Source organism: Bacillus hominis (assembly GCF_030348325.1).
Lineage (GTDB): Bacteria > Bacillota > Bacilli > Bacillales > Bacillaceae_G > Bacillus_A > Bacillus_A hominis.
Map to the genome: position 1 here is coordinate 2,728,123 of NZ_JAUCFS010000005.1, position 115,343 is coordinate 2,843,465.

General features: G+C 34.9%; 111 protein-coding genes, 4 pseudogenes and 1 riboswitch (2 of these 116 only partly in view). Of the genes and pseudogenes, 32 read left to right on the forward strand and 83 right to left on the reverse strand.

Annotated features, from left to right (window positions below; all coding sequences use genetic code 11):
* From QUF93_RS16640 to QUF93_RS16660, 5 genes and pseudogenes are all read right to left on the reverse strand, one after another.
* Positions 1–614: the 5' portion of a serine hydrolase domain-containing protein gene (locus QUF93_RS16640; protein ID WP_289359509.1), read on the reverse strand. Its footprint begins 553 nt before the window's first position; 614 of the gene's 1,167 nt are visible here — the first part of the coding sequence; its start codon is at positions 612–614; the stop codon falls past the left edge of the window.
* 189 nt (positions 615–803) lie between these two features.
* Positions 804–1,172, reverse strand: a pseudogene (locus QUF93_RS29050) (ABC transporter permease); the annotation flags it as partial.
* A 467-nt stretch (positions 1,173–1,639) separates the two neighbouring features.
* A complete protein-coding gene (locus QUF93_RS16650) occupies positions 1,640–3,118 on the reverse strand; it encodes a sodium:solute symporter family protein (RefSeq protein WP_088059252.1) in 1,479 nt (492 codons plus the stop codon).
* Entirely contained in the window at positions 3,115–3,315 is a 201-nt protein-coding gene (locus tag QUF93_RS16655; protein ID WP_289359510.1) for a DUF3311 domain-containing protein, read from the reverse strand. The genes QUF93_RS16650 and QUF93_RS16655 overlap by 4 nt, the downstream gene beginning before the upstream one ends.
* 249 nt (positions 3,316–3,564) lie before the next feature.
* A complete protein-coding gene (locus QUF93_RS16660; protein WP_289359511.1) occupies positions 3,565–5,190 on the reverse strand; it encodes an amidohydrolase in 1,626 nt (541 codons plus the stop codon).
* A 613-nt stretch (positions 5,191–5,803) separates the two neighbouring features.
* On the opposite strand from QUF93_RS16660, the gene QUF93_RS16665 reads away from it, so the two are divergent.
* Together QUF93_RS16665 and QUF93_RS16670 are read left to right on the forward strand one after the other, a co-directional pair.
* Positions 5,804–7,222, forward strand: coding sequence for a sigma-54 interaction domain-containing protein (locus QUF93_RS16665; protein WP_289359512.1), 1,419 nt, complete (start codon positions 5,804–5,806; stop codon positions 7,220–7,222).
* Positions 7,223–7,489: 267 nt separating this feature from the next.
* Complete coding sequence (locus QUF93_RS16670) at positions 7,490–7,663, forward strand: hypothetical protein (protein WP_289359513.1); 174 nt, start codon at positions 7,490–7,492, stop codon at positions 7,661–7,663.
* A 326-nt stretch (positions 7,664–7,989) separates the two neighbouring features.
* Here QUF93_RS16670 and QUF93_RS16675 read toward each other — a convergent pair whose 3' ends face one another.
* The 6 genes from QUF93_RS16675 to QUF93_RS16700 all read right to left on the reverse strand — a co-directional run bounded on the left by QUF93_RS16675 (position 7,990) and on the right by QUF93_RS16700 (position 12,343).
* Positions 7,990–8,718, reverse strand: a complete 729-nt coding sequence (locus QUF93_RS16675) for a signal peptidase II (RefSeq protein ID WP_289359514.1) — start codon at positions 8,716–8,718, stop codon at positions 7,990–7,992.
* Between the two features lie 15 nt (positions 8,719–8,733).
* Complete coding sequence (locus QUF93_RS16680; protein WP_289359515.1) at positions 8,734–9,843, reverse strand: DUF58 domain-containing protein; 1,110 nt, start codon at positions 9,841–9,843, stop codon at positions 8,734–8,736.
* Positions 9,840–10,772 carry an AAA family ATPase gene (locus QUF93_RS16685; protein WP_088059260.1) on the reverse strand — a complete coding sequence of 311 codons (933 nt, stop codon included), beginning with the start codon at positions 10,770–10,772 and terminating at the stop codon, positions 9,840–9,842. Before QUF93_RS16685 ends, QUF93_RS16680 begins: the two co-directional genes overlap by 4 nt.
* Positions 10,773–10,917: 145 nt before the next feature.
* Positions 10,918–11,211 carry a putative quinol monooxygenase gene (locus tag QUF93_RS16690; protein ID WP_289359516.1) on the reverse strand — a complete coding sequence of 98 codons (294 nt, stop codon included), beginning with the start codon at positions 11,209–11,211 and terminating at the stop codon, positions 10,918–10,920.
* 46 nt (positions 11,212–11,257) lie between these two features.
* Positions 11,258–11,896 (reverse strand): nitroreductase family protein, encoded by a 639-nt coding sequence (locus tag QUF93_RS16695; protein ID WP_000185381.1) that lies wholly within the window; start codon positions 11,894–11,896, stop codon positions 11,258–11,260.
* Between the two features lie 18 nt (positions 11,897–11,914).
* Positions 11,915–12,343 carry a MarR family winged helix-turn-helix transcriptional regulator gene (locus QUF93_RS16700; protein ID WP_000204180.1) on the reverse strand — a complete coding sequence of 143 codons (429 nt, stop codon included), beginning with the start codon at positions 12,341–12,343 and terminating at the stop codon, positions 11,915–11,917.
* A 287-nt stretch (positions 12,344–12,630) separates the two neighbouring features.
* On the opposite strand from QUF93_RS16700, the gene QUF93_RS16705 reads away from it, so the two are divergent.
* Positions 12,631–14,574, forward strand: coding sequence for an elongation factor G (locus QUF93_RS16705; protein WP_289359518.1), 1,944 nt, complete (start codon positions 12,631–12,633; stop codon positions 14,572–14,574).
* 69 nt (positions 14,575–14,643) lie between these two features.
* On the opposite strand, the gene QUF93_RS16710 is transcribed toward QUF93_RS16705, so the two are convergent.
* The 21 genes from QUF93_RS16710 to QUF93_RS16810 all read right to left on the reverse strand — a co-directional run bounded on the left by QUF93_RS16710 (position 14,644) and on the right by QUF93_RS16810 (position 36,352).
* Positions 14,644–15,756 carry a cupin domain-containing protein gene (locus tag QUF93_RS16710; RefSeq protein WP_289359519.1) on the reverse strand — a complete coding sequence of 371 codons (1,113 nt, stop codon included), beginning with the start codon at positions 15,754–15,756 and terminating at the stop codon, positions 14,644–14,646.
* A gap of 13 nt (positions 15,757–15,769) precedes the next feature.
* On the reverse strand, positions 15,770–16,270 hold the full coding sequence (locus QUF93_RS16715) for a DinB family protein (protein WP_289359520.1): 501 nt from the start codon (positions 16,268–16,270) through the stop codon (positions 15,770–15,772).
* Complete coding sequence (locus QUF93_RS16720; RefSeq protein ID WP_289359521.1) at positions 16,267–17,211, reverse strand: fumarylacetoacetate hydrolase family protein; 945 nt, start codon at positions 17,209–17,211, stop codon at positions 16,267–16,269. Before QUF93_RS16720 ends, QUF93_RS16715 begins: the two co-directional genes overlap by 4 nt.
* Positions 17,212–17,304: 93 nt before the next feature.
* Positions 17,305–17,862 (reverse strand): hypothetical protein, encoded by a 558-nt coding sequence (locus tag QUF93_RS16725; protein WP_289359522.1) that lies wholly within the window; start codon positions 17,860–17,862, stop codon positions 17,305–17,307.
* A 55-nt stretch (positions 17,863–17,917) separates the two neighbouring features.
* Positions 17,918–19,147: an FAD-dependent oxidoreductase gene (locus tag QUF93_RS16730; RefSeq protein WP_289359523.1), complete on the reverse strand. Its 1,230-nt coding sequence runs from the start codon at positions 19,145–19,147 to the stop codon at positions 17,918–17,920.
* A 55-nt stretch (positions 19,148–19,202) separates the two neighbouring features.
* Positions 19,203–19,619: an acyl-CoA thioesterase gene (locus QUF93_RS16735; protein ID WP_289359524.1), complete on the reverse strand. Its 417-nt coding sequence runs from the start codon at positions 19,617–19,619 to the stop codon at positions 19,203–19,205.
* A gap of 20 nt (positions 19,620–19,639) precedes the next feature.
* Positions 19,640–21,199, reverse strand: coding sequence for a class I adenylate-forming enzyme family protein (locus QUF93_RS16740; protein WP_289359525.1), 1,560 nt, complete (start codon positions 21,197–21,199; stop codon positions 19,640–19,642).
* Positions 21,200–21,307: 108 nt separating this feature from the next.
* Positions 21,308–22,486, reverse strand: a complete 1,179-nt coding sequence (locus QUF93_RS16745) for an acetyl-CoA C-acetyltransferase (RefSeq protein WP_289359526.1) — start codon at positions 22,484–22,486, stop codon at positions 21,308–21,310.
* A 15-nt stretch (positions 22,487–22,501) separates the two neighbouring features.
* Entirely contained in the window at positions 22,502–23,281 is a 780-nt protein-coding gene (locus QUF93_RS16750; RefSeq protein WP_289359527.1) for an enoyl-CoA hydratase/isomerase family protein, read from the reverse strand.
* A gap of 18 nt (positions 23,282–23,299) precedes the next feature.
* Complete coding sequence (locus QUF93_RS16755) at positions 23,300–24,154, reverse strand: 3-hydroxyacyl-CoA dehydrogenase family protein (protein WP_289359528.1); 855 nt, start codon at positions 24,152–24,154, stop codon at positions 23,300–23,302.
* 257 nt (positions 24,155–24,411) lie between these two features.
* Complete coding sequence (locus tag QUF93_RS16760; protein WP_289359529.1) at positions 24,412–25,797, reverse strand: glycoside hydrolase family 1 protein; 1,386 nt, start codon at positions 25,795–25,797, stop codon at positions 24,412–24,414.
* Between the two features lie 48 nt (positions 25,798–25,845).
* Positions 25,846–26,166 (reverse strand): PTS sugar transporter subunit IIA, encoded by a 321-nt coding sequence (locus tag QUF93_RS16765; protein ID WP_289359530.1) that lies wholly within the window; start codon positions 26,164–26,166, stop codon positions 25,846–25,848.
* 65 nt (positions 26,167–26,231) lie between these two features.
* The gene (locus tag QUF93_RS16770; RefSeq protein ID WP_289359531.1) at positions 26,232–27,533 is read right to left on the reverse strand and encodes a PTS sugar transporter subunit IIC; all 1,302 of its coding nucleotides are present in this window, start codon (positions 27,531–27,533) and stop codon (positions 26,232–26,234) included.
* A 33-nt stretch (positions 27,534–27,566) separates the two neighbouring features.
* Positions 27,567–28,349 carry a histidine phosphatase family protein gene (locus QUF93_RS16775; protein ID WP_289359532.1) on the reverse strand — a complete coding sequence of 261 codons (783 nt, stop codon included), beginning with the start codon at positions 28,347–28,349 and terminating at the stop codon, positions 27,567–27,569.
* Between the two features lie 67 nt (positions 28,350–28,416).
* Positions 28,417–29,619 (reverse strand): prolyl oligopeptidase family serine peptidase, encoded by a 1,203-nt coding sequence (locus QUF93_RS16780; RefSeq protein ID WP_289359533.1) that lies wholly within the window; start codon positions 29,617–29,619, stop codon positions 28,417–28,419.
* Between the two features lie 131 nt (positions 29,620–29,750).
* Positions 29,751–30,053, reverse strand: coding sequence for a PTS sugar transporter subunit IIB (locus tag QUF93_RS16785; protein ID WP_071746413.1), 303 nt, complete (start codon positions 30,051–30,053; stop codon positions 29,751–29,753).
* Between the two features lie 209 nt (positions 30,054–30,262).
* Positions 30,263–31,099 carry a MerR family transcriptional regulator gene (locus tag QUF93_RS16790; protein ID WP_289359534.1) on the reverse strand — a complete coding sequence of 279 codons (837 nt, stop codon included), beginning with the start codon at positions 31,097–31,099 and terminating at the stop codon, positions 30,263–30,265.
* 150 nt (positions 31,100–31,249) lie between these two features.
* On the reverse strand, positions 31,250–33,454 hold the full coding sequence (locus QUF93_RS16795; protein ID WP_289359535.1) for a helix-turn-helix domain-containing protein: 2,205 nt from the start codon (positions 33,452–33,454) through the stop codon (positions 31,250–31,252).
* Positions 33,455–33,584: 130 nt separating this feature from the next.
* Positions 33,585–34,943, reverse strand: a complete 1,359-nt coding sequence (locus QUF93_RS16800) for an MFS transporter (protein WP_289359536.1) — start codon at positions 34,941–34,943, stop codon at positions 33,585–33,587.
* Between the two features lie 278 nt (positions 34,944–35,221).
* A complete protein-coding gene (locus tag QUF93_RS16805; RefSeq protein WP_289359537.1) occupies positions 35,222–35,884 on the reverse strand; it encodes an alpha/beta hydrolase in 663 nt (220 codons plus the stop codon).
* Positions 35,885–36,352 (reverse strand): NUDIX hydrolase, encoded by a 468-nt coding sequence (locus QUF93_RS16810; protein ID WP_002120347.1) that lies wholly within the window; start codon positions 36,350–36,352, stop codon positions 35,885–35,887.
* Between the two features lie 383 nt (positions 36,353–36,735).
* Between QUF93_RS16810 and QUF93_RS16815 the strand changes: the two genes are divergently transcribed.
* Positions 36,736–38,124 (forward strand): erythromycin esterase family protein, encoded by a 1,389-nt coding sequence (locus QUF93_RS16815; protein ID WP_289359538.1) that lies wholly within the window; start codon positions 36,736–36,738, stop codon positions 38,122–38,124.
* 155 nt (positions 38,125–38,279) lie between these two features.
* Here the strand turns inward: QUF93_RS16815 and QUF93_RS16820 are convergent, their stop codons facing one another.
* Entirely contained in the window at positions 38,280–39,311 is a 1,032-nt protein-coding gene (locus tag QUF93_RS16820) for an SDR family oxidoreductase (protein WP_289359539.1), read from the reverse strand.
* A 227-nt stretch (positions 39,312–39,538) separates the two neighbouring features.
* Between QUF93_RS16820 and QUF93_RS16825 the strand changes: the two genes are divergently transcribed.
* Positions 39,539–40,294 carry a CPBP family intramembrane glutamic endopeptidase gene (locus QUF93_RS16825; RefSeq protein ID WP_289359540.1) on the forward strand — a complete coding sequence of 252 codons (756 nt, stop codon included), beginning with the start codon at positions 39,539–39,541 and terminating at the stop codon, positions 40,292–40,294.
* Between the two features lie 223 nt (positions 40,295–40,517).
* Here the strand turns inward: QUF93_RS16825 and QUF93_RS16830 are convergent, their stop codons facing one another.
* Genes QUF93_RS16830 through QUF93_RS16845 form a run of 4 tightly spaced genes read right to left on the reverse strand, consistent with a single transcriptional unit; the run spans position 40,518 to position 43,310 of the window.
* Positions 40,518–41,459, reverse strand: a complete 942-nt coding sequence (locus tag QUF93_RS16830) for a serine hydrolase domain-containing protein (RefSeq protein WP_289359541.1) — start codon at positions 41,457–41,459, stop codon at positions 40,518–40,520.
* Between the two features lie 23 nt (positions 41,460–41,482).
* A complete protein-coding gene (locus QUF93_RS16835; RefSeq protein WP_289359542.1) occupies positions 41,483–42,373 on the reverse strand; it encodes an AraC family transcriptional regulator in 891 nt (296 codons plus the stop codon).
* Between the two features lie 47 nt (positions 42,374–42,420).
* The gene (locus tag QUF93_RS16840) at positions 42,421–42,891 is read right to left on the reverse strand and encodes a GNAT family N-acetyltransferase (RefSeq protein WP_289359543.1); all 471 of its coding nucleotides are present in this window, start codon (positions 42,889–42,891) and stop codon (positions 42,421–42,423) included.
* 17 nt (positions 42,892–42,908) lie between these two features.
* The gene (locus QUF93_RS16845) at positions 42,909–43,310 is read right to left on the reverse strand and encodes a DUF3980 domain-containing protein (protein WP_289359544.1); all 402 of its coding nucleotides are present in this window, start codon (positions 43,308–43,310) and stop codon (positions 42,909–42,911) included.
* A gap of 96 nt (positions 43,311–43,406) precedes the next feature.
* Here QUF93_RS16845 and QUF93_RS16850 point away from each other — a divergent pair, with 96 nt between their 5' ends.
* Positions 43,407–43,874, forward strand: coding sequence for an NUDIX hydrolase (locus QUF93_RS16850; RefSeq protein WP_289359545.1), 468 nt, complete (start codon positions 43,407–43,409; stop codon positions 43,872–43,874).
* 18 nt (positions 43,875–43,892) lie between these two features.
* On the opposite strand, the gene QUF93_RS16855 is transcribed toward QUF93_RS16850, so the two are convergent.
* Entirely contained in the window at positions 43,893–44,804 is a 912-nt protein-coding gene (locus QUF93_RS16855) for a DMT family transporter (protein ID WP_289359546.1), read from the reverse strand.
* A 124-nt stretch (positions 44,805–44,928) separates the two neighbouring features.
* Between QUF93_RS16855 and pdxR the strand changes: the two genes are divergently transcribed.
* On the forward strand, positions 44,929–46,371 hold the full coding sequence (pdxR, locus tag QUF93_RS16860; RefSeq protein WP_289359547.1) for a MocR-like pyridoxine biosynthesis transcription factor PdxR: 1,443 nt from the start codon (positions 44,929–44,931) through the stop codon (positions 46,369–46,371).
* A 276-nt stretch (positions 46,372–46,647) separates the two neighbouring features.
* Entirely contained in the window at positions 46,648–47,088 is a 441-nt protein-coding gene (locus QUF93_RS16865) for a YaiI/YqxD family protein (RefSeq protein ID WP_212935547.1), read from the forward strand.
* A gap of 91 nt (positions 47,089–47,179) precedes the next feature.
* Here the strand turns inward: QUF93_RS16865 and QUF93_RS16870 are convergent, their stop codons facing one another.
* Positions 47,180–47,494, reverse strand: coding sequence for a DUF3892 domain-containing protein (locus QUF93_RS16870; RefSeq protein ID WP_289359548.1), 315 nt, complete (start codon positions 47,492–47,494; stop codon positions 47,180–47,182).
* Between the two features lie 241 nt (positions 47,495–47,735).
* On the opposite strand from QUF93_RS16870, the gene QUF93_RS16875 reads away from it, so the two are divergent.
* Positions 47,736–48,611 carry a hypothetical protein gene (locus QUF93_RS16875; protein WP_289359549.1) on the forward strand — a complete coding sequence of 292 codons (876 nt, stop codon included), beginning with the start codon at positions 47,736–47,738 and terminating at the stop codon, positions 48,609–48,611.
* Between the two features lie 183 nt (positions 48,612–48,794).
* On the opposite strand, the gene QUF93_RS16880 is transcribed toward QUF93_RS16875, so the two are convergent.
* The 6 genes from QUF93_RS16880 to QUF93_RS16905 all read right to left on the reverse strand — a co-directional run bounded on the left by QUF93_RS16880 (position 48,795) and on the right by QUF93_RS16905 (position 53,400).
* Positions 48,795–48,965 carry a hypothetical protein gene (locus QUF93_RS16880; protein ID WP_289359550.1) on the reverse strand — a complete coding sequence of 57 codons (171 nt, stop codon included), beginning with the start codon at positions 48,963–48,965 and terminating at the stop codon, positions 48,795–48,797.
* Positions 48,940–49,941 carry a sensor histidine kinase gene (locus QUF93_RS16885; RefSeq protein ID WP_289359551.1) on the reverse strand — a complete coding sequence of 334 codons (1,002 nt, stop codon included), beginning with the start codon at positions 49,939–49,941 and terminating at the stop codon, positions 48,940–48,942. The genes QUF93_RS16880 and QUF93_RS16885 overlap by 26 nt, the downstream gene beginning before the upstream one ends.
* On the reverse strand, positions 49,938–50,609 hold the full coding sequence (locus tag QUF93_RS16890) for a response regulator transcription factor (RefSeq protein WP_289359552.1): 672 nt from the start codon (positions 50,607–50,609) through the stop codon (positions 49,938–49,940). Before QUF93_RS16890 ends, QUF93_RS16885 begins: the two co-directional genes overlap by 4 nt.
* Positions 50,610–50,643: 34 nt before the next feature.
* A complete protein-coding gene (locus QUF93_RS16895; RefSeq protein ID WP_289359553.1) occupies positions 50,644–51,630 on the reverse strand; it encodes an alpha/beta fold hydrolase in 987 nt (328 codons plus the stop codon).
* A 133-nt stretch (positions 51,631–51,763) separates the two neighbouring features.
* Positions 51,764–52,588 (reverse strand): DUF2785 domain-containing protein, encoded by an 825-nt coding sequence (locus QUF93_RS16900; protein WP_289359554.1) that lies wholly within the window; start codon positions 52,586–52,588, stop codon positions 51,764–51,766.
* A gap of 140 nt (positions 52,589–52,728) precedes the next feature.
* Complete coding sequence (locus tag QUF93_RS16905; protein ID WP_289359555.1) at positions 52,729–53,400, reverse strand: nucleoside/nucleotide kinase family protein; 672 nt, start codon at positions 53,398–53,400, stop codon at positions 52,729–52,731.
* Between the two features lie 235 nt (positions 53,401–53,635).
* Between QUF93_RS16905 and QUF93_RS16910 the strand changes: the two genes are divergently transcribed.
* The gene (locus QUF93_RS16910; RefSeq protein WP_289359556.1) at positions 53,636–54,217 is read left to right on the forward strand and encodes a winged helix-turn-helix domain-containing protein; all 582 of its coding nucleotides are present in this window, start codon (positions 53,636–53,638) and stop codon (positions 54,215–54,217) included.
* Positions 54,214–55,467 carry an MFS transporter gene (locus QUF93_RS16915; protein ID WP_289359557.1) on the forward strand — a complete coding sequence of 418 codons (1,254 nt, stop codon included), beginning with the start codon at positions 54,214–54,216 and terminating at the stop codon, positions 55,465–55,467. Before QUF93_RS16910 ends, QUF93_RS16915 begins: the two co-directional genes overlap by 4 nt.
* Before the next feature lie 64 nt (positions 55,468–55,531).
* Here the strand turns inward: QUF93_RS16915 and QUF93_RS16920 are convergent, their stop codons facing one another.
* Together QUF93_RS16920 and QUF93_RS16925 are read right to left on the reverse strand one after the other, a co-directional pair.
* Positions 55,532–56,275 carry a metallophosphoesterase family protein gene (locus QUF93_RS16920; protein ID WP_289359558.1) on the reverse strand — a complete coding sequence of 248 codons (744 nt, stop codon included), beginning with the start codon at positions 56,273–56,275 and terminating at the stop codon, positions 55,532–55,534.
* A gap of 114 nt (positions 56,276–56,389) precedes the next feature.
* Entirely contained in the window at positions 56,390–57,187 is a 798-nt protein-coding gene (locus QUF93_RS16925) for a VOC family protein (protein WP_289359559.1), read from the reverse strand.
* A 98-nt stretch (positions 57,188–57,285) separates the two neighbouring features.
* On the opposite strand from QUF93_RS16925, the gene QUF93_RS16930 reads away from it, so the two are divergent.
* Positions 57,286–58,290, forward strand: a complete 1,005-nt coding sequence (locus QUF93_RS16930; protein ID WP_289359560.1) for a sulfite exporter TauE/SafE family protein — start codon at positions 57,286–57,288, stop codon at positions 58,288–58,290.
* Positions 58,291–58,311: 21 nt separating this feature from the next.
* On the opposite strand, the gene QUF93_RS16935 is transcribed toward QUF93_RS16930, so the two are convergent.
* On the reverse strand, positions 58,312–58,779 hold the full coding sequence (locus QUF93_RS16935) for a GNAT family N-acetyltransferase (RefSeq protein ID WP_289359561.1): 468 nt from the start codon (positions 58,777–58,779) through the stop codon (positions 58,312–58,314).
* A gap of 321 nt (positions 58,780–59,100) precedes the next feature.
* Positions 59,101–59,293: riboswitch (Lysine riboswitch) on the forward strand.
* 113 nt (positions 59,294–59,406) lie between these two features.
* Between QUF93_RS16935 and QUF93_RS16940 the strand changes: the two genes are divergently transcribed.
* The 3 genes from QUF93_RS16940 (at position 59,407) to QUF93_RS16950 (ending at position 62,097) form a co-directional block, all read left to right on the forward strand.
* Positions 59,407–60,873, forward strand: coding sequence for an amino acid permease (locus QUF93_RS16940; RefSeq protein WP_289359562.1), 1,467 nt, complete (start codon positions 59,407–59,409; stop codon positions 60,871–60,873).
* 114 nt (positions 60,874–60,987) lie between these two features.
* Positions 60,988–61,293, forward strand: coding sequence for an iron-sulfur cluster biosynthesis family protein (locus tag QUF93_RS16945; protein WP_289359563.1), 306 nt, complete (start codon positions 60,988–60,990; stop codon positions 61,291–61,293).
* 33 nt (positions 61,294–61,326) lie between these two features.
* Complete coding sequence (locus QUF93_RS16950) at positions 61,327–62,097, forward strand: DNA alkylation repair protein (RefSeq protein WP_289359564.1); 771 nt, start codon at positions 61,327–61,329, stop codon at positions 62,095–62,097.
* Between the two features lie 470 nt (positions 62,098–62,567).
* Here QUF93_RS16950 and QUF93_RS16955 read toward each other — a convergent pair whose 3' ends face one another.
* Positions 62,568–65,300, reverse strand: coding sequence for a restriction endonuclease (locus QUF93_RS16955; protein WP_289359565.1), 2,733 nt, complete (start codon positions 65,298–65,300; stop codon positions 62,568–62,570).
* Positions 65,301–65,888: 588 nt separating this feature from the next.
* Between QUF93_RS16955 and QUF93_RS16960 the strand changes: the two genes are divergently transcribed.
* Positions 65,889–66,653: a class I SAM-dependent methyltransferase gene (locus QUF93_RS16960; RefSeq protein ID WP_289359566.1), complete on the forward strand. Its 765-nt coding sequence runs from the start codon at positions 65,889–65,891 to the stop codon at positions 66,651–66,653.
* A 154-nt stretch (positions 66,654–66,807) separates the two neighbouring features.
* On the opposite strand, the gene lepB (QUF93_RS16965) is transcribed toward QUF93_RS16960, so the two are convergent.
* The 3 genes from lepB (QUF93_RS16965) to QUF93_RS16975 all read right to left on the reverse strand — a co-directional run bounded on the left by lepB (QUF93_RS16965) (position 66,808) and on the right by QUF93_RS16975 (position 70,588).
* The gene (gene lepB / locus QUF93_RS16965) at positions 66,808–67,329 is read right to left on the reverse strand and encodes a signal peptidase I (RefSeq protein WP_289359567.1); all 522 of its coding nucleotides are present in this window, start codon (positions 67,327–67,329) and stop codon (positions 66,808–66,810) included.
* Between the two features lie 116 nt (positions 67,330–67,445).
* Entirely contained in the window at positions 67,446–69,602 is a 2,157-nt protein-coding gene (locus QUF93_RS16970) for a peptidoglycan D,D-transpeptidase FtsI family protein (RefSeq protein WP_289375757.1), read from the reverse strand.
* 257 nt (positions 69,603–69,859) lie between these two features.
* Entirely contained in the window at positions 69,860–70,588 is a 729-nt protein-coding gene (locus QUF93_RS16975) for an NAD-dependent protein deacylase (RefSeq protein WP_289359569.1), read from the reverse strand.
* A 259-nt stretch (positions 70,589–70,847) separates the two neighbouring features.
* Between QUF93_RS16975 and QUF93_RS16980 the strand changes: the two genes are divergently transcribed.
* Both QUF93_RS16980 and QUF93_RS16985 read left to right on the forward strand, forming a co-directional pair.
* The gene (locus QUF93_RS16980) at positions 70,848–71,015 is read left to right on the forward strand and encodes a hypothetical protein (protein ID WP_289359570.1); all 168 of its coding nucleotides are present in this window, start codon (positions 70,848–70,850) and stop codon (positions 71,013–71,015) included.
* A 118-nt stretch (positions 71,016–71,133) separates the two neighbouring features.
* Entirely contained in the window at positions 71,134–72,621 is a 1,488-nt protein-coding gene (locus tag QUF93_RS16985) for a peptide MFS transporter (RefSeq protein WP_289359571.1), read from the forward strand.
* Between the two features lie 171 nt (positions 72,622–72,792).
* Here the strand turns inward: QUF93_RS16985 and QUF93_RS16990 are convergent.
* The 9 genes and pseudogenes from QUF93_RS16990 to QUF93_RS17030 form a co-directional block, all read right to left on the reverse strand.
* Positions 72,793–73,321 (reverse strand): annotated as a pseudogene (locus QUF93_RS16990) (transposase); the annotation flags it as partial.
* Positions 73,322–73,401: 80 nt separating this feature from the next.
* The gene (locus QUF93_RS16995; protein ID WP_002161265.1) at positions 73,402–74,079 is read right to left on the reverse strand and encodes a hypothetical protein; all 678 of its coding nucleotides are present in this window, start codon (positions 74,077–74,079) and stop codon (positions 73,402–73,404) included.
* Positions 74,080–74,478: 399 nt separating this feature from the next.
* Positions 74,479–75,126 (reverse strand): pyroglutamyl-peptidase I, encoded by a 648-nt coding sequence (pcp, locus tag QUF93_RS17000; RefSeq protein WP_289359572.1) that lies wholly within the window; start codon positions 75,124–75,126, stop codon positions 74,479–74,481.
* Between the two features lie 16 nt (positions 75,127–75,142).
* Positions 75,143–76,105 (reverse strand): DUF979 domain-containing protein, encoded by a 963-nt coding sequence (locus QUF93_RS17005; protein WP_289359573.1) that lies wholly within the window; start codon positions 76,103–76,105, stop codon positions 75,143–75,145.
* A gap of 1 nt (position 76,106) precedes the next feature.
* Complete coding sequence (locus tag QUF93_RS17010) at positions 76,107–76,802, reverse strand: DUF969 domain-containing protein (protein WP_002120438.1); 696 nt, start codon at positions 76,800–76,802, stop codon at positions 76,107–76,109.
* Between the two features lie 22 nt (positions 76,803–76,824).
* Positions 76,825–77,586, reverse strand: a complete 762-nt coding sequence (pxpA, locus tag QUF93_RS17015; protein WP_289359574.1) for a 5-oxoprolinase subunit PxpA — start codon at positions 77,584–77,586, stop codon at positions 76,825–76,827.
* Between the two features lie 18 nt (positions 77,587–77,604).
* The gene (locus QUF93_RS17020; protein ID WP_002120442.1) at positions 77,605–78,594 is read right to left on the reverse strand and encodes a 5-oxoprolinase subunit C family protein; all 990 of its coding nucleotides are present in this window, start codon (positions 78,592–78,594) and stop codon (positions 77,605–77,607) included.
* Positions 78,585–79,298 carry a 5-oxoprolinase subunit PxpB gene (gene pxpB / locus QUF93_RS17025; protein ID WP_289359575.1) on the reverse strand — a complete coding sequence of 238 codons (714 nt, stop codon included), beginning with the start codon at positions 79,296–79,298 and terminating at the stop codon, positions 78,585–78,587. The genes QUF93_RS17020 and pxpB overlap by 10 nt, the downstream gene beginning before the upstream one ends.
* A gap of 14 nt (positions 79,299–79,312) precedes the next feature.
* On the reverse strand, positions 79,313–80,065 hold the full coding sequence (locus QUF93_RS17030; RefSeq protein WP_002120446.1) for an IclR family transcriptional regulator: 753 nt from the start codon (positions 80,063–80,065) through the stop codon (positions 79,313–79,315).
* A gap of 261 nt (positions 80,066–80,326) precedes the next feature.
* Between QUF93_RS17030 and QUF93_RS17035 the strand changes: the two genes are divergently transcribed.
* Positions 80,327–80,737, forward strand: coding sequence for a hypothetical protein (locus QUF93_RS17035; RefSeq protein WP_289359576.1), 411 nt, complete (start codon positions 80,327–80,329; stop codon positions 80,735–80,737).
* Positions 80,738–80,949: 212 nt separating this feature from the next.
* Here QUF93_RS17035 and QUF93_RS17040 read toward each other — a convergent pair.
* From QUF93_RS17040 to QUF93_RS17065, 6 genes and pseudogenes are all read right to left on the reverse strand, one after another.
* Positions 80,950–81,108 (reverse strand): annotated as a pseudogene (locus tag QUF93_RS17040) (DNA alkylation repair protein); the annotation flags it as partial.
* A gap of 3 nt (positions 81,109–81,111) precedes the next feature.
* Positions 81,112–81,423: a hypothetical protein gene (locus QUF93_RS17045; RefSeq protein WP_289359577.1), complete on the reverse strand. Its 312-nt coding sequence runs from the start codon at positions 81,421–81,423 to the stop codon at positions 81,112–81,114.
* Positions 81,405–82,430, reverse strand: coding sequence for an anti-sigma factor (locus QUF93_RS17050; protein ID WP_289359578.1), 1,026 nt, complete (start codon positions 82,428–82,430; stop codon positions 81,405–81,407). Before QUF93_RS17050 ends, QUF93_RS17045 begins: the two co-directional genes overlap by 19 nt.
* The gene (locus QUF93_RS17055) at positions 82,420–82,920 is read right to left on the reverse strand and encodes a sigma-70 family RNA polymerase sigma factor (RefSeq protein ID WP_289359579.1); all 501 of its coding nucleotides are present in this window, start codon (positions 82,918–82,920) and stop codon (positions 82,420–82,422) included. The genes QUF93_RS17050 and QUF93_RS17055 overlap by 11 nt, the downstream gene beginning before the upstream one ends.
* A 441-nt stretch (positions 82,921–83,361) precedes the next feature.
* Positions 83,362–83,913: a signal peptidase I gene (gene lepB, locus QUF93_RS17060; RefSeq protein WP_002120448.1), complete on the reverse strand. Its 552-nt coding sequence runs from the start codon at positions 83,911–83,913 to the stop codon at positions 83,362–83,364.
* 102 nt (positions 83,914–84,015) lie between these two features.
* Positions 84,016–84,693: a copper homeostasis protein CutC gene (locus tag QUF93_RS17065; RefSeq protein ID WP_289359580.1), complete on the reverse strand. Its 678-nt coding sequence runs from the start codon at positions 84,691–84,693 to the stop codon at positions 84,016–84,018.
* A 188-nt stretch (positions 84,694–84,881) separates the two neighbouring features.
* Between QUF93_RS17065 and QUF93_RS17070 the strand changes: the two genes are divergently transcribed.
* Positions 84,882–85,352, forward strand: coding sequence for a hypothetical protein (locus QUF93_RS17070; RefSeq protein ID WP_289359581.1), 471 nt, complete (start codon positions 84,882–84,884; stop codon positions 85,350–85,352).
* Positions 85,353–85,534: 182 nt separating this feature from the next.
* On the opposite strand, the gene QUF93_RS17075 is transcribed toward QUF93_RS17070, so the two are convergent.
* From QUF93_RS17075 to QUF93_RS17090, 4 genes are all read right to left on the reverse strand, one after another.
* Positions 85,535–86,683, reverse strand: a complete 1,149-nt coding sequence (locus QUF93_RS17075) for an acyl-CoA dehydrogenase family protein (RefSeq protein WP_289359582.1) — start codon at positions 86,681–86,683, stop codon at positions 85,535–85,537.
* A gap of 303 nt (positions 86,684–86,986) precedes the next feature.
* Positions 86,987–87,619, reverse strand: a complete 633-nt coding sequence (locus QUF93_RS17080) for a YdcF family protein (protein ID WP_002120457.1) — start codon at positions 87,617–87,619, stop codon at positions 86,987–86,989.
* Between the two features lie 330 nt (positions 87,620–87,949).
* Positions 87,950–88,537 (reverse strand): GNAT family N-acetyltransferase, encoded by a 588-nt coding sequence (locus QUF93_RS17085; protein ID WP_289359583.1) that lies wholly within the window; start codon positions 88,535–88,537, stop codon positions 87,950–87,952.
* Between the two features lie 112 nt (positions 88,538–88,649).
* Entirely contained in the window at positions 88,650–89,978 is a 1,329-nt protein-coding gene (locus QUF93_RS17090; protein ID WP_289359584.1) for a YjiH family protein, read from the reverse strand.
* A 240-nt stretch (positions 89,979–90,218) separates the two neighbouring features.
* Here QUF93_RS17090 and QUF93_RS17095 point away from each other — a divergent pair, with 240 nt between their 5' ends.
* Positions 90,219–92,027 (forward strand): S-layer homology domain-containing protein, encoded by a 1,809-nt coding sequence (locus tag QUF93_RS17095; RefSeq protein ID WP_289359585.1) that lies wholly within the window; start codon positions 90,219–90,221, stop codon positions 92,025–92,027.
* A gap of 50 nt (positions 92,028–92,077) precedes the next feature.
* Here the strand turns inward: QUF93_RS17095 and QUF93_RS17100 are convergent, their stop codons facing one another.
* The 4 genes from QUF93_RS17100 to QUF93_RS17115 form a co-directional block, all read right to left on the reverse strand.
* Positions 92,078–92,956: an aminoglycoside phosphotransferase family protein gene (locus QUF93_RS17100; protein WP_289359586.1), complete on the reverse strand. Its 879-nt coding sequence runs from the start codon at positions 92,954–92,956 to the stop codon at positions 92,078–92,080.
* Complete coding sequence (locus QUF93_RS17105) at positions 92,953–93,471, reverse strand: GNAT family N-acetyltransferase (protein ID WP_289360991.1); 519 nt, start codon at positions 93,469–93,471, stop codon at positions 92,953–92,955. The genes QUF93_RS17100 and QUF93_RS17105 overlap by 4 nt, the downstream gene beginning before the upstream one ends.
* Before the next feature lie 14 nt (positions 93,472–93,485).
* The gene (locus QUF93_RS17110) at positions 93,486–94,460 is read right to left on the reverse strand and encodes an S-layer homology domain-containing protein (RefSeq protein WP_289359587.1); all 975 of its coding nucleotides are present in this window, start codon (positions 94,458–94,460) and stop codon (positions 93,486–93,488) included.
* Positions 94,461–94,751: 291 nt separating this feature from the next.
* Complete coding sequence (locus tag QUF93_RS17115) at positions 94,752–95,933, reverse strand: YhgE/Pip domain-containing protein (RefSeq protein WP_289375758.1); 1,182 nt, start codon at positions 95,931–95,933, stop codon at positions 94,752–94,754.
* Positions 95,934–96,104: 171 nt separating this feature from the next.
* On the opposite strand from QUF93_RS17115, the gene QUF93_RS17120 reads away from it, so the two are divergent.
* Positions 96,105–96,722 carry a TetR/AcrR family transcriptional regulator gene (locus tag QUF93_RS17120; RefSeq protein ID WP_289359589.1) on the forward strand — a complete coding sequence of 206 codons (618 nt, stop codon included), beginning with the start codon at positions 96,105–96,107 and terminating at the stop codon, positions 96,720–96,722.
* Between the two features lie 67 nt (positions 96,723–96,789).
* Here QUF93_RS17120 and ppsA read toward each other — a convergent pair whose 3' ends face one another.
* Entirely contained in the window at positions 96,790–99,396 is a 2,607-nt protein-coding gene (gene ppsA / locus QUF93_RS17125; protein WP_289359590.1) for a phosphoenolpyruvate synthase, read from the reverse strand.
* A gap of 131 nt (positions 99,397–99,527) precedes the next feature.
* Positions 99,528–99,836, reverse strand: a complete 309-nt coding sequence (locus QUF93_RS17130) for a YolD-like family protein (protein WP_289359591.1) — start codon at positions 99,834–99,836, stop codon at positions 99,528–99,530.
* Between the two features lie 334 nt (positions 99,837–100,170).
* Between QUF93_RS17130 and QUF93_RS17135 the strand changes: the two genes are divergently transcribed.
* The 3 genes from QUF93_RS17135 to QUF93_RS17145 are packed head-to-tail and all read left to right on the forward strand — an operon-like array spanning position 100,171 to position 103,926.
* On the forward strand, positions 100,171–101,718 hold the full coding sequence (locus tag QUF93_RS17135; protein WP_289359593.1) for a spore germination protein: 1,548 nt from the start codon (positions 100,171–100,173) through the stop codon (positions 101,716–101,718).
* Positions 101,719–101,722: 4 nt separating this feature from the next.
* On the forward strand, positions 101,723–102,826 hold the full coding sequence (locus tag QUF93_RS17140; protein ID WP_289359594.1) for a GerAB/ArcD/ProY family transporter: 1,104 nt from the start codon (positions 101,723–101,725) through the stop codon (positions 102,824–102,826).
* Positions 102,823–103,926 (forward strand): Ger(x)C family spore germination protein, encoded by a 1,104-nt coding sequence (locus QUF93_RS17145; RefSeq protein ID WP_289359595.1) that lies wholly within the window; start codon positions 102,823–102,825, stop codon positions 103,924–103,926. Before QUF93_RS17140 ends, QUF93_RS17145 begins: the two co-directional genes overlap by 4 nt.
* Positions 103,927–104,140: 214 nt before the next feature.
* On the opposite strand, the pseudogene QUF93_RS17150 reads toward QUF93_RS17145, so the two are convergent.
* Positions 104,141–104,653, reverse strand: a pseudogene (locus tag QUF93_RS17150) (DNA polymerase thumb domain-containing protein); the annotation flags it as partial.
* Positions 104,654–104,752: 99 nt separating this feature from the next.
* On the opposite strand from QUF93_RS17150, the gene QUF93_RS17155 reads away from it, so the two are divergent.
* The gene (locus QUF93_RS17155) at positions 104,753–105,118 is read left to right on the forward strand and encodes a YxeA family protein (protein WP_199709691.1); all 366 of its coding nucleotides are present in this window, start codon (positions 104,753–104,755) and stop codon (positions 105,116–105,118) included.
* A 115-nt stretch (positions 105,119–105,233) separates the two neighbouring features.
* Here QUF93_RS17155 and QUF93_RS17160 read toward each other — a convergent pair whose 3' ends face one another.
* The 5 genes from QUF93_RS17160 to QUF93_RS17180 all read right to left on the reverse strand — a co-directional run bounded on the left by QUF93_RS17160 (position 105,234) and on the right by QUF93_RS17180 (position 109,987).
* The gene (locus QUF93_RS17160; RefSeq protein ID WP_289359596.1) at positions 105,234–105,944 is read right to left on the reverse strand and encodes an alpha/beta hydrolase; all 711 of its coding nucleotides are present in this window, start codon (positions 105,942–105,944) and stop codon (positions 105,234–105,236) included.
* Positions 105,945–106,126: 182 nt separating this feature from the next.
* On the reverse strand, positions 106,127–107,038 hold the full coding sequence (gene menA, locus QUF93_RS17165) for a 1,4-dihydroxy-2-naphthoate polyprenyltransferase (RefSeq protein ID WP_289359597.1): 912 nt from the start codon (positions 107,036–107,038) through the stop codon (positions 106,127–106,129).
* Between the two features lie 383 nt (positions 107,039–107,421).
* Positions 107,422–108,357, reverse strand: a complete 936-nt coding sequence (gene mntA, locus QUF93_RS17170) for a manganese ABC transporter substrate-binding protein/adhesin MntA (protein WP_289359598.1) — start codon at positions 108,355–108,357, stop codon at positions 107,422–107,424.
* 17 nt (positions 108,358–108,374) lie between these two features.
* Positions 108,375–109,241, reverse strand: a complete 867-nt coding sequence (locus QUF93_RS17175; protein WP_002120497.1) for a metal ABC transporter permease — start codon at positions 109,239–109,241, stop codon at positions 108,375–108,377.
* Positions 109,238–109,987 (reverse strand): metal ABC transporter ATP-binding protein, encoded by a 750-nt coding sequence (locus QUF93_RS17180; RefSeq protein ID WP_289359599.1) that lies wholly within the window; start codon positions 109,985–109,987, stop codon positions 109,238–109,240. The genes QUF93_RS17175 and QUF93_RS17180 overlap by 4 nt, the downstream gene beginning before the upstream one ends.
* Positions 109,988–110,312: 325 nt before the next feature.
* Here QUF93_RS17180 and QUF93_RS17185 point away from each other — a divergent pair, with 325 nt between their 5' ends.
* The 6 genes in view from QUF93_RS17185 to QUF93_RS17210 are tightly spaced (at most 59 nt apart) and all read left to right on the forward strand, a layout consistent with a single transcriptional unit that may run on beyond the window.
* Positions 110,313–110,672: an ArsR/SmtB family transcription factor gene (locus tag QUF93_RS17185; RefSeq protein ID WP_289359600.1), complete on the forward strand. Its 360-nt coding sequence runs from the start codon at positions 110,313–110,315 to the stop codon at positions 110,670–110,672.
* Entirely contained in the window at positions 110,662–113,049 is a 2,388-nt protein-coding gene (locus tag QUF93_RS17190) for a heavy metal translocating P-type ATPase (protein ID WP_289359601.1), read from the forward strand. Before QUF93_RS17185 ends, QUF93_RS17190 begins: the two co-directional genes overlap by 11 nt.
* A 59-nt stretch (positions 113,050–113,108) precedes the next feature.
* A complete protein-coding gene (locus QUF93_RS17195; protein WP_289359602.1) occupies positions 113,109–113,693 on the forward strand; it encodes an SCO family protein in 585 nt (194 codons plus the stop codon).
* A gap of 53 nt (positions 113,694–113,746) precedes the next feature.
* The gene (locus QUF93_RS17200) at positions 113,747–114,427 is read left to right on the forward strand and encodes a DsbA family protein (RefSeq protein WP_289359603.1); all 681 of its coding nucleotides are present in this window, start codon (positions 113,747–113,749) and stop codon (positions 114,425–114,427) included.
* Positions 114,424–114,861 carry a disulfide oxidoreductase gene (locus QUF93_RS17205; RefSeq protein WP_289359604.1) on the forward strand — a complete coding sequence of 146 codons (438 nt, stop codon included), beginning with the start codon at positions 114,424–114,426 and terminating at the stop codon, positions 114,859–114,861. The genes QUF93_RS17200 and QUF93_RS17205 overlap by 4 nt, the downstream gene beginning before the upstream one ends.
* A gap of 47 nt (positions 114,862–114,908) precedes the next feature.
* On the forward strand, positions 114,909–115,343 hold the 5' portion of the coding sequence (locus QUF93_RS17210; protein ID WP_289359605.1) for a PCYCGC motif-containing (lipo)protein. 84 nt of this gene lie beyond the right edge of the window; 435 of the gene's 519 nt are visible here — the first part of the coding sequence; the start codon lies at positions 114,909–114,911; the stop codon falls past the right edge of the window.

Sequence of the window (115,343 nt, forward strand, 5' to 3'; positions counted from 1 at the left end):
ACATATCCTGTGTTTGAATACGACCAACCTTTACCTGGCGAAAAATCTGGAGGCAGAGAAAGGCCTATTTTCACTATTTCTTCTGCTGTATACGTTTTTTTCGAATTCATAATATCAGCGTCTTTTGACTTTAAGTATTCAGCTATACCACTCGTATGATTCAAAAGTTGACGTATCGTAATTTGATTGCCATCATACCCATTTCCTTGAATGAGACCCGGTAGCCACTTCTCAATTGGATCGTCAAGTTGCACACGATTTTCTCCTACTAATTGAAGAACAGTCGTGGCAGTAAAAGTTTTCGTCACACTACCAATCCGAAATCGATAATCTGATTTCACCGGTTTCTTTGTACTTAAATCCGCCACGCCAGCAGTATAACCACTAGTTTTTCCGTCGTTAGACGCCTTAGCTAATATTCCTACAGCGCCAAGCTGTACTGTTTCCTGCATTACTTGTTTCCATGTATTCCGATTCTTTTGATCATGTACTTGTGACGAACTAGAAATATTTTGAGTAGGCTCTGCCTTCACAGTAAAACCTGGCGTGAATAGAGTAGTACTCGCTAATAAAACTGCCAAACTTGCTAACTTAATTGAATTACATTTTTTCATAAGGCTTTCTCTCCTCTATTAATATCGTTTTGATTTAAGCTATACTTTAATCCTATATGATAAACCTCTCTTTTTTCTTATCCATTCCTTACGAAATACTTACGTTCAAATTTTGATACGATACGTTGAGAAAGAGTTTTGTATGAAAATAAAAAGAGAACATAACAAAAGTTATATTCTCTTCCCTTGTTATTCATATCGCAAACATTCAATCGGATCTAATTTTGCTGCTTTATTTGCCTGTAGTATACCAAATACAATACCGATAAACATAGATATTCCAACCGAAATCAGTCCTAAATTTACTGAAACAATAAATGGCTATTCTGCGAATATCACAATTAACCACGCAAAGAATACGCCAAGCATAAATCCAATTAAGCCACCTAGTGCTGTTAAAATGCAAGATTCAATAAGAAACTGCATTAATACTTTACTACGCGTTGCACCAAGCGCTTTTCGGATGCCAATTTCACGCGTACGTTCTGTTACAGATACAAGCATTATATTCATAACACCAATGCCATCAACTAATAACGAAATTCCAGCAATTCCGCCAAAGACCATTTTCATCATATTCGTAGACTCGTCTAAATCCCCCATAAACTCGTTTCCATCCTCTGGATCTTTGAATTTATGTTCAAATTTAGGCGATTTAATTTCATTTATACGTGCTACTGCTTCTTTCCCAACACTTTCCCGATCATCTCTAGAATGTAATTTCACTGTGACCGTATCATATTCGCTTACTCCTGAAATTAGAGAAGTGAATATGATACGGTCACAATAAGGAATAATTCTATTCCATTCGATTCATCCCCTCTTTTCACAATAGTTCAACTATCTATTACAACCATGTAAATTCGAGAAAATAAAACTACCTGCCTCCAATAGACTGTAGAGAACAGGTAGTTTTGATCTTTTTCAAATTTCAATTTGAATCGAAAAATTCATAAAAAACGTCATCCTTTCTGCATGTTTTCACAAAAAGAATAACGTTTTTCTCGTTATTTAGATATAAATTTTTAGCTAGACGTTGATGTGGTAGATCCCTTTTGAACCGGTATGTTTTTTGAAGCTAAGCTTACAATAAAAGTTATTACGATATTTATTAATAATGCTATCGCTCCTGTACTAATGTCGTTAATAGTGTGTGGGACTGTTGGGAAAAAGGTAGCGATTTTTATATTGAAAATCGTAGCATACAATACAACGAGCACTCCCGTAATGATTCCAGTCATTGCGCCATATTTATTAATATAATTTTTTTGAGAAAAACTAAGGAATAATGCGGGTGCCAATTGTGCGATAAGACTGTATGACATGATATTTAACAGCGCCAGTGCTGTCCCGCCAAATACTGTGAAGAGTAAAGCAGTCAAAGAAAGGATAATGATGAATAGTTTTGAGGCTACTAATTGTTGTTTTTCGGTAGCTTTTGGAAAAATAACATTGTAAATCCCTTTTGTTAAGCCAACAGATGCAGACATTAACATAACGGAAGCTGGTACTAAAGCCGTTAATAAACCAGCTGCTCCAATTATTCCAATGAACCAAGGATCAAATGTTTGAATAGATAATCTTAATAGAGAAAGATCTCCATCAGCTCCTTGTAAACCAGGGATTTTTACAATAGCTGAAAAGCCAATAAAGAAAACAAACAGTAATAATATCGTGTATAAAGGTAGGCTAATTGCATTTTTGCGAAGTGCTTTTTCACCATTTGCTGCGAAGACCACAGTGAAAGAAGTCGGTAATAAATAAAAAGATATTGCATTTAAAAGGATTGTAGAGATAAACCACGGTACACTTAGTCCCTGATTAGCTAACGTTAACAATTCTGGTTTAACAGCCTCGACAGACTTAAACATTTGCTCAATTCCACCAAAATAGTGGATAGGGATGTATAGTCCTAAAAAAATAACTACTCCCAAAATCATAATATCTTTAATCACAGCTATCCAAGCTGAGCCATGAATACCAGAGAATATTACATATGTTGTAATAACTATTGCACCTATAATACTTGCAGTCATTGGTGAGATAGCTCCAAAAGAAGCCTCTGAAACAATGATCCCTAACCCTTTCATTTGTATACAAATATATGGTATAAGTGCTAAACTTCCTACAATAGCTACAATAACCCCCATTGCACGACTATCGTATTTAGATGCAAAATAGTCAGGTTGTGAAATAATACCATGTTCCTTACCGTATCTCCAAATTTTAGGTGCAATCCAATAAGATATTATATATGCTAGAAATATATATGCGGGCACATAATATGCAGCCGCACCTTTGGAATAAGCCCAACCACTTCCGCCTAGAAAAGAAAAAGTCGTATAAACCTCTCCAGCTATTAATAGGAATATGAACAAGGTTCCAAAACCTCTGCCACCAACTGAAAATTGCTGCAAATCCATCTTTTTTCCTCTTCTTGCTGCTATCCCTAAATAAAGAGATAGGATTAAGAAAATAAAAATAATAAATAATGATATATTCATTCTGCCTCACTCCCTTTATTATCAGGATCAAGCTTATAAACAATCGTTAAAATAATTGAGGAAAGTATCATCCAAAATACAATCCAAAATAAAAGAAAAGGCATTCCTAATACGTAAGGCTCAATTCTATTTGCAAATGGTAAAAATCCAACACACCCTATAAAAGGAATTAAGAGTAAGAGTTTAATATATTTCAAAATATGCTCAACCTCCTATTTCATAGTTTGAATTTTTATGGATTAAGAGCCACTATCATAAAAGGATTTGTTAATATATAAATCCTCTTTAATTTTCTAGCATCTAAATCCCTGATGTGCAAAATAAAGCGAAACTTTAATCAACGTTTTTTTGTCCATCCCCTACTAATTATTAGCCCGCAAATAGCGGGCTAATGGTAACGAATAATACAAGGTAATATCATTACAATACCTCATTTTTTCCTAAATCTAATTTTTCACCATTAAATCATTCTCCTTTTGATAGACAATTTCTCCATCAATAATCGTAGTCTCCACTTTCAAATCCTTAATACGGTCTGGTTTAGCTTTTAAAATACTTTCACTTAAAATAACGAAATCAGCTAATTTTCCTACCTCTAAGCTCCCTTTTATATCCTCTTCAAAACTTGCATAAGCACCATTCCATGTGTAAAGTTTAATAGCTTCTAGTACACTAATGGATTGATTCGTGCCAATTTCGGCTCCAAATTGGCTCTTTCTATTAACTGCAGTATGAATTCCTAATAAAGGATTATAATCCGTAACCGGTGCATCTGAACTACCTGCTGCAATAATACCTTTATCTATATAGTCACGAGCAGCGTACATATAATTCACACGTTCACCATAATTGTGAGCATATATCTCGCCATATTCAAATGGAAATGGTGGATTTGGAATAGGGATGACTTCCAGTTGTTTCATTCTTTCTTGTAAATCTGGTGTTGAAACTCCTGCATGCTCGATTCGATGACGATGATTTTTCCTTGGTGCTTCTTTTAACGCTCTTTCTACGCAATTTAAATACATTTCAATAGCTTTATCACCTTGAGCATGTACTGTAATTTGATAGCCTTTTTTATGTGCTTCACCTAGAACTTTATATATTTCTTCTTCACTATAATAAAGAATCCCGAAATTGTTAGCATCGCTGGAGTATGGTTCTCGAGTTGCAATTGTTGGACCAGAGCTACTTCCATCTAAAAATATTTTAGCCGGCCCAACCCTAAATTTCTCATCCCCTGTACCGGTTACTATCCCTGCATTCATCATTTTATTTACAAATTTATCGGATTCATTTATGGTACCAATTATTGCGTATACGCGAACACCGATGTCTTTCGTTTTTATAGCTGTTTGTAACAAACGATAACAATTCGAATCAAAAGTAGCCGCTTCATGAATACTCGTAATGCCCCCTGAAATGAAATGATCCGACGCAATTTTAACAGCTTTCATAAGTTCATCATCTGTATAGCTTGCTACATCATTCATCTTCATATTTGCAGCTTCAAATAATTTCCCTGTAATTTCTCCCCTCTCATTCTTTTCAATTACTCCACCTTGAGGATCCGGTGTATTTTCGTCAATGCCAGCCTTCTCTAGTGCCGCTGTGTTTACAATACAGATATGCCCGCACGTACGAGAAATGATGATTGGATGCTTCGCTGAAATGGCATCTAGCTCTGCAATCTTTGGATACCTTTTCTCCTTTATGGTCGTTTCATTAAATCCCCAAGCTCTTATCCACTCACCTTCTGGAGTTTCCAACGCTTTTTTCTTAAGCTCATTTAGCACATCTGCCACAGAATCGATGTGACTTTCTTTACAACTGATATTCAACTGAAAAACTCCATATAAAACTAGGTGTGTGTGAGCATCAATAAATCCAGGAAGAAGAGATTTGCCTGCTAAGTCAATGACTTCGGTCTTCTCCCCAATGAATTTATTCATTTCTAAATTTGAACCGAGCCCAATTATTCGATTATCCTTTACTGCTACAGATTCCACTATTGAGTTTTGTCTGTCTGATGTAATAACTTCACCATTGATAAATACTAGGTTTGCATTCATACATACACCATCCTTTTTATATAAGTACAAATTGAAAAATTGGCATAAAACCTTTCTTTTTAGGCGGGAGAGAGAATCCGGTCATTCATACAGTCAGACCCTTTTCCTCCCACGTGTGAAGTGAAAACAAAGAGAGAAAACAAGTGCAGATCACCTTTTGTTCTTCATAACCGTGACTTGTATGCCAGCAAGTAAAAATGGATATATTTAGTGATTTCATCTATCATCCTATTAATTGCAATAATGTATCATTAAACAACATTCCTAGGATAAGCTGTTTTTCTCTGTTAGTAAAAATGGCGACCCCCTATCATTCCAATAAAAGGGGACATTCCTTTTAAATAGAAAGATCCTATTAAATACCTCCCTCTATAAATTAATAATTCCGCACTGTACACTTTTATATTGCAAAAATCATGCCATAAATATGGAACGAAAACACAAAAATAGACAGAAAATTATAAAAAACCCACTTTAAATCTAGCTATTGTGAGATATAATGAATTAAATTCGTTTCAATAGATTCATAAACGGTTCATTATTTTCACTAATTCCCATCTACTTTGAACCACTTGCGGTTCAAAATAGATGCATTCATAGGAGGATTCAAGCCATGTCCGACATTCCTGTCCAAATTGAAACCAAATATCTATTAAAAATTCTTGATAATCTTGAAAGTGGGATGAATATTGTTGACAAAAATGGAACGATTATGTGGGTAAACCAAGCATGTTGTAAGCTTTTTAACAAAAGCAAGGAAGATTTGATTGGTAGGAATATTTTCGTTCTGAAAAAAGAGGGTGCGTTCACTTCATCCGTAATCGAAATGGCTTTACAAAATGGAAGTACTGTAACCACTGTGCAAGAAATTACTGGTGGTAATAAGATGACAGTAACAGGTGACATTATTTTGGATGAACAGGAAAACCCCATTTATTTTGTAGCACATGGTCATGATATAAGCAATTGGATGGATAATATCTCCAAACTAAAATGGGAAGAATTAGCCCCCGTATTGAATCGGTATTTACTAGAAATAAAGAAAATGAATACCCGGTATATTCTAATAAAGGATGAACAGTCTTTTATCGGACATAGCAAAGTACATAATTTACTTGCTGAAATCATGGGAAAAGTGGCAAGTGTTGATTCGACTGTGCTTATTAACGGAGAAACAGGAGTTGGAAAAAACGTAGTTGCGAAGCGTATTCATATGTTGAGCGAACGAAACAATCAACCCTTTGTCCACTTAAATTGTGCAGCAATTCCCGATTCACTTCTCGAATCTGAATTGTTCGGCTACCACAAGGGAGCCTTTACAGGTGCTAATTCAAAAGGGAAAACCGGGCTCGTCAAAACAGCGGAAAAAGGAACGCTGTTTTTAGATGAAATTAGTGAACTTCCGCTACATCTACAGCCCAAGCTCCTTCAATTATTGCAAGATAAAACCTATATGCCTATTGGTGGTTCACATTTAGTCAAGGCCGATATTCGCATTATTGCAGCAACAAACCGCAAGATCGAGGAAATGGTAAAAGAGGGGAAATTCCGGGCCGACCTATATTATCGCCTTCATGTTTTACCAGTAAACATTCCGCCGCTACGCGAGCGACATGAAGATATTTTTCCGTTAATCCATTTCTATTTACAAAAGTATAACCAGATATTCAACCAGACACGTACCTTCTCGAAGCAAACGATAGGTGTTTTTCAACGTTATCAGTGGCCGGGAAATATACGCGAGTTGGAAAACACTGTTGAGCAGCTCGTTATTATGGCTAAAAAAGAAGAAATCTCGATTCATGATTTACCAGATCACTTTCACTCAGTAAGCATGGATGAAGAAGCTTTAGAATCTCTGAAAAAAGGCAACAATTTAAACGAGATTATCGAAAGTATGGAAAAAACAATTATTGAGCAGGCCATTAAGAAAAATAAGACTACACGTAAAACTGCAAAAGTTCTTGGAATTACCCAAACTTCACTGATCCGTCGGTTAAAGAAATACAATATCCGCAATGAAAAAGAATAGCATTTTGTTGTAGGGGGATTAATTTTTTCTTAATTTGGTGGTACCCCCTGCCCACCAAATTAAGATTTTGAAGTCTGTCCAAAATTTCTTCTCCCCTTCTGCCTTTCTCACAAGATTACGATTTTATTATGAACTAATACTTTTTATAATTAGTTAATTTCTCAATATAATTTGTGCATATGATTCCATTCAAAGATACAAAATATTTAAGTAACTATTTATAATTACATTGTTTTTATGTCTAAATTCATAAAGGAGCTACATAACATGGATGAAAAAAATGTATTAAGTCAACAACTTGACCACGTATCATCAGATGCCCTAAATACTCCTAGTAAAGCTCAAGAACAGATGGAAGAAACAACCAATCCAGACAATACCAATGTTAAAAAGAAAAGCATTACTCAAGATTTACATGGCTTAGTCGTAAACAAACCATAGATTTCTACCAACATGTTTAAAATGAGATGTACTACGAATCGCAGATATAAAAAAGATGACTTTTGCTAAAGTCATCTTTTTTTAAGTTTTAGTTCAAAGTTCCCAAGGATTTCTCTTATTTTTGCACTAGCTCTCCATACTATGATTCAAATCACCGAGAATTAAAGTCCAAAATAAGAATTTAGTACGATTTGTATTTAAAACTTATTAAAACAATTCTGGAAGGCCAGAACTTCAAACAATTTGAAGTCATTCAATATGAACGTGGACAACATTTGCTTCAAGAAACGAATCTTTAATAAGTTTAGTATTATATATATTTTAACTTAATCCAATTTCCCATCCCCCTCTATCCACTTTATTGTTTTTTCCACATCTAATTCCGTATACGTCTTTTCACCATATCGAACAGACTCATATATCGGAATAATGTCTCTCGTTCTACATATTCTCTTTAACCATTGTTGCATCGTCTCATAGGACCTTCGCTGTTCATGAAATGGTAAAGTTCTTTCCCACTCAACTAACGTTTTCCTTATCGTATCTGTAGGGAGTGTATGCTCTGACTGATGTATGACTTTTTCATTCTTTACGGTTCTTACCGTATTTTCCTTTGTTATCGATTGTTTCTCCTGCTCTAGTTCTGTTTTCGTCAACTTTTTCCTAATAGATTTGTAGAGGAAATATACAATTGCGACTGCGATAATCACATAAAAGGCTATAGTAATCCATGTATTTGAGAGCACAGAAAATACGTCTCCCCATGAATTTTCCCGTTCGAAACCTTTAAATTTTTTACCAGTTGTTGTTCTTTCCCCATTATCTCCCACTTTTTTATCTTCTATAGGTGTTCCATAATCTTCAATATTTCCGGAGTTTATTGTTTCCTTATAAATTTCTTTAGCTTTCTTTTCACTAAAAAAACGCTCTTTTACTATGTCTTGTACATGCACAACACCTTGTGATAACGTTATCGCACTAATCGCAAAGAAAAGTACGATTAAAGCTCTTACACTCCAAAACTTCACCTTCATATGCCGCTTTTTATTCAACATGACATAAGCCCTTTCTTATTCTTTAATTACAATCCATTTATTCGTTCTACTAAATTCCCTTGGAGAAGTACCCAAAATTAAAGGAACCGCATCCAATTCCTTTCGACGAAAGCCAGCTGTGTAAAAATAAGAAGAAGAAACAGGAATATCTTGATCTGATATAGAAGCGAGTACCTTTAATACATTTTGCAAATGTTTCCGATTATCGCCGTTCTTTATATGCAGCAAGCCGTTACCTTTTACGCTATTAATCCATAATTCAAATGAACAATCTTGCATGAGTAGTTGTTTGCATATACCTGCTGTTAATTCAATAAGCTCTTCAATATCATTTCGCAAAGAAACGCCACTTTTATTTTGTAAATTAAGATAAACCGCATATTTATCTGATTGTGTTCGTTCATACTTTTTCGCAGTTATCGTCCCTGTTTTCGCTGTTGCACTCCAATGGATGGAACGAAAATCTTCATTTTCATAAGATTTTACGCCCATTACTTTCGTCTCATCATATAGAGGGGAAGACATTGCTTTTCGAAATCCACGTGACCATTCTTGTAATTCAGGTACTTGTATTTTCGGAACAGCAGGTAAAACTAAATAGGACGGCGTATCAACTTGACTATATGTTATATGGTTCGTTATAAATCCAAAAGGATCCGTAATAACAATTTCAACTTCTTCCCATTTCGCAATACCTCTTTTTAATGCTATAGCTTGCATATCAAATGAAACTGTCTTTCCACCTTTTATATTAAAATTCATATAATAATTTGAACCTGTACTATGATTTTTGTTTAGTTCCTCATGATCCCAAGTTAGCTTATTTTCACATTTAAATCGAAATACAACATGAAAAATAGGGAATATCGATTTATTTGAAATTATTATTTTGCACGTGTTCGTTTCACCAATAAAAACATTCGAATTCCCTTGATCGTATTCCCAGTTAACGCGAGATACTTTACGTATGTATACATGCGTAGCTCCTATTAAAATTAAATACAAAAATACGATAGATAAAATTAGTAGATTACTTGAAAATACACATAAAATAACGGCTACAACTGACATAACTCCTATTATGAAAGGCTCCGCTAAAGGTGTATACACAAGTTGTTGCTTCATCGTACATTCTCCACTGGTACACTAATTGTATGAAGAATTTCTTTAATGATTTGTTCTTTAGTCGTTTTCATCTCCCCTTCAATCGTTAACGTTAAACGATGAGCACAAACGGATGCAGCAAGTGCCTTTATATCATCTGGCGTACAGTAATCTCTTTCATTTAATATCGCCCGCGCTTGAATCGCCCTCATAAATGCCAATGTTCCCCGCGGGCTGACACCAATTTCAATTAACTCATGCTTTCGAGTTGCTTCAATAATTTCAAGGAGATACTCTTGCACATCATCCCCTACTAACACTTCCCTTGCACGTTTTTGCATCGTAATAATTTCTTCACTTGAAATAATAGAATGTAACGTTTCTAACGGATCATTCATTTGAAAACGATTCATCATTTCCTTCTCAGCTTCTCTTGTAGGGTAACCTTGACGTATAGTGAGCAAAAATCGATCTAATTGTGCATCCGGTAACGGAAATGTACCTGCTGACTCGAGTGGATTTTGCGTTGCAATAACTAAAAAGGGATCTGGTAATGAATGTGTCTGCTTCGCAATTGTAATAGTACGCTCTTCCATAACTTCAAGTAACGACGATTGTGTTCTCGGTACAGCTCGATTAATTTCGTCAACTAATACTATATTTGCAAAAATAGGTCCTAACCTCGTTTTAAAATCCGATTCCTTTACATCAAAATATTCGAGTCCAATAACATCTCCCGGCAAAGTATCAGCTGTGAATTGTATTCTTTGAAACTTAGCATCCACACTTTTCGCCAAACTTTTTGCTAATGTTGTTTTTCCAGTGCCAGGTACATCTTCTAATAAAATATGTCCTCTTGCTATAAGAGCTATTGCTGCGAGTTCAATCGATTCATCTTTTCCTATAATGACCTTTGAAATATTGTTAGTGATTTTCGTTAATATGTTCATATATTTCACTACCACCTTTAAATATTTTTAAAATTAAGAATATTTATTTTCCAAATTATAACACATTAAGTTAGAAGTAAATATATTCCTATCAAAATAAAAAAGATGACCCTAGCATACGCTAAAGTCATCTTTTTCTACCTCATTATTTTACTAACTCTCCATTATAAACCTTTATATCAAGCGGAGCAGTTAAAAACTGTGATGCTTTACTAACGAAAGATGTGAAGTGTTCACTCGTATTATGACTCGCAACTGCTGCTTCATCTTTCCATACTTCTACCATCGTATAAACACTTTCTTTTTCAGTATCTTTATATAGATCATAAGATACATTTCCACTTTCTTCTCTTGAACCATGAAGTAGTGGTTGAATTTCTTCTAAAAATGATTGTTGTTTTACTGGGTCTACTTGAAATATTGCGTGAATAATAATCATGGTGTTTCCCCTCTCATAACTCACTTATTTCTGTTTTTTTATAAAATTACTTCCACTCAGCAACTTTTTCAACTGGAAGACGTACTGATTGGTAACCACTGTCCGCAGCTTTTCCGATTGAAATTAACATTACTGGTACGTGACGCTCTTTATCTAATCCGAATGCTTCAGCGATTTGATCTTTCTCAAATCCACCGATTGGACAAGTGTCATAGCCGTGAGCACGAGCTGCTAGCATAAATTGCATTGCTACAAGACCACCATCAATTAAAACCGTATCTTTCATTACTTCTGGTGTAACCATTGAGAAGTAACCTGAAAGTTTTTGCATTTGATCTTCTTTTACTTCAGCTGGCATTAAACCACGCTCAACTGCTGTACCGTAAATTTCTTCTGCGTTGTCAAAGTTGTTTAAGTCACCAAATACAGCAATCATTGCTGAAGATGTTTCTACTTGAGATTGATTGAATTTCGCAAGTGGCGCAAGTGTTGCTTTTGCTTCGTCACTTTCAATAACAAGGAAACGCCATGGTTGCATATTCACTGAAGATGGTGCAAGTGTTGCTTCTGTAAGAATTTCTGTCATTTCTTCTTTACTAATTTTCACCGAAGGATCGTACTTACGGATTGAACGGCGTCCTGTTAAAATTTCGTTAAAATCATTAGTTTTTACTGAGTTAGTCATAGTTGTATTCTCCCTTTTTTATAATTCTTTTATATTTTCTTGAATGTGATTTAACATATTTAAAAGATTATCGCGTTCTTCCTCACTTAATCCTTTAAATGCAGATGCTGCAAAACGCTCTTTTTCCTCTTGAAACGCTTGAATTTTATTTCGTCCCTCTTCTGTAAGAGAAACTAACGTAATTCTGTTATCATCTGGATTTTTACGTCTTACAATCATTCCGTTTGCTTCTAGCTGTTTTAAATGCCTTGTAATCGCAGCATTATCAATATTCACTTCTTGCTGAAGTGCTTTTTGACTAATTTCACCTACTTCATATAACTGAAGTATAAGCTCTAATCGAGACTGGCTCATACCCGTACACCCTTCAAACTTCGAACTTACTTCTTTATTTAGAAAGTGTAATTTATATAAAATAATCGCTTCTTTTGAGCATGAACTTGTCAAATTACCCCTCCTTTACATCCAAAAAAACGTTTGATGTATCAATAGTTGATATGTCAATTAATATAATGGATACCGATTTAAAATGCAAGCATTTTGTTTTCACTATTTATCTTTTTGAAATTCGCCTATTAATATTTTTCCAAAATAAGGCGTTTTATAACGTTACAAAAAATGTAAATTACATTATAATAGTAATAATTTAAAGGACTGGAGAGTGATTGTAATGCGGCAATACACAAATAGAAATGAGGAAATGAAAATGGAAAATGAAATGAGGATATTTATATATGACAACAATAAATATAGGGATTGTCGCGCACGTAGACGCTGGCAAGACGAGTTTGACTGAGCGTATTCTTTTTGAAACGAATGTGATTAAAGAAATTGGCCGAGTTGATAGCGGAAGTACGCAAACTGACTCAATGGAATTAGAAAGACAGCGCGGAATTACGATTAAAGCATCTGTCGTTTCTTTCTTTATTGGTGACTTAAAAGTAAATGTCATTGATACACCTGGACACGCTGATTTTATCGCTGAAGTGGAGCGAGCGTTCCGCGTTTTAGACGGTGCCATTTTAGTTATATCAGCCGTTGAAGGGGTGCAAGCACAAACAAAGATTTTAATGCGAACATTACAGAAACTAAACATACCTACTGTTTTATTTGTTAATAAAATTGATCGTAGTGGAGCAAATACTGAAAAAGTTCTGAAACAAATAAAAGAAATTCTTTCATATGACGCATTCCCCTTCTACTCTGCTGAGAACGAAGGAACAAAGGAAGCTCGTATTATTGAATATAAATCCTATGACGATTGTATGGAACGATTAGCACTGTATAATGAATCATTGCTTGCATCATATGTAAATAACGAAATAGTACCGGACATACTATTAAGAAAAGAACTAGAAATACAAATACAGCAAGCAAATGTGTATCCAATCTTTTTCGGTTCAGCAATGACAGGTATGGGAGTAGCTGAACTACTTGGAAATATTTCAGCTTTAATTCCAGCTAATAAATCGGCACAAAATGAAACATTATCTGGTGTTGTGTTTAAAATAGAACGTGAACCTTCTGGTGAAAAGATTGCTTATGTAAGAGTTTTTTCTGGTAGCTTACACGTTAGAAAATATGTTGATATTCAGCGCGGTGAGTCTCAATCACATAAAGAAAAGATTAAAAAAATGTGCATGTTTCATAATGGAACTGCCGTTCAAACTTCTACCGTTCATAGCGGTGAGTTTTGTAAAGTGTGGGGACTGAGCGATATTAAAATTGGTGATATTATCGGTGAACGGACGGATTATATAAAAGATATTCACTTTGCCGAGCCGCAAATGGAGGCTGTAATTGATGCAGTACCAAAAGAGCGAATTCATGATTTATACGCTGCTCTTATGGAACTATGTGAAGAAGATCCACTCATTAAAGTGTGGAAAGACGTTGTTCATAATGAACTATACATTCGCCTTTTCGGTGAAGTGCAAAAAGAAGTGATTGAAACAACACTTTATGAAAAATACAATTTACAAGTTACTTTTTCAAATACGCGGGTTGTATGTGTTGAAAAGCCAATTCGCATCGGGAATAGTGTTGAAGTAATGGGTGAAAAAGCGAATCCATTTTACGCAACGATCGGCTTCAAAGTCGAACGTGGTAAGCTTAACTCTGATATAACGTATAACTTAGGTGTTGAACTTGGATCATTACCTTTAGCATTTCATAAAGCGATTGAAGATACTGTATTTCAAACGTTAAAACAAGGTTTATACGGATGGAAAGTTACGGATATTTCAGTCACATTAACACATACCGGCTATGCTAGTCCTGTTACAACAGCGAGTGACTTTAGAAACTTAACACCGCTCGTATTAATGGGCGCTTTAAAACAAGCTGAAACATGTGTATATGAACCAGTAAACGAATTTGAATTAACTGTCCCAGAGCGCGCAATTAGTACCGCAATGTATAAACTAGCTGCTATTCCAGCAACTTTTGCAGAACCTATATTATATAATGACTCTTACCAGTTAACAGGATCATTACCTGTTGCGAAAACAGAAAATTTTAAACGAATGCTACATTCGTTTACTGAAGGAGAAGGTATCTTTACAGCAAATCCAGCTGGTTTCACAAAACTGAAGGCTCCCTTCCCTACTCGAAAACGTGTTGACTTTAATCCGCTGAATCGGAAGGATTATTTGCTTCATGTTTTGAAAGCTTACTAATTAACAAATAGAAAAAAATGCCCTCTTGTATGATATTTTATTTACTAGAGGGCACTTTTTTACACAATATCAAGGTAGAGCTGGTTCAAACTCTCCTGTGATTGTTTGATATCCATTATTGTTCTCATATTCCTGTTTCCGCTCTAACCCGAACTTTTCTAAAATAGGAAGGTCATTTGTTGAAAATACATAACTATTTTCTAGCGCAACGTGTTCGTGCCATGACCAGTTTGGTACAACAAAGAAGTCTCCTTTCGACCAGTCAAAGCGAACACCATTAATAATCGTATATCCTGCCCCTTCATGCACATGATAGATTGATGCATGCGTATGACGATGTGCTTTTCCTTTGAATCCCTTCGGCAATTTTTGCATCCAAGCTGCAATCGTTGGACACGCTGTTTCACCGTTCGATGGATTTATATATTCAACAGCATAACCATCGTAAGCATCTGGCTCAAAACGACTTAATCCGTTAAGCGCCGCTTCCGTCCCTGACCATTTGTAAGAATTAAGTGGAGCTTTCTTTGCATATCGGTCGGAAATCGGACGAACCATTCCACCTTCATAACGCTGAGCAGTATAATTGTCCGGCACGTTTGGCTGTTCAATTTTTTCCGGATACGGCTCAAAAAACGTACCGCCTAGATAGTAAATGGTTGGAATATCAAGGCAATCCATCCAAATCATCGGTTTGTCACCAGTGTGACCATGTCCATGCCACAGTCCATTTGGAGTTGTTAAGAAATCTCCCCGTTCCATGAAAATACGCTCTCCTTGCACAATTGAGTAAGCCCCTTCTCCTTCCATGACGAAACGTAACGCATTTTGAACATGCCTATGTGACGGAGCGGTTTCTCCAGGTTGTATCAATTGAACCGCTGCATATAATGTTTGGGTGGTTGATGCCCATCCCCAAGGTTTTCTATAATTAAGTCCTGGATTTTGTAAGTAGATGGCCCGGCGTTCTCCCCCGCGGTCTGGTGTAAATATTTGCGTCGCTTCCGTTAACTTCTTTTGAAGCAATTCAGATTTCCATAGGTACGCTTGCGCATGTGGTTCAGGTGTATGTTTCATTAAATCTGGAATCGCGTTCCACAGTGGTCCAAGATGGTATCGCTCTATGTCACGGTTGAAATCTTGCACGATATCACTTTCATAAAAAGTACTTTTTTCTGCCATTTTGCTTTCCTCCTTACCGTTTGGTATATTTAGATACATTGCGCTTGATTTGTTTATAATGCTTTTCTGTATGTTCTACGATGAGGTGATTAACAATAAAGTCAATCGTCTTATTGCTGAATCGGGGATTACGACTTGGAGCTTGAATTTTCAACTCTTCGTCTGTTAATGTGTTGAGTACATTTTCTATGATGATTGGTATAGAAGAAAGTTGCTGAATGACTTCTTCTACAGATTTATTATTTATATTTTCTTCTGAAACTGCTTGTAGACGCATTTCATCTGTTAAACCTCGTCCCCATAAGTTTTCATGGTTTAATTTAATACTGTTAATTTCTTTTGCCCAATACGGAATAGCTTCCGCTACATGTGTAATAATTTGCATAATTGACCATTCATCTTCTGAAGGCTTCCATCGAATTATTTCTTCAGGCAATGACTTAACAATCTTTTTTATATTATCGATTGATTCATAAATAGATTCGACCGCATGGATTTGCAAGTTTTTCGTCATAATACTGGCACCTCTAATGTTTGTCTTACTCTATTTTCAAGTACGCCTACTCGATCAACTTCAATACGAACAATATCTCCATCTTTAAGAAATACTTGTGGATTACGTGCAACACCGACCCCACCTGGTGTACCTGTTAAAATGACATCTCCTGGTTCTAACGTCATTAAACCTGATAAGAACGAAACAAGATATTGTACCGAGAATACTAGATTAGCAGTATTAGACTGTTGACGCTTCTCCCCATTTACTGTTAAAACAATATTTAATCCAGATGGGTTCGTTAATTCATCTGAGGTAGTTAACCAAGGTCCCATTGGGGCGCTTCCCTCAACTGTCTTCCCTTGAAGCCATTGAATGGTACGACGCTGAATATCACGATACGTAATGTCATTCACAATTGTGTAACCTGCTACATAATGAAGTGCATCCTCCTCTGAAACATTTCGAGCACGCGTTCCGATTACAAAAGCAAATTCAGCTTCGTAATCTAGTTGTTCAGAAATCGGGTAAAACGGAATATCATCTTGTGGACCAACTACTGTATTCGCAAACTTCGCAAAGATGACCGGAAATGTAGGTAATTCTCGTTTCATTTCCAAAATATGTTCACGATAATTGTGACCTACACATATAATTTTCCCTGGCGAAGGTACTGGAGCTTCTATTTTCACTTCACCTTCCTCAAATACCAATTTATCTTTATGGTTTTTCATAAGCGCATAAGCGATCGCATCTTTCGCTAGATTCATACTTTCTGTTCCACCTTGTAAAAATCCATTCATATCCTTTGGTATATACGCCTCTGCAATTTGAGCGGCCCTTATATTTCCCTCACTTGCCAATTTCGCCTTAAAAGCAGCATGCAAATCAATCAATTTTCCGTTCTCTAAAGCAGCGATTCGAGTTTCTCCGTTATGTGTAAAAGTAACAAGTTTCATATTTATCTCCCTTTCCTTTACATGAATGAAAGTTCTACCTTCCCAAATAATCGAGAACGATAGTAGCGTATGACTTTCAGGCCCTATTCTTTGTTATAAAAGATAAAAAGTATTTCCTTCTGGTCCAAGTGGTACATGTCCCATTTCTATTAACTCTATAATTGGGAGAAATACATTTTTTTCTTCAGCTAATTCAGCGACACATGCAAGAACACTTACGTACATCGCATGCCCAACGAGAAATTTCACTGTTTTTTCCTCTCCTAAAATTTCGAACGCTTCTTTATAAACACCATGAAAAATTGCTTCTGGTACTTTATCTACTACATCTACAAGAAGTTTTTCGTTACCTACACGTACAATTTTTTCTTTCAATTGATCTGGCACTTCTGCTAGTGCCCCCCATAAAGCATTTTCTTCAAAGGAAATTCGCCCAATTGTCTCATGTAATTGTTTTCTTGAAATCCATTTGATTTCATATTCACTAACGTTTAGAGAACTCATAAATTGATCTATTTTCTTCTCTGCTTCTAGATTTTGCTGTCCAATATTCCTATACCAGTCCATTGTCATTAACCGCTCAATCATTCCATTTGTAGAACGTGCATGAAAACCATACTTTTCTTCATTCATAAATTGAGACAAAACCATTTCTTATCGCTCCTTTCATATTGTTCACGTTACCCATCTAAGTATTTGTATAATTTTAATATTTCGTTGTCAGTTCAGGAGGTCCAAATTTCGGTCCGTATGGTCCCTCATCAAGCCATCTTCCTAACCTTGGAACGATGGATACTAATGAAGCAGCAATGTCGCGTTTCATGTTCATTTCAGGAGAATTCCCCTGAAGGTGATGAAGTGCAGTAGTTGAAGCATCGCGGTTCCACTGCGCTGCAATTCGGCGTTCGTTTGCAGCTGCTTCAATCGCATACATCCGCTCTTCTTCAGAATTAGATTGTAGTGCTTTCTCAATACCTCTCGCAGCAAGAACTGCATCTGGAACTCCAGAATTTAATCCACGTGCACCGAATGGCGCGAATAAATGTGCTGCTTCTCCAGCTAGAAGAATACGACGTTTTACGTCAGTAAATGAATTTGCCACTACTTGATGGAAACGATAGGAAGACACCCACGTAATCCTCTCAGCGTACTTAGCATCCATTACTTTTGGCAACCATTTCTTAGCACTTTCAATATTTGTATAATCGTCTGGGTTATCTGACTCAAGTAGTTGTAAATCAATACGCCATCCGCCTTTAAACGGAACAAACATTACATTTCTTCCCTCCATAGCTGGATGCTGATAATGGAATATTCTTTCTAAAGGAAGTGGATCTGTTTCATCTTCTTTTGCATCCACAACGATAAAAGTATCTGCCGTGCGCGGACCTTCAAACTTTAATCCCACTTGCTCTCTTACGATTGAGCGAGCTCCATCACATCCAATTACATACTGTGCCTTTAAGATTTCGCCATTTGTGATTGTTACTTCTACTCCAGAGTCTGTAATGTGTAACTTTTTAACTGGAGCATCCCAAAGGAATTCAACGCCTGCTTTTATACATGCCTCATACATATGCTTTTCGATTTCATCTTGATGAAGTGCTGTGAAATGAGGCAATCGGTTATACTTAAGGTTTTCATCCTTACCGTAATTTCGTACATATACTTCTTTCCCTTTATAAAACGTTCGTTTTACAGGCCAAATAATTCCGTTATGGGCAAGTGTAAAACCGAGGCCTTCTGAAGTCTCCTCCAGCAGTTTTAACGAAGCACTGTGCAAATAAATTGCTCTACTTCCTGGACGTGGTCTTCCGAATGAATCTCCTTCTATTACTAATGTTGATATCCCCTTCTTTTGTAATGCAAGTCCTGCTACAAGTCCTACCGGGCCCGCACCAACAACAATGGCATCATATTTTTTTTCTTTTCCCATCAATATCTCCCCTTTATTCACAATTTCCCATTATGATATCTTCACTCTTTCTTATTTAACTCTCTACAGTTTTTATCTCCGGCATCATCTTCCTCCGAATATCCTCAGGTATTGGATGCGCTTTCGCTTTTTCTTTGAAAGAAGTCCATGCACGAGTTTCATAACCTTCTGCCACGACCTGTTCGCCTTTTACAAAAACATGTTGAATTGTAAAAACTTTATTATGCAATTCATTCACAGTACTTTTCACAACTACTTGGTCTTCAAAACGAAGAGGCGACTTAAATTGGCATTTTGCTTCTAGTAAGGGCAAACCAATTTGTTGTTCTTCGTAAAGTTCGACTGAAGGAAAACCAATTTTTTTAAAATATTCATGAGTTGCTTCATCCATCCATTTATAAAAATTAGGATAGTACACAATGCCCGCAGCATCTGTGTCTCCCCACCTTACTTGAAAAGTATATTCTTCCATTATGCCTTCCCTCCTATCTATCAAACTGTTGGACTAATATTTGAAGATACTTGTTCTCTCAGTTTCAACTTTTGAATTTTCCCACTTGCTGTTACAGGAAATTCATCGGTAAAGATTACTTTCTCTGGTAATTTATAAATTGCCATTTTCTCTTTAAGATAGAGTTTCATTTCTTCTTCTGAACTTACTTCTCCATTTTTTAACCGTATGACCGCACATGCAACTTCTCCAAGTACTTTATCTGGAAGACCTACAACTGCTGCTTCGATTACTTTTGGATGTTTCATAATGACTGCTTCAATTTCCTGAGGATAAACGTTTAACCCACCTCTTATGATCATCTCTTTCTTTCGCCCTACAAACCTTAAATATCCTTGGTGATCAAGAGTACCTAAATCTCCTGAATAATACCAACCTTCATTATCCAAAACCTGTTTTGTCTGTTCAGGCATATTATAATAACCTTTCATTATCCCAAATCCCTTAACGGCGATTTCTCCCACTTCCCCGGGCGGGAGCGCTACTCTATTTTCATCGACAATTTTTAACATAACTCCTGGAATTGCCTTTCCGAGCGTTTCTATAATGTTCTGCTTCGTATCACTATAAGGAGTCATCGTAACTGAAACCGTTTCAGTTATCCCGAATGATTGACAAAGGTTAATGCCCATCCGTTCTCGTATCTCCGTCACTGTTTTTGCCGGAATAGGTGCTGCGCCAACTAACCCAGCACGCAATGAAGATAAATCATATTTATCAAAACCCTCTAATTCTAGTTCTTTTATAAACATTGTTGGTACGCCTTTTTGGATGGTTACCTTTTCTTGTTCAATTAATTGTAAAGTTTCTCGCGGACGGAATTTTTCTTGTAATACTATTCGTCCCCCCATCGCTACTGCACAAAGCATATTAATTGCCATACCAAAAATATGAAATAGTGGTGCTGAAATAATAAATACATCCTCTTGTGTACAATGCAGCTCTATTCCTATCGTTTGTGCGGATTGTACAACGGCACGGTGTGTAACCATTACACCTTTTGGGATTCCCGTCGTCCCTGACGTATATAATATACAAAACAAATCTTCGTTCACATTTATATTTACTGGTTCAATATCCATTGTTTCTTCTGTACGCATTAACTCCTCATACGTACTAAGATTTTCTTGTGGAAACCTTACTGTAATAGCTTTTTGTACCATAGTAAGTACTTTTTCAAAACCAAAATTCTTTTCAAATTCTCCGGATGCTATTAATAGCTTCGGAGCTGAACCTTTCAATATAAATTCAATTTCATATGATTTATATTTTGGATTAAAAGGAACAATTATTGCTCCTAGTTTTGCTGCTGCAAAATAGATTACTACTGTTTCGGACCAGTTTGGTAGAGATACGGCGATAAGGTCGCCTTTACCTACTCCTAGTCTCTTAAATGCAGTAGCCAAACAATCTACTTCATTTTTCAATTGTTTGTATGTAATTCGTCTCGTTAAATCATATATTGCTTCTTTTTCACCATAAGATGAAGTAACAAATTCTAACAGCTCATACACCGCTAATAAGTTCATATTCTTTTTCATTCTCTCACTCACTTTCTATTGTCTTACCTACTAGCTCGCGTTTTTTATCCCATACTTATAGCGGGACAAACGATGTAGGAAAACCAGGAAGGACTCTCCCTGGCTTTTCTAGTACAACGCTTCCCAAATCGCTGCAATTCCTTGACCTCCGCCAATACAAACAGCGGATACCCCATACTTTTTATTTCTTCTTCTTAGTTCATAAATTAAGGATAGAGAAATTCTCGTTCCACTCGCAGCAAGTGGATGGCCTATCGCAATTGCCCCTCCATTTACATTCGCTTTATCAAGATCGAACCCTAATTCTTTTTGACAAGCTAAGTACTGCGCAGAAAATGCTTCATTAATTTCAATCAAATCTAAGTCTGCTAAAGTTAGATTCGCTTTTTCTAATGCACTTTGAATAGCTGGAACCGGTCCAATTCCCATATACTTCGGTTCTACTCCAACAACAGCCCAAGAAATAAGCTTAGCAATCGGTTTTAATCCTCTATCATTTGCAAAATTACTGGATGCTAAAACAACTGCCGCTGCACCATCCACCATTCCGCTTGCACTGCCTGGAGTTACGACACCATTTTCAGCAAAACGGGGTTTTAATTTTGCTAATTTTTCTAGGCTCGTATGACGGATATGCTCATCTTCTTCAATGACCTGTTCTCCTTTTCTTCCTTTCACTGTTACTGGAACAATCTCTTCTTTTAAATACCCTTTTTCCCTTGCCAAAAGAGCCCGCTCATGACTAGAGAGTGCATGCTGATCTACTTCTTCTCTCGTTAAGTTATATTTTGCAGCCAAATTCTCGGCTGTTTCTCCCATCGTACATTTACCATACGTATCATAAAGACCATCCCATAACCAATCTTCTAAAGCCGGACCGCCGAGTGGACTTCCCCATCTCATTCCAGGTATTACATGCGGTACTTGGCTCATGTTCTCAGTTCCTCCTGCAAGTGCAACGTCTGCTTCCCCGCAAAGAATATAACGAGCTGCCGTTAAAATAGATTCAACACCAGTTCCACAAAGACGATTGATCGTCAACGCAGGGACATGAATAGGTGCTCCGGCTTTTAATCCAACATGCCTTGCTAATAAATGTGCATCTTTACTAGACTGCTGAACATTACCAAATACAACCTGATTAATATCTTCAGCAGATATAGAAGCTTTTCGTATTGCTTCCTTAGCGGCAATTGCCCCTAATTCTGTTGCATTTAAGCCTCGGAACGATCCCGAAATTTCAGCGAACGGAGTCCTAGCTCCCTCCAATAAAACAATCTCTTTCATATCCCATTCACCTCATTATTTCCCTAAATAAACTGGTTTTCTTTTTTCAACGAATGCTTGTAAGCCTTCTTTACGATCCTCTGTTGCAAAAGCATTTCCAAAACAGGTGCTTTCAATTATTAAGCCTGTTTCAAGGTCAGCATTACTACCTACATTTACCGCCGTTTTTAACATTTGAAGTGCTACTGGTGGTTTTTTTGCCAATTTATACGCCCATTCCTTTGCAAATTCAAATAACTCTTCCGCAGGTGCTACCTTGTTGACAATATGTAAATCGAACGCACGCTCTGCATCAAACATATCTCCGAAATAGAGTAATTCTTTCGCTATCCCCTGGCCGACAATTTTTTGAAGACGCTGTGTCCCTCCGCCTCCAGGAATAATTCCGAGTCCCACTTCTGGAAAAGCGAATTTTGCTTGATCCGAACAAATGCGTAAGTCACATGCGAGTGCGAGTTCAAAACCACCGCCAAGAGCTAATCCATTTATCGCCGCAATAACTGGTTTTGACATATTTTCAATCTTGCTAAATACCGTTCGTGAAGTCTTATTCATTTTGTTAACACCGACAAGATCAAGTGCTGCCATTTCATTAATATCAGCACCTGCGACAAATGCCTTCCTTCCGCTTCCTGTAAGAACGATTGCTCGTACTTCTTCATTCGCCTCTAGTTCACCAAATAAATCAGAAAGTTCATGAAATACTTGTGTATTCAACGGATTTACAGGTGGTCGATTAATCGTAACAATCGCAACTCTATTTTCAATTTCACAAATTAAAAACTCATAATTCATAACTTAATCCCCCATTCTTTATTCATAATCATAAAAACCTGCACCTGTTTTTTTGCCGTGTCTACCTGCTCTAACTAGCTGCTTTAAAAGAAGCGGTGGCGCGTATTGATCATTATTTAATTCTTCTTTGAAGTACTCCATCACATGATACCCAATATCTACACCTGCAAAATCTTGTAGTGCAAACGGCCCCATCGGATAATTGAGGCCCAGTGTAACAGCCTTATCAATATCTTCTGCAGAAGCAACCCCATCTTCGAGTAATTTAATCGCTTCAATAAATTGCGGAATCATTATTCGATTTACAATAAATCCAGGTGAATCTTTCTTTACTTCAACTGGTTCTTTCGAAAGCTTTTTAGATAACGCTTTCAATCCTTCGACTGTTTCATCACTCGTTTTATATCCGCGAACAACTTCTACAAGTTTCATAAGTTGTGCAGGGTTAAAGAAATGCATACCCGCCACACGATCTGGACGATTCGTTGCTGAAGCAATCTCTGTTATAGACATAGATGAAGTATTGGTTGCAAGTATAGCCCCTTCCGGAACGATTCGATCAAGAGCTGCAAACACTTCCCTCTTCAAATCTAATTTTTCTAACACGGCTTCAATAACTACATCCGCATCCTTCATATCTTCTAAAGTTGTAGTGAGTCGAATTCGGCCAAGCGCCTCTTCTTTATCCTCTTCTGTCATCTTTCCTCTTGTAACACTCTTCGCCATAAAGCCATTCATACGTTGCATTGCACTATCTAAATAACGCTCTTCTATATCATGTAAAATAACCGTAAACCCATGTAATGCAGCTAAATTTGCAATGCCAGAACCCATAGATCCTGCACCGACAATGCCAATTGTTTGAATTGCCATTTTGCTACCTCCTCAAATCCTTTTTAAATATTCTGTAAATAAATTATATCTATATCCAAAAAGTTTTTGTATGTACATAGTGTAGGAAATATACATATTTCTTTCGTACAATTTGAAGGTATCAATTTTGATTTAAACAGCTCTGTATTCTATCTGAAGAGAGATACTGTTATTTTCCGAATAAAAAGTGCGTACCTCAAAACAAATAACATTTTCTTGAGGTACGCACTCTATGATGTAAAATTTGAAACTATATGCTATCGTTCGGTTCCATTTGATGAAATAACTTCTTTATACCAATAGAAGCTCTGTTTCTTTATTCTTTTTAAATCTTTCAAATCATCTTCATCACGGTTTATATAAATAAAACCATATCTTTTTCTAAAGCCTTGATGCGTAGAAATTAAATCGATTGCCGCCCAAGGACAGTAACCAATTACATTCACTCCATCTGCAACTGCCAATTCCATCTGTTCGATATGTTTTTTCAAATAATCAATACGGTATTGATCTTGAACTGTTCCATCTTCATCTATCTTGTCGTAAGCACCTATCCCATTTTCCGTAACGATAATTGGCAAATGATAACGATCATGCACTTCTCTTAATGTAGCTCGGAATCCGATTGGATCAATCTCCCAGCCAAAATCGGTTAATTCTAGATGTTCATTATCGTCACCCATGAAGAATCCTTCTTCGCCTACTTCAATTTGTTGATCACCAGCATCATCAATTACAAAGTTTTCGTCATATTCACTAACAGTAATAGAAGAATAATAGTTAAAAGCTATATAATCTGGTTTTGAACTAGATAGAATCTCCATATCTCCCTCTAGAATGACCGGTTCAATATTTTTGCTTTTCATGAAATTCCACGCTATATTGTTATATCGTCCATACACAGCCATATCTAGATATAACCAATTACGAATTGCGTTACAATTTTGAGCTGCAATTATATCATTAGGCTTACATGTTTTCGGATACACATAACTAATATTTGGTGCTGGACCAATTTTCGCATCATGTATCATCTCGTGACATAAGTTTGTTACCTTTGCCTCTGCTAAAAGCATATGATGATTTTGCTGATATAGCTCTTTTTGAGATACTATCGATGTCCCAACAGCCTGTCCATGTAATATCATCATGTTCTGTTCATTAATTGTTAACCAATTCTTAACCCGATCTCCAAAACGTTCAAAAAGGATTTCACAATATGTAACAAAAGCATCGATGGTAGCACGGTTACTCCAGCCACCCTTTTTCTCTAATTCATACGGTAAATCAAAATGATACATCGTTACTAACGGTACGATATCATGCTTCAGCAATTCATCGATAAGATTGCTATAGAATGTAATACCTTTTTCATTTACTTCTCCCGTACCATTTGGAAGAATTCGAGTCCAAGCTATTGAAAAGCGATATACTTTTAGCCCTAATTCAGAAAATAGTTTCACATCTTCTTTAAAATGATAATAATGATCACTGCAAACTTTAAAATCTGACGTACCTTCAGGAATAACCTTCACATCTTGAACAGAAGGGCCTTTTCCATCTGCATTATATGCGCCTTCTACTTGATAGGCACTTGTGGAAGCTCCCCATAAAAAGTCTTTTTTAAATGTAGTATTGAGCATCTTTTTGCCTTTCCCTTTCAAAAATAGTTTTGTTATAGTTTGTTTCTATTAATTTTGTTTCACTAAAAATGTTTCATAAACACTTATAAGCTCTTCCGCTATTATTTTAAATCCTTCTGCACTCATCAATTGATCTTCTGCATGCGCTAACAATAAGCTTACTTCTACTTTTTCACCAGCTGCTTCTTTACTAATTAATCCAGCATGTGCTCTATGCCCTTCAATAAAAGTTTCACTACCTTCATTCATTAATTCTCTTGCTTTTTCAAAGTTACCCATTTTTGCTTCTTGAATTGCTTCAATATATGAAGATCGTGCACTACCTACTGCTGATATAATTTGAAATACTACTAATTCATTTTGTTCCATTACAATTCTCCTAACATTTTTTTATTTTAATAAAGTGAAACTATAATCAGCGGGGGGATACATTATTATTGCTCAGTTGCTGCTTGTTGTTCTGCTTCATAAGCTTTCTTATCTCCCATTTTAAAGAACGGATAATATAATAGAATTTGAGAGATAATGATTAAAACAGTCATGATAAGTAGTAGCCAACCACCAGAAATATAAGCTGCAAATGGCGCTGGTGTTACCCACGGCAATTCAATAAGTGGGTTGAATTTAGATAAAATTCCTGTAATGCTAAGGAATACAATACAAATTAATCCACCGACGATTGAAGATGCTACTAATGGAATAAAGTATATTGGATTCAAAACAAGCGGTAATCCAAATACAATCGGCTCATTTATATTAAAGATATTTGGAATGATACCGATTTTTCCCAGTGATTTATATTGCTCCGATTTCGCAAATAACAGATTTATTGCTAAACCTAACGTATTTCCTGTTCCACCAATGGCAACTGCAAAATGCATTAAGCTAAATCCTAAATAAGGAATTTCCGCAAAAGGTGTTCCTGAAGCGAAAGCTGTAATTGCTGCCGTAAATAACGGAGCCGTCGCACTATACCACACATTTATGATTGGTGCTGGATGTAAACCGAAGAACCAACATATATTCATAAAAGTAAAGATAGCAATAACTGACCATACAGACGATCCAATTACTTTTACAGGTAACGAGATTACTTGACTCACAAAATTGAAAATATTTTCATATGGAGTATAGCCAAATATTACTCTAATAAAGAAGATAAACGTGAAAATGATGATTGAAATAAATACGGGATTAATCGCATCAGCTACCATAGGTGGTACCGATTCTGGTAATTTCACTCCAATATTTCTTCTTTTTAATGCACAGTACAATTTACCGGTGAACACGCCGACAAACATGGCGACGAATATGCCATCACTACCTAAATACTGATTTAAAATAGCTGGAATTTGTTCTTCTCCAACCTTAATTGACATTGGCATTAAGCATAAGAAACTACCTAATGCTATAACAGCAGCTGTCATTCCGTTCATGCCTTCTTCTTTCACATAAGAATAAGCGATAATGACAACCATATATACTGCTAACAAGCTAAGTGTCGCACTAATCATGTCTTGCATATGCGTATATAAACCAATTTGAATTAAAAATTCTTTCCACCCTTCAAATGGTAGATTACCTAAAATAGCAAACAATGTAACACCGATTGTAACAGGAATTGTCATCATCATCCCTGATGTAATCGCATTTACTACTTTACTATTTCCGAGATAATTTGTTAGTGGTGTGATGATTCGTTCTAGTCCGTTTTTAGTCCCTTCTAACAGCTTCATAATTACCTCCAACATTTCTGACTTTTAATTAATTTACTTTTTCCCTTTTTCTACGTAGCTCATATCATTTACAAATTGAACTTTATATTTCCCGTCTTTATACACTACTTTTGAAACACTTGCATTTCCTAATCCTTCTTCCACTTCATTTAACGATTCAGGAGATATTGAATATAACAGCGCCATTAATGATATACCATGTGATACAACAAGAACTTTACCGCCGCCATCTTCTGCAACTTCTTTTGCAATTTGATCAACTTCTTTTTTCATTCTCTTCGTAACTGTTTCAGTATCTTCTGCTTGTTTACTCTTATCGATCTTCGCTGCAGTTTTCAGCATAATATCAACGTCAAAATTATTCATAAATTCTTCATAGTTCATATTATTTGCTTGTGCAAGTTTTTCCCGAAAAGTATGATTTAACTCCCCTTCAAACTCACCGAAACATGCTTCCCGCAAATTTTTTCTTTGATTAATATTCATACCTTTATTTCCACTTTGATCTAACACAATTTTCTCTGTTTCTATTGCACGTCCACTATCGCTACTATACGCCTTTTCAAACTTAACTCCTTTCAAACCTTTACCAAGGTACTCTGCTACTTCAATTCCATCTTTAGTAAGGGGCGCATCTGCCCATCCCTGTACTCTATCAGTTGTGTTTAGCATTGTTTTCCCATGCCTTACTAAGTAAAGCTCAACTGGTTTTTCTTCTTTTTTCTCCTTAGCTTGCTCTGCCTTATTAGGCGAACATCCAAACAAGGATACTGTCAAAGAAGCTACTAAGCAAAACGATACTATTTTTTTATTCATCGTATAATCTCCTTATGGGCAATATCGGTAGTAGAATGATTATTTCCTAATGATTTTATGTAATCAGCTATTTTGACTGATTAAACAACCAATTTATCATCTCTTTATCTTGCAAAGCCGGTACCCACGAGAAGTGCCCCATTGGTTTAACGATTCCAGTTGGGTATTCTGTATATTTGACCAAAGAACCACCTAGTTCTTTAATAGCTTTTACAGCATCTCTGCTATATCTCACATCAACCAGCGGATCATCTTCTGCATGGAAGACCCAAATTGGCATATCTTTAATATCCTTGAATACTGAAGTATCTTGTAATGGTTCATATTCACCAACAAGCTTATTTCCCGTCAAATCTCCTATTCCACAAATCGGAACAGCAGCTGCGAAAAGATCCGGGTTCTTCTTCATAACATTCCAAGTCCCAATTCCACCATTGGACATACCAACAACATATATGCGATTTTTATCAACATCATATTTATCGATGGTTTCTTTTAGTAAATTCAACATAGTAGTATAGTTAGGTTCCTCGGTCCAATATGCTGTAAGGGTTTCAGCTGCTTCAACCTGAGGAGCTAACACATATGCAGGGTTTTTCTTTTGCTGTTCTGGATTAGCCCACGCTACAGCGCCCTCATTTCCTACGACTTGCATATAGTTGTCATTACCTCGTTCACCTGATCCATGTAAAAATAAGACTAGTGGATATTTTTTGTTAGGCTCTTTTTTAGGCTCAAAAAGTCTATATTGCATTTTGCTTCCAGAAGCATCTTGATATACCCCTTTTTTGAAATCATCTACAACAGGAGTAACTACATTTGAAATTTTATTTTTCTGTTCGGATGCTTTAAAAGTTGCACCTTCTTTTGTTTTAATTTCTTTCTTAAGAGTTAACTTATAATCTAAATTATCTCTTGTACTTAAAAATTTTTCTTCATTAAATGTTGATGTAGATGCATGTTTATCGTTTTCATCTAATTCGATCACAACGTATTGTCCGTCTTTTGAAGCCTCTGATACCTCAGCTTTATTATTTGTATACACTTTATTTATTTTTCTATTTTGAGGTTTCCCATTCACTTCCACCTCAACTTTAAAACTATCTTTTGTTAATTTTGAGCTATCTATTGTATCTCCAAAATCACAAACAACGGTAGCTCCTACTTCCCCATACGGAAGAACATTCGTTATAAGTGTTATATCTGAGTCCTTTAAAGCCTTACCTTTACTTTCTGATGAACATCCTGAAAGTACCAAACCACCTGCCAAGCTCCCTATCACCATACATAAAATTGGAAATTTCCTTATCTTTTTCAGACGATGACCTCCTCAAAATATGTACTTTTCATAACTGACATAAATCGTATAAAGCTCGTTAATCGTTCCCAATGCAGAAACTTTTAATCACCTAAAATAGTTTTCACTCGTTCTATCACTTTTTTCCCATCTAACATGCCGTAAGCTGCCATATCAATTACTTCAATATGCTTTTCTGGCAATTGTTTTTTCACATTATTTAATGCATATCGAACTTGTGGTCCTAATAAAATCACATCAGCTGCTGGGCCAACATTTTGTGCTTCAGTTAATGCATAAGCATTAATTTCACAGTTATAACCTGCTGATTCTGCATATCCTTTCATTTTGTTCATTAACATACTTGTAGACATACCTGCATTACATAAAAGTACGATATTTCTCATAATTTACAACCTCCAATATTTGTTTTAAGCACTTTGCATACTCTTTATATCTGCAAGCGCTTTCTTTATGGTTTCAATATAAACTATGGTCTAAGACTAGGGTCAATATCTTTATTTATATATTTTTTATAAATTGATTTGAAAGTATTTTATAGCTAGAAAAAAGAGCATCTAATTGTAGACAATGTCTAACAATCAAATGCTCTTTTCTATGCTTCTGTATGTATGAATTCATTATTTGTTTTAATAATAGGAATCATAATAATATAATGTTCATCTGTTTTTTCTTGACTCTTTGTTTCGCAAACATATCGACATAAAACATCTCCGTTAAGAGAGTATCCCTGTTCCTGCATAATATGTAGTGGCTCATCTAATATCAACGATGATAACGGTTCATCCACGTCTTTTTCATATAAATAATGTAAGCACTCTCCCATAGGTATTTGAATAACTGAATCATCCATAGGTAATTGACATTCTTTCATCTTTGATTCAGAGATAGCCATTACCCAGTAACTATTATCTATATTTTTCATTTTATAGTCTTCAAGTGGAATACATAATGCTGGAGAAACTGTTGGTAAGAAATTTAACCATGTTTTTAATAGTGGATTTGCATACAATGTTCCTTCATTTAAATGAACATGTTTGAGAAAATAATAAGTCTCAGCTTGTTTTATAACCCATCGCTTATCTTCTTGTCTATATTCGTTTAATAAGTTCATAAATTCATTTATTTGCTTTGTTTCTAACTCTAACTGTTTTATCGCTTCATTTTTTTCAGCTATTTTATCATTACATTTTTTCATTATGTCATCATATTCTAAACCGTTAAAAACCGATCCAATTTCTTTCACATGAAATCCCATCTGTCTAAAGCTTCTAATTGCTAAAAACACTCCAAAATCCTCATATGTATAAAATCTAAAACCGTTATCTTTGTCTTTTTGTGGTTTTAGGAATCCTTTCTTTTCATAAAACCGTAAAGCATCTATTGAAACTCCAAATTCCTTTCCTACTTCTCCTATTTTATATTTCTTCATGTATATCACCTTCAAATCTATAATTCCTTTAAATACCTATATAGTGTAACAAGTTTTAAAAAACAATTATATAAAAATAAAAAGAGATTTCATATCAAAGCGAAATCTCACTTTATCAAAATAGAACATCAATGAAGATATAAACTTCTATTATCCTACTACTTCTCCATGCATATCATAAAGCTTTAATGCCATCATTAAATTAAATCTCACTTCCGCATGATTTAAATCAACTGAAATGAGTGACTCAATCTTTTCAAGCCTGTACAAGAGAGAACTTCGATGAATAAACAGTTCTTCTGCAGCACTTTTTATATTTCCATTGTTTTGTAAGAACACATGTAATGTATTATATAAATCAATATTCTTCCCTTCTGAATATTCAATTAGTGGACCGATTTGTTTTTTTATAAAAAGGTCTACGGCTGTTGAATGATTTAAATGATGTAAAATGACATATGATCCTAAATCTTCAAATAGTGCAAACCCCTGTTTGCGAAAGCGACTGTCTAAAATATTTAGAGCCTGTATAGCTTGTTGATAACTATTATAATAGTCTTCTAATTGCTTTGTAACACCACCAATTCCTAATAATACATGACAACCAATTGGTGATGAGTGTATCCATTTTTGGATACTATGAAACATCGATTCCCAAAATGTATCAGCGCTCTTCTTCTGATCTTCAATAGGAACAATTAAAAGTTGCTCGTCATTATGAGATACTGCTAAAATGCCTGTCCCTAGTTCCGGAAGACGAGTCTTAATTAAGTCCCATACAAGTGACTTTTTTGCTTGTTGTTCAAGTAAGTTTCCTTTTTTTAATTCTTTCTCATCGAGTGAAATGGATAATACAGCGATTCGATGTTTTTTGAATAGGTTCCATTGATACAAGTTAGCATATTGCAAAATGTTATCCCGATCCTCAATTTTTTCAGTTAATAATTTACTAATAAAGCTGTCTTTCATCTGTTCTTTCGTATCTAGAACCAGCTTTTGTTTAATAAACTGGATGGAGCATATATTTCGGGCTAAATCCACCGTTAATTGATCAAATTCATCCATCCCTTCACTAGATCTTCGTACTGCTAAATATCCTAAAAAATTACCGCCCCCATTAATAATCCAAAACGAAAAACAATAATCACTATTATCCGGATCATTAATTTGGAAAGTATCAGTAAATCTTTGCTTTTTACGTTCTTCTCTCGTTAATTCAGCTAAATGTTCTGCTAAGCGACTATCCTTTTCATCATGAAATGCTATTGGTTGCATAAATCTATCAAAAATAAATACTGTATCTTGAAACAGACTACCCAGCATTGTTGTAATTCCTTCAAAGTTATTATCATCGACCGTTTCTTTTAATAAAGCTTGCTGATAATCTAATAGAAAATGAAGTCGTTGTTTATGCTCTTTTTCACCATTATATAATCTTGCATTATCCAGTATAGTGGCCAAATGGTTCGCAATCATTTCAAGTGATTTTGCATCTGCCTCCGTAAAAACCCCTTCGTATTTCTTTTCAACATGTAAAACTCCAATCGGTTTCATATCAATAACGATTGGAGCAGTAAACTGTTCACCACCAATCGTTTCAAAAAATGGAAAGTGCTCTTTTAACACATATTTACCCTCAACCATAATTTTGTACGGTCTTCTCATTTCTCCATATGATGGTGGTTGTAAGACAAAACAATTTTCAGCCTCGTTATACAGGTAAACACATGAGAAACCAGCATTTGTTTCAATTCCCGCTTTAGAAGTTACTTCATACACATGCTTTTCTAACGGCACATCTAGTGACAGATTTTTGCTAATCCATCCAAATCCTTCAATCTTTTTCAACTGCGACTCTTTTTGTCTCGCTACAGCGATTGCCACTGCTATATCTTTTCCGAACTCTTCAAATGATATTTCCATATCTAAAAGCGGGACATGACTTAAAAAGGCGACAATACAAAACCCAAAATGCTGGATATCATCTTTTAACGGGACAGTAAACCAAGTCTCCGCACCAGCACTTTGCAATGTTTCAGATAGAAGACACACTTCTGGTAAATCTGCGGTTTGATCCGTTATGCTTTGATATTGTAGTTTGGAAGAACATTCATCAGAATGAAGAGGAAACGCTGAAGCTAAAGAAGTTAAACTCCCGCTCCATGCTTTTGGCAAAAACTGTCCTCCTTCATTAAAAATGACAGCTACAAAATCACAATGTAATTCTGAGCAAAAAGAATGAGTTAAATACTGAAGCGCCTCTTCTTCCGTATCGATTTTAATAAGCTGCCGTGATGTATTTCGCAAATGATATTCTATTCTTTTCATTAATCTCTCTCTCTTATTACTAGACACGCCCCATCCCCCATTTCATCTTTTCTATCTATTGTATAAGAAACGTTACATGAAATAAAAGTAAATATTCTAATTATTAACTGAACATTTTTAAATCCCGAAGAAATGTATCCCCGGGATTGATCATTCACTATTTTGCTGTAGTTACATTATTATTTCCACTAGCAATCTCTTTTTTCTCTTTATAATAAATCCCATGTTCTTCCTTAACAAATAACAATGCTATACCACCGATTACAGCAGCAGTCGCAATTGCCGCAAAATTATATTGAGGTAATAAATGCATGGAAAGAAGAATACCTACCAAAGTCGGAGCTACCACACCTCCAAGACGCCCAAAGGCCATTGTACTTCCTACTGCTGTTGAGCGCATATTACTAGGATAATATTGAGAAACGAATGCATTTGACATATTTTGTAGTCCAACAGAAGAAGCGCCAATTACTGAAATTAACAAAAACCCAACAAACATATTATTTACAAATCCGATGAGTGATAACGCAATTGCTCCACAGAAAAATAATGGGACAAGTACCTTTTTAAATCCGATTTTATCTACTATTGGACCGAATATGAGTGTTCCAACAATAGCTCCAATTTGCATGACCGCTGTAAATGTGAGACTTGATTTAAGATCGTATCCTGACTGCATCATAAGCCTTGGTAACCATGTACTCATAGAGTAAATGAGTACGAAAGCACTAAAACATGAAATCCAAAACATAATTGTACTTACGGCACGCTTTTCCTCAAATAACTTAACTACAGGAGATCCTGCTTCTTTAGTTGATGGTTTTGTAAATTCAATTGCCACATCTTTACTTAATTGTGGATTTACCTTAGCTATTACTTTTTTAGCTTCTTCTATCTTTCCTTTCATTAATAGAAAACCAACAGACTCAGGAATACTTTTCATTAAAAACGGGATAAACAATAACGGAATTCCTGCTAACCAAAAAACAGGCTCCCATCCTGCTGTCATAAGAAGGGAACGACTTGTAAGTGCCGCTGCCATTGCTCCAACTGAATATCCACAAAAAATAAAAGATACGATAGCAGTTCGAACTCGTTTCGGCGAGAATTCTGTTGCTATAGCAATTACATTCGGCATAACTCCGCCAAGCCCTATACCTGCGATAACACGGAAAATCGCAAACATTACAGGACCGTTCGCAAAACCAGCTAGAAATGTAAATAGACTAAATAAGATTGTAGTTACTAGTATGATATTTTTACGACCTATTTTATCAGCTAATAAACCAAAGAAAGCAGCACCAATTGCCGTTCCTATAGCTGTATAACTACCAATTGCCCCTGCTGTAACATCCGATATTCCCCACTCTTTAATGAGCGAAGGTACTGTTGCTCCATAAATAACTGCATCATATCCATCAAATGCAATTACGATAAATAACCAAAATATTAACCAAATATGCATGGAATGAATACGACTCTCGTCTATCACATTCATCGGGTTAATCGATTTCATCTTAATAGCCTCCTTATATGGGAATTTTCTCTTTCTTGTATTCAATATCAGTAAACGCTTTCAATTACCTCCTCCTAAGTTTCTAAAAACTTTTCTGAATTTTCCGTATTTAAATTGTAATAACTACTATTAAAAATTGTTATCCGCTTTTTATAGGAAATAGAAAAGTAATATTCCTATTTAATGCGGGCTTCGCTTCATAGGAATTAAAATTTGAACATAAAAAAAGAGGTGCAATAAGCACCTCTTTTACATGTATTTTTATAATTATAATTCATTCAAACTTTAATTGTTTCTTCAAGTTTTTCTATTATTTTTGCTATAGCTGTAATTGAATTCTCCGTTTCAAACTCTCCAACATTTACAGAATGGTTTGCGTTTTTGACAACATCGATCTTTAAATTCGTTTTATGTAACTGATCAATTTGATTTGCATTGTATTGGTGATCTTTGTCTCCAATTACTAAAAGCCCTTCATGATTACTGTGTAAGATAGATTCAAAAATCGTATCAAACGTCAGTAAAGGTGTCAATAATATCATTTTTGACTGTAAAAACTCTTCTCTCTTCATTAAATCATTTGCAATCGGAATCGTTCCAAGTGATTTCCCTAAAAACATAGTATAGTTGTATTGCTCATTTTTTAATACTTCATTCATTATAGGATTAATATCATCCATCATTACTTTCGTTACTTCTTCCATTGGTTTATTCATTAATTGTCCATCATAGGAATAATGAATATGTACAACATCAATTTTATTTTCAAGCATTAGCATCGTTGCATAATAGAATAATGGTTTATCGTAATTGTATCCTGAACCTGAAAACATAAAGCAAACCGCACTGGAACCTTTTTCGATATGTGTGTAACGAATTACTTTATCATCTATATGTATTTCTTTTTTAGTCCCCTTCACCCTTTTCCCCTCCGAATACATTTACTTTTGTAAAACGATGTGTTCTGTATGAACTGCTATATCCTTTACTTTCTCTTTTATAAATGCTGGCTGTAAGTTATATGCATGTAGCTCTTCTACCGGCACCCACTTAAACAAATACGTTCTGCCCTCTTCTTCCAAAATATATTGATCCGCTCCATTCGCGGGTAATTCATGTAGCTCTACTTCATAATAAAAACTAATTTCATGGAACTTTCGCCCAGAAAGTGTAAAGAAATTTTCTACTGACCATATTAATCTCTTCCCTTTAATAGGAACACCTACTTCTTCTGCCAGCTCTCGTTTTAACGCATCTTCACTATTTTCTAGCATTTTCACACGGCCACCTGGTACGTACCAAAAATCTTCACCGTCACCTTGCAAAATAAGGATTTTATTATCCTGTTTACAAATTGCGCCGACGCGGTAATTAAAACATGTTTTTTCCACTTTAAATGTAAGATCCACAATTTTGTGCCACCTTTATATAGTTTTGGATTAAGATATTAAACAATTGTAGTTACAAGTAAGTACACTAAAAAGCTTTTTTCACATGCACTTTACCTAATTACACACTATTATTTATAAATTAAGGTTACTAAATCCACTCATGTCTTTCAATATTTTTAGACAAAAACCACTATTCTAACTATTAATCCGTTATTTGTTGTTAACTAACTCTTATTAATTAATAAAAATAATAATCTTTATCATTTAATGGTAGATTGAATATTCTTAATTTTTATATTGTTTCTTTTGTTATTATCAACTAATATAAATATGTGGAATAATAGTAGATATTTGGATGTATCTACCGCTATTTTAAAAAAATGTTTCATGGGGGGAAATATGTGTTTACTAAGTGGAAAATAGGAATGGTTACTTCTCTTCTAGCTTTCACGGCATTTACATCTGTGATTTCTGCTGAAGAGAAACCGAAAGATCAACCAAAATGGGAAGAATGGATAAAAGAAAATGCACAAAAATTAAACGAACCAAACGCACAGACAAATGAAGATTTATCCTTTTTAAAAGAAAAAATAAAGGATAAACGAATTGTTCTGCTAGGTGAAAGTACACATGGTGCTAAGGAAATAAACCAATCAAAAGTACGTATGATTAAGTATTTACATGAAGAAATGGGATATGATGTAATTGCATTTGAAACAGGATTTGCGGAGGCAAATGCTGTAAATCAAAACCTCGACCAACTAACTGCTTTGCAGGCCATGAAAAAATCTTTATACGGTGTTTGGCATACTGAAGAAATATTGGAGCTATTTCAATATATAAAAGATCAAAAAGAAAAAGGAACACCTCTTATACTAACAGGGTTTGATGCTCAATTCAGATGGTATTCTTATTTCCCTGAGTTTGCAAAAGAATGGTTAGAAAAAATTAATCCTGAAATTGCTAATGATATAGAAATAGCTCATAAAGAATTACTCAATATAGAGGAGAAAATTGCACCTGTAGATAATAAGTACTCCTACGAACAATATAAAGCGGACGTTCAGCAAGTAATAGCGAAATATGAAAAAATTAAAACGTTTGTTCAACAACATAAAACCGAATTAAATAAGATAGCTCCCTCAAATACATACGATGTAAATCTATTAGAAAAGACTATCAGTATACGCATTGATACAATTAAAACACTCCAAGATGCTACTGTAAAAGAAAAAAACTTTATTTACCCAACAAACTTTAAACTTACAGATCTATCACTTTATATTCGAGATCAAAAGATGGGACAATCTTTAGCTTGGTTAAGTGATATTCAATACAAAAATAAAAAAATCATTGTATGGGGACATAACTATCATATCCGAAAACAAAATTCAAAAATGATACTCGATTGGACCAAATACCAACAATACAATTTTAAAGCGCCCAATATGATTGATTATTTACCTCAACGGATAAAAGATCAAATGTACACAATTGGCGTATATGCATATAGCGGAAATAGTTGGGATAGTACTGAACTTGATAAAATAGTCCCTATAGATACAGACCATGCTGAACAAAGTATCGAGAATATATTACGAACATCTCAAAACTCTAATGTATTTGTCAATTTGAAAGGAGAACGCAATCGTCCTGAAACATCTTGGATGTTTACTCCTACTACCGCAAGACACTGGGGTGATAAAGACTTTGAAGAAATTTTGAAGCCAATTGAACAATACGATGGCATACTATGGCTAGACCGTATTTCGCCATCACAATATAAGTAAGGAAAAGAGCACACTTTCGCTATGAATAAGTGTGCTCTTTTCTATTCATAATAATTACTATAGTTTAGAAATTAATAGAATATCTCCTAGAATAAAGCTATATACAATAAATTATACCACCCCTTAAAATCAAATCATTCTGAAAACACCCTTATTTACCCTTCGTTACACCACTTCTCTAATAATACTCTCTCCCTCTCACCTGAAATACCTGCTTTTAATCCCCTTTCTTCCATTTCTTTCATCCACTCATACACGTCTTTAACTGTATCTTCTAACCTTCTAAAAGTAAGCCCTGCTTTAACAGCACTCTCGACACTAATAGAAAATCCACCTTTCCATGGCTTTGTTTCACCTTCTAATGAAAAAGTTTCGGGAAGCCAAAATGGCATTTCTGTCCAAGGCTCTACTTTATGTTCCTTCATAAATGATTCATCTACCCAAATGAATTCAGCATCACTATTTGTAACTTTTTTACACGTATTTAATAGCTCTTCCATCGTCAATTCATAATTCGGACCTGTTATATTGAATGTACCTGCTTTATTATTTTCTGCCATGTTTAGTCCAAATCTCGCGACATCTTTTATATCAACTAACTGTACTGGACGGTTTTCCCTACCAGGAACTAATATATTTCCACCCTTTGCTACACGCTGAATCCAGTATAGAAGGCGATCTGTATAATCAAACATACCCGAAAGAAGTCCTGCCCTAACATGTAAAACACGCCCCGGCCAATACTTCTCTGCTTCTTTTTCACATAATACTTTAAGCGCACCGTAATACTCATAAGGAGATATTTCACCATTCTCTACAGCCTTTATCTGATCACTCGATGGTTCAGGTTGTAATATATAGTCTTCTTTTATGTGATGCGGAATCCAATCTTTATATACGGAAAGGCTTGAGATGAATGTATAGTGTTCAATATTATCTTTAAGTACTTCTCCCATTTTCCTAATGTGATGCGGAGAAAATCCACACGTGTCCACTACGACATCCCATTTTCGATTTTCTAAACTTGATACATCGTCATTTCTATCACCGATTAACTGCTCTACTTCAGGAAAAATTTCATTATTTGTTCCCCGGTTGAATAATGTAACTTCATGCCCTCTTTTTAAAGCCTCATCTACAAAAGCTCTTCCTAAAAAACGTGTACCACCTAGTATTAGAAATTTCATGGTTTTCCCCCATTCGTAATAAAAATCCTTTCTTTTGTTAAACGATTTTTTATTGTGGAAAGTTACGGGGATCGTTTAATTTTTTTCTACAAGTTCAATCTATATAATTTCCAAACTTTTTCTATCTTTAGAAACAATAGGATGAAAATATTCATTCTGTTGATTTCCATTTCATATATAATTAAAATATCGGATATTCGATTAACTACTTATACATACTTAGGTAGGTGAAAAATATTAATAGAAAAATAGTTTATCATTCAACATTATGTATTTATTTTCTCACATCGCTTGTATATATCATCTTGCTGAACATAGAAAATGGTCGTAATTATTTGGGGTTTACGATGGTTGTTCCGTTTTTAGCTGTTATTTTATATCAAAAATTATATAAGAAGCAAAAAATAGTTCACACATTTGGAATTTCACGTCCAAAAATAAAAACACTAATCTTCTCCATATTATTCCCACTACTTCTAGGACTATGTCTCCATTTTTATTTTTATATTTATGATATTAAGTTCTTATATAATCATTGGAATGAATTAGGATTTCTCTTACTCGTTGGTCTTACAGTTGGATTTTTATCTGCATTATTAGAAGAGATTATATGGCGCGGAAATTTTCATTACTATTTACGAAAAAAATATTCATTCATGCAAACAGCTATTATTACAGCTTCGTTTTGGTCTTTATGGCATTTACCAGTAGCAATCTTTTATAAAAATTATGAGTTTTGGTTTGTAGGAATATTAAGTTATCTCGCTTTATTATTTATATTATCTATAATTTTGACATACACGAGAGAATACGGTGGTTCTGTAATATCACCCGCAATTTTACATGGTATGTTTAATGTATTTTATTTAACAGATGTAGTGCAAAACAAGTGGGATGCCAGCCTAATAGAATTAATTAAATTTATCTTACTAGCAATTGTGCTCGGCATAATGTATCTTATACATCACAAAGTTAAAGAATAGTTAAAACTAAAGAAAAAAGGTGTTTCCACTTTTAGTTGAAAGTACCTTTAATTGCTCATAAAGTACTTCAACACCTTGCAATTATTCAATAATCGTATAGGTGTTGAAGTTTTATAATCTTAGTTGAACAATTTTGTTCTCACAACACTTATTTATATTATGGAAAACAAAACAAGTATAACTAGACCTTCTATTCTCATTTTCATAATATAAACATATTATATTAATCTTTTAAATAAGGAAGTATACACTCTTTAATTAACTTCCATCTATCCCCTGCATTCAGTATAACTTCAGAAGCAATCACCACCACCAATTCCCTCTCCGGAATACAGCAAATCACATTCCCACCATCGCCCATTGCACAGTATGAAAAGACCCCATCTTCTTCTCGTAACCACCATAAGTAACCGTATTGATTCGAATTCATTGCTGTTGATTCTTTTACCCATGATTTTGATAGAATTTGCTCTCCATTATGAATACCTTCGTTTAAATACAAACGTCCAAACTTAGCCATATCTCTAACCGTTAACGTCAGTCCCCAGCCGCCAGTTGTAATACCATTTGGATCGTGAACCCATCCTTTCACATCTTTTCCGAATAAGTCATCAAATCCGAATGCTTTCATATTGTAGTTTGGAATTTCTCTCATGCCGATAGGCTGGAATAGATGGTCGTTCGCAAATTCACGAGCACTTTTCCCTGTTACACTCGTAATAATTGCTGATAGTAAATGAGCTCCTGCTGATGAATATTTAAAAGCTCCAATTTGCCCGCCGTTCCCAATTCTATTAAGTGTATACTGTACCCAGTCCTGTTGTGTACATAGTTCTTCTAGCGGTTCCTGCCAGTCCACATAAGAATATGGAGCTGTCATTGTAAGAAGGTGTCGCACTGTTACTTCAGATGCCTTAAGATTATATTCAGGAAAAAACTCTATTACTTTTTGATTAACACTTTTGATATACCCTTTATCTACACATATCCCAATTAATGCAGAGATTATCGTTTTTGTTACTGATGCTACATGACATGCATCATCTGGACCGTAACCATTATAATAGTTTTCAAAAACGACATTACCTTTTTGTACAACTAACACACCATTTATATTTTTGTATTCTTCTTTTACAACACAATCTAACTGTTCAGCAGTTTTCATCGTTCTTCCCCCTTAATCTATGATTAAAAAGGTTCGATAGGTACATATATATCGACCATATGTTTATTTTTCGGATGCTGCCCTGCATCATTTCTATATACTTCAAAAGGATACGAATCTCTCGGTTTATATCCGCTATTCGGGAGCCATTCACCATATAAAAAGTTCCATGCTCCTTTGTATTCATCTTGGAATATTTCAAAGTGGCCTACTGCATATTTCCCTGATGGTATTGTCATTAGTCCCACTTCACTATTTCCTTCTTCTACTCCATTTGGAATTGTTATGCATAGACTCGTTCTTAAATGATAGTCCTCAGTAAACTCATGATGATCATGATAAATTGTTAATACTTTCGTATCCTCGAATACATGATAGTTTTGCTCCGCTGCGTAATGAAATAGCTTTCCTATCATTTTTGGAAAATCTATAGCTAAATCCTTATATGTACCTACGTGTCTTATGTATGCGACGTTTACTTTGTCCGCTGTTACAATTTCGACCTCTCCTCGAACCTTCTTACACTCATTGTATTGAGAACCTTCGCTAACGTCTTTGCAATTCTTGCTATTGTGATTTCGATAGTGAGACGGACTTACTCCGTACTGACTTTTAAATGTCCGTGAGAAAACTGCTGAATCTGTGAACCCGAAGTAATACGCAATGTCTGTAATCGTCATATCTGTACGATAAGTAAGAAGGTGTGTTGCCCTCTCTAATTTCAAACGATTCACATACCGAGATAATGGCTCATCCATCATCCCTTTAAAAATTCTATGAAAATGAAATTTTGAAAAGCCTGCCACATTAGCTAAATCTTCAATGGAAAGTGAATCATTTATGTGTGATTCTATATAATCTTGCACTTTATAAATACGTCGTAAATACTCGTTTCTACTTTGAGAACTCTCCATGTTCTTTCCTCCTCACAACAAAAAGGCTAACTTCACGTTAGCCTACTTTACACATTTTTTAAAAATAAAACTCTACTCCCGCCGTTCCCATCATAATTTGTATGTACGGATACGCCTTCTATTTCATCATCCCCAGCTTCAATTTCAAAGCCAATTTCTTGATGAAATTGTATCGATTTTTTATTAACTGGTGACGTGATTGCTTTTACAACTTTACGGTTGTTTGCACGAGCGACATCAAAGAAATAAGAATACAATGTCGATGCGATTCCTTTTCTTCTATATTTCGGATTTACACCGATAAAATGAACGTACGCTTCATCTTTATGAGTTTGTGAAAAGAAACCACATAGGAAACCTAACGTTTCTCCTTCTTCTTCAATGATAAAACTCGTTTCTTGAAAGTGAACGAAAAACAATTTTGGCAACATATTAGCCATATCTCTTCCGCCCCACCAATCATTTAATACGGAATGAATCTTTACATAATCTTCCCCTTGAATGTTTCTTACTCGCATGTATTTCTCCCTCTCACTCACTTCATTTTTTCATATATTTTAATAACCGTTTCTACTAAAAGAATGAATACCCATATTCCGCTAAATACAAGAACAGACTGGAATATGGATCCGAGTATAATAACACCAACTGCACCTGATCCTGAAAATGATACTTCACCAAACCCTGGATCATGTATAAGTGATCCAGCTGAAAAAGCCATTAAAATAGATCCTATTAAATAAATAACACTCATTATTTTTAATATTTTTATAGAAAGATACGAAGGTTGTTCTTCTTCCACTTGTGATAATTCGATCTCCCCGCTCGCAATTCCTTTTTGTAAACAATCCTCACACAAAAATTCTTCCTTAATTTTTTTACCACCATGCAATGTACCTGTTATTTCTTTACATCGTGAACACTTTCGATTTATCATTTTGTTATCACTCCAATCAACTATGATTATCTTAATATAATTCGACTTTTACCTTATTATTCCTTTTATGTATTTTATAGAGAAAGGTTATGTTTTATGATTTCGAAACTCACATTTGGTTCTAAAAATCCTACTGTTCATTATGTATTACGGCCGAGCTGTTATGCGGTTATTTTTAATCCAGCTACTTCAAACATAGCTATCATTCGAAATGGAGAACGTTATTTTTTACCAGGTGGCGGTATGGAAGGTAATGAAACAAAAGAAGAATGTTTGCATCGTGAATTACTCGAGGAATTAGGATGGACAATTGAAATCGAACAGTATATCGGTAATGCAGCGCGCTATTTTTATGCGGAAAAGGAAGACACTTATTATTTAAACGATGGGTTCTTTTACATTGCGAACATGGTACATAAACAAACTGAACTCTCTGAAGAAGATCATATTTTAAAGTGGATGTCTCCATCACTTGCTGTTGAGCTTTTAATTCACGATCATCAAAAATGGGCCGTTGAACAAGCACTTTTACTACGAAATAAAAAAGGATCTCCTTCTATATGAAAGAGATCCTTTTCACTATTAACTTACTTTTTTCAAATTGAGAGCCGGCTTCTTGATTCCGCCTTTTTTTACAACATATAAACCGATAAAGATAATAAGCCCACCAACTAGTTGCATCATATTGATTTGCTCTCCGATTGTTACTGCCGCAAAGATAACTGCGAACAATGGTACAAGGTACATATAAACCATTACTTTCGTTGAACCGATTTTACTAATACCGACATACCACATTGCGAGTCCGAAGATTGTCGCAAAGACGATCGAATATGCTAGAGAGCCCCAGCTCGGCGTATCTACTGGCCACGTTAACGTATTTACATTGAATAAACAATATACAACAAGTGGTACAATTCCAATTAAAGTAGACCATGATGTAACTCTCATTGCCGAGTATTTTGTAATAAGAGGTTGTGCTAAAATTGGGTACCATCCCCACGCAACTGCTGCGACTAATCCAATCAAATTTCCGAGCCACGCATACTCATAAGTTGCTCCTCCTGAATGCCCTGTTAATAAAACGAATGCTGCACCAACAAAGGCTACTATTGAACCAATTTGTACTTTCATCGAAAAGCGTTCTTGTTTGTGTAATACTGCTAATATCCCTGTAAATATAGGTGACATCGCAATTAATAATGAGGCGTTCGTTGCTGAAGTATATTTTACAGATAACATAAACATCGTTTGATACATTGTCGTTCCAACGATACCGACTGCTAATAATCGTAACCAATCTTTTCTTTCAATACGTAATGAGCGTTCCATAATAAAAGTAATAAGTAATAATACCGGTGATGCTACTAAAAATCGTAAACTATTAAATTGAATGGATGACATAAATGCCACGCCATACTTTCCAATTGTATAATTTGCTCCCCATACTAATGCTACTGATACTAGGAGCCATTCCATTTGCCATCGTTTCATCCGAATCTCCCCTTCCCTATTTAGCATAGTAAAATTGGCTGGATAAAACACCGTCCAATTGGCTGTTTTTTTACCCAGCCAATTTGTTATACTTGATGTATATAAGAGATACGGAGGCATTTGTATGGAATGGAAGCTAGATAACGACAGTAAAATCCCTATTTATCAGCAAGTTGTTGATTTTATTGAAAGACGTATTACATACGGAGAGCTTCCCCCAGGTAGCTTCCTCCCTTCCGAACGAAAATTAGCTACGCAGTTAAATGTAAACCGAAGTACAGTAACGACTGCTTATAATGAACTTCGCGCTATGGGAATTGTAGAAAGTACGACTGGTAAAGGTACACGTGTAAGTACACATATGTGGGGCGTTTCTCCAACATTAACGCCGAACTGGAGAAATTTCGTAGAAGGTGGTACTTTTTTACCAAACTTACCGTTACTTCGCCATATTCGTGCGCAAGTACAGCAAAATGAAAACATTATAGATTTCGCTAATGGAGAACTCGGTTGTAATCTTTATCCTCACGATCAACTCCAAACGATTTTACGAGAACAACCGTTAACGCAATCATTAAGTTATGATCATCCTCAAGGCTATCTCCCGCTAAGAAGAGCGGTAGTAAAATATATGAAAGAACATTTAAAAGTGGAAGCGACCGAACAATCGATTATGATTACATCCGGCGCCCAACAAGCACTCCACCTTATCGTTCAATGTTTATTAAATCCAGGTGATGCAGTTGCTTTCGAAAGTCCATCGCACTGTTATTCATTACCGTTATTCCAATCAGCAGGTATTCGTATTTTCCCATTACCTGTCGATGAACACGGTATTAATCCGGACGATGTGCAAGAACTATATAGAAAGCATCGCATTAAAATGATTTTTTTAAATCCAAATTTCCAAAACCCTACGGGAACAATGCTGCATCCAAACCGTAGAAAAAAACTGCTATCGCTTTGTGCAGACTTACGAATTGCGATTGTTGAAGATGATCCGTCCAGTTTACTTACGTTAGAAAATAAACAGCCTTGCCCTACTTTGAAATCAATTGATGAAAATGGAACAGTCATTTATGTTCATTCCTTATCAAAAATGATCGCACCAGGGTTACGCGTCGGCTGGCTTGTCGCTCCGCAGTCTGTGGTAGAACGATTATCCGATGCACGGCACCAAATGGAATTAGGAATGAGCATTTTCCCGCAGTGGCTTATGCAACAATTTTTCGAAACCGTACCATTTCAGTCGCATATCGTTCCGTTACGAAAACAACTTGCAGAAAAAAGAGACATTATCGTCCGTGCTTTAAATGAACAGCTTCACGATAAAATCTCTTTTTCAAACCCGACCGGCGGTATATACATTTGGGGAAAATTAAAAGAACCGATAAACGAAAAACAACTTATTATGCAAAGCTTAAAACAAGAAATCGCCTTTATGCCAGGTAGTATTTTCGGCGCGAAAGATGGTTATATACGTTTGTCTTATGGGAAGGTAAATATTGATCAAATTGAGGAAGGTATTGCTCGTTTGCGTGAGGCTATTTTGGTTTGTGAAAACTGAGTTTTTCAATGATTGTAGTTTTAAAAAAGCTGTTTTTCATGCCTTTAGCTAAAGAATCCTCATTTGACAAAAGATAAATCTACGATTATTATCAACACGAACCTATTTATCCCGCTATTTGTGGGCAGTAAGACCCCTACCTCAAAATTCAGCAAAAGCAAAGAAGTTAGGCGAGGGGCGGGCTACCCATAAACGCCCGATTGGTTCAACTAATAATCAATGAGGGATGAACAAAACCCCCACTGATTAAAGCTTCACTTTATAGGAGTGATAAAAATGAAAATTTACGTTGATGCAGATGCTTGCCCTGTAAAAGATGTGATTATTTTTGAAGCTACGAATGCAGAAATTCCTGTTACCCTCGTTACTAGCTTCTCTCATTATTCTAATGCGGAGCAGCCAGCAGGAGTGGAAACAATTTATGTTGATTCTGGAGCAGACGCTGCGGATTACCGGATTATGCAGTTAGCAAAAAAAGAAGATTTAATCGTAACGCAAGATTACGGTCTTGCTTCGCTCGCTTTAGCAAAAGGCTGTATCGTTCTACACCATAAAGGCTATAAGTATACGAATGAAAACATTGACCAACTATTACAAACACGTTATTTAAGTGCAATGGTTCGAAAAAGCGGTAAGCGTACAAAGGGGCCAAAACCATTTACAGCAGAAGATAAAGAGAAATTTAGAGAGCTCTTTAAAAGTGTCATTTCACTTTAGAAATGAACCTTCTATTTGTAGGGAAAGCTTTGCAAAGCAAAGAAAAGAAGAGAATATCCAAATGAACATTCTCTTCTTGAGGTTTACCCGTTTAAAAAGACGGCAAATTATCTAAATTATTTTCTTTCATACCATCAGGTTCACTACGTATAATATCCCTACCATACTTATGAAATACGTCCACATGCGCTAACTTCCCTGATTTTGCTTCATCAAGAGCAGTAATATAATCTAATTCTCTTCCACTACTTGTCTTAAAAGCAATTAAATCACCTTCATCATTTTTGCGAACTGCAACAATTTGTTCTGCTCCTGAATCGACTTCTTGAGCTACTTCCAAATGGGCTTGTTCTTCCCCTTGATGTAAGTAATCATTATAAACTTTTTCAAAGTCTTTTTTCTCCATAAAACTCACCTCCAACACATTTTATTAGTATGTTGGAAAGGTATTGGTTTTATGTACTTTTTTATTAACTTAACAAGACTATACTACTCCAAAGAAATAACCCAGATCATACTCTTTTACCTAATACAAATTTATTTTATAATCCTTTACCTCTCAATTTAAGCTAAATTTAAGTGTTAATATTTTCCTATCAATATTATAATTTATTATATCGAAAAGAAATATGAAATGGAGAATGATTATGTTGAATATAGATATTAATCGTTTAACTGATATTTGTTTTGATTATCAGCAATCTAGATTTTATGTTACTAGAATCCCAACAGATTTCTTATCAATTGCCGAAAAACGCTTTTCTATACCAACGGATGATCAAATTATCGCTTTTTTAAGTTGTAATTTGTTTGGATCAGGAAAATATGGTGTTTACTTTACAAGTTCAGGTTTATACTGGAAAAACTGGTTATTAGGTACAGGGAATATGAAATGGGATCAATTAAATGAAGTGCAACAAATTGAAATTGATAAAGATGGTTTTTTATCTTTCGATGCACAAAAAAGTTTTAATATTAACGGGAGTGATTATCCACCACTGTTATTTAAAGAATTACTTATAACTCTTACAAATTCATTCCAAAATTCAAAGCAAAATGATATACATCCAGTTATAAAAATTAATGAGATAAAATCAATCTGCTCTTTGTTTGAGACGCATGATGAATTATTAGAACCTGATAATGGATTATTTGTAGACACTCATATTTCACACAAAAAGTTAAAGGAAATTGGCGCACGATATATTGTTCCAAAAGAAGAAGAAATCATTGCTTTTTTAGATACATCTGTCCTTGGTAATTTGGGTAAAGGCTCGGACGGAGTATTAATTTGTCAATCGGGTATATATTTTAGAGAAACTTTTGTACACTTGTATTTCCCATGGCATGCCTTTAAGAATACCCCTATCACTTTGGATTCAAACGAATTAGAAATTGGAAAAGGAAACGTATTTCACCTTCAACATGCTAGAATGCCTAGTCAAGAGATTCTATTATTCATCAAGAATTTAAAACAATATGTTAATACTTTATATGAAGAAAATCCGCAATTACATATTTAATAAACTCGTTATCACATATAAGCTCATGTATAGTTAAGGCTAACATTTCAATTCAACTAAAAAACTATCCTTTTTGTAGGAAACCTACAGAAAGGATAGTTTTTTAACTCTTTTTCTTTGCTTAAATGCTCATTTATAATGGAGGTGAGTGATGAACCACACACTATAATTCGAAGACCCTTTTTAAAACCTACGCCATTTCTTCACAGTCTCCAATATAGTATCTGTAAAGACCGTACTCCATCCCTCTTCAGTTAAAAAATTTTGGTTCCGTAATGACATGACTGGCGTTACTAATAAAACTTCAATTAGAATTGCAAATTGCAATTTATCTCTTCTTTTGAGTGTTTTCAAATGAAAACATAGTCCCCTCACTATTTGATTGTAAAGTGTATTTTATATCGAACATCTTTGATATATCTTCAATATTTTTTAAGCCGAGTCCCGTTCCTTTACTATTCATATCAAACCCAATCCCGTTATCTCTAAAGAAAACAATATCATCACCTATGAGAATCTCAAGTTTGTTAGCTTTTGAATGTTTAAGCACATTTTGAAAAATATTATCGAATAGCCTTTGAATCCATAACTCATTACTATTCCATATCAACTCTTTATCTTGTGGATTATATACTAATTCAATTTTATGAATGCTATACAAATAGCTCCATTTTTTAATCATATTTTCTATTAAATTATGTATATTCACTTCATCATTCACAATATAAGTATTCTCTAATGTCTCTGTAGATTGAATATTAAATTCGTTAGTTAAATCACTTATATATTGTATCTGCTCATACATTGATTCAAGTACTGGTGCTTGTTCTTCGTATTCGTCTTCTAAATAATATAATTGTAATCTAACCGCAGTTAAGGGTGTATTAATATCATGCCGTAATTTATTTAATAGCTCTTTTTTTATTTGTTCCTGTTGTTGTAGTTCTAATTCTCGATAAGTCGTTCTTTCTATAAGCAAGTTTACTGACCTAATCAGTTCCCCCATCTCGTCATCGCTTTTGACATCGATTATATTAGGGATTTTTTTATCACTAGCTAAATCCCGAATCGTTTGATTTAATACATTAATTTTATTTAATACTGTGTTAATCGATTTTGAAAATACAAAAGCTAATACTAATAGTGACAATAAAAATATAATTAACATAGTAGGATATGCAAAGGATTCATGAAAGGGAATGTTTTTATTTTTAGTTTTAAAGACAACATTATAAATAACTGATACAAAGATACTAATCGACAACAATAACAGTGGTACGCTAACAATAGCGGAGATTAGTAGTAACTGATATTTTTTCTTTAAGTTCATTTCTTCATAAAGGTATTTAGTCTATACCCTTCTCCATAAATATTTTGAATAATATCACCTGTTTTATCCTTGATTTTAGTCCTAATTTTTTTTATATGTACATTCATGATATTTTGATTTCTATCCTCAAGTTGCCATAAGTAATCAAAGAAGTGTTCTTTTGTTAGAATTCTATCTCTATTTTCATATAAATAGAAGAATATTTTACGCTCAATCGCAGTAAAAGCAACTTCATCACGCAAACCATTCATTAGAACCCTTTTATATTCTGCATCTATAAATAAATGTTTAATTTGCGTGAAAGTACCATATTGATTATCTAACATTTTCTGAATCCTTAACAGCAGCTCTCTAGGATCAAAAGGTTTTATCATGTATTCTTCTCCAATAGTTAAACCTTTTAGTTTACTATCAATATCATTCCGAGCTGATAGAAATATAATTGGGATATTTAATCCTAGATTTTTTATTTTCTTTGTAATTTGATAACCATCTTCACCCGGTAACATAACATCCATTATGACTAAATCTATTTCATGAATTACATCAAGAACTTTCTTTCCTTCTTTCTCCCAATACACCTTGTACTTCTCGCGTTGCAAAATTTTTTGTAATAAATCTCCTATCATCAAATCGTCTTCAACAATTAATATGTTATATTCTTTCATTATGTAGACCTTCCATCGCCAAAATAACAATAGCTTAGTTCTTCACTACTTTATTATTAATAAAATCCATAGCAAGTTTGTATATTTCATCCGGAGCGTATAAATAAATACTATGTGTACCTTCAATTATTTTCACATCAGCTATTAATAACTTGCTAGCAAACTCCTTATAATCTTTGTTTTTTTGCTTTGTATACTTCGAATCTTTATTTTGCCCAGCAATCGCATCTATAAATAAAATAGGTGTTTCTTTTGGGATTGATAAGGAATTTGATTTTTTACCGTTATTGTAGCTTTGTAAAAGTTCTTGCTTCATATCATCGTTAAAAGCTCGTTTATATGTAAGCGCTCTATAAATATCTTTTTCCTGTTCGTTTAAAAAGGATTGCCGAATGACTTCGGGGTTATAAGTGATAGAAGGAACTAATCTCTGAAAACCAATTTTCGCTAAAATATTCATCCCTTTTATTTTTAATGAATCAACCCTACCCATTTTATGAGTTACGTACTGTTTAGGTAAACCAATATCTAACGCAATAATCCCTTTTACTTCACTTGGATATTTTTGTGCCCAGTAAATAGCCTCTATTCCCGATAGAGAGTGTGGTACTAAAATGTATGGAGGTTTATTTCCACTTCGAATAAGCGCTTCTCTCGTTTGTTCTAGTATCGTATCAATATCTCTATCATCTTGAAAAACATCACTGTACCCATAACCAGCTCTCTCAATTACAGAAATCTTGTTTTCTTTCGAAAATTCACTATACAACCCTTTCAATTCATAAACAGGAGCGGCAATTCCAGATCCGGCCATAAATACAAACGTATCCTTCCCGCTCCCCTCATTATAAACATTCATTTTTTTATTATTGAAATTAATAAGTTCACCTTTATTATTTATTAATTTCGATTCCATTCTTAATTGATAGTTATGATATATAAATACAACGCCTGTTCCAAGAAAAATAATGCTACTACATACAAAAAATATAATCTTTACTATCTTCAATAATCTTTTCATTTGACACCCCTTTCAGCCTATACTGAAAGGGTACAATGTAAAAATAAATTTCTAATAAATTTTTCAAAATTAATAGTTTCTCTTTGTTTCTAAGTATGGATTTCGTTTAAAATTTCCAAGTCCAAAGCCTTTTTTAATACCTACGTAACTTCTTCAAAGTCTCCAATATATCATCTGTAAAGGCTGTACTACCCTCTGTCTCTAAAACTCTGAAATATAAACTTCGTAAGAAAGCTCTAATATTTTGAACTAAAATATCATACTGAGGATGCGGGATGTCTTCAACAATTGCTATACTATGTAACCAGTTGCTCCACTCTTCTTCAGTTAAAAGATTTTGGTTACGTAACGACATAATTGGCGTTACTAATCTCTCATCCTCAAAGTGTATGTATACGTAGTCATTTAAACGAACCTTTTGACGAACAGCAGCTAGTATTGCATATGAAAACTCGCGATTTTGGATTGTACGAGCTAAAGCATCTAGCGCATCTGCAGCATGTGCCGTAGAATGTGCCCAGCCTTTTCCTTCTACGTAACCTCTTACGTCTTCTTCTAAATATACATATTCCAGAATTTGTTCTGCTACACTGTACAGTTGTTCTTCAGATAACAGCGGTTCTCTTTCATGAACAGATAAAATAAGTGGTGGGATTAAAACAGAGAATGCACGTTTGAAAACAGAGTCCGTTCCCTTTTCTCCAATTTTATAAAATAAATAATCAGGACTAATTGCTTGTAACATTAATCCTCGTAATTCTTTTTGTCTAAATACATCATTTGTAATCCATTTGTGAAGCGTACTATATATTAAATCATCACGCAGTTCAGCATCTGGTGATCCGATATAATCTAACATCCACTGTGCATATGGATATGCGTCTACATCTTCTGGTACAGCATAATTATTATTTTTAATTTGTTGTAGTTCTTCTTTTAGTTCTAGTACTTCATTCATTATAGGTCCTGTCCCCTTTTTTTCGTTTTTTAACTTGCCTTTTTTCCTTATCCCCTGGAAATTACTTCGTAAAATTAATTTCATTATACGAGAATTATAACAATAAATATAAGGCTATACATATATTTCTGATTACGCATTTACTTTCTTTCATGAAATATTACTTCTGGATTTTCTAAATCACTATTCTGAAATACAACGTCCGCACGCTCTTTCGGATTATGCTCATCTATATACATCTTACAAGCTGCATGATACCTGTTCAAAAACATCTTCTCTGCTTCTTCATAACTTCCAAAAGCTTCAGTCTCCCGCTTCGCACCACGTTTTCTCGCAATCTCAAAATCTGTATCTACAAAAATTTTATAATCAAATAGATGTGCAATGTCATTTTTCAATAGAAATGTTCCATCTACTATTAGCACCATATTTGGCGGCGCCACTAGAGGTGCATTTTGTACAGGGATGTCCGTTATTAAGTTATGAGAAATCGTTTCATACTGTAAATTCCCATTAGGTCCTAAAGGCTTTAATAACCTTTCTTTAAAAGCTGTATAATCGTGCGCATCTTCATAATATCCTCTAGCAGATTCTTTACCTTGCGTATAGCGAATCACTCTCGGGTTATGAAAATCGTCAATACTTGCGCGTGTTACTGGTACTCCGCGCTTTTTCATTTCCACCGCTAGTTCGTTTGCAAATGTTGTCTTTCCTGATGCTGTAATACCACTTACTCCCACTCTTATTGGATGGGTTAAGTTCAACGTTAAAATATGATCAGCAATTTTTTTCATGTGTTTTTTACGGTTCATGATAATCCCCCTTAATCGCTCTAATAAAACACTATAATTTTATTATGTAAACAATGAATCGTTCATGTATCATTTAAAACAATTAGGTTCCACTATTTTATCTTACTTTAATTTTCAGAATAAACAAAATAAATATTGATTCTTCTTATTCAGTAAGTTATATTTAAATCGATAAAAAATAATTTATTGATAACATTTAGTTTTTTAGACTTACTACATAAAGGGAGGTTTTACAATGAAATATGAAATGATACTTGAATCAAGTGAACAAATTCATGCTCTCTCTCACCCTTTAAGACAACGGATTCTATCAATCCTATCATCTAAAGAATTAACGAATAAGCAAATTTCTGAAGTGTTAGGTGAATCAGCTCCGAAAGTACATTTTCATGTTAAGGAACTGCTTAATGCTGGGATTATCAAACTAACAAAAGAAGAAATACATGGCTCAATTGTGGAAAAGAAGTATGCAGCTTCAGCACGCTCTTTTCGTTTATCTTCATCACTTGAGTTATCTAAGGTAGATGAACATAAACTGTACGAATCCACATTTCATGAAACGTATCGAAATCTTATAGAAAGTATCGATTATTATGAAGGCGCGCTATCTAATTCACAAATTTTCCAACAACAAGTTTTGTTAACAAATGAAGAAATCAGCTCTATTCATAAACATTTATCTGCAATCCATGAAATATTAAATGGATCCCAATCAGAAAAGAAAAAGACTACCAAAAATTCATCACCTTTTTCTCTAAGCTATTTCTTTCATCCTACACCTTTACATCCAACTACCGGACTTAAAGGTGATTCATGAAAAGTATAGTGACCAATTCTCTTTTTACTAATAGAAACTTTTCTCTGTTTTTCTTTGGGCAATCGCTATCTACAATTGGTGATGGATTTCAACAAATCGCCATCATTTACTTAATATTTGATATGGGTGGAAGAGGCAGTGAAATGGCCTTTTCCCAATTATCATTGTTCCTTCCTCGTATTATGATTTTGCTATTGGGTGGCGTTGTTGTAGATCGTCTGAATGCAAAACAAATTATTTGGATTACAGATTTATTCCGTTTCGCTATCATATCCATTTTAGTATTATTATTAGCTTTCGATTCTTTAACTTTTCCTTTACTTTATATAATGCTTTCTTTATCAGGATTGGCTAGTGGATTTTTTTATCCTGCATTTAACTCCATTGTCCCTTCACTTGTAGAAGTAGCAGAATTAGAACGAGCGAATGCTTGGGTGCAGTCTATTTCACAAACTGCTATTTTTATAGGTCCACCTTTAGCTGGAGTAGTAATTAGTAATTTTGGTGTTACAACTGGTTTTATCATTAACGGATTGTCTTATTTAATTGCTTGCATAACAGGAATATTAATAAAGAATAAAGAGATTATAAAAGATAAAATGACAGAATCGCATATTATAAAAGACCTTTCAGATGGTTTCCAACAAATTTGGACCGCGAAATGGTTAAGAACTATTTTGATAGTTAATTTATTAGGTGGGCTGGCTGTAGTAGGCCCATTACAAATCATTTTACCCTTGTATTCGAAAGAAGTTTTAAAAATCAGCACTTCTCAAATGGGTATTGTTATGGCTGCTTTCGGAATAGGATCTGTACTAGGTATGATGATGATTTCAAAGTTAAAGACTGAATATAAAACTCTTCGGATGTTTTATATTCTTGAAATCTTCCAAGGAATCATCCTTTGTTTTGTAGCTATCCCCTCACTCATTATTGTCGTTTTCGCTATAGGCATAGTCGGTATTTTAAATGGTATCGCTAGCATTATTATGATTTCAAAAATCCAATCCAATGTCCCCTCATATAACCTTGGCAGAACAATGAGCTTTGTTTCTTTAGCATCATTTGGAGCGGTGCCTATTTCACAATTATTATCTGGCTGGCTATCCGGATTTATTCCACTCAACTTTGTTTTTATTTTCTCATCAAGTTTATTGCTTATTAGTGGATTTTTTGGCGTGATTGTTTCTAAAAAAGATTTAACTAACAAAGCAAAGAGACTATATGATAATGAAACTATTGGAGGTTAATTTGCAAATTACATAGAAAAACTAGAGAATCGCTATCCTCTAGTTTTTCTATGTATGATATTCCTTACTTCCCCTTAAACCCTCGATACAAAGCAGTCCGTAATTCCTGCTTATACTCCTCAATCTCTGGCATATCGAGCTCTTCCGCCAATCGAATGGCTAATTCAATATCATATGGTACACGTACGAGTTGGATGGAAAAGCTCGTTGCTTCTTTTTCATTGTAGGTTCCTTCAAAAATTAAATAGGACGCTTGTGTAATTTCAAGAGGATTTCCTACACTACCAGCATTACATAACGTTTTCCCTCTGAAATTTTGAACGAACGCTTGGTGAACATCACCGTAGCAAACAACATCTGGTTTTCTTTCCCCTTCTATATTCTCTGTCAACTCACTATTTTCGAACATGCTAACGCGCTCTTCTCTTGAAGCGTGTGGTTGAATTCTTTCATATAAACTTCTTGGTGAAGCGTGGAACATACGAATGAGTTTCCCGCTCATATAAAACTCGATTGAAAATGGTAAACTTCTTAAATACTCATTTTGTTCTTCTGACAGTTGTTTTTGATGCCATTTTAACGCTTCAAATTCAGTCGGTTTTGTAATAAAATCATCCCAGTTTCCCATAACAACTTGTTCACATTCTTTACGAACGATTTCAATTACTTCGCTTGAATGAGGGCCTTTTCCGACTAAATCTCCAAGACAAATAATGCGCTCAATTCCTCTTAATTTAATGTCTTGTAGCACAGATTCTAAAGCTGGAATATTACCATGTATATCTGAAATTATCGCTATTTTATCCAAATGAATCCCTCCATCATCTATTGTTCATCATATCCATATGATATGATTGATACCATTTTGAAATATAGGACGAACAATGATCATAATCTTCTAAAATTCGGTTCACTCACTCTATTAATATATGTACAAACTACCTAACACTTCATGCTCTCGTTTATTTTCCCCTTTAAACTCTACTGCAAAAGGATATTCGCCTTGATTCTTCAGGCATTCTAGCACTAATCCTTCGCCAATTGGTTCACAAAACTGTACATGAATGTCACCAAATGATACGCTTTGACACTCTGCATTCCATTCTTCATTTTGTATAACTGTACTTGCAGTTAGCTCCATTATTTCTTTCCATTTCCGCACCGTTTCTCGAACATTTTTCACTGCGTAATGAATCGTTTCAATTTGTTGTACTTTGTTTTTATGTTCCGCGATTGTCCCAACGTTGCGTAAATCGTTTCTTCTTTCTGCATCTGTTTCATTCCACTGTATAAAGAATGGTAATTTCGGTCCGTTCTCTTCTTGTTTTACGAATAACATTTTCCATTCTAAAAGTCTGCCATCTTGTCTCATACGTTTCCCTTCAAATGGCCCTATCGTATGTAAACCGTGCTTACTCAACTTATCTGCCAGTTCTTCAATGGCATCTGTTCGGATTGCGATTTGTAGCATTCCTTCTCCATTTTGTAATTTCACCACTGTTTCTTGTACTAATGGATTGTCTGCTTCTTTCGCTTTTTCTTCATGCTGAACAGCTAAAAATTCTATATATGATAAATCAAAATAACATAAACTATTCCAAGTACCCCAATTCATATGCTCTCCGCCTAATGCAGTATGAAATCCAAGCTCCTGCATTTGTTTTGCCGCTTCCTCTGGTGTACAATGCACCGCGTGAACGAGATGATCAAATAGTAACATGTCTTTCTCCCCTTTCTCTCCATCCTTTTATTGTATATTTTATTTTTCTTTCATTCAATTCAAAAAACTTTAAAACCTAGTTGATTTATAAGATTAATATGTATTATAATGAAACAAATTTATATATTGCTGATTGGAAAAACCAAAGGCACTTTTCTCATATGGGAAAAGTGCCTTTTTATTTATTTATTATTACAGGGGGATTATTTATGCAGAAATTAATTGTCTTTGCTATTATTGGATTTTTCGCTCAATTGATTGATGGAGCACTTGGAATGGCGTACGGAGTAACGTCTTCCTCTTTATTACTAATGTTTGGTATCGCACCGGCTGTTGCATCTGCATCGGTTCATTTAGCTGAAGTCGTTACAACTGCGGCTTCTGGTGCATCTCACATACGATTTGGAAACGTTGATAAATATACAGTTTCTAGACTTACATTACCTGGAGCAATTGGCGCATTTGTTGGGGCATGTTTTTTAAGTAATTTACCTGGCGATGTAATTAAACCGTACATTTCCTTATTTTTATTTACTTTAGGGGTTTATATTTTATTACGATTCATCATTCAAAAACAAATTGTTTCTTCAAATAAGCGTATGTCTGCTAAACAACTTGTGCCGCTCGGTCTGTTCGCAGGATTCGTTGATTCAACTGGCGGTGGTGGCTGGGGACCTATTACGACACCTGTTCTTCTTGCAAGAGGAAATGATGCTAGAAAAGTTATTGGATCTGTAGATACGAGCGAATTTCCTGTTTCACTCGCTGCAACAATCGGCTTTTTCATCTCACTTGGTTGGGAACAAATAAGCTGGGTTTGGGTATTTGCCCTAATGCTCGGTGGTATTGTTGCCGCACCAATCGCCGCATGGTTAGTACGCATCGTTCCTTCGCATTTACTTGGCGTACTCGTTGGCGGACTTATTATCTTTACGAATATACGTACATTACTTACATCATTTAAAGTTGATCCAACTATTATTACACTTTCTTATGTTGTAGTTGGTCTTATCGTTATTATCTCTATTTTCATTTCTGTCCGTAACCACTCGAAACATTCAACAATTGGATACCCAACAGATCAAAAACAAATGCTACCATAATTACGTAAAATACCGCCCGATTTACTTCGAGCGGTATTCTTTATTTTCAATCTTCCAATTTATCATCGTTTCAGTACTATTTACTCTTTTCATATGTAATTTCTCTAATACACGAATTGAACTATTGTTATCAAAGAGTGTCTCCGCCATAATCGTTTCTACTTCTCCTGTCTGAAAAGCCCACTTTATTAATTCGTCTACAGATTCTGTAGCATAACCTTTATTCCAATATTTCTCAATAAATCCGTAACCAATTTCTACTGTATGATTCTCGTTCGGTCTCCCTTTAAATCCTATATCACCTAAAACGATGTCATCTTCTTTCCGAATAACATACCACGCGCCCCACGGTAATAAATCCGCATCTTGTTTCACATTTTCTATATGCCCTAAAATATGCGGGCCACTATTGTATCCTTGATTATTAGCAATGTGAACATTCTCTTCTGTACACGGCACTATATGTAATCTTTCCGTTTTTAATTTCATTATTATTTCCCCTTTTCACTTAAAAGATAGGTTAATCATAACAAAAAAACATGATTTCAACATCAATGTCGAATTATATTTTCTGAATTTCCTTTCATTTTTAAAGGGTTTTTCATTATTTTTTGCGAAACATTTGTATAACAATTTTTTCTTTGCTTATCGTTACATAAAAGTAGGTTCGGGTGGAGTTTTGCAAACGTTTCCTAAACAATAACCGATAATTTTTGACTTTTCCTAACAAAATTCCTTGCAATATTTTCAGAAAGTCATTACAATTGCCATATATTAAAAATCTTAGCAATATATAAATCCTCATCAGTCCGATGAGGTAGAGGTTGCGACTTTTAAAAGTAGAACGGACGAGACACAGAGAATGTCACCGACCCCGTTTGAAAGGAAAAGTTGCCGAAGTTTATATTTCTTCTCTGGAAATATGGGCTGGGGCTGTCTCCGAAAGGAACAGAACTGTCACGTTTACAAAATTACCGTGTAAACGTGGGGTGCTATCTTAACGGAAGGGTATGATGGGGTGGTTATTTGTGAAACGTTCCGCCAAATTCCTTTGGCGGTTTTTTGTACTTTTCTCCCCCCGCTCCTTCCTATCTTACAAGAAAAGGAGTGTTGAACATGAATAGCGCAACGAATCAAACTACCTCTAAAACACAAACTGCACAAGGAAAAGGTGAATTAAAACGTAGTTTAAAATCAAGGCACCTTACGATGATTTCTCTCGGTGGTACAATTGGTACCGGATTATTTCTTGCCAGCGGTGGTGTAATCCACACAGCTGGACCTGGTGGTGCACTAATCGCATACGCCGCAATTGGAATTATGGTTTACTTTTTAATGACAAGCTTAGCTGAACTCGCAGCTTACATGCCTGTTACTGGATCTTTTAGTACGTATGCAACAAAATTTGTTGATCCATCACTTGGTTTTGCACTTGGATGGAACTATTGGTATAACTGGGCGATTACAATTGCTGCTGAACTAGCTGCTGTAACATTAATTATGAAATTTTGGTTCCCAGATACCCCTTCTCTTATTTGGAGTGGATTATGTTTAGCTATTATTTTCCTCTTAAACTATTTATCTGTTAAAGGGTTTGGTGAATCTGAATATTGGTTCGCACTTATTAAAGTAGTTACTATTATTATCTTTTTAATTGTCGGCTTCATGATGATTTTTGGAATTATGGGCGGCGAATCTGTTGGATTTAAAAACTTCACTGTTGCAGATGCACCATTTAACGGCGGTATTATGGCAATTATCGGTGTATTTATGGCCGCTGGATTCTCATTCCAAGGAACTGAATTATTAGGAGTAGCTGCTGGTGAAACTGCTGATCCAGAGCGTAATATTCCAAAAGCAATTCGTTCGATCTTTTGGCGTATTCTTTTATTCTATATCCTTGCGATTCTCGTTATCGGTTTATTAATTCCTTACACAACTGAAAGCCTTGCCGCAAGTGATGTAACAGTAAGTCCATTTACACTTATTTTTGAAAAAGCGGGCGTTGCCTTCGCTGCTTCTGTTATGAACGCTGTTATTTTAACGGCCGTTTTATCTGCTGGTAACTCTGGTATGTATGCATCAACTCGTATGCTTTGGGATTTAGCTCGCCAAGGAAAAGCACCAAAGTTCTTAGGTAAATTGGATAGCCGCGGCGTACCTGTTAACGCATTAATCGTAACATCGATTGTCGGTAGTATCGCTTTCATTGCTTCTTTATTCGGTGACGGCGTTGTATACATTTGGTTATTAAACGCATCCGGAATGTCTGGCTTTATCGCATGGGTTGGAATTGCAATTAGTCATTATCGTTTCCGTAAAGCATATATCGCACAAGGAAAAGATTTAAAAGACTTACCTTATCGAGCAAAATGGTTCCCGTTCGGTCCAATCTTTGCATTTGCACTTTGTGTCATTGTCATTTTAGGACAAAACTATGGCGCATTTACGGGAGAATCTATCGATTGGAACGGTGTATTCGTTTCTTACATCGGTTTACCACTTTTCTTAGTACTATGGTTAGGATATAAATTTACGAAGAAAACAAAAGTGATTCCTCTTGATAAATGTGAACTAAAATAAAGTAAAACGAGCAAACAGTTCATGTTTGCTCGTTTTTTATTACAACCCTCTTTACTTCCCTATTTCTTTTGTTTTTGCAATAATAAAGGAAATATACATAAAGGTTGGGATTACATGAACATTCGTATTACTGATGAAGCAAAAGCAGCTATACATAGATTAGAACGTGAAAGCAAAAAAATCGTTCGTATTAGAGGAACAATGACAAACTCTTGCAGTATTTTCGTTGATGTGGATTTAATTTGGGATACATATAATGCGGATGATGTTGTATATGAAGATGAACAGCTTATTGTACAAATGGACTCATTTACGAAAGACTACACTGGTGATACGGTGAAACTTGATTATAAGACGACTGGTTTTAGTATTACGACGCCTAGTGAGACGTTGGTTTATGGATTGTCGGTTAAAAAATAAAAATTATTTTCATTTGACCAATGAGGTGAAAAAATGGGTAAATATGTTCCATTGAAATTTTTATTTAATGAAGAATTAGCAGAAAAAATGGCTGATTCTATTTCTAAACATGATTCTAATTTCTCTAAAAAAAACTTTGTAGATTCTGTAACATATAAAGTTGAAAATTTAGAGTTAAAACAACGTATAGAAGTAATAGCAGATGAATTACACAATGCATTACAAAAAGATTTTAATGAAGCAATACATATATTACTGAAAACATTGGGACCAGAAAACACAACAGAAGTAGGTACATTTACAAAGGGATATATGTATATGCCTATTGCAAAATACGTTGAAAAATATGGACTTAACGATTTTGAATCCTCATTCAATGCAATGTATGAAATAACAAAAAGGAATACTGCTGAATATGCCATTCGTCCTTTTCTTGAAACATATCATGAAGACACACTAAACATATTACAACAGTGGATACATGACGAAAACAGCCACATTAGGCGATTAGTGTCAGAAGGTACTAGACCAAGACTTCCTTGGGCAAAAAAAATAGGCGCTCTGAAAGGTGACTTTAGAAATAATTTAAAGCTTCTTGAGCCATTAATGAATGACCCTTCTAAATATGTTCAAAAATCGGTAGCCAATCACATTAATGATATTACGAAAGAAGATAACGAACTCGTTTTTCAATGGTTGCAGCAATTGCGTGATAACAAACTTCCTGTTAACCCTTGGATTATAAAACATGGGTTAAGAACGGTGATAAAAAATGGTACTTTACCAAAAGATTTTTGTTTTTAAGTATTTTAAACAAAAACGCTTATGCTTCAAAAATGAAGTATAAGCGTTTTTGTTCTCCCCTCTATTAGCTCCTTTTCAAATATTGTTATACTTCTCTCCTCATTAGTAACCTAAACCTTCCAATTAAATCATTTTTGAATAAAGTAATAAATAACCCCGTTCTTATTTTGAAACATGGTTGAACTTATATGTAAAATCGAATCCCTAGTTAATGGTTCTCTTTTTTTAGATCCATTTGTTTTTGTATTTCATTCTGTGCTTCATCACTCATTTCAAATACATACATATTAGACCAGTACTTTTTTGTTATAGAATTGTACTCCACCCTTACTGTATCACCCTTTTAAAACTTAGCTATACTGAAAATATATTTCTATTCTCAAGCTCATATTCTATACAAACAGGCCCTTTCCAAATTTGAAAGAGCCTGTTTTCTCATTTACAGAATTAATGATTCTGATTACAGTACACTATTCACTTTTATCAAGATTCAGTTTGTTTCCGTACACTTCCCTTAACTTTTGCAATAGCATATCACGGTCCCATAACAGTACATTGGTACCCTTCGCCTGATTTTGTGCAGGTTTCGTGTAGTAGTTATTTGTAATAACTAAACCCTGATCTAAATTGTAAAATGCGATTCCAGCAATCACCTCTTGTACGGCTTTATTCGGCACTTTATCACTATATCTCTTTGCCTGTATGCCAATCGTTAATCCTTTTCTTTTCGCAATAACATCAATACCATAATCTCCTGAGCTACTCGTTACTTCAGTCTTATATCCCATTTCTTGAAATAGCTGTGCAACAAACTCTTCAAACTGATATCCATCCATCTCATCGACATCTTCAATTGTTATTGATAGAGCGTCTTGATCCTCAGCTAAGAGATCTGATTCATAATCTTGCAGCATCTGCTCTTCACCATCTTGCATTAACATCTCGGTTAGTTTTTCTTGTAACTCTTGATACGTTACATCTAGTTCGATTTTATTATTTTGCAACAAGAAGCACATGAAGCTTGCCAGATCTTCCTGATTTTTCATGCTAGCAAAATCAACTGCATGGAATGCCTGTAAACATTCCGTTAATGTCATGTTTCGTATATTTTCAAAATGAAGGCCATTATGTCGTTTGAATGTTTCTGAAAAATCGTTAATCGCACTCTCAACTACACATTCTCTTACAAACACACCAACTAAAAATTCATCACCCTCTATATACTTTCTTTTCATTAATAACTGGCTAAAGGTTTCAATTTCATCATTTAAATCTACTGTATCGTCTAAAATATCATCTAAATAAGTAGCATTAATAAACGGTTTAACTTTCTTTTGATAAAATCTTTCGAATAACATTTGAATTGTATTATTTTCCATGCATTTTTGTTTCCACGGCTTCATTTGACTTTTCTGCACTTTATCTAATTCTGTTAAATACTGTCCTATACTCGATGCAAACTCTTCGTGATAAGAGTCAAAATGACATTCACCAATAGATAAATGCCCGTAATTTATACGTAGGGAACGTTTAGTAAGGTTATCTATAAAAGGCTCCTTGGGCAAACCGTATTTGAACTCAGCACAATCATAGATACGACTTGCCGCATACATCTTGTTATCCATTAAAACGTATATTGCTTCATCAATACGACGAAAATCTAGGACCTCGAAAAGCGTATGGGGCTGTGATTCTATTTCTTTTATCCATTCAACAACGATCAGTGGTATATTTTCTTCATTTTCTTCCTGATATCCACTTTTTTCAGGATCTTCAATTATTTCAAGCGTATCGACAAATTGACCAGTGTGAATGAAAAAAGCATATTTAATACTATCCTTAAGATCCCACGTTAAATTTTCAAATCTGTTCACATTGTAGATAGAAAGGACCTGATCCTCATACGAATGAGCTTTACTAGCTAAAAGAGTTTCTTTACTATATTCTGAGTAATACCCGTTATCTATAGTGTATTTAACCACTATGCGCCAAATCTCTTCTACATTCTCCACAGAACTGTATTCTATCTTGTGGTTACAGGGGACAAGTGCGATGTTAATGGTTTGATCCCCCATTAAATACTCTAATACGGAGAGCTTATTTTTATCCCACTTTATATCACTTGGCTTTGGATTGTATGTTTCATTTTCATCATAATAAATAAATAATGTCTTTTGGTAACACACATAAGACTTATATGATTCTTTGTAAAATCTCGGATATACTTCAATTACTTCTCTTACAATTTGTTCTTGAACACTGACGTCATTTGTAATCTCTAATTCATCTAACTTAGATTGATTTGATATTAATTTTACTTCTTTATATCCATAATTTTGTATTCGAAGTTCAATTATTTGAATTATTAACTTTCTAATCTCCTGATTTTCAAAAGATTCAATCGGTTCAAAATTGCAATCAATATACAGTCTATCCATTCTAAACCCTTTTATAGATAATCCTAATTTATGTATATCTATAAATATATTACGACCAAATTCGCATGAATAGGGAATATCATGTACTAAACCAATTAATAATGTTTTTAGTAACGGACTATGATTATCAAGCAATTCTTTATTCTTATTTCTATATTGGCCTAGGTCTTCAATAATAGATTTAAGCTCTTTAATTTTACTTTCCTCTCTTCTTAAATTTTCATCCTCAATTATACATCTAATAAGAAATTCATATAAATCTTTTAATTCCTCGTGTTTTTCCTCATAACAAAACACAGATTCTCCCTTTTCATAGAAGGGTAATATGATCTCTTCTTCCGTGACATAATCCAACTCATATTTAATATAGATAGATATCGAATTCATAGTAGACATAGTAGTAGAATCAATTTCACTTGCACATTTTTCAAGATTATAAATATCTCCAAAATTTTCAAATGAATATCGTTCTATACCTATTTTGGCAAAATCATAATGAATACCTAGTCCATTTACATCTTTTAAAGCTAGGATAGTTGGTTCTTTTTCAAGACTAGAAAGCTGTATAAAAGCTATTTTTCTAGACAACTTATCAAGAATTAGAACATGCTGGAGATCTTCACTTACAAATTCAAAGTCGTACTGAAAATCCGATAATAACTCTCTTGATTTCCGAAGAACCTCTTCTTTTTTTCTTGTATTTATTTCAATTTTTTCTTCTTTAGAAAGTTTTGCTGACTTTTTCCATTTAAAAAACCCCCACATTCCCCATCACATCCCACTGTATAGTTTACATACTCTTTTATACCTTCTATTTATTATATACGTTGCCATAAATGCTCTGCTATACAAAATGATTATGTTTTTTCGGAAAAGAAAAAGGATGATACATACATCTTATTTTATACGTATCATCCTTTATTTTTTAGCTACATGTTGCGTTGATTACTTTAATAGTCCATATAAAAATATAGATTCTTTATCTAATAAAATAGTTATATTTCATTAGCATTTTTCCACTTTAAAGTGAAAATAACCGTGACCTGTATCTAGATATACTCTTTTATCAAATTTGTTTTCATTATTCTTTTTTTCTGTATAACCATAAAGCCGTAATGAGTCGCCCTCTCTCGAGCAGACTTTTTAACTCTATCCATTAAATTTCTACCTTCCCTTTATATCTCAAAGGAATTTCACTCGAAAATCCCGAATATATAAATAATCATTCTCGCAAGGAGCGAATTTGTATGAATCTATTTGAACACGAAACGTAAAACCGCTTTATTTTAATAAGAGGTCCTCCATTTCTCTTTTCTTACTATATCATTCATTAACGCAATAGGAGGACATAATATGAAACGTGATCCATTATTTTCGGCACTATTAGAAAGTGCGAAGTCAAACTTTACTGGCTGGGATTTTTCTTTCATTTCAGAAACTGGTCGTATGAATGGCGAGCCTTTATCGTGGTCGTACGGTAGCACAGCCTTCCAGCTTATGCAGCGTGCAGAATCTACACTAGATATGGGCACTGGCGGCGGAGAGTTTTTATCTATGTTACAACCGTTCCCGCCAACTATTTATGCTACTGAGGGCTATGCTCCGAACGTTCCAATTGCTCGAAAGAAATTAGAACCTTTAGGGGTTACTGTTGTAGAGGTGACCGATGATACTGCTTTACCATTTCAAGATGGTCAGTTTGATTTAATTGTGAATCAACATGAATCCTATTCTGCTTCTGAAGTGAAAAGAATTCTTTCCACCAATGGAACATTCCTTACACAGCAAGTCGGTGGTCTTGATTGTGCTGATCTTAATGAGCTGTTTGGTGCACCACTTAATTCAGAATTTGCAAATTGGTCACTCGAAACAGCATGTAGTGAATTAAAGCAAAATAGATTTACAATTATAGAAGCGAAGGAAGAGTTCCCTCTTCAACGTTTTTATGATATCGGTGCTGTTGTCTATTACTTAAAAGCAATTCCGTGGCAAATTCCTGATTTTACAGTAGACAGCTATACCAAGGAATTGTATCGCATACATGAAATCATCTTGCAAAAAGGATATTTCGATGTGAAGCAACACCGCTTTATTATTAAAGCATATTATGAAGAGTAAACCTTGAATTAGCATTCCCTACAAAAAGCCAAATCCCATTAAAGGATTTGGCTTTTTCTTAGTATTTTAACGCATCGTTTCCTATTGTGAAACGAGATGTTTTACATATTAATTCATTGATTGTTTTTGAGGAAAATAAAATAAAAATACTAAACTAGTCTATCATTTTCATTTCCGAAAAAGGATAATACACAAATTCCACCTTACCAATAACGTTATCTTCTTCAATATACCCTAAACCATTTCGACTATCCCTACTATGCTCACGATTGTCTCCCATTACAAATAACTTATTTGGCGGAATCTTTGTCTTTTGAAAGTTGTAAAACACTTGTGTATTGTTATATAAATCTTTATTTATATAAGGTTCATCTTGCTTTTTGTCATTTACGTATACAGTTCCATTCGTTATGTTAATTACGTCACCAGGAAGCCCTATTACACGTTTCACATAATATTTCGATCCATCCTCTTCCTTAATAATGACGATTTCTCCGTGCTGTAAGCTAGAAAAATGTACAGCGGCTTTATTTACAAATACGTAGTCTTCTTCATGTAAAGTTGGCTGCATTGATTTTCCTTCCACCTTACATAAAGTAAAAGACTGGTACGCTACTACCATGACAAATATAAATAGTATGTACTTTCCCCAACCTCTCTTAATCTCCTCTTTCATATCCATTCCCACCTTATCAAAACACTTCTCAACTCAAAAATATATCACTGCACAATATGTTTTCATTTGCGCAGTGATATACTACAATTTGAAGTTTTTTACTGTGCCTTACTCGGCTATTGTGCTACTGGGACTGGACTTACACCCGATCTCTGCGTTTTCAAATCAAAATATGCATCCAAAATTTCTTTACCAATTGCAGAATTAATACCTGATTTATCATTATTCACCCATGGCACAACAACAGAAAAAGCGACTTCCGGATCAGCATCATATGGTGCATACCCGGCGAGAGTTAAATTATAACATTTTTTTCGATAGTTGTTCTCATCTCTTCCAATATCACTTTCTCCACCGTACACTGTCTCTGCTGTTCCTGTTTTTCCAGCCGGTTTATAAGGTAATCCTTTGAAAGTTCCAGTACCTGTCCCATCAGCCTCTTGGAAAACCCTTCTAAATCCTTCTTTCACATGATTTATATATGAAAGATCCATATCCACTCGATTTAACACGACTGGTTCCATCGATTGTATAACTTTCCCGACTTCCCCTGGTCTATTTGGTTGCTCTCTAATTTCTTGTACAATTTGTGGTTTCATTCGGTAACCACCATTTGCGATCGTTGACATATATTGAGCAAGTTGCAGTGGCGTATATGTATCATATTGTCCAATCGCATAATCAAGTAAAAAACCAGGTATATTATCGGTTCTACCCATTTGACCAATCGATTCATTCGGCAAGTCAATACCAGTTGGCACGCCTAAACCAAATTGTCTAAAGTAATAGCGCATTTTATTAAATGTTTCTTGTTTAATATCTAACGGATTGTTTGGTACATAATCAATACCTGCCATTTTTAAAGCTGTATTAAACATATATACGTTCGATGAAACTTGCAAAGCTCTTAAATCATCAATATCTCCAAAGTCTTTCCAAGATTTCTTCGGCTTCGAACTTCCTTTAAAGTACATTGGTGCATCAAAGAAATGCGTATATGGCTTAATCACCCCTGCTTGATATCCAGCTAGTAACGTAGCTCCTTTCACCGTCGATCCTAACTCATAAGAGCTTATCATCGTTCCTAAAGCGTAGTCTTCTATTTGCATCCCGCCATCTTTATTTACAATTTTCTTCCCTGCTAATGATAGAATTTGACCATTTTTCGGATTCATCATAACGACGAATGCACGATCCATCATTGGTTCAGAGGAATGAAATGCCCTTAAATTCCTTTCAAGACTTTCCTCCACCTTTTTCTGTAAATCCATATCAACTGTTAACATTAAATTATGTCCACTTTTTCCTTTTGTCACTTTTTCAGTTCGAATAATATTTCCAGCTTTATCAGTAATATTTTTAGACTGTTCTTTCGTTCCATGTAACACATCTTCGTATTGTTTTTCGATGTAACTCTTACCAATACGATCATTTCTGTTATAATCTCGTACTAAATAATAGTCTAATTGCTCCCTTGGTAATCCCTCATTCTCACTAGAAACACTACCAAGTACAGAACGTAGTATTTTATCATTTGGATATTCGCGCTCCCAATCCACAGTCGTATCTACGCCTGGCAAGCTCGATAATCTTTCACTCACTACTGCATATTCATTTTGACTTACATCTTTTTTGACGATTTGTGGCGTCATTTTATATCCCGCATTCATTTTGCTTTTAATTGCTAGTACTTCTATATCCTCTTTCGAAAGCTCGTTTAGTTCTTCTTGTGTAATTCTTTCTCGTCTTAACTCCTCTACTTTCTTATCTAATTCTTTCCCTTCTATTTCCTGCTTCCTAAATTTACTCTCATCTTCTTTCGTTACTTTTGTTGCTGCACGTTTTTCATTTAACTGCATCCAAAAGTCTTTTTTATCTGTCTCTGTTAACTTGTCCATATCTTCTTGCGGCATTTCAATTAGCTGTGCTAAATTTCTTGCCACCTTTAAAACCTCTTTTGAGTCCACTCCTTTCATTTTCGTATATGTAACAGTTCGTAACGGTTTATTATTTACAATAACTTTCCCTTCCCGGTCAAACATCTTCCCTCTCGGAACTGGAGTACTCACCGTTACATCTTCCTTTTTATTCACTTCATTTCGATACGTTTCTCCGTCAATAATTTGTACTTTACCTAATTGAATAATAATAGCTGAAAATAAAAGAAAAACGATAAAAAATAGTACATTTAACCGAAACGGAATATGAGTCTTTTTCTTTTTCGACTGTTTCTGCTTCTCCTTTTTCTGTCTCATTTTGCTCCCTCGCTTCATTCTATTAACATTTCAGTGCATAAAAAATACGTTCACTACAGTGCAATCAAATACATCATTATGTATCAAATTTAATTTTATGATATATATAGAATTTTATATTAATTACAAAAGAAATAAAAGATTTAATTTTCAGTTTTTTATTTTAACATCCTATTTATTACCATTCCCCTTAGTACGCAATAACATAAATATAATTCATACAAAAAAACTGAGGTGGACATCATTCACCTCAGTTTCTTTATGAAAACAAAAACTTATTTAATCGAAGATAACCCTTTGGCAAATTCACCAATCTTTTCTTGAAACACATAATCAAAGTTATATTCTTGTCCTGTTAACTCTTCATTTACTAAAATCGTTGTTGCGCCGACTTCCCTCTTTGCGATTTCTGGGAATGAAGCGACAGGCTGTACTTTTAATGACGTTCCCATTACGAGGAGCACATCTGTTTCATATAAACGTTTTATCGCATTTTGATATTGCGGCAGTGTATCTCCGTATAAAACAACATCTGGATTTAAAATGAAATTACACTTCTCACAGCGTGGCACTTCATGATCAATCATATATTGTAAATCATATCCCGTTTTACACTTCGGACAATGCGCAGTTTGAAGTGTTCCGTGTAAATCAATTACATGTTTACTACCACCTACTTGATGCAAACCATCAATATTTTGCGTTAAAATCGTTATGTCTTTTCCTTGTTCTTCTAGCTCCGCCAAAAAGCGATGCCCACGATTTGCTTTATACTGGTGAAATGTATTAATTTGAAAGATTTCTTTATAATGCTTCCAAAATTCTTTCGGACTTCGATTATAATATCCTCTTGATAAATACATCTCTACATTCGCATCAGCGTACAATCCATTTGATGAACGAAAATCTGGTATACCGCTTTCTGTACTTGCACCAGCACCTGTTAATACTGTAATTTTCTTCGCTTTTTCTAAAATTGAACGTACTTCTTCAAATTGCTGCACAAAAATCACCTCTATGTATTTTCCTATACTTATTATACCAGTTGTTTATAGAAGGTGTTGTACAATTCGGTTTACTTACTACGTTGCATTATCTAAACCCAAACTTTTTTGGGCGTAATTAAAGTTTCCAAGATAACTACTGTTCAATTAAAATACAGTTATTTAATTTTAATTCCGCAAACTGGCATAAAACCTTTCGAAAATTCAAACCAGCTTTAAGAATAATTGTTTATCTTATAAATTCACAACTGATTATGTTATGGAGAATGTAGTCGGCCTTGCTAGGAAACACAAAGATACACTTGTTGTTAATGGCGTAGCATTCTTAGTAGCTAAAGCACTCTCACAATCAATTTTGGATTGTTTAGAGGTAGATTCAGTGAAAGGTGTGTCTAATGAGCGAATGACGATTTTTCAATTCATTTAGAAAGCAGCCAGAAAGCTACTTTTCTTCATCGATGAACTTAGATAGTTATGGACTATCGGGAGCCTCTTAAGTTATACTTGTATAATATCAAAAATTAATAAGGGGTAATATTAACATTATGAAAGAAAAAAACGAACTTGTTCAAAGTATTCCTCAAACAGGATTTTTTGGACATCCAAAAGGATTATTCACTTTATTCTTCACTGAGTTTTGGGAAAGGTTTTCTCATTACGGAATGAGAGCTATTTTGCTGTATTATATGTACTATTCGGTCGCAAAAGGTGGATTAGGAATTGATCAATCTACCGCAACTTCGATAATGGCAATTTACGGTTCCTTACTGTTCATGTCTAGTATTATCGGTGGATGGATATCGGATCGTTTATTTGGTCCAAGTAAAACCGTATTCTTTGGTGGCGTTTTAATTATGGTTGGCCATCTTATTTTAGCTTTACCGGGTAGTAAAAGTGCGTTATTTATCTCTATGGTCTTCTTAATTCTAGGAACAGGGTTGTTAAAGCCTAACATATCGAACATCGTAGGAAGTTTATACAGTAAAACAGATGCGCGTCGTGACTCAGGGTTCAGTATATTCTACATGGGTATTAACTTAGGTGCCTTACTTGCACCTTTAGTTGTCGGAACATTAGGTCAGCAATATAATTTCCACCTTGGTTTTGGAGTTGCGGCAATTGGTATGGCAATTGGGTTAGGGGTATTTGTTGGAACAAAACAGAAAAACCTTGGTCTAGTCGGTACGCAAGTACCTAATCCATTATCAGATTCGGAAAGAAAAAAGACTATTAAGTATTTCAGTGTTGGTCTGGTTATATTAGCATTGCTAGGTGTGGTTACAATTCCAACTGGGTTGTTAACTATAAATCGTTTTACATTCCTGATTAGTATCTTAGGGATTGTTATTCCAGCCTATTATTTCATTTATATGTATCGTAGTCCTAAAACAACAAAAGTAGAGCAATCTCGTCTTCTTGCGTATATACCACTCTTTATTGCAGCTACAATATTTTGGTCTATACAAGAACAAGGTGCTATTATCTTAGCGACATACGCGGATCAACGAACTCAATTACAGTTCAATGGAATTACATTGCATTCCGCTTGGTTCCAATCATTAAGTCCAATCTTTATCGTAACGCTTGCCCCGATTTTTGCATGGGTTTGGATAAAGTTAGGCAAGAAGCAGCCTTCAACGGCAAAAAAATTCGCTATTGGGTTGCTATTTGCAGGTTTATCATTCTTAGTTATGATTATTCCGGCTTTAATCAACGGTACTCACTCTTTAGTGAATCCTATGTGGTTAGTCCTTAGCTTCTTTTTAATTGTAATTGGAGAAGTTTGTTTATCTCCTTCAGGGTTATCAATAACGACAAAGCTGGCTCCAGCTGCTTTCTCTTCGCAAACCATGAGCTTATGGTTCTTATCAACTGCGTCTGCGCAAGCAATAAATGCCCAAGTTGTTAAACTGTATAATCCTGCAACAGAAGCAATTTACTTTGGTGTTATTGGTGCTATCTCCATTTTAGTTAGCATCCTGCTGTTTGCATTATCATCAAAAATCCAAAATTTCATGAAGGGACTTCAATAACGGTCTCTTATTGAAATGAACAAATACAAGTTTCTATGTGAAGAGTAGCCAAACGGGTTACTCTTTTTTTGTATAACCATAGCAATCTCCACACAAACGCAATATAATGTATGCTGGAGCAATGATATTTCTAGGAAAACAAAACATACCTAATAGACTAATGCAACTTGGTAAGAGAGCTGACAAATAGGCAAATTGCTCTCCAATTCTTACATAAGTAATATCCATTACGTATTTTTGATTTTGTTTTTCTGCTTGAAACTCTCGGTTCAAATGGTTTTTAAATACCACAGATGTTTTTCTTCCATAAAACGGACGTTTTTTTCTGATGATAGATTGAACGCCCAGCTCTCTCATCAGACGGCAAACACGTTTATGATTCATTATCATTCCTTCCCGCGTAGATTTGGATTGCGCTTTTTAAATACTCAACCTGCGCCTTCAAATAAGTATTTTCTTCTTCAAGACTATTAAAATTCTTTCAATTCCAAACACCACGTTGATCCTCAAATGACTCCCCTTGTTGAGCTCGTTTTACCCACTCTACAATTTGAGCATCACTCTTCACACCAAGTTGTTCACAAATTTCTCGTAATGATTTTCCTTCTTCTAATCGAAGACGAACTACTTCTCGCTTTAGTTCTTCTGTATATTTTTGAAATGATTGTCCTTTTTTTCCATAAAAAAATCCCCTCCAGATAAACCAGTATTGAGTCCATCATGCCAGATGGACTCTTTTTTTACTGTCTACCTATAGGGGATAATACCAATGCCTCTCTTTTATATTTGGAATTCTGCTTGTTGTTCTTCCGTAATAGTCTCATATCCGTCAGGGTTAACTGTATTACTAAAGATTAACTTAGCTGATGTAATCTCCTCAGGCTTCCCTTTAATAATAAGACCTACACTTCCCTCTTTTTTTACTTTACCATAAAATTTACTATCATTATCTTCTCTTTCCCAAATGAAATCATTTCCAATTGCATCCAGCTGTTCACCATTGTTCAGAACAACTTTTTGAAGACCATAGAAATCTACATTTTGATCACTAGTGTTTTCTACACTGTACTGAATTTGTATGTAATTTAGATCCTCAGGCAACTTGTTCCCGCCTGTATATTGAAGTAAAAATTCTGTCATAGACTTATTAACTTTATTAAGCTTAATAATCTTCATATCTTTTACAGTATATTTAATAGGTGCAATATCTACAGTTTGGTTAACTTCTTTAATTTTCATTAATTCGGCTTCATTACCATCTGATTTGGCTTTCTGTCCTACTTTAGATAAGTTTACAGTACCTTTCTCCTCTTTTTCGGACTTGTTAGAAACATCTTTTTGCTCAGCAGAAGTTGCTTTTTCTTTATCCTCTGTGGATGCTTTTTCATTTCCACAACCTGTAAGAATGCTTCCAGTCAGCATGATGCTGCCTAATAAAATTGAAATTTGTTTTTTCATAATGTACCCTCCATGGTGTTTCTCATACTTAATTTTCCCTTGAAAACTTTACCATGAAATATTATATTATGTAAATAGTTACATCAAATTAAAAAGAAATCCAATTTTCGGATTTCTTTTCCTTTATTACCAGTTATTCTATTATTTTTGCAAACATTTTTTAAACTTGCTATTTAGCTACTTTATCATCTTGAAGTTGCTTTTTTATTTCATTTTATATTTCTAATAAATCCTTATCGAATAACAAAATATTAAAATTAGATTTAACCTTCTATACGCGTGACACATAATATTACTCCGAAGAATAGCATTTCACCCATTGCCCTCACCTTAACTATCTCTCCAAAACTTTGTGAAATCATCTATGGAATATGATTGTATCCCAATTTATTCTTCTATTTAATGCGTCGCGCCCCCACACTCTACAATATCTAATTCTACTTCCGTCGTTACCTCGATTGCTAATTCTATCCCTTTACTAATAGTAGAAAGTGACATACTCGATTGACCTGGATAGTTACTAGCTTGTTCTGGTAAGAACGGAATGTGAACAAATCCGCCTTTTATTTTCTTATCATGTTTCTCTAGCTCATGCATGAGACCATAGAATAAATGATTACAAACGAATGTACCTGCTGTTTGTGAAATCGAAGCTGGTATGCCTTCCTCGCGAAGTGTTTTTACAATTGCTTTCATCGGTAATGTCGACCAATATGCAGCCGGTCCTTCTTCTACAACCGGTACATCCACTGGCTGATTTCCTTCATTATCAGCAATTCTTGCATCATCAACATTAATTGCTATTCGTTCTATCGTAATATCTGGTCTACCCCCAGCTTGTCCGATACATATAATCATTTCAGGCTTTAGCTCTTCTATATACTCTTTTAATACGCTTATTGATTTATGAAATACTGTTGGAACTTGTTTACTTATAATCTTGTATTCTCCAATTGTTTTTTCATGTAAACTTTTTGCGACTTCCCAAGCTGGATTGATGCTTTCTCCTCCAAACGGATCAAATCCTGTTAGCAATACTGTTTTCATAGTTTCACTCTCCTAATTAGAAACGATATACAAGGCCGTACATAATAAACATATTGATAATGAAAATGGAAAGAGCAATTGGTACTTGCGCCTTAATAACAGCGTTCTTATCTTTCAGTTCTAAGAGCATTGCGGGAACAATATTAAAGTTTGCCGCCATTGGCGTAATCAATGTTCCGCAATATCCAGCAAACATACCGAGCGCTGCCATAATAGCTGGATTCCCGCCGTGCATTTGTACAATTAGAGGTAATCCGATTCCGCCAGTGATTACTGCAAACGCGGCGAATGCATTCCCCATTACGACTGTAAACAGCATCATTCCTAAACAATACGCCATAACAGCAACGAATGGATACTCTGTCGGTAACACTTGTCCGACTAGATCAGAAACAACTTGTCCAACACCAGACTTCGCGAAAATACCGCCAAGCGCCGCTAACATTTGTGGTAAAATAACAGCCCAGCCGACAGCCTGTAGTAATCTGCTTCCCTCTTGAACAGGCGTTGTTATTTTCGCTTTTGTAATACGCATCGCTGCAACGAATGCGAGTAATGCACCTAACGCTAATGCAACTAACGTTACTTTATCAGGATCAACAAGAGAGACATTTCCCCATTTGATTTTCCCTAATGTCAGTGTACCGATAATTGTAAAAATAGGTATTAACAGTGCAGGCATAAAAATTTTATTCTTTAATTTCTCAGCATGTTTCACACGTTCTTCTACAGATACTTCTTTCTCCTCGGATTTTGTTACTTTATTCAATGAAGCTAAAACGACCATAGCGAGTACGATACAGCCAACGTAAAACGAAGGTATTACATTTCCAAATAAAAATGTAACTGCGAACAATGCCCAAAACAAGCTAGAACCAAATCTGTTTGGATGTTCACGATCGAATGCAATACGCACAGCGATAAAGGCAACGATTATACCTAATACATAATAGATTGTATCCATAGTTATGATGTTCATATTATATTGCCTCCTTCTCTTCTTTTTCTTCTGCCTTCATTGTTTTCTCTATATATTTATCAAATCTTCTAAACCTAATCCAGCTCACAATAAGGGCAGATATTGCAGTTGGAATACCCCAAAGTGCCATATCCCATACTCCGACATGCATACCTACTGAATCGAAGAATCCTTTCATTAATAAGATGGCACCAGTTGCGATAAAAATATCTTCTCCGAAAAACCAAGCTGTGTTTTCCGCAGCTGCTGCGTTTGCTTTAATCTTTTCTCTTAATTTTTCAGGAAGTTTACCGTATTTACCTTGTGCAGCTCCTTCTGCCATTGGTGCAACAAGCGGTCTCACTGTTTGCGCATGACCACCAATATTCAGTCCTAGTGCTGCTGATGATTCTCTTATCGTAAAATATGACATTAATACTCTTCCTGTTGTTGCTCCTTTTGATTTCGTTATAAGTGCCTCAGCTCTTTCTTTCAATCCATAACGCTCTAAAATTCCGATTACCGGTAAAGTCAGTATAATCGGCATAGACATATATCTATTTTCTATGAAAAACTTACCGAACATGCTGATCACATCATAAAAGCTTAAGCCTGAAACCATACCAGTAACAATACCTGCAACCATAACTACTAACAATGTATTTAGTCTAAATAAAAACCCAACTGCAACAAGTAGTATCCCGATTAATTTAATCATTTCTAGCACTTCCCCTCATTTTTTATTTCGGTGCGCATATAGAAACACCGTTAAGTTCAAATGTTCTGTATATTTTCTCCGCAAATTGGACTGCTTTCTCTCCATCCCCGTGTAAACATATCGTTTGCGCCTGAACTGCTACTTTCTTCCCATTAACCGCTTCTACATACCCTTCCTTCACCATTTGAAGTACTTGTTTTATTGCTTCGTCTTCATTTTTTATAAGAGCATTTTCTTCTGTACGGCTCGTTAAAGTTCCATCCTGCTTATACGTGCGATCAGCAAAAGCTTCTTGTACGAGAGTTATATTATATTTTTCTGTTGCCTTTATAAATGCCTCACTATTCGCCAATCCGTAAAGTAATAATCCAGGGTTAATATGATAAATTGCCTTTGCGATTGCATCCGCAATTTCCGAATCAGTTGCCGCCATATTATATAAGGCACCGTGCGGTTTTACATGTTGCATTTTTCCTCCAGCTGCTTTAACAAATCCGTCTAATGCTCCAATTTGATATAAAACATAATCATATACTTCACTTGCTGAAACATGCATATTCCTTCTTCCAAATCCAATTAAATCGGGAAATCCAGGGTGTGCCCCTATCGCTACATTATGCCCCAGAGCTTTTTCAACCGTCTGCCGCATAACGGCCGGATCACCAGCATGAAAACCACAAGCAACGTTTATAGAGGAAACGAACGGAAGAATTTCATCATCATTCCCCATTTTATAAGCTCCAAAACTTTCTCCTAAATCACAGTTTAAATCGATTGTAGTCACGATGTTTTCCTCCTAATCTCAGCTTCGTAAAGCGATGAATTTCTTTAATAGACTCATACTTGTTTCCTGTTCTATATATAATTGTGCAGCTTCTTCCATAGAAATTTTTTCAAAAGTTACATAGTCTCCTGGTTTCAGCTGCGCTAGAAGAGGTAAATCTACTGAAATTACATTTCCAATTCTCGGATAACCACCTGTCGTTTGTCTATCCGCCATTAATATAATAGGCTGTCCACCATTCGGTACTTGAATTGTTCCGAATGTAACTGGGCTCGATAAAATTTCTATCTCTTCAACTCTATTTAAAACCTCTCCATCAAGCCTATATCCCATGCGATCAGCATAATTGGATACTTTATACTCTTTCGAAAAAAACGACTTTATACTTTCTTCTGTGAATTGATTATATTCAAAGTCTGTTATGACGCGAAGACTAGGATGCTTCTTATATTTTGGTAAAGCATTGTTACAAATTGCCCACTTCGTTTTTATACGCTCTTCTTCTTTTAAACTTTGAATGAAACGACTCGCAACTTCTACCCCTGTACCAATTTGAAAATAATCTCCTTTTTTCAGCATTCGCCCTTCAATACCGCCAAGAGCAGCACGTATGTAAGTACTTTTACTTCCCATCGTATGATCAATATTTATACCACCCGCAAAAGTCACATACGCCCTGCAACCGCTTTTCGCTTTTCCGAGACAAAGCATGCTTCCTTCTTCAGCTAATATAGGGCGCCATAATGGAATTCGTTCTCCATTTAATAACGGTTCCATATCCGCTCCGCCAATCGCGAGCAAAGTCGTTTTCTTTATTAACAATTTCGGTCCCATGATTGTCATTTCAAGTCCCGCTTCATTCTCTTCATTACCGACTAACATATTGATTAGCCTAAGTGCATTTTTATCCATAGCACCGCCAACAGGTACACCGTATTGTTGATAATGAGATCGTCCTAAATCTTGGACTGTTGTAAACATTCCTGCATGCAAAACCTCTACATCCATTCTTTAGCCCCCTCAAGCGATACGTACTCTTCCTTTGTTATTGGTATAAATCGTAAATACATACCACTTTGAATATATGTTGGTGTTTCTTCTTTTGGATTAAACAATGCGATCGGTGTTCGGCCGATAATATTCCAGCCTCCTGGTGTTTCAAGCGGGTAAATACCCGTTTGATTTCCGCCAATACCTACTGAACCAGGGGCAATTTGTAACCGCGGTGTTTCTTTTCTAGGTGTTTCTAGCTCTTTCGGTAATCCCCCTAAATAAGGGAATCCAGGTGTAAAACCTAACATATACACGAAATATGTTGTTTCACTATGTATTCGAATAACATCCTCTACTTGTAATCCTTGATAATGCGCAACCTCTTCTAAATCAGGTCCATATTCTCCCCCGTAACAAACTGGTATAGAAATATGTTTCACATCTCTTTTCAGCTCTTCCTTATTAGTATCATATAGTTCATTTATGTACTGGCATACGTAATCATATGGTTTTACATTTCTATCATTTTCCTTCCATACTTCGTACACATTGTAGTAAACCGCTAATGAAGTAAACGATGGAACGCATTCGATCATTCCCGCAAACGGGTGCTGCTGCAGTGCTTGAAATAATCGTTGTACTTTTTCGTATATATCCATCCTAATTTCTTCGCCAAATGTAACAATAATTGCTTGATCTCCTAACGCAGAAAATTTCATCCCATCTCCTCTTTCTATGCCCAAAAGCCGAGTTCTTTCGAAATGCGGTATGCTGTTTCTTTCACTTTCGCAGTAAAATATGAAATGTTACTTTCGCTATACTCAATTGCTACACCTGAAATACTAATACCCGCTACAACAGTTCCATCACTTGCAAAAATTGGTGCTGCTATAGCCGCTGTATGATTTTCTAATTCAGAATAACTAATTGTATATCCAGCTTGTTTTGCCATATGTAACACTTCTAGTAAATGTTCTTTATTCACGATCGTTCCATCTGCAAACTGTTTTAAATCTGTTTCCTCTACGTACTTTCTTTTCTCTTCCTCTGAAAAATACGATAGTAAAATTCTAGGACATGCACCAGCATATAGTGGAGCCCTTCTTCCAACCGCCGTATAAACACGTACCGGCTGAACTCCTTCCATCTTCTCAACATAAATTGCATCATTACCATCTTGAATAATTAAATTTACTGCTTGCCCTAAACTATCTCTAAGCTCTTTCATATAAGGTATCGCAATATTTCTTACGGATAACCTTTGTGAAACAAGTTGACCAAATCGTAAAAAAACGACTCCGAGACGATACTTTCCCTTTTCTGTTTTTTGTAAAAAGTCCATTTCTTCTAACGAGCCAATTAAACGATAAACAGATGTTTTCGGCATATTTGTAAGCTGAACCATCTCTGTTAAACTTAGCTCTTCATGCTCATAAAACAATTCCAAAATATCCATTGTCTTAACTGCCGTTTTATTTATACTCATCCTATCTCCTTTAAGTTCCGAAATTCGGAACTTAAATTCCGTTTTTCGAAACAAACTTATAATTTTAAATTATAAAATATTCTTTAAATTCTATCAATATATTTTTCACGTACATCCTCCGCTAAATTTTGTCAGTCATTTTAAAAAAACGTAAATAATTAAATATATTTGTAAATTTTTATATCTAATTATTATTCATTTAATCTATATCGTTTATTATTTAATTTAGTAATGTACAACAAAATGTGAGGAGTGTTTCTTTTGAAAAGACTGCTAGTGATTCCTACAATTATGCTATCTTTTTGTATAGGGTGTAATGTAACATTTGCGACAAATGAAGATACTAATTTAAGCTCTCAAATTGAACAACGTCTCATCAATGACAACAACGTTGCCTTTTTCGGATCAAGCACTTATAGTTTCAAATATTTTGGAGGAGATAACTTAAGCGTTCTTGTGCAAAATATAGGTGACTCTCCTTTTCGTTACACTTTATATAACGCTAAAGGTTCTTGGATGATTGACGGAACTTTAAAACCTGGGGAACAAGCGATAAGTGAGTTCAATATTCACTGGACTGATTGGCTTCCTGACGGTGAATATAAAATTGTTTTTAGAAATAATGATGGTTCACTTTCCAAAGTTCACATTGCTACAAAACCGTTAGATTAAAAATTTCAATAATACAGTATGTAAGTGTAGATTTGAAATAAAGTGTTATCAACTTACATTAATAACACTGATATAGAAGAAAATATAAAGAGCATGTTTTGAACAATCTTTGTTCAAAACATGCTCTTCTAATAGTTATTCAAATTATTCTTTTTTTAACATGATTGATTATTTGTTTCCCTTGTTCAACTAACAAGTCTATTAATTGAACGTTAATTGTTTTTCAAGATTGTTCTTTTAGCCTTTTTAATAATTCTACTAGTTGATTTTATGCCAGTATCCTTTGCCCATTCTTCACACAGGTTGATTACCCAATCCGGTTTGGTTTTACTTGCATCATTTAACCAGTTTCCAACTGAATCTTGGACATATATTTATGGCGTAAAGCTTATCATCCAACCTAACATAAATCCAAATACAGCAAACAGTATCATAAAAACAAATAAACTACATGCCCACAGTGCATATTTTCGACTTTTGCTTTTTGTGAGCATGCCTGCGACTGAACACAATAATCCAACTCCAACTATTTGCCGAAAACCTTCACCTATAAATGTTTCTTGAATAAGCAATGTAATGTTCAAATACAATAACGCTAGAAAGGCGATAATTAATGAAATAATCCCCATCCACGTTTCCTGTTTATAAATATGACTCTTTCTTTTTTTTAAGAATGCCAATTCCATAACCTCGCTTCACCTACTTTCAATTTTCTAACCTTTTCATGGCTCATCAATTTTTCAACTTCTCCTTTAGGTCCAGTTACAACTGCCCCGTATGTTTTTATCCCATTTTTTTCAAGAAAAGAAATACGCTTTGACAACTCTAATGTTTTCGATCTAGATAGCTTCACCGCTAAATTTTCATGCTTTTGTAATGACTTTAACACACCAATAAATTGTTCCTCGTGAGGCGAATCACTCAAAAAAGGACCACTTGGACTTGTTGAAATCATATCTGCTGGAAAACCAATCGGGGCCACATACATACCCTCATCATTCTTTTGCTTCTCCTCTAATCCTGTATTCACGGCATACCAAACAATATCAATAGTAGGAAACATGTTCTCTACCTCTTGTACACTTAATAATTCTCTAAAAGATACAAATGCTTCTACAACAGATTCTTGAGGAAGACCTTTTAATACCTGCGCTTCTTCGCTACTATTATAAGACACATTATAATTATTAGGATGAGACAATACCTCGTTATCTATATATGAGACTTCTGGAATTTTTTCATCTGTTGTATATTCACGGCTTACTTTCGTTGCTTTACTTAATAAATAATATGTTTTCTCTTCGCCTATTCGAATATCTTTCTTTCCTACCCTTTTATACAAATCAAAATGCAATTGTAAACTAAGCGGTAACAACGTTTGCTCCATGTCTCTTTCTTTCATAAATACATTGGGTTCCGTTACACTTAACGTTTGATTTACTACATTCCGTATCTCCATTGCGTTTGTAGGTGCAAATACATAGTATAAGAGTGTAGATACATATAAAATAGGTTGAATAAGTAATAAAAAAGTAAATACAATTAAAACGTTCGTAATACGCGCTCTTTTTTTTCCTATTTTCAACACTTGCTCCTGTTTTCCATCAGGAAGAGAAGCAGGCCTTTGATGAAGAGCTTCTTGTAACAAGTCTTTATAATCTTCTTGTTCAGAATGAGGTTTATCATTTGTCATTTTGACTCTTTTCCTCCTTTAACAATTGTTTTAATCTCTTTCTCCCACGAAATATGTGACTTTTATACGTGTTTAACTTTAAATCTAATACAGAAGCACCCTCTTCGTACGTTAATTGATGTACGTCACATAGTAAAATAGCTTGTGCCTCTACGACAGGTAAAGTATGAATAATCTGAATTAATTTTTCGTAACTATTTTTTGCGACTACATACTCTTCTGTAGATTCACCTGCTTGTATTGTCTCTAATTCCTCCGTTCCTACAAAAGCTACTTTTTTCTCTTTTCTAATAAAATCAATAAACGTATGATATGCCACTTTAAAAAGCCATGATTTTACCTTTTGATTTTCATAGTCTTCTAGATAAAGGTACGCCCGATAAAAAGTCTCCTGCATCAAGTCCTCCGCTACGTGATGGCTTCGAGAAAGGGAAAATAAATACCGGTACACATCGTTTATATAAAGCTTATATATTTCTTCAATTTCCATCCCCCTCCTCCTTTCATATATAACACGAATAAGCGCGTTAATAAGTTGCATTATTTTTCCTTTTTATATTTTTTATTTTTAAAAAAATAACATTTATACATTCCAATAACTATTTACAATTATAAACAAAATACGAGATGTTATAACTGTAAATTCCTTAAAAAAAGAAAAGCGACCATTGCGGTCGCTTTTCTTTTTTTAAGGAGTGTAATTTTGAAATACAATTTGATTAAAAATAATATGTGAACCGATATTTTACAATAAATAAACAGAGGCCATTTTGAAAAATTATAATCAAAATAGCCTCTGTTTTTCTTAAATGAACATTCAGTTTCACAAAAAAATTTGATTCAAACACACTTGGATTTCTTTAATCAAAAAGAATAAAACGGTGCGACTTTATTTCAAATCGACAGGAGGGATATTTCTCCCATACTTGCTTTATAACGCTCTTACTTGTTTCAACGGCCAGAAAACAGCTTGTCCTTTTCCGACAATTTCATCTTCTGAAATAAATCCAAACATACGACCGTCTTTAGAAACTTCACGATTATCTCCTAAAACAAATACTTGGCCTTCTGGCACTTTCGTTTTCCCTGTGATTTGTTCTAGCGTAAAATCAGGAGTTAATACACGGCCAGACGCCTTTTCTTTAAATTCTTTTAAATACGGTTCTTCCATCGCTTTTCCGTTTACATATAAAACATCATCTTTATACTCAACTGTATCACCTGGTAAACCAATTACTCGTTTTACTAAATCGTACCCTTCTTTTCCATGGAAGACGATAACGTCAAAACGATCTAATCCGTTTATACTATAACCAATCTTATTAACGAGAACTCGCTCATTATTTTCTAAAGTTGGCATCATCGACTCACCTTGTACTAATGACGGCGTAAATAGCACCCCACGAACGATAAAGGCAATCGCAAGTGTAATACCTATCGTTTTAATCCATGAGATCAATTCTTTTTTCGTATTTGTCTTCATCGTTTCTCCTCTTTCTTAAATACTTACTTTATCCCGTAAAAACCCGATTGGTGAGGGCTAATAATCAGTGTGGGATGGACAAAACCCCCTCTGATTAAAGTTTCACTTTATTGTTCCCACTAATTCTTGTACTAACTTTAGGTCAATCTCAGAAAAACATGACTTATCTTCTCTAACCGCTGTACCTACATGTGCCTGCGTAATTTCAGTTTCATCTAGCAATTGTTTTACATTCTCTTTCGTTACTCCGCTTCCGACAACAAGCTGTATATTCCCTTCACTTTCCTTTTGCATCTCTCTGAGCACCGGAATATTATCTACTACATTTCCTTGTCCGCCTGAAGTTAACACGTGAGTAACTTTATTGAATTTTTTCAAAGATTTCATCGCTTCTACTGGATTTTCTGTATCATCTATCGCACGATGATACGTTACATTTATTCCATCTACAACAGATAATAAATCTGCTAATTTCTCTTCATCAACTTCATTTTGTTCGTTTAATACACCTAATACAACACCAGCAGCTCCAAGATTTTGAGCAACTACAATATCTTCTTTCATCATTTCAATTTCTTCTTCCGTATATGTAAAAGACTTCGCATGCGGACGAATCATAACATGAACTGGTATTTGCACTGCTTCTACTGATTTTTTTATAAACGCATAACTCGGTGTTAAACCACCTTCTGTATATGATGAAATGAGTTCAATTCGATTTCCACCAGCCTTTTCAATTCGCTTCACATCTTCTAAACAAGTTGCAATAACCTCTAGCATGAGATAACCTCTTTTCGTGCTTTTTTCTTATTATAACATTAGTAAAAATAAGAAACCTAGCTTTCTCCTTTAAAACTATAAAAAGAAGAGTGAAAAGAAAGATTTATTAAATTGATAATAAATGGCATATATGTTATGTTTTTCTTGTAATTATACATTCTTATATTCTTATAAAGGGAGAAAAATATATGCTTCTTACAAAAAAACGGTTCGTTATCTCTAGTTCATTTATTGTAATTGCATCACTTTGCACGATTACTTTATTAACAAAGCCAAATACAAAACTAGATTCCTCACCTTCAAGTATAGAAAAAGAAACTATTACCCTTTCATCAAGTAATAAAGAAGAAATCCGAACATTTCATTCATCTTCATTTAATAATTCGCATACATTCAAAGGTGGCACAGGTACAGGCTTTGACTTTAGCGGCCAAGGTGACTTAAATATTACGATTAAAAATACCGGTACAAACAGTTTTACCTATTCAATTAAATTCAAAGAAGATCGTTTAGTAAAACACACGTTACAGCCAAATGAAAGTAAATCCTTTACTTTACGTTCACTCATCACCAATCCTTTACCAGGTGATTATTCGTTATTTGCACATAATCAAGATGGTTCTGAAAGTAGTATGAATCTTGAAGTACAGCCACTATAGAACATATTAAAAAGGCTATCCTCTTATCAAAAGGATAGCCTTTTTAATGTGTAAAACGAGAATTCCTTATTCTTTGAACAATGATATAATACATGGAATTATATCAACGATTCAACTTAGGATTTCGATTCCCCGGCAACGAAAAGTCTGTTCCAGAACGGAACAGACTTTATATTTCTTCATTACGACCGAAACGCCGCATCCGCCAATATGGAAAGTGTTGCATCATCCATCGGCGGATTGTGTAGTCCTGCTCTGACGTTTAAATAATAGCGATGAAGCGGATTTTTTTCTGATAAACTTTTCGCGCCTACAATGCGCATTGCTTTATCTACAATAGATATTGCCGCGTTCGTTACAACATATTTCGCAGCTGCTAGTTCGGCTTGCAATGATAATTTATCTTCTGCCTCATCGTATTTTTTCGCAATTTGATATAAAAAGACACGAGCTTGCATAAGCTCAAGTTCTAATTCTCCAACTAATCTTCTAATATTCGGTAATAAACTAATAGAATGATTTAAACTGTTTGGCTTGTATGATTCCGCAAACTGAACTGCATAATTTCTTGCCGATTGTGCAATTCCTAAATAACATGCTGGTATATGTAGCAACCAGCCAATACCCTTTTGTTTCACTTTCCCGCCCAATACATCCGTAAAAAAGCGGTTCTCTATTTCTACATTTTGTAAAACGAGATCATGGCTCGCAGTTCCTCGCATTGCGATACTATCCCACGTTTCTTCAATTGACACGCCTATCGTATTCTTCGGAATGACAAACTCTCCGATTTCTTCTTTGCCTTCAATACTTGCTGAAATGATAAAATAATCAAGTACTGGCGCCATTGTCGTAAACGTTTTTCTTCCATTTATAATCCACTTCTCACCTTTTTTGACAGCTAACGTCTCTGGTTTCCCGCCGCGCGTAGGACTACCTGTATTCGGCTCTGTCGCTGCTCGATTAAAAAGCGCACCATTACGCACTTCTTCACAAAACCAAGTGAACATTTCCTCATTCCAAGAGCGATTTTCAGCTAATTCCTTTACAATGCCAAGGTGCCATCCAATTGATAATGCGGTCGCACCGCAACCTTCTGCTATTTTCTCTTGAAATAAAACGAAGTCATATAAAGAAATCGCATTGCCTCCCAATTCTTTTGGCAACGTTAATTTCGTATATCCGATATCTTTCAAATTGTTAATATTTTCATACGGAAATGATCCTAATTCACTTAGTTGATGCTCTCTTTCCATGAACTTCGGAATCAATTTATTTATTTGTTCAATAACTAAAGATTGTTCTTCTGTTTCAACAAATGAGAGTGCCATACTATAATCTCCTTTATCCCGCTATTTGTGAGCAGTAAAACTCCCACCTCAAAATTCAGGTGGAGCAAAGAAGTTAGGTGGGAGCCCTGCTGCCCATAAACGCCCGATTGGTGAAGGCTAATAATCAGTGTGTGATGACCCCCCACTGATTAAAGTTTCACTTTATGTTCGATTCATAAACCGTTCATTTTGTCATTATGATTATATGAAGCTACCTCTCTATTGTTTCACTATTCCGATAAAAATACAATGCTTTTGAACAATAAGAAAAGTTCCTATAAAAGGATAGGTTCTTTTCTTACATTAATCCCCTTTCAATGCCTTCAGTGGCAAAGAGGTTACATATCCAATATACGAGCATAATTCTTTAAAAAAGAAGGGGATTTCTGTATCTAACGTTTTATACGCTGACGTTGGAGTTGGTGATGCATATGCTTCAATTTTAATATGTTTTGCAATTTTCATCGCACGTTTCATATGAAGTGGATCACTCACGATCGTATATGTGCGTATTCCGTTCTCTATTCCAACTTGCTTTGCATTCTTTAAATTTTCCTCTGTGAAAAGGGATTTTGTTTCAATTAGAATATCCTCTTCTTTTACACCATGTTTCAGTGCATACACTCTAGCAGTACGAGCTTCCTCAAGCTCTGCCTCAAACTTTGTACCACCTGTGAAAATAATCTTTTTAATATTACCGTTCTTATATAAAGAAATTGCATGATTAATTCTTTCTTTAAATACAGGAGATGGTTTTCCGTTCCATGAAGCTGCTCCTAGCACGATACCAGCATCTGTCTTCACACCATCATCTGTTTTAAAGCGATAACTCCAAATATCGTAAGCTGCATAACTTACATATAAAATAATAGAACAAATCATAAGCAAGAATACTTGCAAGATTCTTCTTTTCTTACTTTTCTTATTTTCTTTCATTTAAACTGCCTCCGTACATCATCCATACTTCTATATAAAAACGTATATATCAAATCATTTTGTTTGAATTTGTTTAAAAGAAGGAATTTTTCTTGTCATATATATGCATTAAAGGGTTTTCATTTAAAATTGAGGATTATCAATTCATTTTTCGTTTGCGGTTTCATTACATTTGTATAATTTATAAGTTTATTACCATACAACTACATTGTAACGAATTTTTTATCATAATGGAATGATGAAACAAAAGTAAATAAAAGAAGTAACCGTTTTGTAAGAAAAAAGGTATATTTTTCATCTTGACGATCAATACACCTTTCTTAATATGAATTATCGTTTTTCTTTATACGACTCTAATTTTTCTAATAACCGTTCTTTTACAACTGGCCATTCACTTGCAATAACACTGTATACAACTGCATCTCTAACATGCCCGCTCGGCAATCTTCTTTCATTTCTAAGTACACCCTCTTTTACTGCGCCGAGTCTTTCAATTGCTCTTTGTGCTTTTTCATTTCGTACATCCGTCTTTATTTGTACTCTCCGCATATGCAATTTTTCAAAAGCATATTGTAATAACATATACTTACATTCTGTATTCATACTCGTACGCTGTACACTCGGGTCATACCACGTTTGCCCTAATTCCACAGTCTTATCTTCAACTGAAATGTTATATAAGCGTGTACTCCCTACTATTTCATTCGTCTTTTGATCAACAACAACAAATGGCAAATCCTTCCCTGCCCCATACGCTTTTATCGCCTTTTGAACATATTGTTGCATATCTTGAACAGTATCCATTTTAGAGATTAAATACGCCCAAATATCTCGATTTCCTTCCACGATTGAAAACATTTTTTCGACATCATTGCTATCCATTAACCGTAACTTTGCTCTTTCGTGAATAATTTCCATTTATTCCCCTCCTCTCTTGTAACTATATCATACAAACTGATAACGTATTATTAATATATAATAAATCAAATATCGTGAAAAAACTCGCTTTTCTTTAAAGCGAGCTCATTCGTTATAGAAGTATGTACGCAATCGGCGTAATAATAAGCAACGTTAAAATCGTTCTTTGCACATATAAAATAATAAGTTCAGATACTTTTAACGGAATATCTGTTGATAATATACAAGGGATTGATGCGGAGAAAAACAATATAGATGACACCGAAACAACCGCAATCACAAACTTTGTCACGAGCGGTGCACTTACAACTAAAAGAGAAGGTAAAAACATTTCTGCAATACCAACTGATGCTGCTTTAGCAGCTAGTTCCGCTTCTGGAAGCTGTAAAGCCCATGTAAATGGATAAAAAATATAGCTTATCCAATCAAATATTGGCGTAAACTTTGCTAAGACGATACCAATTAATCCTACTGACATAATCGATGGCAAAATCCCCATCGTCATTATAAAACCGTCTTTCAAATTCACTGCGATATTTTTCATAATACTCGGTGCAGATTTTGATACTTCTAATGCATCTTCCCAAGCTCGTTCTAACATTTTCTCTTTATAAACTGGCTCTGGGAATCCTTCTTTCGTAATATATGTATCTGGTTTTCTACTAAGTGGCGGGATTCTTACGGTGATAGCAGTCACGATGAATGTTACAACAAGCGTAGTCCAAAAATAAACATTCCATAAATGCATAATATCTAATGTTTTGGCGATGATGATCATAAATGTAGCGGATACTGTAGAAAAACCTGTAGCGATAATGGCTGCTTCTTTTGTCGTATACTTTCCTTCTTTATAAACCCGATTAGTAATTAATAAGGCTAATGAATAACTCCCAACGAATGAAGCAACCGCATCAATTGCCGACCTTCCCGGTGTGTTCCATAACGGCCTCATAATCGGACGGCAAAATGTACCGATAAATTCCAGCAATCCGTACCCGACTAATAACGCTAAAAATGCCGAGCCAATTGGGACGAGTAAACTTACTGATATAACTAACTTCTCATACAAAAACGGTCCAACATCTGGCGCAAAGAACCAAGCTGGTCCTACTTTCAAACAATATAATACGCCAAAAACAACACCTACTACTTTTAAAATAGAAAAACAAATATCTACAATAGATGCATTCCATTTTTTCGTATAAAATGGATAAATCGCACCAATTATCATTACAAATAATGCGTAATAAGGTACTACGCTCGGAACCGAAGCTCTAATCCACGATACGATATGATCAATCATAATAGACGAAGCACCGTTTATCGTAACGGGAACAAAAAACATGAATACACCTACTAAACTAGCGAGTACAAACCGAAGAATAATCCCTCTCTCTCGCCCTGTCTTAATTACATTACTTTTCAATTCAATTTCACTCAAAATTCGACACCTCCTATTATCTAAATATTCTGTATAATTATATTAAATTCCTTCTTTTCAATTGAAAATTAACAAGTAATAATCTTACTTTTCCATTGTCAGTTTCCGAAAATTATCATATAATATTCTTCGTAAATGTTACATATACACATTTTAAACATATGATTTGTAACCAATTCATTTCCTCTTGTCAATTTACTCATTAAATTAACCTACATAAAATAGAAGGAGAATGTACAATTGAAAACAATAAAAATAACTATGGCAAGCGCACTGCTACTTGGCGCTCTCATCGCCCCCTCTAGTTCTTTAGCTGTGAGTGAAACTGTAACACAAAAGAGTAATGCACAGCCTGCAATTCATGAAGACGATTACTACTATCAATTTCCTGATGTTATTGGATGGGCAAAGCCATCTGTTGATTATTTAGTAAAGAAAAAAGTTTTATCTGGTCTGCCAGACGGTACATTTGGACCTAACCTTGAAATCGATAGAGCTTCTGCCGCAATTATCATGGCAAAAATATTAAACTTACAAATAGACGCTTCAGCTCAACCATCATTTAAGGACTCCCAAGACCATTGGGCTACTCCTCATATTGCTGCAGTTGAGAAAGCTGGAATTATTAAAGGGGTAGGTAATGGGAATTTCAATCCTTCTGGAAAACTAACGAGAGCTGCTATGGCTTCTATGCTTGCTCATTCATACAACTTAGACAAAAAATCTACTGAACTATTACCTACTGTATTTCAAGATTTAAAAGGACACTGGAGTGAAAAGTCGGCCAATCTTCTTGTTGCTCTTGGTATTTCAGCGGGTTATGGTGGTAGTCATTGGTATCCAGATAACACTATTACCCGTGCAGAAGCTGCAAGTTTAGTTGCTCGCACAGATCAATCAAAAGATAAAGAAATTAAATTAAAACAAGTTACTATGAAAAAAAGTTATTTTATATACCCTGAATCCTCTCTTCATTCAGGTATACTTGCTGAATATGCACCACAAACCGTTACTGTATTCGATGAATCTGAAAATGGATGGATTAAAATTGCTACAGATCATGGGTTAAAGTGGACACCATTACAAGAGAAACAAGTTTATATTGATAAAAATTTTGTTACCTTTGATAGACCGTCAAGAACAGGATATGTGGTTGGTAAATATCCCCCTCAAACTGTAACAGTCGTTGAAGAAAATAGCATCTGGTTAAAGATTCGTACTAGCGAGGGTCTTCAATGGATGAATCCATACTTAGAAGAAGGTGAAGGAAAAGAACTAACGTACATACCAAAAGAATTTTTCGCTTACGATAGCCCTAATTTCTCTTCTAAAGTATCTGGAAAGTACGCTCCACAAGGTGGCGTAGAAGAATTAGCTAAGACAGATGACGGATGGGTACAAATTCGTACAGACAAAGGACCAAAATGGGTAAATATGTCTTATCTCTTACGTCCAAAGCTTCTCTTAAATGTTCCTGCTATTAATCAATTGCCGGAACTACAAAAAGGAAGTACAGTTGTTTCACTACAAATGCTTTTAGAATACTATACAGGACGTTCATTAAATAAAGTAGAATTTGCGAATCAAATGCCATTTGATACAACGCGACGCAAGACTGATGGAAACGGAAAAGTTACAGTTTGGGGTGATCCAGACATCGGATTCGTTGGTGACGTAAGTGGAAAGAGCTATGGTTACTCTATTAACCCAGCACCATTGAAACAATTACTTGATAAACATGCAAGAGGTACAGATTTAACAGGACAGGATTTCTCTGTATTAGAAAGCTATGTACGTAATGGTAAACCAGTTGTAGCGTGGGTAGGGAACAAAATAACTTCTCCGCAACTAGAACATACTTGGCAAACACCTCAAGGAAAGACCGTAAATGGATACAGAAATGCACATACTATTATCATAACTGGTGTAGATGATCGTAACATTTACTATAATGACCCATTAGACGGTAAAAAAGACCAACCAATGGTAAAATCCCGATTTGAGCACAGTTATAATCAAATGGGTAAAAAAGCTTTAAGTATCGATTAATAATGTAAAAAGCCTATTTTGATCATATGATTCAAAATAGGCTTTTTCTATTACATCCCATAATCATCAGCAATTACTTGAATAATGCGATACGATTCTTCGGCTACTTTCTCATTACTATCCCTATTCGCATCGTATGTAATTAACGCCTTCCAAAGTGCCCACCCTCTCGCTCTATTCCACGTTTCTTCATCCATACGTAATACTTTTTTAAATACGTTCCTACTATTCTCATCAAAAAATGTCCATGCCATCGCTGCATCACAAGCAGGATCCCCTACTCCTAATATACCAAAATCAATTACGGCACAAAGCTTTCCATCTTTAATGAGTAAGTTCCCCGGTGCTATATCCCCATGAACCCAAACTGGTTTGCGGTTCCATGTTGACCGAAGTGCTAAATCCCAAAGATGCTTTAATAATGTCTCATCAAAAACATCCTTATTATTTTCAATGGCTGTTCTTGCCTCTTTATCGTATACAGATATAAGCCCGCCTCGGTAAAAATTATGTGCTCCAGCAATTGGTCCGTTACTCGCATCAATGGATTGCAATTCTACTAAAAATGCCCCTAAGTCCGCCGCAAATTCATTTAAGTCACGGATATTTTCTTTCGTAACTGTCTCTCCTTCTATCCATTTATTAATAGACCAAGGCCACGGATACTCTTCAGACGGATTCCCTTTCGCAATTGGTGCAGAAATTGGTAAAGAAAGTTCCTTACTTAATATAGGCAGCCACTTGTTTTCTTTCTCAACTTGCGGTGCATATGCTGCATCACTTGGTAATCTTACACTCATCTGATCTCCTAAATGAAACGTTCTATTATCGTGTCCGCTAAATTTTACAGGTTTCACTTCTAAATGTGCCCATTTAGGAAATTGCTCTTGTATTAACTTTTCAATTAAATCTGTGTTAATTAGATTCATTCACTTCTCCTTCTCTTTTGAAATTTACTATGTCCTTCTGTACTACCAAGATACTCAAAACCACTTCGTTTGTAAAAATCATTCAACGTACGATTATGTCCAACACAATCTAGCTTCAAATATTTTTTATCACGCTGTACATTCTCTTCAATCCATTTTAATATCATTTCTCCTATCCCATTTCCTTTATACTTCCGTTTCACCGCAAGTCTATGAATATATAACGAATCAAAGACTCCCTCTTTACCAAAAATGTGTTCATCCCAATCATTTTGTTTAGGAGATACTGTAAACGTACCGATAACTTCCTCTTCATTTAGTACAACATACGTATATTTCTCTTTTATACCTTCTATTATTTCAGTCGTAGCTTCTTCTCCTAAAAGATATTGCCATTGATTCACTTCTTTATCTTTTAACCACTGTGCTACTTCGTTTAATACAGTAATAACGACATTAATATCTTCTTCTGAAGCAATTCTAACTGTATAGTTCTTCTCCATATTTTTGACCATTCTATTAAAAAACATTAATCCTTATAACCAAACAATACACTTATAACAGAATCTTTTTTAATAATAATTCTTCTTCCATCCATTTCAAAATCTTGATAATGTGGTCCTTTACTATTAATAAGCTTCCACATTTCCTCACTTTTTGTAGGAGTAAGAATGTTTAAAAATTGTTTCACAGATTCTTCCATACCACTATCTTCGCTATAAATATATATTTTTGCTTCCCATTCATCTCTATCATTTATATATAAATCCATGACATTAAAAACGGAATCGCCATTTGCGCCCATTAAGTTATATGTATACCTATTTTTATTAAGGAAAAATCCGAGAGATTCAGCTTCCCTTTTTAATTCTCCCCTAACATCATGATTTCCCTCTGGGTTTTGACCTTTAAAAATGGAATTGTACAAGAATTTCGCAAACTGCTCTCTTTTCACATCATATTGCCCGCCATACTGGTTATTCCCAATACCACTTGTCACCCCATTGCTATATAGAGCTTTAATTGCGTCCTCAGCCCAATGATTACTCGGAATATCATTAAATGGTACGTTTCCTTTTATCTCTAAATTAAATGCAGTTTGTAAAATCTTTGCCATTTCATAACGAGTTAACGTATCATCTGGTCGGAATTTATCAGTGCCATTTCCAATCATGATTCCAACTTCGGTAACAGCTTTAATACTCCCTTCAAACATGTGTCCTTTAATGTCTGAAAAATTTGTAGTCTGTGCCTCATTCTCTTTTAAATTATAATAGCGAGCCATAATAGATGCTACTTGTCCACGGGTAATATCATCACCAAATCCATATGCTCCATTACCGTAACCCGAAACAATCCCCCTATCTGCCAAATAATTTATTGCTTGTTCAGACCAATGATTACTTGGTACATCGTTAAAACGGCTTGTTTGTGCATAAGCAGTAGTTGCCCCAAATAATGTTGTAGCGATTAAACCTGTTGCAATTACATTTTTGAGATTCATAATTCTTCCCCCTAATTTATTCCACATAATAAATTGTTAAAATTATCCACATTCTATATAAATATATTAATTTAAAGTGCGCGCGTCAAATGTTTTTTAATAAAAAAACATTCAAATAACAAAGGGTTCTCCATCCCCATTTAATATCTATTTCCACTGCGCTACTTCGCTTAACAAAGTAAGGATTTCACTTCTCTTTCATACCACTACCATACCGACATAAGCTTCCTTGTATTTCTCCATAAAAAAACCGCCCCACTACTAGTGAAACGGTTTTTCCTCTACTATTTTTTAAGCATTTAATTCAGTTTTATGTTCCTTTACTACACTACGTTTTAAAGCACTTCCAAGTATGATAACCATGCTCACCACACCAATCCAAACGAGCACTATAACTGGTGTATTCCAACTTAATCCTTTTCCGAAGAAGAATATTTCCCGTAATCCCTCAATCATAAATCGCATTGGTAACCAAGAGTAAATCCAATCTCGATAAAACGAGGACATCATTTCAGGTGCTAATGCTAATAGCGGTGCCCCAAAGAAAAGTAGTAGAGCGAATATACCTATACCCTTTAGTCCAACTAATGAAAGGACCGCCGAAATCATTAAGAAGAAACTAAAAGAAGTAATTGATAAAAATAAAGCCGTATCCGTGAAATTCGAAATATTTAATCCTACCATTCCATCTGCAATCCACGTAAGACCAAATCCAATTACAACCGCTTCAATAGCCCCCACTACAATTTGTTTCATTTTTAATACAACATTCTCTTTTCGTGTGCTGATTGGCATTTTACTTATCGCAATAAAGATAATTGCTGCGCTTGCTAAACTTGCAATCCATAACGGTTGAAATAAAGAAATCGGAGAATTACCGTTCGCACTATTTTTTCCGACCTCATTTACATTCGTTACTTTCTTCGTAATAGGTGTTACTACATTTGAAACTTGATCTGTTGTTAAAGTAGCTCCTTTTGCTTTCAATCCTTCTAATAGCCCAGTACGAACAGTATTGTTCATATTATCAACTACGCCATTTAATATTTGCCCTGCCATAGTTGACGCTGCCGTATTCATTCCTTGGTTAATAAATATTTCTACCTCTGGTGAAGATGGCTGTGATGTTCGTAACGATGCTTGTTTTGCACTAAACTCTTTCGGAATGACTAATGCTGCATAATATTCTTTATTATTTAAACCTTTTTGAACGGCTTCTTTATTTTTTACTTCTATCCATTTCACCGCAGGTTCTTCATCTGATTTCGATGATTTTTTCATCGTATCAACGATTTTTTGACCCATATTCATTTTAGGTTGATTCGGAATTTCTAATCCTTGATCCTCATTCACAATTGCAATTGGCAAGTTTTTTGGCTGAGGTTGAACTGTTGGGAATAATGTTAATGAAAAAGTAAAAACGACAAGTAGGGCAATAACTGGTGATAATAATAACAGTTTATTTTTAAACATTTTCTTTTCCCCTCCTTTAATTTCAGTTACAATAAGCGAACAACGTGTTGTTTATTTATATTTTGAATTATATGTTTGCGTTGAACCTTATACAATAATCAAAAACCGCGAATGTGTCGGTTATAAGACACATTTGATAAATATGTTGAAAAAATTTAGGAGGGACATACTTTGCGAGATAGTAATTTAGATTTACGCGTGATTCGTACGAAAACGGCAATACGAAATGCATTTGTGGAATTAATTGAAGAAAAAGGCTTTGACGCCATTACAGTAAAAGATATTACAACGAAAGCGAACATAAATCGCGGTACGTTTTATACGCATTATCAAGATAAATTTGATTTAATGACGAAATGCCAAGAAGAAATTATGTATGAGATGTCTAGCATTGCAAAAAAGAAATTTCCGGAAGTGATTGCGGATCTTGGGTCAAACCCTTCCCCAACGACTCCATTTGTACTTATCGCTTCTATACTTGAATTTCTAAACGAAAATAGTGATTTTATAAAAGCTGTACTTAGCCCAAAAGGAGATTTATCTTTCCAAACAAAACTGAAAGACTTTATGTGGAAAACACTGTTTGAAGATACGAATGATGCTCTCATTAAGAAAGAGAATTTACTTGTTCCAAGCCAATACTTAGCTTCTTATATGGCATCTGCTCATATAGGTGTCATTCAGCAATGGTTAAATAGTGGGCAAAAAGAAACACCGGAGGAAATTGCTCGTATTTTATCAACAATCGCAGTTCATGGACCTTTTTATGCAGCTGGCTTAAAAAAATAAGCCAGCTATATAATAAAAGATCATCCACTATAATAGCGGATGATCTTTTTATTTATCTAACGCTCAATTACAACACTTCAATATACCCTTCTGTTCCATGTACCCGAATTCGTTGCCCATCTTTTATTAATTTCGTAGCATTCTCCACCCCAACAACTGCTGGTAATCCATATTCACGTGCGATAACTGCTCCGTGTGTCATAAGCCCGCCGACTTCTGTTACTAAACCTTTTATAGATACAAACAATGGCGTCCAGCCAGGGTCCGTAAATGCGGTAACTAATATATCTCCATCTTCTAAATCCGCATCTTCCATGTTTAATATAACGCGAGCTCTCCCCTCTATCACACCTGAAGAAACAGGCAGACCTACGATTGCTTCCGCAGGGAGATTTTCTCGTTTGTACTTACCTGTAATGATTTCACCATCAGACGTAATAACGCGCGGGGGCGTTAGTTTTTCATATAATTTATACTCATTTTTTCGATTATTGATGACTTTGTAATCCAGTTTATTTGTACGAACGACTTCGTTAAGCTCTTCAAAAGTTAGATAGTATATATCATCGGTTTCATGAATAACACCGCTCTGCACAAGTTGCTCAGCTTCTTTCAGTAACGCCTTCTTATATATGAAATAACGATTAATCATGCCGTATTTCGGGTACTCTCGATAACCGATGAAATTCCGGATGTTACAAATCATTCGCTTCGTCTCTTCTACTTTTTGTTTACCTTCTGGCAAGTGCTGCAATCGCTCTAATAACTCTTCTTCTTTTTTCAAAGCTTCCTGCAGCCCTTCTTCAAATTTCCGCTTACCAGCACCGATTTTAAAGTCTCTTATATTATTTAAAATCATCGGGATAATAGAAGCTGGCTTTTCACTCCAGCGCGTTTTCGTAATATCAATTTCTCCGCTACATCTCATTCCGTATTTATTCAGAAAAGCATGAATCGCATCTCGAACTTTTTCTCCGCCTTCAAACTTAACTAGTTCATCTAAAAAGCTATTATCTTTTACATGCTGCAAATATTCAATGACTTCTGGATAAGGGCGAATCACATCTGCAACGTCCATTAATGCTAAACCCATTTCTGACGTAATGTTATTTTGTACAGATTGAGAAAGTGTATCTGCTGCATTTTTTTCCCCTAGCCATTGCTCCATCTTTTCATTAATCCATGATGAAGCATCCATACCTGCCATAATTACAGCCATACTTTGCGGGTGAAATAATATTTTCTTTAATTGCTGGATATCTTCTAAAATAAAATCAAGTACCTCTGATCCTGATTTCGTTTGAATGGTTTGTTTTAACTCTTCGATCGATGCTTGATTATTCTTTATTAAATCCGTAACGATTGCCGGATCGATTTCGATTTGTGGTTGCGAACTTACAGGTGGCATACTTTTACTAAGACTCTTTTCTTTTTCATCATCCGGTAACAATTTGATAAAATTATCTCGCTCTATTACAGTCGTTAATGCATCTTTAATAAGCGGCTCCGATTTCCCTATTGTATTTAATAACATTTCTCGACCAGTAGGCGAAGCCAATCTTTGTGCAACATCAACAAACAACCTTCCTCCAGCTTGAAACCTCGGTCCAAAGGATGTTAACTGGAATAAAGACATCCCTAATGGTTTCAAAGGATCCGTCATCATTTGTTGGTGACCGACCGATACATACACATGATTTTCCTGATCATTTGCTTCTGGAATTGGATATAAAGTCGTGATTGGCCTGCTTTGGACAATATAAAATGTATCACCAACTAAACACCATTCAATATCTTGCGGACAACCGAAATAAGCTTCAATCTGTCTTCCAATCTGTGCTAGCTGTAATATTTGTTGTTCAGACAGTGTTTGAATCTTTTGCTGAGTCGGATCAATCTGTTTCGTCTCTGTTCCGCCCTCTTTTAAGGCATAGATAGCCAATTTTTTCGTTGCGATCATCTTACCGGCGATTTCGCCTTCTTTTACTTTATAATTATCAGCAGATACTAAGCCTGCTACTAATGCCTCACCAAGTCCAAAACTTGCATCAATTGATAGCACCTTTCGGTTAGAAGTAATCGGGTCAGCAGTAAATAAAATTCCCGAAGCCTGCGGGAAAACCATTCTTTGAACGACAACACATATAGAAACTTGGCTATGTTCAAAATCATTTTGCATTCGGTAAATGACTGCTCGATCTGTAAATAGGGAAGCCCAGCACTTTTTTATATGCTGCAAGATCGCTTCTTTTCCGATGATATTTAAATACGTATCTTGTTGACCTGCAAACGAGGCATATGGTAAATCTTCAGCAGTAGCACTCGAACGCACTGCATAAGCATGCTCATCGCCAAAACGTGAGAGATAATAAGCCACAGATTCCTCAACATCAGAAGAAATGTCTACTTCCATAATGATTTCTCTAATCTTCCTGCTAATTTCACCAACTTGAGCTCGGTCTTCACTTTTCAACTTTGTTAGCTGCTGCAACAAAGTTTGAAACGCTTCATTTTGTTCGATGGCTTGTTGATACCCTACCGTTGTAACACAAAATCCTTCTGGCACTTGTATCCCTTGAACGTTTGATAACGCCCCTAAATTCAATCCTTTTCCACCAACGAGCGAAAGCTGTGTGTTTTCTATTTCCTGAAAATCGAGAACGAAAGAACTCATGTAACATCTCTCCTTATTTTGCATGTGTTCTTGATTGTAGCAGTAGTAAATGAGAAGAAACAGTCTATTTTGAACGTAAATTACATGATATAATTAAATTAGGAAAAGATCATCACTTCCATTCCCCCCCTCTAATTCACTTCAATTACATCGACAAACTTAAAAATTCTCCTATTACAAAAAGCATCTGTACAAATAATCGTCTCATTTATTGGATTCATATCAGCTACTGTTATGTAATTTTTATATAGATAGCCATTTTTATAATATGTAAGTAAAACCTCTTCTTCACCTAAAAATGAAGTTAATAGTTTGTTTTCAAGCACCTCTTTTGCATCTTGCGTTAAGATTGGACGCGAAGCTTTCGCTTGCTCATGTATCATTTCTTTAATCACTGCAAACTGCTCTGGCATACTGGCGAACGGTTGCCACTTCACCATTTTATCAAGACATTTTTTCAAGTTTTATAGGAATATGAATATCCCAATCATTGTACACATGTATATGTACAATGAGCCTCCCATAAATAACGCACGTCAAATTCCTCCCCCTAATACAATATTCTCCCTATTGAATAACAAATAACATTTACATCGACTTTGAACCTTTCAAATCTAAACTTGTCTGCATACTATTTAATTAGAGCGCTATTTTTATGACTGCATAGGTTATATAGTAATAAGTCTGGCGTTACCTCTCTAATTATTAGGATATTTTTTCTTCATATATGCATACTAAACATACTATAGAAGGTGCATAGAAGGTGAGGAAGTCATGGCTAAATTTCTGAAATGGTTAAAATATAGAGAAAACCCTAAATCATTTTCAATACGAAACGATACTCCTGTTCCCCCAAAAAATATTGAGGATTCTCTCTTAGAAGCTAATTTATCGAAAAACATAACTGATCTTCAGAATATATTCCATCAATCACCTGATCTAGTGATTCGGCGGTTTCAAATAACAGAATCTGGATTAGAAGCCGCTTTAGTATATTTATCAGGATTAACAGATAAACAATTAATTCAAAATAACGTTTTAAGTCCTTTAATGAACAGTGATTTTAATGCTAATAAGGAACTTCCCATTACTTTAGGTCAAGTTAAAATGATTAGTACGTGGAACGAGATTGAAACGGCTATTTTAACAGGGGATAGTGTACTATTGATTAACGGCCAAACGACGGTTCGTCAATTGGACACGAAAGGATGGCCACAAAGGAACATTGAAGATGCTCGTAACGAAATAGCTTTAAAAGGTGCACATCAAGGGTTTATAGAAACGGGAGCTCAAAATGTTGCGATGATTCGAAGGTACATTCCGCATCGTGAATTAATGATAAAAGAATTAGTAATAGGTGTGCGAAGTAAAACTAAGATTTCTATTTTATATTTGCAAGATGTAGCTTCTGAAGATGTACTAAATGAATTGGAAAGAAGGATTCAAAATATTACGGTAGATGCAGTAGCTAATAATAGTGAGCTAATTGAATTTATTGAAGATAACCCGTATTCACCGTTTCCGCAATTTATATTAACTGAAAGACCTGATTTGGCAGTCTCTCACATACTACAGGGTAGATTTGTAACTGTAATGGATCATTCGCCTAACGTATTAATTGCTCCAACAAATTTCATCTCCTTTTTTCAAGGTGTGGATGACTATGGTACAAGATGGCTAGTTGCTTCGTTTATTCGTATACTTCGTTTTATCGCCTTTATGGTTGCTTTATTTTTGCCTGCGAGTTATGTTGCGTTTATTTCTTTTAATTTTGAAGTGATTCCTGTAGAACTTTATTTATCTATTGCAGAGTCAAGGACACGCGTACCTTTTGTGCCAGTAATGGAAGCATTGCTTATGGAAATAACTTTGGAAACGATGAGAGAAGGGGCCTTACGCTTGCCTACCCCGATTGGTCAGACAGTTGGAATTGTAGGAGGTATTATCATTGGACAAGCAGCTGTTCAAGCAGGAATTGTAAGTAACATTATGATTATTGTCGTTGCCGTTACAGCCATATCATCTTTTATTATCCCTAACTATGATATGGGATCCGCAGTTAGACTTTTACGATTTCCAATGATGATCTTAGCTGCATTATTTGGAATTGTAGGATTGGTAATCGGATGGATGACATTACTTGGGCATTTTATCACTCTTGAATCGCTAGGAACCCCTTATGGAACACCCTTAGCACCGTTTCGCTTTGGAGATATGAAAGATACTTTTGTGCGTTTTCCTTTATGGGCGATAAGAAAACGATCGAACGGTACAGGAGCTATTCAATCTATTCGACAAGGAAAGAATCATAATAAAAGGTGAAACTATGAAAAAATATGCCTCTAATGACATCACGCTTATGCAGTATATTTTTTTAATTAATGGAATGCAGGTCGCCACTGGCGTTCTATCTCTTCCTCGTGTGCTTGCAGAAAAAGCTGGAACAGATGGTTGGATAGCCATAGTGATTGGCTGGTTATTCTCTACAATATCAGGTGTTTTTATCGTGAAAACAGCTGCAAAATATCCTGATGATACAATTTATGAAATTCTTATACGATTTTTTGGGAAAATAGTAGGGAAAGCATTCGTTGTTGCTTATATGATGTACTTCGCTTTTTATTCTTGCATCGTTCTAGTGAACGCTATGCTTTATCTTAAGGGATGGCTTCTTCCGAAAACACCAGATTATATCGTTATCTTTTTGTTTTCGATTCCTACATTGCTTGTTGCACGTAACGGCCCCCGTATTATAGGGCGGTATTCCGAACTTAATTTTTATATGATGCTTTGGATACCATTATTCTTTTTAATACCTCTTAAAGAAAGCGGAAGTTGGATGCCATTCTTTCCGATTTTAAAAGAGGGGTGGAAGTCTGTATTCACGGCTGTACCGACCACTATTTTTGCATATTTAGGGTTTGATATTGCTTTCTTTTTATATCCATTTTTACAAAAAAAGCAGTATGCAGTCCATGGAATGATTATTGCGAACACTTTAACGATGTTATTCTATTTATTTGCTACTATTGTTTGTTTCGCTTATTTTAGTCCAGATAGTATTACTCAATTTAATCAACCAGTACTAAATTTACTTAAAGTAATTGAGTTTCGTTTTTTAGAACGCTTTGACATGATTTTATTGGCTGCATACTTAACAATTGTTTCCACATCTTGGATTCCTGCCCTATATTGTTCGGTGTTTTGTTCGAGCAAATTACTTGGGAAACAAGATCACAGTTCTCATGTAGTTGTTCTCTTATTGCTTATTATCGGTTTCGTATTTTGGACTCGCCCTAGTTGGAATCAAGCTGAAACTTGGCAACAAGTATTTTCGAATACGGGGGTAGTATTAACCTATATATTGCCTATCATTTTATTGATGTATGGCTGGTTATATGAGAAGCTGCATCGGGGGAGAACACATTGAAAAGAAAAGTATTATGTTGTATTTTGATATCGGTATTTATGATGACTGGATGCTATGACCAAACCAATATTGAAGATGTTTCTCTTTCCCTTGCTCTTGGCATCGACTTAGATCGTAATAATAATTTGTTGGTTTACAAGTCAAGCCCTGTTTTTAATAAAGAAGCAAAGATCAAAGAAGAAATTGTCGGTGTAAAAGCTACTACGATTCGAAATGCTAGAGACAAATTTGATGCTACTGTTTTCTCACTTACCTCGGGAAGCAAAATGCAAGTTATTTTAGTTGGAAAACGATTACTGAAAAAGAAAAACTGGATAAAGAATCTTGATCCATTTTATCGAGATCCTAAAAATACAGTTACCACAAGAGTTATTGCTGTAGATGGACCTGTTTCGGACGTTTTTTTTTATAAACAAAAAGATAAGCCACGGCTTCCTTTATATTTAACAAAGCTAGTTGAGACGGCAGCTTTAAGAAATATCACAGTAAAAACAAATCTTCAAGAACTAGATGAACAAATGATGGACAGAGGGAAAACGGCAAATATTACTGAGATAAAAAAAACAAATAAAATATTTGTAACAGGTACAGCTTTATTGGATGAAAAGGGGAAGTATAAATTAACACTAAATCCCGATGAAAATAAACTATTACGTATTTTGCAACAAAGAACTACCGGTGAGTTTTCATTTACAATTCCAATTAAATTAAAGTCTGATAGTAAGGAAAAAGATTGGATGAGCTTTGCTGTCTATAGTATTAAAGTGAAAACAAAGGCAAGATATGACAATAAATTTATATTTGATACAGATATAAAGATGAAAGTAGGCATAACAGAAAGGCTTTTTACGTTCAATACAAGAAAGGATGCAGCGAAATTACAGAAGGCAATTGAAACGAAATTAGAAGAAGATTTCAAGCAAGTAATAAAGAAAATACAAGATGCGAATATTGATCCTATTGGGCTTGGGGGATACGCAAGAACTTATACATATCCAGAATGGAAAAAAGTCCAAAACAAATGGAATAATGCATTAGCAAAGGGCGATGTAAACGTCAAGGTAAATGTAAAAATTGGTGCGATGGGGACAATTAAGTAAAAGGAGTTCAACTTAGATTCGTACTAAATTTACAAGTATCTTCAATTTTAGAATGGGAATTTTCTTTAATAGGAGTCCCCTGTGACCATCAAGCTAAGAAAAGCAACCCCCAAAAAACAAATACATGTATATTTTTTGTTTTTGGGGGTTATAAAATTCTTAAGTTGATGGATGTGTGGTGCTACCCCTAATTAAGTTGGATATATTAAAGTTTAGTATGTGCCTTTTTTATTCCCCCACCGTATTCCTTGCTATATCCAACTGAAAAATGAATTGTTTGCGCGTATTTCTTTTCCCGTCTCAACCTATAACAAACTTCTTCTATGTGCTCTAATAAAATAACTATGAACTCTTCTACCGAATAATCACGTAATAATATTTGGCTTTTCGCTATCGATGTTGTTGCGGGAACGTATTTCTCTGCTATTCTGCTAAAATCAATTCCATTACTATGTAGATGCAATTCTTCTCCTATTACCCCGAAAGATTGCTTTAAATATTTCAAAGGATACTGAGCTAATTCTCCAATTGTATGTATACCTTTTCGGTTCAATTTCATTTCCGTTTTATACGATATACCCCAAAATTTACTGAGCGGTCTAATGCTCCATAACTTCTCGGGTATATCGTCATACGTCCAGTGCGCAATTCCATCCCTATTCTTTTTCGCTTCCACATCCATCGCTACTTTACTCAACAATAAATTCGGACCAATGCCAACTGTACTTTAAAAATCTTTTAAGAAATACTTAAGAAATTTCCCTCTATATTCATAAGAAGTTTTTTCTATACTTACATATGTAAATTAACAAGAGGAGAAACAATAATGAAGAAATTTGTACTTTGCATAATAGGAATAAGCCTTCCTATATACTTACTACCTTTCATATTACGCGGGGATTTAGACAGATTTAATCCGATTGCTGAAGAAAAAAATGTATACGCCATTGCGAAGGGATATGGCGTTCCGGATTACCATCATAAAGGAAGAGCTATGTACTCATTAAAAGGTGTTGATGAATTAAGGAATGAGAAGGTATATACAGTAGGAACGAACACTCCTAATGATTTTATAAGAAAGACTCACTTAAAAATTCATGTGAAAGGAAAGTATGTCTATTCTTACGACGTTATTTCTGAAAAGGATATTCCGGAGAAAATAAGGAAACAATTGGACATAGAAGATAAATAAAAGAGCCTACTCTTATGAGTTGGCTCTTTATTACCTCTCCCACCTACCGTTGTGCTATCGCCCTTCACAAACTTGAGAAAGGAGAATTCTTTCGGTAAATATATTAAATTAATTATCATTGTTTTAATAACCATTGTTCAATTACTTTCACTGTTTCATCTTGTTGTGCTTTTGACGTAATTAAACTAGCATTATCACCCTTTTGCTCACCATACATGCCAAAATTAGCATGATTGCCCCCTTTTATCATGTGCATAGTTGTATTCTTTGACATTAACTTTTTACTGTTCTCTATTTTTTCTACAGTTGCTAAACCATCTACTTCCCCATAAATTGATAACATAGGAATCGATTTAGTAGAGAAATTATCTGCAGGATAAGAACCCAAAAGAATGATCCCATCTACCTTTTCTTCATGTTGAAAGGCATACTTAGAAATCATAGCTCCGCCCATTGAATGCCCCGCAACATACCATTTTTGAACTTCAGGATACTTTTCAATTACACTGTCTACCTCATTTATTCCCAGTATCGCTAAGTTTAATGGTAACTTAGGCATTACTACAAAATGCCCATCTTTTGCAAGAGCTTCCCCTAAGTAACTATAAGACTCAACTTCTACTTTAGCACCTTGATAAAAAATAACCCCTATTTTAGACTCTTTCTCTCCAAAAATTATATTATCTTCATCTTTTTTATCATCCACTAACGACAAAGCCTCTTTCGTTGGTTTATAAGTAAACTGAGACCAAACAAAAAACGTAATACTTCCCATAAGTAAAATACCTAATAAAGAGTACAGAACAATTTTCATCCACTTCTTCACATATATACCCTCCCTAAGATGTGTATATTCTATACTTTAATTATTATTAGTCTGATTGTCGAATAATCTGTTAGTATCATTCAAAAACAAACAAAAATAAAAACCCCAATCTCTCTATATAAAAATTGAGAAATTGGGGTTTAGTCACTTAACACTATTATCCGATTGTTAAGGAGTTTTATTTAAAACAGGTAACTAATTAATAATCCGACTGATAATAAGAAGCCAAAAATCGTATTTGTCATCGCTGTTGATTTCATTGCTATGCGCATATATCCAGGTTCCTTTACTCCTTTTTGGAAACCTTGAATTGCAGAGATTGGCTTTTTCAAACCTAGGAACATAACTAATGCCCAAGGGCTTATATAACCCATTAATACAATTACGGCGATCCATAAATACGCAATGAAAAAGGCTACAGCTAGCGTTACTACAGCTTTCTCTCTCCCAAGGAGGATTACTAATGTCTTTCTTCCACCTTTAATATCTTCTTCGATATCTCGGATGTTATTCGACATGTTGATTGCACCTACTAAAATTCCAATTGGAATGGAAATCAATACACTTTCAATCGTTATAGTATTCGTTTGAATAAAGAAAGCAATGAGTACAAAACATGTCCCCATCAACAATCCAGAAACTAACTCTCCAAACGGAGTGTACGCAATTGGTAATGGACCACCTGTATATAAATAGCCAACCGCCATCCCAATTAACCCAATGACGACTAACCACCAGCTACTATTCATACAAATATAAATGCCAATAAAAGCTGCTACTACATACAATAAAAGCGCAACTGTTAAAACATTTTTTGGCTTCAATCCATGACGGACAATTCCACCACCAATTCCAACAGAATCAGCTGTATCTAATCCACGTTTGAAATCATAATACTCGTTAAATAAATTCGTTGCTATTTGCAATGCTAAACATGCACTCATCATCGCAATAAATAAAAGCCAATGAATCTCGGCAACATACAGTGATGCCACTGTCCCTAAAATTACAGGAGAAAACGTCGCCGTTAATGTATGTGGGCGCGTCATCTTCCATATTAATTTAGCGGAACTAATTTCTTTTTCATTCCCCATAACTCTGTTCAATCTCCCTACATTTTAAGTATAAAATCGCTAGAAGTATCTTTCTATCTATTTCCTGCTTCACATCCATTAATTATATCAAATAAATGATTATCCTTTCTAACAAATCTACTATTAATACAGTAAAAAATTATAAAATGAAACTTTAATCAGTAGGGGTGTCCATCCTCCACTGATTAATAGCACACACCAATCCTACTTTTACGTGCATCCCGACTCCCTCCTAACCCCCTCGCATTCGCCGAATTTTAAGGTGAGTCTTACCGGCCCACAAATAGCGGGATAAATAAAAGAGCCAACTCATATGAGCTGGCTCTTTCTTCTCTTATTTTTAAAAATTTCAATAGTTACGTACATTGAAAAATAGCTAGATTTTACTTTTGTAACCCACTAATAATTGTATCTGTATTCCATTTCATCATTTTCAAATAAGTATCTCCATCCTCACCTGATTTACCTAGTGAGTCTGTAAAAATTGTACCCGTAATTGGTACGTTTGTTTCTTTTGAAACAGTTTCCATACTACGTCGATCTACACTTGTTTCTACAAATAAAGCTGGAACTTTGTTTGTTTGAATTAAACTTACAACATCTCTAATTTGATCTGGAGTACCTTGATTTTCTGAGTTAATTTCCCAAATGTACCCTGTCTTAATGTCATATGCTTTTCCAAAGTATTTAAAAGCACCTTCACTAGAGATTAAGAAACGTTTTTCTTCAGGGATTTGATGAATTCTGTTTACTGTTTCATCATGTAACTTTTGAAGTTCTGCTATATACTTGTCGGCATTTTCAGTATAAAACTCTTTATTTTTAGGATCTTCTTTAATTAATGCCTTCTTCACATTTTCAGCATATACAATACCATTTTTAATATTCATCCATGCATGTGGGTCTGGTTCTTTTTCTAATCCTTTTGTTTCTAAATAAATAGGCTCTACACCTTCACTTACTTTATAAACAGGTGCATCTTTCTCTGATTTATTTGCTGTTTTCAATAGTTTTTTAAACCATGCCCCGCCCTCTTCTAGGTTTAATCCATTGTAAAATACCATATCTGCATCTGTCATTTTCATAACATCTTTTGGTAACGGATCATATTCATGCGGGTTAGCCCCAATTGGAACAAGACTATGAATCTCAACTTTATCTCCACCAATTTGCTTCACCATATCATATATAATGGAGTATGTTGTTACAACTTTTAATTTTCCACTGCCCTCTTCTTTTCCATTTGTGTTACTAGAACACGCTGTTAATGCAAATACAAAAATACAAATTACTGATAATAAAACATTTTTAAATTTCATCTTTATCCTCCAATCAATTATGACAACTCTGCTCTATTTTTTCTAATTTTAATAGCTCTCCAAAACAAACCTTGTGACGGTGAGAAAAAGAATGCCAATCCGAACAAGAATGTTGCAACAAGAACAATTGTTGCACCCGATGCAAGATTATAAGAGAAACTAAAGAATAACCCCACTACAGATGAAAGCGCACCAATGCCTGCCGCTAAATAAATCATGACCCATAAACGGTTTGTTAATAAATACGCTGTAGCCGCTGGTGTAATCAGCATCGCAACAACTAGAATAATTCCAACAGTTTGAAGTGATGCAACTGTAACCATTGTTAGAAGAATCATTAAGCCATAATGAATCCATTTATTCGGTAATCCGTAGCTTTGTGCCATGGTTGGATCAAAAGTAGACACCAATAGTTCTTTGTAAAATAGAATTACAAGGCCAATAATGACCACCCCGATGATAAGCGTCATCCACATATCAGAAGAACGAACCGATAGAACATTCCCAAATAAAATATGGTACAAATCAGAACTACTCTTCATAAAGGTAATTAAAATAATTCCAACAGCGAAAACAGATGTAAACATAATCCCTATCGCCATATCATGTTTAATTCGACTATTTTGACTTACAAATCCAATTCCAACCGCAGTAATAACACCTGTTAAAACTGCCCCTATAAAATAATTCATTCCAATCATATAAGAAAGCGCTACTCCTGGAAGAACCGCATGTGAAATGGCATCACCCATTAATGCCATACCTCGTAAAATAATAAAACACCCAATTACACCACAAATAACTCCTACCATCACGGAAGTTAATAACGCCTTCTGCAGAAAACCATACTGCATTAATGCATCTATAAATTCTACAATCTTCATGATGAATGTACCTCCGCTGCATTATTGAAGAATATTCCTTGATTCATATACGCTTTTGACATAACTGTTGGTTCTAATACTTGTCGTACTTCCCCGTAATGAATTAAGCTCTTATTCAATAATAGTAATTTATCAAAATAGGACTCTGCTTTACTTAGGTCGTGATGGACAACAACAATTGTTTTCCCTTCTTTGCGTAATTCTCTAAGAATTTTAATAATTGTCTCTTCACTTGTTACATCAATTCCAACAAACGGTTCATCTAAAAAGAATATCTCTGCCTTTTGTGCTAACGCTCTCGCTAAAAAGACACGCTGTTGTTGTCCGCCTGAAAGCTCACCAATTTGGCGGTTTTTAAACTCTTCCATTCCAACTTTTTTTAAGCATTCAAATGCCCAATTCCGATTCTCCTTCTTCGGTCTTTTCATCATACCTAAAGATGGATATGTTCCTATTAGAACAACATCTAAAACTGTAATTGGGAAATCCCAATCTATATCACTTCTTTGTGGTACATACGCAATACGCTTTCTAGCGCTTCGAATATCCTCTCCAAGAACCCGAACATATCCCTTATCATTCGGGATTAAATCTAAAATAGCTTTCATCAAAGTCGACTTTCCTGCTCCGTTTGGACCAATAATTCCAACTAGTTTTCCCTTTTCAATCTCAAAAGAAACATTTTGAACCACTTGATTCCCTTGATAGGATACAAATAAATCTTTGACAATTATAGCCTCAGCCATTTTTTATGCATCCTCCCTTCTTTTTTTCGCAAATATAATTATTTTGCACAAAGGCAACTTTCGAACAAAAAAATATAATACAAATGCAAACACACAACTAAGTTTCCTTAAGGAAACTTTTTTATATGAGTCAAATTATATAAGCTAGATGCAAATTTGTAAACTAATTTTTAATAATTTATGAATATATTGTGAAAATTTATACCTTAAAAAAAACAAAAAAATCAAACTTTTCTTAATTCATTTTGACACACATATTAGCCAATGCTAATATGAATAAAGAATAACATATTAGTCATTACTAATACGAATGGAGAGGATACAATTGTGTGACTCAAATGATTTAGATGTAAAAGCCAAGTTCATCCGTGGCTTTGCTGATAAAACAAGACTACAAATTCTTCAATGTATGATGGATGGTGAAAAAACAGTATCTGAAATTGTAGAAATCACCCAAGGAAATCAGTCAAACATCTCCCAACATCTAAACTGTTTAAAAGGATGCGGAATCATTCTAGGTAGACAAGAAGGAAAATATGTCCACTACTCCTTACGTAATAAACAAATTGAACAGTTACTCACTATGTTTGATGTTGTCTTTCATGACGTACAAAATGAAGTAGCATCATGTGATAAAAACGATGCTTGTTTATCTCAAAAAGGAGAAAACTGTCATGACAGATAAGAACGAGAAGGAAAAACAAACAAATTGCTGTCAAGGTTCTTCCTCCGCACCTGCGAAAGAAGAAACACCATCATGTTGCTCTTCTAAAAAAGAGATTCCAATCAACCCTATTACTAGGGAAACCTCTTGTTGCAGTAGTAACAATGATTCTATAAAAACAAAAAATAGTTCTTCCTGCTGTTCATCTGAATTAGCTCTAGAAAAAGAACAAACGCATTCAAACTCTTCTTGCTGTAGTGATAGCTCATGCGAAGACCCATCACCTCTTATTAATACAAAAAAAATATCAGGAGATGGCGTACAAACATACCTTGTGGAAGGTATGGATTGCGGTGCATGTGCTTTAACAATCGAAAAGCATTTACAAAATGTTTCTGGCGTAGAAGAAGTTCGAGTAAACTTCGCTACTGGAAAAATGCATATTCGTCATGATCGAGATGTGGATGACATTATTAAAGAAGTGTCTAACGCAGGATTTGGAGCTTCCTTAGCAGGAAATCGTAGAGGTACAGCACCTGTTCAAAAAACTAAAAATACAACTTTAATTCTCTCAGGATTATTTTTAGCTTTAGGATTTGGAGGAAGTTTTACAAACATATCACCTCTTCTTATCACACTTCTTTATGCGGCGAGCATTGGAATTGGTGGTTATAAACCTGCTAAAAGCGCCTTTTATGCAATTAGAAGTAAATCACTTGATATGAACGTTCTCATGATATCAGCTGCAATTGGTGCTGCATTAATTGGTCAATGGCTAGAAGGTGCAACCGTCGTTTGGTTATTTGCATTAGGAGCAACCTTACAAAATAAATCAATCGAACGTACACGGGAATCCATTCGTGGATTAATTGATTTAGCACCATCAGAAGCTTGGGTAAAAGTTGGTACTGAACTTATAAAAAAATCGGTAGATGATATTACAGTGAATACAACGATTGTTGTAAAGCCTGGTGAAAAAATCCCATTAGACGGCACAGTTGTAGGAGGCAATTCTACTGTAAACCAAGCACCGATAACTGGTGAATCTATCCCAATTGATAAACAGATTGGTGACTCTGTATATGCAGGAACAATCAATGAAGAAGGTTCTCTTGAAATTACAGTAACTAAACTTGTTGAGGATACTACGTTATCTCGAATTATTCACCTTGTAGAGGAAGCACAGGAAAAGAAAGCACCTACAGAAGCATTTGTAGATCGTTTCGCAAAAATTTATACACCTATCGTTTTTGTATTAGCAATTGGTGTCATGATTATCCCTCCCCTTCTTGGTATAGGCGAATGGATGGAATGGATTTATAAAGGATTAGAACTTCTAGTTGTCGCATGTCCTTGTGCTTTAGTTATCTCTACTCCTGTTGCTATCGTATCTGCAATAGGAAATGCCGCAAGAAATGGCGTACTCATTAAAGGCGGTACCGCTCTAGAAATCGCAGGTTCATTAAATGCTATTGCGTTTGATAAAACAGGAACATTGACTGAAGGAAAACCAAAAGTAATGCATGTACGAAGCTTAGATTGTACTGAAGATGAATTATTATCAATTGCCGCAACAATTGAAGAATATTCTAATCATCCAATTGCAAAAGCCATTACAGCATATGCGAAAGTACACCAAACTTCTATTCAAAGTGGAACCGACTTCCGCGCCATTGTAGGAAAAGGTGCGCAAGTCACGATAGATGGCGAAACATACTACGCTGGAAATAAAGCATTATATGAAGAGTTTGGAGTTTCGCTTCAAATGTGGAACGAACCGATTCGAGAAATGCAAAGAATTGGTCAAACCGTGATACTTGTTGGAACAGACAAAGTTATTTTAGGGATGATTTCAGTAGCAGACTCCATCCGTTCTACTACTTATGGAACAATACAAGAATTAAAACAATCAGGTATTCAGGAAACTGTTATGTTAACAGGAGATAATGAAGGAACAGCTGAACATATTGCACAGAAAGCAAACGTAGATCGTTATTTTGCTAATTTACTTCCAGAAGATAAAGTTCATTCTGTAAAACAACTTCAATCTGAAGGGAAAACAGTAGCCATGATCGGGGATGGTATTAATGATGCCCCTGCCCTTGCTACCGCAAACCTTGGTATTGCTATGGGCGGTGCCGGAACTGATACCGCAATGGAAACGGCAGATATTGTATTAATGGCAGATAATCTTGAAAAACTTCCTTATACGATGAAACTAAGCCGGAAAGCATTGCACATCATTAAGCAAAATATATGGTTCTCATTAATTATTAAATTTATCGCCCTTGCCTTTATCTTCCCAGGATGGCTTACTCTTTGGATGGCTGTCTTAAGTGATACAGGCGCTGCGCTTATTGTAATTCTTAACAGTATGCGATTATTACGAAACAAATAATATAATACGGAGCTACCTAGTAGCTCCATACATTAAATACAATTAGAAAGGGTATACATATGAAAAAAACACGTGTAATTGGATTATTTCTACTAATCTCCGTAATTACAATCTTAGGAGCATGTAGTGATAATAAACTAAGAGATTCACTGGGTTGGGATGTAGAAAAGTTTGCATTTACAGATCAAAATGGGAAAAAGTTTGGTTCCTCTGAATTAAAAGATAAAGTTTGGGTAGCCGATTTTATCTTTACAAGCTGTGAAACTGTTTGCCCACCTATGACAGCCAATATGGCAAAACTTCAAAAAATGTTGGATGAAGAAGGAATTAAAGATGTAGAGTTTGTATCATTTAGTGTAGATCCGGAAGTAGACACACCTGAAAAAATAACAGAATTTATGAAAGTCTATGAAATGGATACGAAGCGAACTCATTTTCTAACAGGATATACACGACCAGATATCGAAAAATTCGGAAAAGATAACTTCCAAACACTTGTAACCAAACCAGAAAATAATACACAAGTTATACATGGTACGAGCTTTTATCTCGTGGACAAAGATGGAAAAGTTGTGAAGAAATATTCAGGTCTTCAAAATACACCCTACGAGGATATCATCCGTGATATTAAACGAATTCGATAACTAAAAGTTTCTTATTATGTTCCTATTAAAATCTAAAAATTCGAGGTGTTTACATGAAGAAAAAACAAGGCTCTCACATAAAATTATTGCTAATTACCACATTAATCATTTTCGCTGCAGTTACAGCTTTCGTCGTTTTAAATAAAGAAGAAAAAGTTGCTACAAATAAAGTGATAAAAAATTTACCGCCTATTGGTAAGCAACCTACTTTAGGAAAAGAAGATGCACCAGTCTCTGTTATTGAGTTTGGTGACTTTAAGTGTCCTGCTTGTAAAGCATGGGGTGAGCGTATCTTCCCTCAGCTCCAAAAAGACTATATCGATACGGGGAAAGTTAAATTTTCATATGTGAATGTTTTGTTCCACGGAACAGAATCTAAATTGTCCGCTTTAGCTGCTGAATCCGTTTATAAACAAGACCCACAAGCATATTGGAGCTTCCATAAAGAATTATTTAACGCACAGCCAGAAAATCACGATGATCCATGGATTACTCCGGAAAAACTATTAGAAATTGCAAAAACATATACGCCAAGTATTAACACTACTCAGCTCGAAGAAGATTTGAAAAAACAAACAGAACAAGAAGAAGTAAATAGAGATGAGAAACTAACACAAGACTATGGTGTAGAACAAACACCGAGCATTGTTGTAAATGGAACAATGTTGTCTGATCCTTATGATTATGAACAAATCAAAAATCTAATTGAAAAAGCATTGAAGGAAAAGAAATGATGAATAAAGCAAAAAAGAATTTTGAATGGCGTAATTACACTTTATATTTTGCATGGATTGTGTCAATGATTGCGACACTAGGTAGTCTATTTTTTAGTGAAATTCTTGGATTCATACCATGTGAATTGTGTTGGTACCAACGAATTATGATGTATCCGCTCTGTATTATTTTAGGCATTGCAACATTCTACAATGAAAAGAACATAAAAAAATATGTATTACCGATTTCTATTATTGGTGGAAGTATTTCACTTTATCATTATGCAATACAAAAGATCCCTGGTGTTTCAGAAATTAATCCGTGTGTTCAAGGTGTTCCTTGTAATGTTGATTATATAAATTGGCTAGGTTTTATAACCATCCCCTTCTTAGCGTTAATTGCTTTTTGTATGATTACTTTGTTTATGGTGTTAACGAAATCAAAAGCGAGTTAATTAAAATATAACATATAAAGGTATTTCTACAGAGAGGAGACAATATGATGTCAAAGATCATACCTGTAGTTTTATTAGTAAGCCTATTAATTGGTTGTAGTTCCGTTAATGATTCATCATCTACTAAGGACAACAAAACACAAAATCAGTTACAAGAAACAAAAAATAAAGGTGAGCATTTCAAGGATGATACGATAGAAACAACAGCTAATGTAGAAACTCTGCCTTCTTTCTTATCATCAACTACAAATGGACAAGTCTCACAAATTTATAAAATGGTAGGAAAAGACATCGAGCTCTTACAATGGATTCCTTGTTATTGTGGGTGTGATGAAAATTCAGGACATAAAAGCAATAAAGATTGTTTTATCCGTGAGATGAAAGAAAACGGCCAAGTTACATGGAATTCACATGCGATGAATCACGCAGAGTGTGTAGATATCGCTTTCCAAGCTGTTTTAATGAAACAAAACGGAGCATCC

What these genes read in the sequence shown, in the direction of transcription:
- QUF93_RS16650 (WP_088059252.1), bottom strand. Translation starts at nt 3,118, where the DNA reads ATGAATATATCATTATTTATTATTTTTATTTTCTTAATCCTATCTCTT.
- QUF93_RS16660 (WP_289359511.1), bottom strand. Translation starts at nt 5,190, where the DNA reads ATGAATGCAAACCTAGTATTTATCAATGGTGAAGTTATTACATCAGAC.
- QUF93_RS16665 (WP_289359512.1), top strand. Translation starts at nt 5,804, where the DNA reads ATGTCCGACATTCCTGTCCAAATTGAAACCAAATATCTATTAAAAATT.
- QUF93_RS16670 (WP_289359513.1), top strand. Translation starts at nt 7,490, where the DNA reads ATGGATGAAAAAAATGTATTAAGTCAACAACTTGACCACGTATCATCA.
- QUF93_RS16675 (WP_289359514.1), bottom strand. Translation starts at nt 8,718, where the DNA reads ATGTTGAATAAAAAGCGGCATATGAAGGTGAAGTTTTGGAGTGTAAGA.
- QUF93_RS16680 (WP_289359515.1), bottom strand. Translation starts at nt 9,843, where the DNA reads ATGAAGCAACAACTTGTGTATACACCTTTAGCGGAGCCTTTCATAATA.
- QUF93_RS16685 (WP_088059260.1), bottom strand. Translation starts at nt 10,772, where the DNA reads ATGAACATATTAACGAAAATCACTAACAATATTTCAAAGGTCATTATA.
- QUF93_RS16690 (WP_289359516.1), bottom strand. Translation starts at nt 11,211, where the DNA reads ATGATTATTATTCACGCAATATTTCAAGTAGACCCAGTAAAACAACAA.
- QUF93_RS16695 (WP_000185381.1), bottom strand. Translation starts at nt 11,896, where the DNA reads ATGACTAACTCAGTAAAAACTAATGATTTTAACGAAATTTTAACAGGA.
- QUF93_RS16705 (WP_289359518.1), top strand. Translation starts at nt 12,631, where the DNA reads ATGACAACAATAAATATAGGGATTGTCGCGCACGTAGACGCTGGCAAG.
- QUF93_RS16710 (WP_289359519.1), bottom strand. Translation starts at nt 15,756, where the DNA reads ATGGCAGAAAAAAGTACTTTTTATGAAAGTGATATCGTGCAAGATTTC.
- QUF93_RS16715 (WP_289359520.1), bottom strand. Translation starts at nt 16,270, where the DNA reads ATGACGAAAAACTTGCAAATCCATGCGGTCGAATCTATTTATGAATCA.
- QUF93_RS16720 (WP_289359521.1), bottom strand. Translation starts at nt 17,211, where the DNA reads ATGAAACTTGTTACTTTTACACATAACGGAGAAACTCGAATCGCTGCT.
- QUF93_RS16725 (WP_289359522.1), bottom strand. Translation starts at nt 17,862, where the DNA reads ATGGTTTTGTCTCAATTTATGAATGAAGAAAAGTATGGTTTTCATGCA.
- QUF93_RS16730 (WP_289359523.1), bottom strand. Translation starts at nt 19,147, where the DNA reads ATGGGAAAAGAAAAAAAATATGATGCCATTGTTGTTGGTGCGGGCCCG.
- QUF93_RS16735 (WP_289359524.1), bottom strand. Translation starts at nt 19,619, where the DNA reads ATGGAAGAATATACTTTTCAAGTAAGGTGGGGAGACACAGATGCTGCG.
- QUF93_RS16740 (WP_289359525.1), bottom strand. Translation starts at nt 21,199, where the DNA reads ATGAAAAAGAATATGAACTTATTAGCGGTGTATGAGCTGTTAGAATTT.
- QUF93_RS16745 (WP_289359526.1), bottom strand. Translation starts at nt 22,486, where the DNA reads ATGAAAGAGATTGTTTTATTGGAGGGAGCTAGGACTCCGTTCGCTGAA.
- QUF93_RS16750 (WP_289359527.1), bottom strand. Translation starts at nt 23,281, where the DNA reads ATGAATTATGAGTTTTTAATTTGTGAAATTGAAAATAGAGTTGCGATT.
- QUF93_RS16755 (WP_289359528.1), bottom strand. Translation starts at nt 24,154, where the DNA reads ATGGCAATTCAAACAATTGGCATTGTCGGTGCAGGATCTATGGGTTCT.
- QUF93_RS16760 (WP_289359529.1), bottom strand. Translation starts at nt 25,797, where the DNA reads ATGCTCAATACTACATTTAAAAAAGACTTTTTATGGGGAGCTTCCACA.
- QUF93_RS16765 (WP_289359530.1), bottom strand. Translation starts at nt 26,166, where the DNA reads ATGGAACAAAATGAATTAGTAGTATTTCAAATTATATCAGCAGTAGGT.
- QUF93_RS16770 (WP_289359531.1), bottom strand. Translation starts at nt 27,533, where the DNA reads ATGAAGCTGTTAGAAGGGACTAAAAACGGACTAGAACGAATCATCACA.
- QUF93_RS16775 (WP_289359532.1), bottom strand. Translation starts at nt 28,349, where the DNA reads ATGAATAAAAAAATAGTATCGTTTTGCTTAGTAGCTTCTTTGACAGTA.
- QUF93_RS16785 (WP_071746413.1), bottom strand. Translation starts at nt 30,053, where the DNA reads ATGAGAAATATCGTACTTTTATGTAATGCAGGTATGTCTACAAGTATG.
- QUF93_RS16790 (WP_289359534.1), bottom strand. Translation starts at nt 31,099, where the DNA reads ATGAAGAAATATAAAATAGGAGAAGTAGGAAAGGAATTTGGAGTTTCA.
- QUF93_RS16800 (WP_289359536.1), bottom strand. Translation starts at nt 34,943, where the DNA reads ATGAAATCGATTAACCCGATGAATGTGATAGACGAGAGTCGTATTCAT.
- QUF93_RS16805 (WP_289359537.1), bottom strand. Translation starts at nt 35,884, where the DNA reads ATGTATTCGGAGGGGAAAAGGGTGAAGGGGACTAAAAAAGAAATACAT.
- QUF93_RS16820 (WP_289359539.1), bottom strand. Translation starts at nt 39,311, where the DNA reads ATGAAATTTCTAATACTAGGTGGTACACGTTTTTTAGGAAGAGCTTTT.
- QUF93_RS16830 (WP_289359541.1), bottom strand. Translation starts at nt 41,459, where the DNA reads ATGAAAACTGCTGAACAGTTAGATTGTGTTGTAAAAGAAGAATACAAA.
- QUF93_RS16835 (WP_289359542.1), bottom strand. Translation starts at nt 42,373, where the DNA reads ATGGAGAGTTCTCAAAGTAGAAACGAGTATTTACGACGTATTTATAAA.
- QUF93_RS16840 (WP_289359543.1), bottom strand. Translation starts at nt 42,891, where the DNA reads ATGCGAGTAAGAAACATTCAAGGGGAAGATTATGTAAAGATTCATTCC.
- QUF93_RS16845 (WP_289359544.1), bottom strand. Translation starts at nt 43,310, where the DNA reads ATGATAAATCGAAAGTGTTCACGATGTAAAGAAATAACAGGTACATTG.
- QUF93_RS16850 (WP_289359545.1), top strand. Translation starts at nt 43,407, where the DNA reads ATGATTTCGAAACTCACATTTGGTTCTAAAAATCCTACTGTTCATTAT.
- QUF93_RS16855 (WP_289359546.1), bottom strand. Translation starts at nt 44,804, where the DNA reads ATGAAACGATGGCAAATGGAATGGCTCCTAGTATCAGTAGCATTAGTA.
- pdxR (WP_289359547.1), top strand. Translation starts at nt 44,929, where the DNA reads ATGGAATGGAAGCTAGATAACGACAGTAAAATCCCTATTTATCAGCAA.
- QUF93_RS16865 (WP_212935547.1), top strand. Translation starts at nt 46,648, where the DNA reads ATGAAAATTTACGTTGATGCAGATGCTTGCCCTGTAAAAGATGTGATT.
- QUF93_RS16870 (WP_289359548.1), bottom strand. Translation starts at nt 47,494, where the DNA reads ATGGAGAAAAAAGACTTTGAAAAAGTTTATAATGATTACTTACATCAA.
- QUF93_RS16875 (WP_289359549.1), top strand. Translation starts at nt 47,736, where the DNA reads ATGTTGAATATAGATATTAATCGTTTAACTGATATTTGTTTTGATTAT.
- QUF93_RS16885 (WP_289359551.1), bottom strand. Translation starts at nt 49,941, where the DNA reads ATGAACTTAAAGAAAAAATATCAGTTACTACTAATCTCCGCTATTGTT.
- QUF93_RS16890 (WP_289359552.1), bottom strand. Translation starts at nt 50,609, where the DNA reads ATGAAAGAATATAACATATTAATTGTTGAAGACGATTTGATGATAGGA.
- QUF93_RS16895 (WP_289359553.1), bottom strand. Translation starts at nt 51,630, where the DNA reads ATGAAAAGATTATTGAAGATAGTAAAGATTATATTTTTTGTATGTAGT.
- QUF93_RS16900 (WP_289359554.1), bottom strand. Translation starts at nt 52,588, where the DNA reads ATGAATGAAGTACTAGAACTAAAAGAAGAACTACAACAAATTAAAAAT.
- QUF93_RS16905 (WP_289359555.1), bottom strand. Translation starts at nt 53,400, where the DNA reads ATGAACCGTAAAAAACACATGAAAAAAATTGCTGATCATATTTTAACG.
- QUF93_RS16910 (WP_289359556.1), top strand. Translation starts at nt 53,636, where the DNA reads ATGAAATATGAAATGATACTTGAATCAAGTGAACAAATTCATGCTCTC.
- QUF93_RS16915 (WP_289359557.1), top strand. Translation starts at nt 54,214, where the DNA reads ATGAAAAGTATAGTGACCAATTCTCTTTTTACTAATAGAAACTTTTCT.
- QUF93_RS16925 (WP_289359559.1), bottom strand. Translation starts at nt 57,187, where the DNA reads ATGTTACTATTTGATCATCTCGTTCACGCGGTGCATTGTACACCAGAG.
- QUF93_RS16930 (WP_289359560.1), top strand. Translation starts at nt 57,286, where the DNA reads ATGTATTATAATGAAACAAATTTATATATTGCTGATTGGAAAAACCAA.
- QUF93_RS16935 (WP_289359561.1), bottom strand. Translation starts at nt 58,779, where the DNA reads ATGAAATTAAAAACGGAAAGATTACATATAGTGCCGTGTACAGAAGAG.
- QUF93_RS16940 (WP_289359562.1), top strand. Translation starts at nt 59,407, where the DNA reads ATGAATAGCGCAACGAATCAAACTACCTCTAAAACACAAACTGCACAA.
- QUF93_RS16945 (WP_289359563.1), top strand. Translation starts at nt 60,988, where the DNA reads ATGAACATTCGTATTACTGATGAAGCAAAAGCAGCTATACATAGATTA.
- QUF93_RS16950 (WP_289359564.1), top strand. Translation starts at nt 61,327, where the DNA reads ATGGGTAAATATGTTCCATTGAAATTTTTATTTAATGAAGAATTAGCA.
- QUF93_RS16955 (WP_289359565.1), bottom strand. Translation starts at nt 65,300, where the DNA reads ATGTGGGGGTTTTTTAAATGGAAAAAGTCAGCAAAACTTTCTAAAGAA.
- QUF93_RS16960 (WP_289359566.1), top strand. Translation starts at nt 65,889, where the DNA reads ATGAAACGTGATCCATTATTTTCGGCACTATTAGAAAGTGCGAAGTCA.
- lepB (WP_289359567.1), bottom strand. Translation starts at nt 67,329, where the DNA reads ATGAAAGAGGAGATTAAGAGAGGTTGGGGAAAGTACATACTATTTATA.
- QUF93_RS16970 (WP_289375757.1), bottom strand. Translation starts at nt 69,602, where the DNA reads ATGAAGCGAGGGAGCAAAATGAGACAGAAAAAGGAGAAGCAGAAACAG.
- QUF93_RS16980 (WP_289359570.1), top strand. Translation starts at nt 70,848, where the DNA reads ATGGAGAATGTAGTCGGCCTTGCTAGGAAACACAAAGATACACTTGTT.
- QUF93_RS16985 (WP_289359571.1), top strand. Translation starts at nt 71,134, where the DNA reads ATGAAAGAAAAAAACGAACTTGTTCAAAGTATTCCTCAAACAGGATTT.
- QUF93_RS16995 (WP_002161265.1), bottom strand. Translation starts at nt 74,079, where the DNA reads ATGAAAAAACAAATTTCAATTTTATTAGGCAGCATCATGCTGACTGGA.
- pcp (WP_289359572.1), bottom strand. Translation starts at nt 75,126, where the DNA reads ATGAAAACAGTATTGCTAACAGGATTTGATCCGTTTGGAGGAGAAAGC.
- QUF93_RS17005 (WP_289359573.1), bottom strand. Translation starts at nt 76,105, where the DNA reads ATGAACATCATAACTATGGATACAATCTATTATGTATTAGGTATAATC.
- QUF93_RS17010 (WP_002120438.1), bottom strand. Translation starts at nt 76,802, where the DNA reads ATGATTAAATTAATCGGGATACTACTTGTTGCAGTTGGGTTTTTATTT.
- QUF93_RS17020 (WP_002120442.1), bottom strand. Translation starts at nt 78,594, where the DNA reads ATGGATGTAGAGGTTTTGCATGCAGGAATGTTTACAACAGTCCAAGAT.
- pxpB (WP_289359575.1), bottom strand. Translation starts at nt 79,298, where the DNA reads ATGAAATTTTCTGCGTTAGGAGATCAAGCAATTATTGTTACATTTGGC.
- QUF93_RS17030 (WP_002120446.1), bottom strand. Translation starts at nt 80,065, where the DNA reads ATGAGTATAAATAAAACGGCAGTTAAGACAATGGATATTTTGGAATTG.
- QUF93_RS17045 (WP_289359577.1), bottom strand. Translation starts at nt 81,423, where the DNA reads ATGGAATTGGCATTCTTAAAAAAAAGAAAGAGTCATATTTATAAACAG.
- QUF93_RS17050 (WP_289359578.1), bottom strand. Translation starts at nt 82,430, where the DNA reads ATGACAAATGATAAACCTCATTCTGAACAAGAAGATTATAAAGACTTG.
- QUF93_RS17055 (WP_289359579.1), bottom strand. Translation starts at nt 82,920, where the DNA reads ATGGAAATTGAAGAAATATATAAGCTTTATATAAACGATGTGTACCGG.
- lepB (WP_002120448.1), bottom strand. Translation starts at nt 83,913, where the DNA reads ATGAAGACAAATACGAAAAAAGAATTGATCTCATGGATTAAAACGATA.
- QUF93_RS17065 (WP_289359580.1), bottom strand. Translation starts at nt 84,693, where the DNA reads ATGCTAGAGGTTATTGCAACTTGTTTAGAAGATGTGAAGCGAATTGAA.
- QUF93_RS17070 (WP_289359581.1), top strand. Translation starts at nt 84,882, where the DNA reads ATGCTTCTTACAAAAAAACGGTTCGTTATCTCTAGTTCATTTATTGTA.
- QUF93_RS17075 (WP_289359582.1), bottom strand. Translation starts at nt 86,683, where the DNA reads ATGGCACTCTCATTTGTTGAAACAGAAGAACAATCTTTAGTTATTGAA.
- QUF93_RS17080 (WP_002120457.1), bottom strand. Translation starts at nt 87,619, where the DNA reads ATGAAAGAAAATAAGAAAAGTAAGAAAAGAAGAATCTTGCAAGTATTC.
- QUF93_RS17085 (WP_289359583.1), bottom strand. Translation starts at nt 88,537, where the DNA reads ATGGAAATTATTCACGAAAGAGCAAAGTTACGGTTAATGGATAGCAAT.
- QUF93_RS17100 (WP_289359586.1), bottom strand. Translation starts at nt 92,956, where the DNA reads ATGAATCTAATTAACACAGATTTAATTGAAAAGTTAATACAAGAGCAA.
- QUF93_RS17105 (WP_289360991.1), bottom strand. Translation starts at nt 93,471, where the DNA reads ATGGTCAAAAATATGGAGAAGAACTATACAGTTAGAATTGCTTCAGAA.
- QUF93_RS17110 (WP_289359587.1), bottom strand. Translation starts at nt 94,460, where the DNA reads ATGAATCTCAAAAATGTAATTGCAACAGGTTTAATCGCTACAACATTA.
- QUF93_RS17115 (WP_289375758.1), bottom strand. Translation starts at nt 95,933, where the DNA reads ATGTTTAAAAATAAACTGTTATTATTATCACCAGTTATTGCCCTACTT.
- ppsA (WP_289359590.1), bottom strand. Translation starts at nt 99,396, where the DNA reads ATGAGTTCTTTCGTTCTCGATTTTCAGGAAATAGAAAACACACAGCTT.
- QUF93_RS17130 (WP_289359591.1), bottom strand. Translation starts at nt 99,836, where the DNA reads ATGGTGAAGTGGCAACCGTTCGCCAGTATGCCAGAGCAGTTTGCAGTG.
- QUF93_RS17135 (WP_289359593.1), top strand. Translation starts at nt 100,171, where the DNA reads ATGGCTAAATTTCTGAAATGGTTAAAATATAGAGAAAACCCTAAATCA.
- QUF93_RS17140 (WP_289359594.1), top strand. Translation starts at nt 101,723, where the DNA reads ATGAAAAAATATGCCTCTAATGACATCACGCTTATGCAGTATATTTTT.
- QUF93_RS17155 (WP_199709691.1), top strand. Translation starts at nt 104,753, where the DNA reads ATGAAGAAATTTGTACTTTGCATAATAGGAATAAGCCTTCCTATATAC.
- menA (WP_289359597.1), bottom strand. Translation starts at nt 107,038, where the DNA reads ATGGGGAATGAAAAAGAAATTAGTTCCGCTAAATTAATATGGAAGATG.
- mntA (WP_289359598.1), bottom strand. Translation starts at nt 108,357, where the DNA reads ATGAAATTTAAAAATGTTTTATTATCAGTAATTTGTATTTTTGTATTT.
- QUF93_RS17175 (WP_002120497.1), bottom strand. Translation starts at nt 109,241, where the DNA reads ATGAAGATTGTAGAATTTATAGATGCATTAATGCAGTATGGTTTTCTG.
- QUF93_RS17180 (WP_289359599.1), bottom strand. Translation starts at nt 109,987, where the DNA reads ATGGCTGAGGCTATAATTGTCAAAGATTTATTTGTATCCTATCAAGGG.
- QUF93_RS17190 (WP_289359601.1), top strand. Translation starts at nt 110,662, where the DNA reads ATGACAGATAAGAACGAGAAGGAAAAACAAACAAATTGCTGTCAAGGT.
- QUF93_RS17195 (WP_289359602.1), top strand. Translation starts at nt 113,109, where the DNA reads ATGAAAAAAACACGTGTAATTGGATTATTTCTACTAATCTCCGTAATT.
- QUF93_RS17200 (WP_289359603.1), top strand. Translation starts at nt 113,747, where the DNA reads ATGAAGAAAAAACAAGGCTCTCACATAAAATTATTGCTAATTACCACA.
- QUF93_RS17205 (WP_289359604.1), top strand. Translation starts at nt 114,424, where the DNA reads ATGATGAATAAAGCAAAAAAGAATTTTGAATGGCGTAATTACACTTTA.